Annotated in this window: 96 protein-coding genes and 1 pseudogene; 41 read left to right on the top strand and 56 right to left on the bottom strand. The window is 70.8% G+C overall.

What is annotated here, in order from left to right; genetic code table 11:
- Positions 1–752 precede the first annotated feature (752 nt).
- Positions 753–1763: a tryptophan--tRNA ligase gene (gene trpS / locus ACFUPX_RS19725; protein ID WP_383323699.1), complete on the top strand. Its 1011-nt coding sequence runs from the start codon at positions 753–755 to the stop codon at positions 1761–1763.
- Between the two features lie 51 nt (positions 1764–1814).
- Here trpS and proC read toward each other — a convergent pair whose 3' ends face one another.
- The 4 genes and pseudogenes from proC to ACFUPX_RS19705 all read right to left on the bottom strand — a co-directional run bounded on the left by proC (position 1815) and on the right by ACFUPX_RS19705 (position 4906).
- Entirely contained in the window at positions 1815–2627 is an 813-nt protein-coding gene (gene proC / locus ACFUPX_RS19720; RefSeq protein WP_383323696.1) for a pyrroline-5-carboxylate reductase, read from the bottom strand.
- A gap of 68 nt (positions 2628–2695) precedes the next feature.
- The gene (locus ACFUPX_RS19715; RefSeq protein WP_383323693.1) at positions 2696–3433 is read right to left on the bottom strand and encodes an ABC transporter permease; all 738 of its coding nucleotides are present in this window, start codon (positions 3431–3433) and stop codon (positions 2696–2698) included.
- Positions 3430–4288: pseudogene (locus ACFUPX_RS19710) on the bottom strand (ABC transporter ATP-binding protein). Before ACFUPX_RS19710 ends, ACFUPX_RS19715 begins: the two are co-directional and overlap by 4 nt.
- A gap of 93 nt (positions 4289–4381) precedes the next feature.
- Positions 4382–4906, bottom strand: a complete 525-nt coding sequence (locus ACFUPX_RS19705) for an EamA/RhaT family transporter (RefSeq protein WP_383323689.1) — start codon at positions 4904–4906, stop codon at positions 4382–4384.
- A 220-nt stretch (positions 4907–5126) separates the two neighbouring features.
- On the opposite strand from ACFUPX_RS19705, the gene ACFUPX_RS19700 reads away from it, so the two are divergent.
- The gene (locus tag ACFUPX_RS19700) at positions 5127–7394 is read left to right on the top strand and encodes a serine/threonine-protein kinase (RefSeq protein ID WP_383323686.1); all 2268 of its coding nucleotides are present in this window, start codon (positions 5127–5129) and stop codon (positions 7392–7394) included.
- A gap of 45 nt (positions 7395–7439) precedes the next feature.
- On the opposite strand, the gene ACFUPX_RS19695 is transcribed toward ACFUPX_RS19700, so the two are convergent.
- The 5 genes from ACFUPX_RS19695 to ACFUPX_RS19675 all read right to left on the bottom strand — a co-directional run bounded on the left by ACFUPX_RS19695 (position 7440) and on the right by ACFUPX_RS19675 (position 12584).
- Entirely contained in the window at positions 7440–7733 is a 294-nt protein-coding gene (locus tag ACFUPX_RS19695; protein WP_383323683.1) for an SH3 domain-containing protein, read from the bottom strand.
- Between the two features lie 361 nt (positions 7734–8094).
- A complete protein-coding gene (gene ilvD / locus ACFUPX_RS19690; RefSeq protein WP_383323680.1) occupies positions 8095–9948 on the bottom strand; it encodes a dihydroxy-acid dehydratase in 1854 nt (617 codons plus the stop codon).
- Between the two features lie 148 nt (positions 9949–10096).
- Positions 10097–10726 (bottom strand): TetR family transcriptional regulator, encoded by a 630-nt coding sequence (locus ACFUPX_RS19685; protein ID WP_383323678.1) that lies wholly within the window; start codon positions 10724–10726, stop codon positions 10097–10099.
- Positions 10723–11547: a sugar phosphate isomerase/epimerase family protein gene (locus ACFUPX_RS19680; RefSeq protein ID WP_383323675.1), complete on the bottom strand. Its 825-nt coding sequence runs from the start codon at positions 11545–11547 to the stop codon at positions 10723–10725. The genes ACFUPX_RS19685 and ACFUPX_RS19680 overlap by 4 nt, the downstream gene beginning before the upstream one ends.
- Positions 11548–11651: 104 nt before the next feature.
- Positions 11652–12584 carry a Ppx/GppA family phosphatase gene (locus tag ACFUPX_RS19675; protein ID WP_383323672.1) on the bottom strand — a complete coding sequence of 311 codons (933 nt, stop codon included), beginning with the start codon at positions 12582–12584 and terminating at the stop codon, positions 11652–11654.
- A gap of 71 nt (positions 12585–12655) precedes the next feature.
- Here ACFUPX_RS19675 and ACFUPX_RS19670 point away from each other — a divergent pair, with 71 nt between their 5' ends.
- The gene (locus ACFUPX_RS19670; protein WP_383323669.1) at positions 12656–13525 is read left to right on the top strand and encodes a hypothetical protein; all 870 of its coding nucleotides are present in this window, start codon (positions 12656–12658) and stop codon (positions 13523–13525) included.
- Positions 13526–13531: 6 nt separating this feature from the next.
- Here ACFUPX_RS19670 and ACFUPX_RS19665 read toward each other — a convergent pair whose 3' ends face one another.
- Positions 13532–15235, bottom strand: coding sequence for a hypothetical protein (locus ACFUPX_RS19665; RefSeq protein WP_383323666.1), 1704 nt, complete (start codon positions 15233–15235; stop codon positions 13532–13534).
- Between the two features lie 195 nt (positions 15236–15430).
- Here ACFUPX_RS19665 and radA point away from each other — a divergent pair, with 195 nt between their 5' ends.
- A complete protein-coding gene (gene radA / locus ACFUPX_RS19660; RefSeq protein WP_383323663.1) occupies positions 15431–16840 on the top strand; it encodes a DNA repair protein RadA in 1410 nt (469 codons plus the stop codon).
- Positions 16841–16918: 78 nt separating this feature from the next.
- Positions 16919–18043, top strand: coding sequence for a DNA integrity scanning diadenylate cyclase DisA (gene disA / locus ACFUPX_RS19655; RefSeq protein ID WP_249588570.1), 1125 nt, complete (start codon positions 16919–16921; stop codon positions 18041–18043).
- Between the two features lie 96 nt (positions 18044–18139).
- Here the strand turns inward: disA and ACFUPX_RS19650 are convergent, their stop codons facing one another.
- On the bottom strand, positions 18140–18958 hold the full coding sequence (locus tag ACFUPX_RS19650) for a hypothetical protein (protein WP_383323660.1): 819 nt from the start codon (positions 18956–18958) through the stop codon (positions 18140–18142).
- A gap of 184 nt (positions 18959–19142) precedes the next feature.
- Between ACFUPX_RS19650 and ACFUPX_RS19645 the strand changes: the two genes are divergently transcribed.
- Entirely contained in the window at positions 19143–19808 is a 666-nt protein-coding gene (locus ACFUPX_RS19645) for a phosphatase PAP2 family protein (protein WP_383323657.1), read from the top strand.
- A gap of 18 nt (positions 19809–19826) precedes the next feature.
- Here the strand turns inward: ACFUPX_RS19645 and ACFUPX_RS19640 are convergent, their stop codons facing one another.
- Positions 19827–20480: a response regulator gene (locus ACFUPX_RS19640; protein ID WP_383323654.1), complete on the bottom strand. Its 654-nt coding sequence runs from the start codon at positions 20478–20480 to the stop codon at positions 19827–19829.
- Positions 20477–22069, bottom strand: coding sequence for a sensor histidine kinase (locus tag ACFUPX_RS19635; RefSeq protein WP_383323651.1), 1593 nt, complete (start codon positions 22067–22069; stop codon positions 20477–20479). The genes ACFUPX_RS19640 and ACFUPX_RS19635 overlap by 4 nt, the downstream gene beginning before the upstream one ends.
- 577 nt (positions 22070–22646) lie before the next feature.
- Between ACFUPX_RS19635 and ACFUPX_RS19630 the strand changes: the two genes are divergently transcribed.
- The 5 genes from ACFUPX_RS19630 (at position 22647) to cseC (ending at position 27196) form a co-directional block, all read left to right on the top strand.
- A complete protein-coding gene (locus ACFUPX_RS19630) occupies positions 22647–23579 on the top strand; it encodes an A/G-specific adenine glycosylase (protein WP_383323648.1) in 933 nt (310 codons plus the stop codon).
- A 214-nt stretch (positions 23580–23793) separates the two neighbouring features.
- Entirely contained in the window at positions 23794–24342 is a 549-nt protein-coding gene (locus tag ACFUPX_RS19625) for a SigE family RNA polymerase sigma factor (RefSeq protein WP_383323646.1), read from the top strand.
- Positions 24330–24992, top strand: coding sequence for a hypothetical protein (locus ACFUPX_RS19620; protein WP_383323642.1), 663 nt, complete (start codon positions 24330–24332; stop codon positions 24990–24992). Before ACFUPX_RS19625 ends, ACFUPX_RS19620 begins: the two co-directional genes overlap by 13 nt.
- Positions 24993–25020: 28 nt before the next feature.
- On the top strand, positions 25021–25734 hold the full coding sequence (gene cseB, locus ACFUPX_RS19615; RefSeq protein ID WP_383323639.1) for a two-component system response regulator CseB: 714 nt from the start codon (positions 25021–25023) through the stop codon (positions 25732–25734).
- Positions 25735–25825: 91 nt separating this feature from the next.
- The gene (cseC, locus tag ACFUPX_RS19610; RefSeq protein WP_383323636.1) at positions 25826–27196 is read left to right on the top strand and encodes a two-component system sensor histidine kinase CseC; all 1371 of its coding nucleotides are present in this window, start codon (positions 25826–25828) and stop codon (positions 27194–27196) included.
- 100 nt (positions 27197–27296) lie between these two features.
- Here cseC and ACFUPX_RS19605 read toward each other — a convergent pair whose 3' ends face one another.
- Positions 27297–28946: an MDR family MFS transporter gene (locus tag ACFUPX_RS19605; RefSeq protein WP_383323633.1), complete on the bottom strand. Its 1650-nt coding sequence runs from the start codon at positions 28944–28946 to the stop codon at positions 27297–27299.
- Positions 28947–29127: 181 nt separating this feature from the next.
- Between ACFUPX_RS19605 and ACFUPX_RS19600 the strand changes: the two genes are divergently transcribed.
- The gene (locus ACFUPX_RS19600) at positions 29128–29721 is read left to right on the top strand and encodes a TetR/AcrR family transcriptional regulator (protein WP_383323630.1); all 594 of its coding nucleotides are present in this window, start codon (positions 29128–29130) and stop codon (positions 29719–29721) included.
- 18 nt (positions 29722–29739) lie between these two features.
- Here ACFUPX_RS19600 and ACFUPX_RS19595 read toward each other — a convergent pair whose 3' ends face one another.
- A complete protein-coding gene (locus ACFUPX_RS19595) occupies positions 29740–30414 on the bottom strand; it encodes a M23 family metallopeptidase (RefSeq protein ID WP_383323627.1) in 675 nt (224 codons plus the stop codon).
- Between the two features lie 589 nt (positions 30415–31003).
- Here ACFUPX_RS19595 and ACFUPX_RS19590 point away from each other — a divergent pair.
- From ACFUPX_RS19590 to ACFUPX_RS19570, 5 genes are all read left to right on the top strand, one after another.
- On the top strand, positions 31004–34114 hold the full coding sequence (locus tag ACFUPX_RS19590) for an NACHT domain-containing protein (protein ID WP_383323624.1): 3111 nt from the start codon (positions 31004–31006) through the stop codon (positions 34112–34114).
- 103 nt (positions 34115–34217) lie between these two features.
- On the top strand, positions 34218–34979 hold the full coding sequence (locus ACFUPX_RS19585; RefSeq protein ID WP_383323621.1) for a VOC family protein: 762 nt from the start codon (positions 34218–34220) through the stop codon (positions 34977–34979).
- Between the two features lie 220 nt (positions 34980–35199).
- Positions 35200–35643 (top strand): PPOX class F420-dependent oxidoreductase, encoded by a 444-nt coding sequence (locus ACFUPX_RS19580; protein ID WP_383323618.1) that lies wholly within the window; start codon positions 35200–35202, stop codon positions 35641–35643.
- A 135-nt stretch (positions 35644–35778) separates the two neighbouring features.
- Entirely contained in the window at positions 35779–38340 is a 2562-nt protein-coding gene (locus ACFUPX_RS19575; RefSeq protein WP_383323615.1) for an NACHT domain-containing protein, read from the top strand.
- 57 nt (positions 38341–38397) lie between these two features.
- On the top strand, positions 38398–40962 hold the full coding sequence (locus tag ACFUPX_RS19570) for an NACHT domain-containing protein (RefSeq protein ID WP_383323612.1): 2565 nt from the start codon (positions 38398–38400) through the stop codon (positions 40960–40962).
- 144 nt (positions 40963–41106) lie between these two features.
- On the opposite strand, the gene ACFUPX_RS19565 is transcribed toward ACFUPX_RS19570, so the two are convergent.
- Positions 41107–43632: an ATP-dependent Clp protease ATP-binding subunit gene (locus tag ACFUPX_RS19565; protein WP_383267724.1), complete on the bottom strand. Its 2526-nt coding sequence runs from the start codon at positions 43630–43632 to the stop codon at positions 41107–41109.
- Between the two features lie 441 nt (positions 43633–44073).
- Here ACFUPX_RS19565 and ACFUPX_RS19560 point away from each other — a divergent pair, with 441 nt between their 5' ends.
- Positions 44074–44667 carry an SCO3374 family protein gene (locus tag ACFUPX_RS19560; RefSeq protein ID WP_383323608.1) on the top strand — a complete coding sequence of 198 codons (594 nt, stop codon included), beginning with the start codon at positions 44074–44076 and terminating at the stop codon, positions 44665–44667.
- On the opposite strand, the gene ACFUPX_RS19555 is transcribed toward ACFUPX_RS19560, so the two are convergent.
- From ACFUPX_RS19555 to ACFUPX_RS19505, 11 genes are all read right to left on the bottom strand, one after another.
- Positions 44646–44984, bottom strand: a complete 339-nt coding sequence (locus ACFUPX_RS19555) for an Lsr2 family protein (RefSeq protein WP_351171837.1) — start codon at positions 44982–44984, stop codon at positions 44646–44648. The genes ACFUPX_RS19560 and ACFUPX_RS19555 overlap by 22 nt on opposite strands.
- Before the next feature lie 223 nt (positions 44985–45207).
- On the bottom strand, positions 45208–45741 hold the full coding sequence (locus ACFUPX_RS19550; RefSeq protein ID WP_383323605.1) for an amino-acid N-acetyltransferase: 534 nt from the start codon (positions 45739–45741) through the stop codon (positions 45208–45210).
- Between the two features lie 9 nt (positions 45742–45750).
- Positions 45751–46221: a BlaI/MecI/CopY family transcriptional regulator gene (locus tag ACFUPX_RS19545; RefSeq protein WP_383323712.1), complete on the bottom strand. Its 471-nt coding sequence runs from the start codon at positions 46219–46221 to the stop codon at positions 45751–45753.
- Positions 46222–46385: 164 nt separating this feature from the next.
- Positions 46386–46556, bottom strand: a complete 171-nt coding sequence (locus tag ACFUPX_RS19540; RefSeq protein WP_361829422.1) for a hypothetical protein — start codon at positions 46554–46556, stop codon at positions 46386–46388.
- Positions 46557–46570: 14 nt separating this feature from the next.
- Positions 46571–47182, bottom strand: coding sequence for a hypothetical protein (locus tag ACFUPX_RS19535; RefSeq protein WP_383323709.1), 612 nt, complete (start codon positions 47180–47182; stop codon positions 46571–46573).
- 100 nt (positions 47183–47282) lie between these two features.
- Positions 47283–47633, bottom strand: coding sequence for a hypothetical protein (locus ACFUPX_RS19530; protein ID WP_383323601.1), 351 nt, complete (start codon positions 47631–47633; stop codon positions 47283–47285).
- Positions 47634–47811: 178 nt separating this feature from the next.
- The gene (locus ACFUPX_RS19525) at positions 47812–48618 is read right to left on the bottom strand and encodes a type III pantothenate kinase (RefSeq protein WP_351171849.1); all 807 of its coding nucleotides are present in this window, start codon (positions 48616–48618) and stop codon (positions 47812–47814) included.
- A gap of 7 nt (positions 48619–48625) precedes the next feature.
- The gene (nadC, locus tag ACFUPX_RS19520; RefSeq protein ID WP_383323598.1) at positions 48626–49609 is read right to left on the bottom strand and encodes a carboxylating nicotinate-nucleotide diphosphorylase; all 984 of its coding nucleotides are present in this window, start codon (positions 49607–49609) and stop codon (positions 48626–48628) included.
- Positions 49610–49611: 2 nt separating this feature from the next.
- A complete protein-coding gene (locus ACFUPX_RS19515) occupies positions 49612–51348 on the bottom strand; it encodes an L-aspartate oxidase (RefSeq protein WP_383323596.1) in 1737 nt (578 codons plus the stop codon).
- Positions 51345–52346 carry a pantoate--beta-alanine ligase gene (gene panC, locus ACFUPX_RS19510; RefSeq protein ID WP_383323593.1) on the bottom strand — a complete coding sequence of 334 codons (1002 nt, stop codon included), beginning with the start codon at positions 52344–52346 and terminating at the stop codon, positions 51345–51347. The genes ACFUPX_RS19515 and panC overlap by 4 nt, the downstream gene beginning before the upstream one ends.
- Positions 52343–53299, bottom strand: a complete 957-nt coding sequence (locus tag ACFUPX_RS19505; protein WP_383323590.1) for a Rossmann-like and DUF2520 domain-containing protein — start codon at positions 53297–53299, stop codon at positions 52343–52345. The genes panC and ACFUPX_RS19505 overlap by 4 nt, the downstream gene beginning before the upstream one ends.
- A 147-nt stretch (positions 53300–53446) precedes the next feature.
- On the opposite strand from ACFUPX_RS19505, the gene ACFUPX_RS19500 reads away from it, so the two are divergent.
- Complete coding sequence (locus ACFUPX_RS19500) at positions 53447–54694, top strand: threonine aldolase family protein (RefSeq protein ID WP_383323588.1); 1248 nt, start codon at positions 53447–53449, stop codon at positions 54692–54694.
- Here the strand turns inward: ACFUPX_RS19500 and ACFUPX_RS19495 are convergent.
- Entirely contained in the window at positions 54651–54881 is a 231-nt protein-coding gene (locus ACFUPX_RS19495; protein WP_383323585.1) for a hypothetical protein, read from the bottom strand. The genes ACFUPX_RS19500 and ACFUPX_RS19495 overlap by 44 nt on opposite strands.
- Positions 54882–55125: 244 nt before the next feature.
- Here ACFUPX_RS19495 and ACFUPX_RS19490 point away from each other — a divergent pair, with 244 nt between their 5' ends.
- Positions 55126–56238, top strand: a complete 1113-nt coding sequence (locus ACFUPX_RS19490; protein WP_383323706.1) for a DUF5937 family protein — start codon at positions 55126–55128, stop codon at positions 56236–56238.
- A 21-nt stretch (positions 56239–56259) separates the two neighbouring features.
- On the opposite strand, the gene ACFUPX_RS19485 is transcribed toward ACFUPX_RS19490, so the two are convergent.
- Positions 56260–56934: a response regulator gene (locus ACFUPX_RS19485; protein WP_383323582.1), complete on the bottom strand. Its 675-nt coding sequence runs from the start codon at positions 56932–56934 to the stop codon at positions 56260–56262.
- A gap of 97 nt (positions 56935–57031) precedes the next feature.
- Positions 57032–58234: a sensor histidine kinase gene (locus ACFUPX_RS19480; protein WP_383323579.1), complete on the bottom strand. Its 1203-nt coding sequence runs from the start codon at positions 58232–58234 to the stop codon at positions 57032–57034.
- 162 nt (positions 58235–58396) lie between these two features.
- Between ACFUPX_RS19480 and ACFUPX_RS19475 the strand changes: the two genes are divergently transcribed.
- A complete protein-coding gene (locus ACFUPX_RS19475; protein ID WP_383323703.1) occupies positions 58397–59344 on the top strand; it encodes an SAM-dependent methyltransferase in 948 nt (315 codons plus the stop codon).
- Positions 59345–59375: 31 nt separating this feature from the next.
- Here the strand turns inward: ACFUPX_RS19475 and ACFUPX_RS19470 are convergent, their stop codons facing one another.
- Positions 59376–60527, bottom strand: a complete 1152-nt coding sequence (locus ACFUPX_RS19470) for an NADH-quinone oxidoreductase subunit D (protein ID WP_383323576.1) — start codon at positions 60525–60527, stop codon at positions 59376–59378.
- 63 nt (positions 60528–60590) lie between these two features.
- Between ACFUPX_RS19470 and ACFUPX_RS19465 the strand changes: the two genes are divergently transcribed.
- Both ACFUPX_RS19465 and ACFUPX_RS19460 read left to right on the top strand, forming a co-directional pair.
- A complete protein-coding gene (locus ACFUPX_RS19465; RefSeq protein WP_383323573.1) occupies positions 60591–61109 on the top strand; it encodes a PH domain-containing protein in 519 nt (172 codons plus the stop codon).
- A complete protein-coding gene (locus ACFUPX_RS19460; RefSeq protein WP_383323570.1) occupies positions 61106–62449 on the top strand; it encodes a PH domain-containing protein in 1344 nt (447 codons plus the stop codon). The genes ACFUPX_RS19465 and ACFUPX_RS19460 overlap by 4 nt, the downstream gene beginning before the upstream one ends.
- Positions 62450–62550: 101 nt before the next feature.
- Here ACFUPX_RS19460 and ACFUPX_RS19455 read toward each other — a convergent pair whose 3' ends face one another.
- From ACFUPX_RS19455 to ACFUPX_RS19440, 4 genes are all read right to left on the bottom strand, one after another.
- The gene (locus tag ACFUPX_RS19455; protein ID WP_383323567.1) at positions 62551–63567 is read right to left on the bottom strand and encodes a hypothetical protein; all 1017 of its coding nucleotides are present in this window, start codon (positions 63565–63567) and stop codon (positions 62551–62553) included.
- Positions 63568–63690: 123 nt separating this feature from the next.
- Positions 63691–64665: an ABC transporter substrate-binding protein gene (locus ACFUPX_RS19450; RefSeq protein WP_383323564.1), complete on the bottom strand. Its 975-nt coding sequence runs from the start codon at positions 64663–64665 to the stop codon at positions 63691–63693.
- Positions 64666–64751: 86 nt separating this feature from the next.
- Positions 64752–65432, bottom strand: a complete 681-nt coding sequence (locus ACFUPX_RS19445) for an ABC transporter permease (RefSeq protein ID WP_383323561.1) — start codon at positions 65430–65432, stop codon at positions 64752–64754.
- Positions 65429–66157, bottom strand: a complete 729-nt coding sequence (locus ACFUPX_RS19440) for an ABC transporter permease (RefSeq protein WP_383323558.1) — start codon at positions 66155–66157, stop codon at positions 65429–65431. The genes ACFUPX_RS19445 and ACFUPX_RS19440 overlap by 4 nt, the downstream gene beginning before the upstream one ends.
- Before the next feature lie 132 nt (positions 66158–66289).
- Here ACFUPX_RS19440 and ACFUPX_RS19435 point away from each other — a divergent pair, with 132 nt between their 5' ends.
- Positions 66290–67447, top strand: coding sequence for an ABC transporter ATP-binding protein (locus ACFUPX_RS19435; protein WP_383323555.1), 1158 nt, complete (start codon positions 66290–66292; stop codon positions 67445–67447).
- 24 nt (positions 67448–67471) lie between these two features.
- Here ACFUPX_RS19435 and ACFUPX_RS19430 read toward each other — a convergent pair whose 3' ends face one another.
- Positions 67472–68590 (bottom strand): alpha/beta hydrolase, encoded by a 1119-nt coding sequence (locus ACFUPX_RS19430; protein WP_383323552.1) that lies wholly within the window; start codon positions 68588–68590, stop codon positions 67472–67474.
- 164 nt (positions 68591–68754) lie between these two features.
- On the opposite strand from ACFUPX_RS19430, the gene ACFUPX_RS19425 reads away from it, so the two are divergent.
- From ACFUPX_RS19425 to ACFUPX_RS19400, 6 genes are all read left to right on the top strand, one after another.
- Complete coding sequence (locus ACFUPX_RS19425) at positions 68755–70638, top strand: phosphatidylglycerol lysyltransferase domain-containing protein (RefSeq protein ID WP_383323550.1); 1884 nt, start codon at positions 68755–68757, stop codon at positions 70636–70638.
- A 30-nt stretch (positions 70639–70668) separates the two neighbouring features.
- Positions 70669–71541, top strand: a complete 873-nt coding sequence (folP, locus tag ACFUPX_RS19420; protein ID WP_383323547.1) for a dihydropteroate synthase — start codon at positions 70669–70671, stop codon at positions 71539–71541.
- Positions 71538–72071 carry a nuclear transport factor 2 family protein gene (locus ACFUPX_RS19415; RefSeq protein WP_383323544.1) on the top strand — a complete coding sequence of 178 codons (534 nt, stop codon included), beginning with the start codon at positions 71538–71540 and terminating at the stop codon, positions 72069–72071. The genes folP and ACFUPX_RS19415 overlap by 4 nt, the downstream gene beginning before the upstream one ends.
- Before the next feature lie 133 nt (positions 72072–72204).
- A complete protein-coding gene (gene folB, locus ACFUPX_RS19410) occupies positions 72205–72564 on the top strand; it encodes a dihydroneopterin aldolase (RefSeq protein WP_160506392.1) in 360 nt (119 codons plus the stop codon).
- Positions 72561–73172, top strand: coding sequence for a 2-amino-4-hydroxy-6-hydroxymethyldihydropteridine diphosphokinase (gene folK / locus ACFUPX_RS19405; protein WP_383323540.1), 612 nt, complete (start codon positions 72561–72563; stop codon positions 73170–73172). Before folB ends, folK begins: the two co-directional genes overlap by 4 nt.
- Before the next feature lie 71 nt (positions 73173–73243).
- Positions 73244–73732, top strand: coding sequence for a DUF3180 domain-containing protein (locus ACFUPX_RS19400; protein WP_383323537.1), 489 nt, complete (start codon positions 73244–73246; stop codon positions 73730–73732).
- A gap of 16 nt (positions 73733–73748) precedes the next feature.
- Here the strand turns inward: ACFUPX_RS19400 and folE are convergent, their stop codons facing one another.
- The 6 genes from folE to dacB all read right to left on the bottom strand — a co-directional run bounded on the left by folE (position 73749) and on the right by dacB (position 81914).
- Positions 73749–74354, bottom strand: coding sequence for a GTP cyclohydrolase I FolE (gene folE, locus ACFUPX_RS19395; RefSeq protein ID WP_383323534.1), 606 nt, complete (start codon positions 74352–74354; stop codon positions 73749–73751).
- Between the two features lie 121 nt (positions 74355–74475).
- Positions 74476–76500 carry an ATP-dependent zinc metalloprotease FtsH gene (gene ftsH / locus ACFUPX_RS19390; RefSeq protein ID WP_383323531.1) on the bottom strand — a complete coding sequence of 675 codons (2025 nt, stop codon included), beginning with the start codon at positions 76498–76500 and terminating at the stop codon, positions 74476–74478.
- Positions 76501–76692: 192 nt separating this feature from the next.
- The gene (gene hpt / locus ACFUPX_RS19385; RefSeq protein ID WP_135330538.1) at positions 76693–77253 is read right to left on the bottom strand and encodes a hypoxanthine phosphoribosyltransferase; all 561 of its coding nucleotides are present in this window, start codon (positions 77251–77253) and stop codon (positions 76693–76695) included.
- A gap of 51 nt (positions 77254–77304) precedes the next feature.
- Entirely contained in the window at positions 77305–78417 is a 1113-nt protein-coding gene (gene tilS / locus ACFUPX_RS19380) for a tRNA lysidine(34) synthetase TilS (protein WP_383323528.1), read from the bottom strand.
- A 236-nt stretch (positions 78418–78653) separates the two neighbouring features.
- Positions 78654–79772, bottom strand: coding sequence for a zinc-dependent metalloprotease (locus ACFUPX_RS19375; RefSeq protein ID WP_383323525.1), 1119 nt, complete (start codon positions 79770–79772; stop codon positions 78654–78656).
- A gap of 555 nt (positions 79773–80327) precedes the next feature.
- Positions 80328–81914 carry a D-alanyl-D-alanine carboxypeptidase/D-alanyl-D-alanine-endopeptidase gene (dacB, locus tag ACFUPX_RS19370; protein ID WP_383323522.1) on the bottom strand — a complete coding sequence of 529 codons (1587 nt, stop codon included), beginning with the start codon at positions 81912–81914 and terminating at the stop codon, positions 80328–80330.
- 85 nt (positions 81915–81999) lie between these two features.
- Here dacB and ACFUPX_RS19365 point away from each other — a divergent pair, with 85 nt between their 5' ends.
- Together ACFUPX_RS19365 and ACFUPX_RS19360 are read left to right on the top strand one after the other, a co-directional pair.
- Positions 82000–82488, top strand: a complete 489-nt coding sequence (locus ACFUPX_RS19365) for an inorganic diphosphatase (RefSeq protein ID WP_135330561.1) — start codon at positions 82000–82002, stop codon at positions 82486–82488.
- A gap of 123 nt (positions 82489–82611) precedes the next feature.
- Positions 82612–84306 (top strand): threonine/serine exporter family protein, encoded by a 1695-nt coding sequence (locus ACFUPX_RS19360; RefSeq protein ID WP_383323519.1) that lies wholly within the window; start codon positions 82612–82614, stop codon positions 84304–84306.
- A gap of 1 nt (position 84307) precedes the next feature.
- On the opposite strand, the gene ACFUPX_RS19355 is transcribed toward ACFUPX_RS19360, so the two are convergent.
- Complete coding sequence (locus tag ACFUPX_RS19355; RefSeq protein ID WP_383323516.1) at positions 84308–85000, bottom strand: DedA family protein; 693 nt, start codon at positions 84998–85000, stop codon at positions 84308–84310.
- Between the two features lie 136 nt (positions 85001–85136).
- Between ACFUPX_RS19355 and ACFUPX_RS19350 the strand changes: the two genes are divergently transcribed.
- Positions 85137–85505, top strand: coding sequence for a YbjQ family protein (locus ACFUPX_RS19350; protein WP_383323513.1), 369 nt, complete (start codon positions 85137–85139; stop codon positions 85503–85505).
- A gap of 85 nt (positions 85506–85590) precedes the next feature.
- On the opposite strand, the gene ACFUPX_RS19345 is transcribed toward ACFUPX_RS19350, so the two are convergent.
- Positions 85591–86349, bottom strand: coding sequence for a MerR family transcriptional regulator (locus ACFUPX_RS19345; protein WP_383323510.1), 759 nt, complete (start codon positions 86347–86349; stop codon positions 85591–85593).
- A 149-nt stretch (positions 86350–86498) separates the two neighbouring features.
- Between ACFUPX_RS19345 and ACFUPX_RS19340 the strand changes: the two genes are divergently transcribed.
- Positions 86499–87932: a glutamate decarboxylase gene (locus tag ACFUPX_RS19340; RefSeq protein ID WP_383323507.1), complete on the top strand. Its 1434-nt coding sequence runs from the start codon at positions 86499–86501 to the stop codon at positions 87930–87932.
- 58 nt (positions 87933–87990) lie between these two features.
- On the opposite strand, the gene ACFUPX_RS19335 is transcribed toward ACFUPX_RS19340, so the two are convergent.
- From ACFUPX_RS19335 to ACFUPX_RS19325, 3 genes are all read right to left on the bottom strand, one after another.
- Entirely contained in the window at positions 87991–88836 is an 846-nt protein-coding gene (locus tag ACFUPX_RS19335; RefSeq protein ID WP_383323504.1) for an ABC transporter permease, read from the bottom strand.
- The gene (locus ACFUPX_RS19330) at positions 88833–89807 is read right to left on the bottom strand and encodes an ATP-binding cassette domain-containing protein (RefSeq protein WP_383323501.1); all 975 of its coding nucleotides are present in this window, start codon (positions 89805–89807) and stop codon (positions 88833–88835) included. Before ACFUPX_RS19330 ends, ACFUPX_RS19335 begins: the two co-directional genes overlap by 4 nt.
- A gap of 167 nt (positions 89808–89974) precedes the next feature.
- Entirely contained in the window at positions 89975–90616 is a 642-nt protein-coding gene (locus tag ACFUPX_RS19325) for a PadR family transcriptional regulator (RefSeq protein WP_383323498.1), read from the bottom strand.
- 50 nt (positions 90617–90666) lie between these two features.
- On the opposite strand from ACFUPX_RS19325, the gene ACFUPX_RS19320 reads away from it, so the two are divergent.
- The gene (locus ACFUPX_RS19320; RefSeq protein ID WP_383323494.1) at positions 90667–91263 is read left to right on the top strand and encodes a bleomycin resistance protein; all 597 of its coding nucleotides are present in this window, start codon (positions 90667–90669) and stop codon (positions 91261–91263) included.
- Here ACFUPX_RS19320 and ACFUPX_RS19315 read toward each other — a convergent pair.
- The 3 genes from ACFUPX_RS19315 to ACFUPX_RS19305 all read right to left on the bottom strand — a co-directional run bounded on the left by ACFUPX_RS19315 (position 91260) and on the right by ACFUPX_RS19305 (position 94334).
- Positions 91260–91805: a DinB family protein gene (locus ACFUPX_RS19315; RefSeq protein ID WP_383323491.1), complete on the bottom strand. Its 546-nt coding sequence runs from the start codon at positions 91803–91805 to the stop codon at positions 91260–91262. The two genes, ACFUPX_RS19320 and ACFUPX_RS19315, sit on opposite strands and share 4 nt — an antisense overlap.
- A 147-nt stretch (positions 91806–91952) precedes the next feature.
- Complete coding sequence (locus tag ACFUPX_RS19310) at positions 91953–93413, bottom strand: aldehyde dehydrogenase family protein (RefSeq protein WP_383323488.1); 1461 nt, start codon at positions 93411–93413, stop codon at positions 91953–91955.
- A gap of 57 nt (positions 93414–93470) precedes the next feature.
- On the bottom strand, positions 93471–94334 hold the full coding sequence (locus ACFUPX_RS19305; protein WP_383323485.1) for a helix-turn-helix domain-containing protein: 864 nt from the start codon (positions 94332–94334) through the stop codon (positions 93471–93473).
- Between the two features lie 335 nt (positions 94335–94669).
- On the opposite strand from ACFUPX_RS19305, the gene ACFUPX_RS19300 reads away from it, so the two are divergent.
- Positions 94670–95155, top strand: a complete 486-nt coding sequence (locus ACFUPX_RS19300; protein WP_383323483.1) for an ATP-binding protein — start codon at positions 94670–94672, stop codon at positions 95153–95155.
- Between the two features lie 21 nt (positions 95156–95176).
- Here the strand turns inward: ACFUPX_RS19300 and ACFUPX_RS19295 are convergent, their stop codons facing one another.
- The 4 genes from ACFUPX_RS19295 to rpmG all read right to left on the bottom strand — a co-directional run bounded on the left by ACFUPX_RS19295 (position 95177) and on the right by rpmG (position 97263).
- Complete coding sequence (locus tag ACFUPX_RS19295; RefSeq protein WP_383323480.1) at positions 95177–95416, bottom strand: DUF397 domain-containing protein; 240 nt, start codon at positions 95414–95416, stop codon at positions 95177–95179.
- Positions 95417–95696: 280 nt separating this feature from the next.
- Positions 95697–96830, bottom strand: a complete 1134-nt coding sequence (locus ACFUPX_RS19290; RefSeq protein ID WP_383323477.1) for a CobW family GTP-binding protein — start codon at positions 96828–96830, stop codon at positions 95697–95699.
- Positions 96831–96847: 17 nt separating this feature from the next.
- Complete coding sequence (locus tag ACFUPX_RS19285) at positions 96848–97093, bottom strand: type B 50S ribosomal protein L31 (RefSeq protein ID WP_383323474.1); 246 nt, start codon at positions 97091–97093, stop codon at positions 96848–96850.
- 5 nt (positions 97094–97098) lie between these two features.
- Positions 97099–97263: a 50S ribosomal protein L33 gene (gene rpmG / locus ACFUPX_RS19280; RefSeq protein WP_383323471.1), complete on the bottom strand. Its 165-nt coding sequence runs from the start codon at positions 97261–97263 to the stop codon at positions 97099–97101.
- Between the two features lie 82 nt (positions 97264–97345).
- Between rpmG and rpmB the strand changes: the two genes are divergently transcribed.
- The 3 genes from rpmB (at position 97346) to ACFUPX_RS19265 (ending at position 98483) form a co-directional block, all read left to right on the top strand.
- Positions 97346–97582, top strand: a complete 237-nt coding sequence (gene rpmB, locus ACFUPX_RS19275; protein ID WP_365826048.1) for a 50S ribosomal protein L28 — start codon at positions 97346–97348, stop codon at positions 97580–97582.
- Positions 97582–97887 (top strand): 30S ribosomal protein S14, encoded by a 306-nt coding sequence (rpsN, locus tag ACFUPX_RS19270; protein WP_383323469.1) that lies wholly within the window; start codon positions 97582–97584, stop codon positions 97885–97887. The genes rpmB and rpsN overlap by 1 nt, the downstream gene beginning before the upstream one ends.
- Before the next feature lie 92 nt (positions 97888–97979).
- Positions 97980–98483, top strand: a complete 504-nt coding sequence (locus tag ACFUPX_RS19265; RefSeq protein WP_383323466.1) for a hypothetical protein — start codon at positions 97980–97982, stop codon at positions 98481–98483.
- A gap of 53 nt (positions 98484–98536) precedes the next feature.
- Here ACFUPX_RS19265 and ACFUPX_RS19260 read toward each other — a convergent pair whose 3' ends face one another.
- Positions 98537–100900 carry an FUSC family protein gene (locus tag ACFUPX_RS19260; protein ID WP_383323463.1) on the bottom strand — a complete coding sequence of 788 codons (2364 nt, stop codon included), beginning with the start codon at positions 100898–100900 and terminating at the stop codon, positions 98537–98539.
- Between the two features lie 271 nt (positions 100901–101171).
- Entirely contained in the window at positions 101172–102467 is a 1296-nt protein-coding gene (locus ACFUPX_RS19255; protein WP_383323460.1) for a DUF2786 domain-containing protein, read from the bottom strand.
- An 83-nt stretch (positions 102468–102550) separates the two neighbouring features.
- Here ACFUPX_RS19255 and ACFUPX_RS19250 point away from each other — a divergent pair, with 83 nt between their 5' ends.
- Both ACFUPX_RS19250 and ACFUPX_RS19245 read left to right on the top strand, forming a co-directional pair.
- Positions 102551–103396, top strand: coding sequence for an ABC transporter ATP-binding protein (locus ACFUPX_RS19250; RefSeq protein ID WP_383323457.1), 846 nt, complete (start codon positions 102551–102553; stop codon positions 103394–103396).
- A complete protein-coding gene (locus ACFUPX_RS19245; protein ID WP_383323454.1) occupies positions 103393–105573 on the top strand; it encodes an FtsX-like permease family protein in 2181 nt (726 codons plus the stop codon). The genes ACFUPX_RS19250 and ACFUPX_RS19245 overlap by 4 nt, the downstream gene beginning before the upstream one ends.
- The last annotated feature ends 495 nt before the right edge of the window (positions 105574–106068 follow it).

The raw sequence follows: 106068 nt of genomic DNA, 5'->3' as shown, positions 1-106068 counted from the left end.
CATATCTGGCGTTGACTTTTGGCACGCTGTTGAGTTCTCAAGGAACGGACGCTTCCTTTGTACTCACCCTCTCGGGCTTTCCTCCGGGCGCTTCCCTTCGGTGTTTCATTTTGTCTTGCTGTGTTTCGTTCTTGCGTTTCCGACTCTATCAGACTCTTTCGTGTCCGATTTTCCTCGGTGCCTTTCAGGTTTCCGCTCCGGCCTTTCGGCTTTCGCGTTTCCCTTTCCGGCGAGTCCGACTCTACCAGATCCTTTCGGGCCTGATTCCCAGTCAGCGGGGCTTGTCTTCCCGGCTGTTGGGCCGTTCCGACGAGTGAGACTTTAGCGGAATCCTGGCTCCCGATCCAAATCGGGGCGTCCTTTCGAACGCGGATTCCTCATTTCGCAAAAGCGCATGAAAACGAGCAGACGACGGGGCATCGAAGATGACACGGCATCGATCGTTTGAATGGTTCTGTTCTTGCGGAATGGCTGCCCGGGGACCGACCAGGGGTCGGCGCTCACGTCGGGCAACTCGGAGAACACTACGTACGCGGTCTGGGCGTGTCAACCCTGGTACATGGCGTCCCCGGCTGGCTACTGTAGGAGGCGTGACAACGCATGCGCACACCCAGCTGTGGTGGGCCGCCTGACGGCGGCCGTACACACGCATGTACTCAACGGCTGCCGACTCGGCGGCCGTTCTTGTTTCTCCCCCTGGAGGACCCGGAGCCCGGTCGGCGGGCCGGCGGTCCTGACCAGGAGGCGGAGAGATGACGAGGATCTTCAGCGGGATCAAGCCGACGGGGCATCTGACCCTGGGGAACTACCTGGGCGCCGTGCGCCAGTGGGCAGAGGTTGATCAGCACCGCGCCGAGTCGCTGTTCAGCATCGTCGACCTGCACGCCCTGACCGTGGACCACGATCCCGGGCGGGTGCGCAGGCTCAGTCGGCAGGCGGCGACGCTGCTGCTCGCGTCGGGGATCGATCCCGAGCGGGCCACCGTGTTCGTACAGAGTCATGTGGACGAGCACGCCCGGCTCTCGTATCTGCTCGAGTGCGTCGCGACGGACGGCGAGATGCGGCGGATGATCCAGTACAAGGAGAAGTCCGCCCTCGAGCGGGCGCGCGGCGGGAGCGTGCGGCTTTCGCTGCTCACCTATCCCGTGCTGATGGCGGCGGACATCCTCGCCTACGGGGCGGACCAGGTGCCGGTCGGTGACGACCAGGTGCAGCACGTCGAGCTGACCCGGGATCTGGCGGTGCGGTTCAACCAGCGGTACGGAGCCACGTTCGTGGTGCCGCGGGCCACGTATCCCAAGGTGGCGGCCAGGGTCATGGATCTGCAGGATCCGACGTCGAAGATGGGGAAGTCCGGCGATGCCGGGGCCGGGATCGTCTATCTGCTCGACGAGCCGGACGTCGTACGGAAGAAGATCATGCGCGCTGTCACGGACAGCGGGAGCGAGGTCGAGTACGACCGGGAGGCCAAGCCGGGGATCTCGAACCTGCTGGAGATCCTCGCGTCCTGTGAGGGTGGGAACCCCGAGGGCTTGAGCGGTGTATATGAAACGTACGGGGCTTTGAAGAAGGACACCGCCGACGCCGTGGTGGAGGTGCTGAGGCCCTTGCAGGAGAAACACAAGGAGCTGGTTGCTGATCCCGCGTATGTGGAGGAGGTGTTGCGGCGGGGAGCTGAGCGGGCCAGAGCGATGTCCAGGCCGACGGTGGACACCGCCTATCGCGCGATCGGCCTGCTGCCGCCGGTGAACGAGGAGCTGTAGGCGGCGCGAGGGCTGGGCAGGGGCGGTTGACGTGTGCCCCTGCCCGGGAGGTCAGCTGTTGTTGCCGGAGGCCAGCTCGCGGCTGCGGTCGCGGGCGGCTTCGAGGGCGGCGATGAGGGCTGCTCGTACACCGTGGTTCTCGAGCTCGCGGATGGCGTTGATGGTGGTGCCGGCCGGGGACGTGACGTTCTCGCGGAGCTTGACCGGGTGTTCGCCGCTGTCGCGGAGCATCACGGCGGCGCCGATCGCGGCCTGGACGATCAGGTCGTGGGCCTTGTCGCGGGGCAGGCCGAGGAGGATGCCGGCGTCGGTCATGGCTTCGACCAGGTAGTAGAAGTACGCCGGGCCCGAGCCGGAGAGGGCCGTGCAGGCGTCCTGCTGGGTCTCGGGGACGCGCAGGGTCTTGCCGACGGCGCCGAAGATCGCTTCGGCGTGGGCGAGGTGCGTCGCGGTGGCGTGGCCGCCTGCGGAGATGACGGACATGCCCTCGTCCACGAGGACGGGAGTGTTGGGCATGACGCGGACGACGGGGGTGCCTGCGGCGAGGCGCTCCTCGATGAAGGAGGTGGTGATGCCGGCGGCGGCGCTGATGACCAGGCGGTCGGGGGTGATGTGCGGGGCGAGCTCGTCGAGGAGGCGGCCCATGTCCTGCGGCTTGACGGCGAGGATGAGGGTGTCGGCCTGCTTGGCGGCGTCGGCGTTGCTGACGGGGTCCACGCCGTAGCGGGTGCGCAGTTCTGCGGCGCGTTCGGAGCGGCGGGTGGTGACCAGGAGGTCGGCGGGGGCCCAGCCGGCCCGGATCATTCCGCTGAGGAGGGCTTCGCCGATCTTGCCGGTGCCGAGGACTGCGACGGGCTGGGGCATGTGTGGGTCACCCTCCGGGTGCGGTTCAGCGGGGATCGTTCTGGTCCGGTCATCCTCGCATTGGTGGGTCAGGCCGTGCGGCGGCGGAGGGTGGCGGCGCCCAGGGCGAGGACGAGTACGGCGCAGCCCGCGACGATCACGGCGTCGCGAACGAAGTCGCCGGTGACGGAGGAGTGGCGCAGGACTTCGTTCATGCCGTCCACGGCGTACGACATGGGCAGGACGTTCGAGATCGATTCGAGGAGCGGCGCCATCTTGTCGCGCGGGGTGAACAGGCCGCAGAGGAGGAGCTGGGGGAAGATCACGGCCGGCATGAACTGGACGGCCTGGAACTCGGAGGCCGCGAAGGCCGAGACGAAGAGGCCGAGCGCCGTGCCGAGCAGGGCGTCGAGGAGGGCGACCAGGAGCAGCAGCCAGGCGGAGCCGGTGACGTCCAGGCCCAGGGCCCACAGGGCGAGGCCGGTGGCGAGGACGGACTGGATGACGGCGAGGAATCCGAAGGCGAGGGCGTAGCCAGCGATGAGGTCGCCCTTGCCCAGGGGCATCGCGAGGAGGCGTTCGAGGGTGCCGGAGGTGCGTTCGCGGAGGGTGGCGATGGAGGTCACCAGGAACATCGTGATGAGGGGGAAGATGCCGAGGAGCGAGGCGCCGATGGAGTCGAAGGTCTGCGGGCTGCCGTCGAACACGTAGCGCAGGAGCAGCAGCATCACGCAGGGGACGAGCAGCATCAGCGCGATGGAGCGGGGGTCGTGGCGGAGCTGCCTGAGGACACGGGCCGCGGTGGCGAGGGTGCGGTGGGTGTTCATCGGGGGCTCCTGGTGGAGGTGTCGCCGGTGGTGCTGGTGGAGGTGGGGGTGGTGTCGTCGCGCTTGGCGGTGGCGATGGCCTGGTCGACGAGGTGGAGGAAGGCGGCTTCGACGGTTTCGGAGGCCGTGCTGGTCCGCAGAGCCTCCGGGGTGGCGTCGGCGAGGAGCTCGCCTTCGCGCATGAGGAGGAGGCGGTGGCAGCGTTCGGCCTCGTCCATGACGTGGGAGGAGACGAGGATCGTGGTGCCCCCGGTCGGCGGCGATGGAGTGGAAGAGGTTCCACAGGTCGCGGCGGAGTACGGGGTCGAGGCCGACGGTGGGTTCGTCGAGCACGAGGAGCTCGGGGGCGCCGAGGAGTGCCACCGCCAGGGAGACGCGGCTGCGCTGGCCTCCGGAGAGGTTGCCCGCGAGGGCGTCGGCGTGGGTCGTCAGGTCGACGTCTTCGATGGCTCGGGTGACGTGGTCGTGGCGGCGGCGGGCGGCGGGGCCTCGGCCGGGGTCCAGGACGGCGGCGAAGTAGTCCAGGTTCTGGCGGACGGTGAGGTCGTCGTAGACGGAGGGGTGCTGGGTGACGTAGCCGATGCGGGAGCGGAGGGTGGGGGCGCCTGCTGGTTCGTCGAGGACTTTCAGGGTGCCGGTGACTTTGGCCTGGGTGCCGACCGTGGCGCGCATGAGCGTGGATTTGCCGCAGCCCGAGGGGCCCAGGAGGCCGGTGATCTGGCCCTTCGGGACGGTGAAGTCCAGGGAGCGGAGGACTGTGCGCAGGCCTCGGACGACGGTCAGGTCCCTCGCCTCGATGGCGGGCGGTTCCTCGGTGGGCGGTTGCTCGGTGGGTGACTCCACCCTATTCATCATGTGATGAATATTGCTCCTCCGCCGCAGGGGTCGTCAAGGGTCGGTCCGGTATTCAGGAGTGGGGTGGGCCCGGGGCTCCGGGGGCCGTCTTGGTCAGGCCTTCTTCTTCTTGCGGCCCGGGTTGCCCGTGCGGCGGGCCGTGCGCTTCGCGTACTGCTCGCGGGCGGCCTCGTACTCCTCGCGGTGGAGCTTCTCGCCGGGGGCCTCGGTCAGGGAGCGGAAGAAGTAGGCGAGGAGGACGCCGACGAAGCCGATCGTCATGAGGCCGCGCATCGACGACTGGGACGCCGGGTCGTGGCGGCGGGTGAAGCCCTCCCAGGCGCGGCGGAAGGCGATCGCGCTGCAGATCGAGAACATGACGAGGACCAGGAAGTTCACGAACGTCCCCACGTCCGCGACCGCCATGCCCTCGTACGCGAAACGCAGCACGAAACAGCCTGCCGCGGCCGCCAGCAGCGAGCCTGCCGCGACGCCCGCTCGGCGCGCGCCGTAGCCGTTGTCGTGGTCGACCCAGGTCGTGCCGAAGAAACGGAGGGGCTCGGGCTGCGGGCCGGGGGCCGTCGCCGGTGTCGCGGCTGTCGCCTGCGTGCGGTCGGGGGTGCTCGAATCTGCGCTCACCCTTCGAGTATCGCCCGTGGTGGCCGCCGGGCGGGTGCAGGGCGTGGCGGGGCGGGGCGATCTCGACGCGTGGGAGGGGTGCGGGGTGGGTGCGGGGTGGGCGCGCCCTATTCGTCCCCCGCCTTGCCCTCCCCTACCACTTGGCGGCTAGTTTGGGTTGCAGGACAGATAAATGGGCGCGTGCGAAAACTGATGCAGGTGGGACGGGGAGGTCGGGAGAGTGTCGCTCCGCGGAGGTGACCCAGCTGAGATCGGCGGCTATCCGCTGGAGGCGCGTCTCGGCTCGGGCGGCATGGGCACGGTCTATCTGGCGCGTACGGCATCCGGGCGCCCTGTCGCGATCAAGCTGATCCACCAGCAGTTCGCCGGGGACGAGGAGTTCCGTATCCGCTTCCGGCAGGAGGTGGCGGCGGCGCGGCGGGTGAGCGGCGCGTTCACCGCGGCCGTGGTCGACGCGGATCCCGAGGCCGAGCACCCCTGGATGGCGACGGCCTATATAGAGGGACACACCCTCGCCCAGCACATCGCCAAGATGGGCCCGCTGACGGGCACCGGCCTGCGCACGCTCGCCATCGGACTGACGGAGGCGCTGCGCGACATCCACCGGGTGGGCGTCGTGCACCGCGACCTGAAGCCGTCGAACGTCGTCCTCTCGCCCGAGGGCCCGCGCGTCATCGACTTCGGCATCTCGCGCGCCGCGGACCAGCAGACGCTGACGATGACGGGGCGGGTCATCGGTACGCCGCCGTTCATGTCGCCGGAGCAGTTGCAGGCGCCGCGCGGGGTCGGGCCGCGGTCCGACGTCTTCTCGCTGGGCACGCTGCTGGTGTACGCGGCAACGGGGCAGGGGCCGTTCGACGCGGACAGCCCGTATATGACGGCTTATCAAGTGGTGCATGAGGCACCGGAGTTGAAGTACGTTCCGGCCGCCCTGCGCGCGGTGGTCGAGCCGTGCCTCGACAAGGACCCGGACGCGCGGCCGTCGGCCGACCGGCTCCTCGAACTGCTGCGGGATCTTCCTGCCGAGCTGGGGGACGCGGAGAGCGCGCCGGGCAGTCGTACGCGGGACACGGATACGCAGCATCACCGGTCGTCCACGGCCACGCGGGTGGCTGCCGCAGGGACGAAGGACAGCGCCTCGCTCGACGGGGCCGGTCACGACGGGACCGGTCACGACGGTGGCACCTTCAGCCGTCGTCTGCGGCGTCGTTGGCGTCCCGTGCTCGCCGCCGCCGTCGCCGTGGCCGCGATCGGCGGCGGTGTCGCGGCGGTGACGTCCGGCGGTTCCGACGGGCCGGGCAGCGGCCCCGGCAAGGACGGCAAGGAACGCAGCGTCGCGGCGGCCGCCGAGCTGCCGACCGGGTTCAAGCCGTGGCAGAAGACGGTGCAGGGCGGTCGCAAGGACATCCCGGACGAGCTGCGGTGCGTGGCCCGTAAGGACGACGCGCTGTTCTGTGGCGGCGGTGGCGTCGTCGCGACCCGGATCAGGCCCGCCGACGGCTCCCGCGTCTGGACGGAGAAGAGCCCCGGCGTTCCCGTGCAGGGCATGCATCTGGTGGGCGTCACCCACGACACGGTCATCGGCTACCGCTTCGCCGCCGAGGACCGTCCCCAGGATCCCCGGACCGAAGTGGTGGCCCTCGACGCGGACTCGGGCGACGAGCTGTGGTCCGAGCCGTCCGGCGCCCAGTCGATGGCCGTCACGGGCCGGTCGAACGACGCCGTGCTGTTCGGCTCCGCCGTCGTCACCGTCGACGCGGCCAACGCGCGCTTCGAGGCCCGGGACGCGCACAGCGGCAAGGTCGCCTGGAGGACGCCGTTCCCTACGGGCTCCAAGTGCGCCCCGGTTCCGGCGGGGGCCCGGCTGTACGCGATGTGCGCGCCGGAGGCCGAGTTGGCCGCGACCGAGGTGCGCACCCAGGTCCTGCGTACCGTCGACCGCTCGTCGGGGACGCTGGGCGAGGCCGTCGCCGTCAAGGGGCCCGCCGTTCCGATGGGCGTCGCCGGCGGTGACCTCGTACTCCTTCATCAGCGTATGGAGGGGCTTTCGGCGGTCGGCTACGACGGGGTGTCGCGGGTCGGTCCGGCCTCGCGGAAGGTGTCGTACGCGCGGCTCGCGAAGACGTATGCGGGGACGCCCGGCATGGCCGGCGGCACGCTCTTCGTGACCGGGCAGACCGGTCTCGTCACCGCGCTCGATCCCGCGACGGCGCGGCAGAAGTGGTCGCGGCAGACGAGTGTGGAGGGTGCTTCGGGGCCGGTGGCCGGGGGTGGGGCGCTGTACTTCAGCTCGGCGACCGGGCGGGTGGTGGCGCTTTCGCCGCGGGACGGGGAGCCGTTGTGGACGACGGGACCTCGGGCCGAGGGGCTTACGGGTGAGGTGGGGGCCAGTGGGCGGGTGGCTGTCGCCGGGGGTGTGGTGGTCGTGGCCGCGGCCAAGAACACGGTGTTCTCGTTCGACGCGACGAAGCCGCCCAGGTCCGGGTGACCCTGGGCGGCTTCGCTCGGCGCTTGTTCTCTTGGGTCTCGGTGTTCAGCAGCGTGGGGCCACGTAGCCGTCGCTGCCTGTGCGGACGTACGTGTCGGAGACGTAGCGGCCGCTGCCGATGCGGTCCCAGAGCTTTGATGTGCCCGTGGGGCCCGTGACCTTCTCGCCCGGCTTCTGGCAGTGGATCGTCACCAGGGTGCCTGCGGAGAGGCGGCCTACTTTGCCGTACGAGGTGCCTGGTCCTGAGCGGACGTTGACGTCGGCGGCTATGGCGTATGTCTTTGCCGCCGCGGCTTCGATTGCCTCTGCGGATTCTGGTGCGATGACGTTCTCGCTCATGCTTCTCTCCCCCGTGAGCGGTGGCTCGGGGCCACCTTGGCATGTTCGTCACTGGGTGGACGCGTGAGCGGGGTGGGGTGGTTGCGGAGGTCGGGATTCCTTTCCCCGACCCCGCCCCTTCCCGAAAACCGGCTCGGCGCCGGGGCCTTGCGCACCGTCGATCACCGGCTCCGCCGAGTTCGTCCTCAAACGCCGGACGGGCTGAAATACCCGTCCGGGCGGGGTGGGTGGGAGAGCCCTCGGGGGGCAGGAGCGCCGGGCAGGCGCGAAAGCCGGACCGGCTGGAAGGGCCGGGAACCGTGTCGGCCCGGACCGGTGTAATTCCGGTCCGGGCCCGCGGTCTCAGAGGTAGGCGTCTGCGCTAGCCCAGCTTCGTGACGTCTCGGACCGCGCCTCGGTCCGCGCTTGTGGCCATGGCCGCGTAGGCCCGCAGTGCTGCCGAGACCTTGCGTTCGCGGGACTTGGGGGCGTAGACGCCGGCCAGGGACTCGCGGCGGCGGGTCAGTTCGGCGTCGTCCACGAGGAGTTCGATGCCGCGGTTCGGGATGTCGATGCGGATGCGGTCGCCGTCCTCGACCAGGGCGATCGTGCCGCCGGACGCCGCCTCGGGCGACGCGTGGCCGATCGAGAGGCCCGACGTGCCGCCGGAGAAGCGGCCGTCCGTGACCAGGGCGCAGGCCTTGCCGAGGCCGCGGCCCTTCAGGAACGAGGTGGGGTAGAGCATCTCCTGCATGCCGGGGCCGCCCTTGGGGCCCTCGTAGCGGATGACGACCACGTCGCCTTCCTTGATCTGCTTCTTGAGGATCTTGTCGACCGCTTCTTCCTGCGACTCGCAGACCACCGCGGGACCCTCGAACGTCCAGATCGACTCGTCGACGCCCGCCGTCTTCACGACGCAGCCGTCCACCGCCAGGTTGCCCTTGAGGACCGCGAGGCCGCCGTCCTCCGAGTACGCGTGGGCCGCGTCCCTGATGCAGCCGCCCGCGGCGTCCGTGTCCAGGGTGGCCCAGCGCTTCGACTGGGAGAAGGCCGTCGCCGAGCGCTCGCAGCCCGGGGCCGCGTGCCACAGCTCGACCGCCTCGGCGGAGGGCGAACCGCCGCGCACGTCCCAGGTCTCCAGCCAGTCCTTGATGGACTGGGAGTGGACCGTGTGCACGTCCTCGTTCAGGAGGCCCGCGCGGTACAGCTCGCCGAGGATCGCGGGGATGCCGCCGGCGCGGTGCACGTCCTCCATGTAGTACGTGCCGCCGGGCGCCACGTTCGGGGCGACCTTGGCCAGGCAGGGGACGCGGCGCGAGACCTCGTCCATGTCGGCCAGGGTGTAGTCGAGCTCGGCCTCCTGCGCCGCGGCGAGCAGGTGCAGGATCGTGTTCGTGGAGCCGCCCATGGAGATGTCGAGCGCCATGGCGTTGTCGAAGGCGGCGCGGGTGGCGATGTTGCGCGGCAGGACCGAGGCGTCGTCGCCGTCGTAGTACCGCTTGGCGATCTCGACGACCGTCTCGCCCGCCCGCTCGTACAGCGCCTTGCGGGCGGTGTGCGTGGCGAGCACCGAGCCGTTGCCGGGCAGGGAGAGGCCGATGGCCTCGGTCAGGCAGTTCATCGAGTTGGCCGTGAACATGCCGGAACAGCTGCCGCAGGTCGGGCAGGCGTTCTCCTCGATGCGGAGGATGTCCTCGTCCGAGACGCTCTCGTCGACCGCGTCGCTGATCGCGTTCACCAGGTCGAGTTTTCGGACCGTGCCGTCCACCAGCGTGGCCTTGCCGGCCTCCATCGGGCCACCGGAGACGAAGACCGTCGGGATGTTGAGCCGCAGGGCCGCGTTCAGCATGCCGGGGGTGATCTTGTCGCAGTTGGAGATGCAGATCAGGGCGTCGGCGCAGTGCGCCTCCACCATGTACTCCACGGAGTCCGCGATCAGGTCGCGCGAGGGCAGCGAGTAGAGCATGCCGCCGTGGCCCATCGCGATGCCGTCGTCCACCGCGATCGTGTTGAACTCGCGCGGGATGGCGCCCGCCGCGGTGATCGCCTCGGAGACGATCCGGCCGACCGGCTGGAGGTGGGTGTGGCCGGGGACGAACTCGGTGAAGGAGTTGGCGACGGCGATGATCGGCTTCCGCCCGATGTCCGCGCCGGGTACACCGGAGGCACGCATAAGCGCGCGTGCGCCCGCCATGTTGCGGCCGTGGGTGACTGTGCGGGACCTGAGCTCGGGCATCGTCGCTCGCTCCTTCAGAGATCTCAGAGACATAAGAATCGACTGTTGTCGAGCGTACGCCGACGCTCCACGATCTGGACAGCCTGTCCGGATGGCGGGACGACCGTCTCGGTGAGCGGTTGTCGAGCGGTTGTCCCGGGCACTGCTTCTACGGGCCGGTCAGATGCGCCTGCACCACCGGCGCGATCCGCGCGATGATCGCCTCCGGGTCGGCGGAGGCCAGCGGCTCCACCTGGATCACGTACCGCAGCATCGCCGTGCCCACCAGCTGCGCGGCCGCCAGTTCCGCCCGCAGCTCCGCGTCCGCCTTGTCGATCCGGCCCGCCATCCTGGCGAGCAGCTGCGTCGCGATCAGGCGGCGGAAGACGGCCGCCGCTGTGTCGTTGTTCACCGCCGAGCGCACGATCGCGAGCAGCGGCAGGCGGGTCGCGGGGTTCTCCCAGACGCCGAAGATGAAGCGGGTCAAGCGCTCGCCGACGTCGTCGAGCGGGCCGTCCTCGATCGCCGCGGGCGCGTCGAGCGCGGGCGCGAAGGCCACCGCGATCGACGCCTCGAAGACCTGCTCCTTGGTGCCGAAGTAGTGGTGCACCAGCGCCGAGTCCACCCCGGCCGCCTTGGCGATCCCGCGCACGGACGTCTTCTCGTACCCACGGGCGGAGAACTCGGCGCGGGCCGCCTGAAGGATGCGGTCCCGCATCGCCGGACCCTCGGCGGACTGCGTACGTGAGGGCCGTCCCCTGCGGCGCGGAGCCGCACCGCCCGGTGCCGGATCCGTCACGGGCGGGGCACCTTCACCGCGGACGCCAGATGCAGCCGCGTATAGGCGAGGGCCTCGGCGAGGTCCGCCTCGCGTTCGGCGCTGGACATCGCACGGCGCGTGTTGACCTCGATGACGACGTGCCCGTCGAAGCCGCTCGTCGCCAGGCGCTCCAGGAGTTCGGCGCAGGGCTGTGTGCCGCGGCCGGGCACCAGGTGCTCGTCCTTGGCGGAGCCCTTGCCGTCGGCGAGGTGGACGTGGCCGAGGCGGTCGCCCATGCGGTCGATCATCTGCATCGCGTCCGTGCGGGCGGTCGCGGTGTGGCTGAGGTCGACCGTGAAGTGGCGGTAGTCGTCCTTGGTGACGTCCCAGTCGGGGGCGTAGGCGAGCATCTCGCGGTCGCGGTAGCGCCACGGGTACATGTTCTCGACGGCGAACCGGACGTCCGTCTCGTCCGCCATCCGCCAGATTCCGTCGACGAAGGCGTTCGCGTACCCGCGCTGCCAGCGGAAGGGCGGATGCACGACGACGGTCGACGCGCCCAGCTTCTCGGCGGCGGTCTGGGCGCGCTGGAGTTTGATCCAGGGGTCCGTCGACCACACGCGCTGCGTGATCAGGAGACACGGCGCGTGCACGGCGAGGATCGGGATCTGGTGGTAGTCGCTGAGTCTGCGCAGGGCCTCGATGTCCTGGCTGACGGGGTCGGTCCACACCATGACCTCGACACCGTCGTAGCCCAGGCGTGCCGCTATCTCGAAGGCCGTCGCCGTCGACTCCGGATAGACCGAGGCCGTCGACAGGGCGACCTTCGCATCCGGGATGCGCACCACTGGTTCTGCCACGAGGGACAGCGTACGGGCCGCGCCCGGGCGCCGGGGAGGTGGTCCAGGTGGTCTCCCGCACACCTGAGCCGTATGTGACGTGCGTCAACCGAAGCGGTTGCTTCCTAACCCGCCGGAAGGTGGTCGAGCCTGCGCAGGATCACGCCCTCGCGCAGCGCCCACGGGCAGATCTCCAGGGTCTCGACCCCGAAGAGATCCATCGCGCCCTCGGCGACGAGCGCCCCCGCGAGCAGCTGTCCGGCCCGCCCTTCGGAGACTCCGGGCAGCTCGGCGCGTTCCACCGCCGTCATCGCGGCCAGCTGCGGGACCCAGTCCTCCAGGGACTTCCGCTTGAGCTCGCGCTGGACGTAGAGGCCGTCGGCGGAGCGCGCCGCGCCCGCGAGCCTGGCCAGCTGCTTGAACGTCTTGGATGTCGCCACGACGTGGTCCGGGGCGCCGAAGCGGCTGAACTCGCCCACCGAGCGCGCGATCTGGGCGCGCGCGTGCCGCCGCAGCGCCCGCACGTCGGCGGGGTCCGGCGGGTCCTGGGTGAACCAGGCGGAGGTCAGGCGGCCCGCGCCGAGCGGCAGGCTGACGGCGGCGTCCGGTTCCTCGTCGATGCCGTACGCGATTTCGAGCGAGCCGCCGCCGATGTCGATGACCAGGAGCTTTCCCGCCGACCAGCCGAACCAGCGGCGGGCCGCGAGGAAGGTGAGGCGGGCCTCCTCGGCCCCGGTGAGGACCTGGAGGTCGACGCCGGTCTCCTCCTTGACCCGGGCCAGCACCTGGTCGGCGTTGCTGGCCTCGCGGACGGCGGAGGTCGCGAACGGCAGCAGGTCCTCCACGCCCTTGTCCTCGGCGGCCTCCATCGCGTCACGGACGGTGGCGACGAGGAGGTCGACGCCTTCGGGGCCGATCGCCCCGGCCTCGTCGAGGAGTTGGGCGAGGCGCAGGTCGGCCTTGTGCGAATACGCGGGCAGCGGGCGCGCGCCGGGGTGGGCGTCCACCACCAGCAGATGCACCGTGTTCGAACCTACGTCGAGGACACCGAGTCTCATATACGGAACGCTACTGCGCGTACGGCGGTCGCTGGTCCTCGGACCGGGTACCGCGCGCATACCCTGGAGACGTGCCAAAGACGAAAAAGGCGAAGACCGACAAAACACAGTCGAAGAATAAGTCGGGGAAGCCGGAGAAGCCTGGGAAGCCGGTGAAGGCGGGGAAGCCTGGGAAGGTGCAGCCGGACGAGAAGGGCCTCGACTTCGCCCGCGCCTGGGTGGAGTTCCCGGATCCCGCGGACGACGAGCAGGTCTTCCGCTGCGATCTGACATGGCTGACCTCTCGGTGGAGCTGCATCTTCGGCAGTGGCTGCCAGGGCATCGCGGCCGGCCGGGCGGACGACGGCTGCTGCACGCTGGGCGCGCACTTCTCCGACGAGGACGACGAGAAGCGGGTCGCCGAGTCCGTGGCGCGGCTCACGCCGGACATCTGGCAGCACCACGACATCGGCACGGTGAGCGGCTGGGTGTCGACGGACGACGACGGCGAGCGCCAGACCCGCCCGTACAACGGCTCCTGCATCTTCCAGAACCGCCCCGGTTTCGCCGGGGGCGCGGGGTGCTCGCTGCACATCCTCGCGCTGAAGGAGGGGCGCGAGCCGCTGGAGACGAAGCCGGACGTCTGCTGGCAGCTGCCGGTGCGGCGGACGTACGACTGGATCGACCGGCCCGACGACACACGGATCCTTCAGGTGTCCATCGGGGAGTACGACCGGCGCGGCTGGGGCCCCGGCGGCCACGATCTGCACTGGTGGTGCACGTCGGCGACGTCGGCGCACGGCGCCGGTGACCCGGTGTACGTCTCCTACCGCCCCGAGCTGACGGAGCTGATGGGCAAGGAGGGCTACGACCGGCTCGCGGAGCTGTGCGAGGAACGCCTGGCCTCCCAGCTGCCGTTGCTCGCACCGCACCCCGCGGATCCTCCCCGGCAGCAGGGCTAGCGCGCACTAGGGCTCGCTGGGGCTCGGGTCGCCGCTGTCGCTCGGCGGCGGCGTCGAGTTGCCCGGGTCCGACGGGGTCGGGGTCGGGTCCGGGGTCGAAGGCGTCGGGTCCGGGTCCGGCGGGGTCGGGGTCGGATCCGGGGTCGAGGGGGTCGGCCTGGGCTTCGGTGGTGTCGGGGTCGGCCGGGGGCCGGGATGCGTCGGGCGGCCCGAACCGCTTCCCTGCCCGTTGATCGAGATGATCGCCCCCGACGGCGCGATGGAGACCCGCGCGCTCCAGTGGCCCGCCGGCTCCCTCGTACGGTCGACGTACACCCGGATCGTGAACGTCTCGCCCGGCGCGAGCGTGCCCGACGACCGGCTCAGGTAGAGCCAGGACGCGCCCGTGCTCGCCGACCAGTGGACCGGCTCGCCGCCCGACGCGGAGAGCGTGATCAGTGTCGTCCCGCCGCTCTGCTGGGCCGAGACCGTGAGGCGTCCGGCGCCGGTTCCCGAGCGAGACGGCGGCGATCCGGAGCTGATGACCTCCACGGAGACGTCCGGTGAGTGGCTGCCCGCGGTGAAGCGGGGGTCGGGGGGCGTGTCCGCGTTGCCCGCGTTCTCGTAGTCCTCGCGCCCGCGGTCGCCGTTCGCCCCGTCGGCGCCGGACTCGCTCGCGCTGACCGAGCGGCCGTCCTGGCCCTCACCGGTCAGCGGCGCACCCCGATATGCCGCCCAGAGCGCGAGCACCGGGGCCGCCACGACGGTGGCGACGACCGTCGTCGTCACGGCACGCGCGCGCATCCGGTCGCGGCGGGCCGCGTGGTCCTTGGGGTCCACCGGGAAGCCGCGCCGGTCGAAGCGCGGACCGCCGCCCCGCGCGCGCGGCACGTGCGCCATCGCCACGTGCACGGCGGCCCGCGGGGCCTCGATGACGGGCAGCGCGGCCGGGGAGGCCGCCGTACCGGGCCAGGCCCCCGATCCGGCGCGCTCGGCGGTGCGGCGGCAGCGCGGGCAGTCGTCGACGTGCCGCACGAGCTCGCGTCGCAGGGCCGTGCCCAGGAGGAGCTGGTTGTCGCCGGTGAGGCGGGCGACGATCGGGCAGGTGCCGGTCTCCACGACGGCGAGCGCGGCCCGGGTGCGCTCCACCTCGCAGGCGGCGGACGCCAGGAGGTCGCGGGTCCTGCCCACGTCCATACCGACGACCGAGGCGACCTCCTGCGGGGAGAGCTGGTGGCGTACGGCGAGCTCCAGGGCCTCGCGCTGCTCGGGGGTCGTCCCCGCGGCCTCCGGCCAGGCCAGCTGGGCGAGTTCGCGGCGCCGCTGCTTCTGCGTCTCGTCCGGCGGTGCGTCGGACTCGGCGGGCTTGGGGACGCGGGACGCCGATCCGGAGGCGTGCGCGCCCTGCCGCTTGCGCTTGGCGTCGGCGAGGGCGCGCAGGCAGACCCAGCGGGCGAGCGCGTACAGCCAGGACTTCAGGTCGCTCTCGGACGCCGGGCCGCGCGAACCGCGGCGCTCGGCGATGGCGAGCACGTCGCCCAGGGCCGAGGTCGCGGCGTCGTGATCGCAGAGCACGGAAAGGCAGTACGTGAACAGGCCGTCCAGACAGGCCTCATAGCGTGCGGGCGGCGCCTGCGGCACCGAGCGGGGCACAACGCGCTGGCGCGCGTCACGATGCGCCCGGTGTGCGCCGGTTGCTTGGGTGGGGGATTCCGGCCTGCTGCTCATCACCCGTGCGAAGTTAGGCGGATGATGCCGCGCCCCTCCTCCACCTTGAGCACATTTAATCCTTACGGGTGAACAGATCCCTCAAAAGGGGACAGGAACCCTTGATTCCGTGACGCACGCGCCGAGCCGTGCGGATCGCGCGGGCCGCCGTCCGGTCCTGGTGCGTCGTTGTCAGTCCTGCCCGCTACGGTTCGGTTCATGGCCACCCGTACGAAGTCCGGCAAAGACCGGCCGTCCTACCGCTGCACCGAGTGCGGCTGGCAGACGGCCAAGTGGCTCGGCCGCTGCCCCGAGTGCCAGGCCTGGGGGACGGTCGAGGAGTACGGAGCGCCCGCGGTCCGCACCACGGCCCCCGGCCGTGTCACCTCCTCCGCCCTGCCCATCGGCCAGGTCGACGGCCGCCAGGCCACCGCACGCTCCACCGGCGTACCCGAGTTCGACCGCGTCCTGGGCGGCGGCCTCGTCCCGGGCGCCGTGGCGCTCCTCGCGGGCGAGCCGGGCGTCGGCAAGTCGACGCTGCTCCTGGACGTCGCGGCGAAGTCGGCCAGCGACGAGCACCGCACGCTCTACGTCACCGGCGAGGAGTCGGCGAGCCAGGTCCGGCTGCGCGCCGACCGCATCAAGGCGATCGACGACCACCTCTATCTGGCGGCGGAGACCGATCTGGCCGCCGTCCTCGGCCACTTGGACGCGGTCAAGCCGTCCCTCCTGATCCTCGACTCGGTCCAGACGATCGCCTCCCCGGAGATCGACGGGGCGCCGGGCGGCATGGCCCAGGTGCGCGAGGTGGCGGGCGCGCTGATCCGCGCCTCCAAGGAGCGCGGCATGTCCACGCTCCTGGTCGGTCACGTCACCAAGGACGGCGCGATCGCGGGCCCCCGCCTCCTGGAGCACCTCGTGGACGTCGTCCTGTCCTTCGAGGGCGACCGCCACGCCCGCCTGCGTCTCGTACGGGGCGTCAAGAACCGTTACGGGACGACGGACGAGGTCGGCTGCTTCGAACTGCACGACGAGGGCATCACCGGCCTCACCGACCCCAGCGGTCTCTTCCTCACCCGCCGTGCGGAGGCCGTCCCCGGCACCTGTCTGACGGTCACGCTCGAAGGGCGCCGCCCCCTGGTGGCCGAGGTCCAGGCGCTCACAGTCGACTCCCAGATCCCTTCCCCCCGCCGCACCACGTCCGGCCTCGAAACCTCCCGCGTCTCGATGATGCTGGCCGTCCTGGAGCAGCGGGGCCGCATCACGGCGCTCGGCAAGCGCGACATCTACAGCGCGACGGTCGGCGGGGTGAAGCTCTCCGAGCCGGCCGCGGACCTCGCGATCGCCCTCGCCCTGGCCAGCGCGGCGAGCGACACCCCGCTGCCGAAAAATCTCGTGGCGATCGGCGAGGTGGGCCTCGCGGGCGAGGTCAGACGGGTCACGGGGGTCCAGCGCAGGCTGGCCGAAGCTCACCGTCTGGGCTTCACACACGCCCTCGTCCCCGCCGATCCGGGCAAGGTGCCACCCGGTATGAAGGTCACCGAAGTCGCCGACATGGGGGACGCCCTGCGTGTCCTTCCGAGGTCGCGTCGCAGAGAGGCCCCACGGGAGGACGAAGAGCGCCGGTAGACTTTGCCCTGGTCTCGCCCATCCGTACGAAGTAGAGGTACGGACCGGGCTTGGACAACCCGCGACCCGAGGAGTGCAGTGGCAGCCAACGACCGGGCGTCAGCTCCCGGCAAGCCCGGCGGAAGCTCCGGTGCCGAAGGGCTGATGCGCGCCTCCCTGAGCGCGGTCGCGCCCGGCACAGGCCTGCGCGACGGACTCGAGCGCATCCTCCGCGGCAACACCGGAGGGCTCATCGTCCTCGGCTGGGACAAGACCGTCGAGTCGATGTGCACGGGTGGTTTCATCCTGGACGTCGAGTTCACGGCGACGCGCCTGCGCGAGCTCTGCAAGCTCGACGGCGGCATCGTCGTCGACAAGGACATCACCAAGATCCTGCGGGCGGGCGTGCAGCTCGTCCCCGACCCGACGATCCCCACCGAGGAGACGGGCACCCGGCACCGCACCGCGGACCGCGTGTCCAAGCAGGTGGGTTTCCCCATCGTCTCCGTCTCCCAGTCCATGCGTCTGATCGCGCTCTACGTGGACGGGCAGCGCAAGGTCCTGGAGGACTCGGCGGCGATCCTGTCCCGCGCGAACCAGGCCCTGGCGACCCTTGAGCGCTACAAGCTGCGCCTCGACGAGGTGGCGGGCACGCTGTCCGCCCTGGAGATCGAGGACTTGGTGACGGTGCGGGACGTCACCGCCGTCGCCCAGCGCCTGGAGATGGTGCGCCGGATCGCCACGGAGATCGCCGAGTACGTGGTGGAGCTGGGCACGGACGGCCGTCTCCTCGCCCTCCAGCTGGACGAGTTGATCGCGGGCGTCGAGCCCGAGCGCGAGCTGGTCGTCCGGGACTACGTGCCCGAGCCGACCGCCAAGCGCTCCCGCACGGTCGAGGAGGCGCTCTTCGAGCTGGACGCACTGAGCCATGCGGAGCTGCTCGAACTGCCGACCGTGGCGCGGGCGTTGGGGTACACAGGCTCTCCGGAGGCGCTGGATTCCGCGGTCTCGCCGCGGGGCTTCCGGCTCCTTGCCAAGGTGCCGCGGCTTCCCGGCGCGATCATCGACCGGCTCGTGGAGCACTTCGGCGGTCTGCAGAAGCTGCTCGCCGCGAGCGTCGATGATCTGCAGACGGTGGACGGCGTGGGCGAGGCGCGGGCCCGGAGTGTTCGCGAGGGGCTCTCGCGGCTCGCCGAGTCGTCGATTCTGGAGCGGTACGTCTAGAGGGACAGAGGGTGCGGTCCGTCTAGGGGGTGCGGGTGAGTGGGGGGGGCGAATTCCCGCTCACCCACCCGATCACCCACCCGATCACCCCGCAGGTCAGCCCTCTTTGAGCACGAACGAAGCCTGCACCGAGCCCAGCCCCGGCGACTTGGCCTCGACGAGATAGGTGCCCGCTCCCGCGCTTCCCGCCGAAGGCGTGGCGCAGTTCGGCTCGCTCCCCCGGCCGTCCCACTGGACGGTGTGCGTGACGCGCCCGTCGCCCGGCACCCGCAGCAGCAGGCCCCCGCCACCGGCGGGGCAGTCCGCCGAGGACCAGATCTCCTTGTCGTTGTCGGCCTGAGTGATCGTCAGCACGGTCTTCTTGCCGCCGAGATCCACCTTGCAGGCCTTGCCCGCGCCGTTCTGGGCGATGAGCTCGAACTTGGGCTTCTCGCCGATCTCGTACGTGTTGTGGACGCTGCGCAGCTTCAACTTCACGTCGCCGCTCACGCAGTTGGGCAGGCTCGTCCCCGCGGGCAGCTGTCCGCCCGATCCGCCGCCGCCCTTGGCGTCGCCGTCCGAGCCGCCGCCGGAGCCCCCTGAACCGCCGGACCCCTCGGAGTCACCGCCGCCGCCACCCGAGCCGCCCGAGCCTTCCGAACCGCCGGAGCCGGAGTCGCCCTCGTCGCCCGACTCGTCGCGTCCGCCCGGGTTTTGACTGATGGCGGGCCCGGAGCCGGAAGGTCCCGGCGTGATGGACGTGGCCGGATCGGAGCCCGACGGGCCGTCGGCGCCGTCGTTCCTGCCCCCACCCCCCAGGGTGAGCACCCACACGACCAGAAGCGCCATCAGCCCGATCAAGGACAGCAGAACGGCCCTCCGACGCCAGTAGATGGTGGAGGGAAGCGGCCCGACCGGATTGCGCAGAGATCCCACGGCCCAAACCTTACGAGAGATCCGCGCCTTGTCCTGCCCCACCCGCCGCCCAGAGCAACAAAGTTTCCGGATCATCATCTCGGAACGGAAGACTCCGCTTCGCTACCCCTGTCTTTCGTCAGGGGTAGTCACCGGACGATCGCCCGATGTGACGATTCGGGCCCACTACGTACCGTCCGTAATCATGGACACCATGGACGACGATCTCTATCGCGATGTCACCGACTTCGCCCACGACACCCCCACCTGGTTCCAGCACCTCGCCGAGGTGTGGACGGAGCTCGGCCTGCTGCTCTTCGGCGTGCTCTTCATCGTCGCCTGGTGGCGGGCACGGCGCGGCGACCCGCGCGCCCTCGCGATAGCTGTCCTCGCGCCCCTCGTCACCGCGGTGGCTTATGTGTGCAGCGAGTTGCTCAAGTCCGCGGTCGACGAGGAGCGCCCCTGCCGGGCGGTCTCCGGCGCGCTCACCTCGCTCGTCGAATGCCCCGCGTACGGCGACTGGTCCTTCCCCAGCAACCACTCGACGATCGCGGGAGCCGCGGCCGTCGGCCTCGCGCTCGCCTGGCCGCGGATCGCCGCGCTGACGCTGCCGATGGCCGTGCTCATGGCGTTCTCGCGGGTCTTCGTGGGCGTGCACTATCCGCATGACGTGGCCGTGGGGCTGCTCCTCGGCGCCGCGCTCGCCTTCCTCCTCGTACGCATGACGACGCGGCCCGTGGCACGTGTCGTCGAGGCGATGCGCGGTTCGTCGACGGGCGTCGTCAGGTGGTTCGCGGGTCCGGGGAGTCCGACACCGCAGGCATCGACGCGGGCGACCTCGCACCGGCGGCGCGCGACGCACCGCCGCTGAGGCCCGGCCCCCGCCTCGTCAGAGCCGCACAAGTCCCGCCTCGTAGGCGACGATCGCCGCCTGGACGCGGTTCTTGACCCCGAGCCGGTCGAGGACCGCGCTCACGTACGCCTTGACCGTGCCCTCAACGAGATGGAGCCGGGCGGCGATCTCCGGGTTGGAGAGCCCTTCCCCGACGAGGCCGAGCACCTCACGCTCGCGCGGGGTGAGGACCGCGGTCCTGGCGCGGGCGTCGGCGCCGCGGACCGTGCGCTGGGCGCCATAGCCGTCGATGACATGGCGGGCCACCTTGGGCGAGAGGAAGGCGGCGCCGCCCGCGACCGCGCGGACGCCCGCGATGAGTTCGTGCGGGTCGCCGGACTTCAGCAGGAAGCCGGTGGCGCCGCCGCTCAGCGCCCGTGCGACGTACGCGTCCTCGGAGAAGGTCGTCAGCATCGCGACCGCGGTGCCGGGCATCGTCCGTACGATCTCCTCGCCCGCGGCGAGGCCGTCGAGCCCCGGCATGCGGATGTCGAGCAGCGCGACGTCCGGCCGGTGCGCCTGAACGAGCGCGACGGCCTCCCGGCCGTCGGCCGCCTCCGCGACGACCTCGATGCCCTCGCCCGCGCCGAGGATGGCGCGGACGCCCGCGCGGATCATGGCCTCGTCATCGGCCAGCAGTACGCGGATCACCGCACCCACTCCTTCTCGTGCTCCCGCACTTCGCGCCCGATTCCTGCCCTGGTCCCGGCCTTGGTCCCAGCTTTGGTCCCGGCCTTGGGGATCACACTCTTCTCCACGACGACGCCACCCCCGAAACAGACCCTGAAGTGCTCGACGGTGACGAACAGTTCACCGCTGGCGCGGTAGTAGCGGCAGTCGGCGCCTTCGGGGGGCGGGGTCGGGGCGCGCTCCTTCGGCGGGTCGGACGCGGCTCTGTCGGGCAGCAGCCGTTCGGCTTCGGGCTGCGGCTGGCCGACCGTGAGCCGGGCGAAGTCGGCCGGTTCGAGTACGGCGTGGGACCTGGAGTACGCGTACCAGGCGAAGGCGCCGCCCACCAGGAGTACGCCGGTGGCCAGGGCCGCCCCGAAGGCGAGGACGGTCCGCCGTCTGGCGTGCGCGAGGCCGGGTACGGGCTGCGCCTGGCGGGGCTCCGGGGCCGCGCCCTGCGCGGGGAGGTGGGCCGCGACGCGGAAGCCGTCGCCGTGCGGCCCGGCTTCGAAGGTCCCGCCGAGGTCCTCGACCCTGGTGCGCAGGCCCAGGAGGCCCGAGCCGGCGCCGGGGCCCGCGCCCTGCCCCTGGGCGGCTCCATTGCCGACGACGACGGTGGTCTCCGTCACCTCCACCGTCACGTGCGCGCCGGGGGCGTGCTTGGCGGCGTTGGTCAGGGCTTCCTGGACGACCCGGTAGACGGTGCGCTCGGACTCCGTCCCGGTCAATTCCGTACGCTCCCGCTCACCCTCCGCGGTGTAGCGGACCGCGAGGCCCGAGTCGGCGGCCCGCTCGACCAGGGCCCGCACGCTCTCTCCCGCCGGGGCGAGGGGTGCGACCTCATCGCCCTCCTCTCTCAGCAGCCCGATGATCTCGTGCAGCCGGTCCGTGGCGTCCGACGCGGCCACGCGCAGGTCGGCGACGGCGCCGCGGTGCCGTTCCGGCAGGTCGGCGGCCACTTGGAGGGCGCCGGCCCGTACCGCGATGAGGCTCAGTTCGTGGCCGAGGGAGTCGTGCATGTCCTGGGCGATGCGGGCCCGTTCGCGCAGCCGGGCCCGGTCGGCGACGATGCGCTGTTCGCGCTCCAGCTGGGCGGCGCGGGACCAGCCCGCGGCGGCGAGTTCGCGGCCCTGGCGGAGGTAGCGCCCGGCGAGCCACGGGAAGACGGCCCCGAAGAGGAGCGTGCCCATGAGCACGAGCCACTCCACTACCGGGTCGACCCCGCGTACGACGATCTTGGCCGTGCCCACCAGGGCGGTGGCCCCGAAGAGGAGCAGGGCGGGGCGGATGTGGTCGGCCCTGCGGCCCATGAGCAGCGCGAAGACCGCGAGGGCGGGGCCGTACGAGAGTGTGAACAGGGACGGCGCCGCTATCAGCTCCAGGGCTGCCACCGCCGCGAAGGCCGCGGGGGGCCAGCGGCGCCAGGTGGCTGCGGCCAGGCCCAGGACGGCGATCCCGGCCGCCTGCTGCCAGCTCGACCGGGGCTCGTTCAGCCCCGCTCGGTCGACGGTCGACGCGGGGATGACCAATGCTGCCCAGAGGAGGGCATCCGCCCGGCGTCCGCTTCTCACGTTCCCGAAGCTACTTGCTGGCCCCTGGCCTCCACCCCTGCCGATCGTCAGGTCCTGGCCCCTGCTGTGGCCCTGCAGTCGCCCCTGCCCGAACAAGCCTCCCCACCCACCCGCCCGATCACCCCGCATCCGCCCCTGGCCGAACAAGCTCTCCCGCCCACCCACCCGATTGCCCCGCGGTGTCCAGGGGCTGGGGCGCGCGCCTCACGCAGACACGGGGCGGGTGGGTGGGCCAACCGCGCAGCGGGGTGAGCGCAGTGCGCAGGCCGGTGCGGGCGATCCGCACGCACCCGCACCCGGGAGCGCGCCCGAGGGGACGTGCCGGTATGTCTGCCCGGAGCACGGTTCGCGGCACTCCGGAACCGAAGTAGCCCCGCGGCCACCGGACGATAGCGAGGACGGACATACCGGCGCGGCCCCGCCCCCAAGCCGGACCAGCACCGCACCCCGCACCCCGCACCCGGCCCCGGCCCCGGCCCCGGCCCCGGCCCCAAAGCGGACCAACACCGCACCTCGCCCCCACCCCCGGCCCCGCCTGGCCCACCCCCCGCCGCCCCCATGGCAGGATCGTCCTGCCATGACTGCGCCCACGAAGCCCACGCCAATGTCAGACGCCCCCGAGATCCCCGAGCCCGCCGGCGAGGCCCTGCACGGTCCCGTCATCGCCTGGTTCGACGCCAACGCGCGCGATCTGCCGTGGCGTCGGCCCGACGCCGGGCCCTGGGGTGTGATGGTCAGCGAGTTCATGCTGCAGCAGACGCCGGTCAGCCGCGTCCTGCCCGTGTACGAGCAGTGGATCGCCCGCTGGCCCCGCCCCGCCGACCTAGCCAAGGAAGCCCCGGGCGAAGCCGTCCGCGCCTGGGGACGCCTCGGCTACCCCCGCCGCGCCCTGCGGCTGCACGGTGCCGCCGTCGCCATAACGGAACGGCACGGCGGCGACGTACCCACCAAGCACTCGCAGCTGCTCGCGCTGCCCGGCATCGGCGAGTACACGGCCGCGGCCGTGGCGTCGTTCGCGTACGGGCAGCGGCACGCCGTGCTCGACACCAACGTGCGCCGCGTCTTCGCCCGCGCCGTCACCGGCGCCCAGTACCCCCCGAACGCCACCACCGCCGCCGAGCGCAAGCTCGCCCGCGCCCTCCTGCCCCAGGACGAGCGCACGGCCTCCCGCTGGGCCGCAGCCTCCATGGAGCTCGGCGCCCTCGTCTGCACCGCCAAGAACGAGAACTGCGCCCGCTGCCCCATCGCGGAGCAGTGCGCGTGGCAGGCGGCGGGCAAACCGGCGCACCAGGGTCCGGCCCGCCGCGGCCAGACCTACGCGGGCACGGACCGCCAGGTCCGCGGCAAGCTGCTCGCGGTGCTCAGAGAGGCCGTGGCTCCCGTGCCGCAGGCATCCCTCGACCGTGTGTGGGACGAGCCCGTGCAGCGGGCCCGCGCCCTGGACGGTCTCGTCTCCGACGGCCTCGTGGAACCGCTCCCCGAAGGCCTCTACCGCCTGCCTCTGACCTGACCTGACCTGACAAGCACCGCAGAGACGCTCGACCCGCAGTGGGCAAACCACCGCGAAACGGCCCCGCTTTACGTCCCGCCTACTTCTGTTACACAACCGACGGAAGGCCGTGCGCCCCCCGCTGGCTGCTCCGCACAGCCTCGTGACAACGCCTCCGTAGCTTCATAGCCGTACCGCACAAGCAGCGGTGGTCGGTGAACGGAGGCGGTTGGGTATGGCGCACGGCGAGGTGCTCGAGTTCGAAGAGTACGTCCGCACTCGGCAGGATGCCCTGCTGCGCAGTGCCCGGCGCCTGGTCCCCGACCCCGTCGACGCCCAGGACCTGCTGCAGACCGCGCTCGTGCGGACGTACGGCCGCTGGGACGGCATAGCCGACAAGCGGCTCGCGGACGCCTATCTGCGCCGCGTCATGATCAACACGCGTACGGAGTGGTGGCGGGCCCGCAAGCTCGAAGAGGTCCCCACCGAGCAGCTGCCCGACGCGAGCGTGGAAGACTCCACCGAACAGCATGCGGACCGCGCCCTCCTGATGGACATCATGAAGGTGCTCGCACCCAAGCAGCGCAGCGTCGTCGTGCTGCGACACTGGGAGCAGATGTCCACAGAGGAGACGGCCGCGGCACTGGGCATGTCCGCGGGCACGGTCAAGAGCACCCTGCACCGGGCGCTCGCACGGCTCCGCCAGGAGCTGGAGAGCCGGGACCGCGCGGAGCCCGCCACCGGCGCGCTCGAACGTGAGGAGCGGGAGCGTTGCGCGGCCTAAGCACCCGGGCTTGCAGGACGGGCAGGACGTTGAAGGCGGGGAGTTCGGCCGTGGCCGCGCTCGCCGCCATCGGCCTTTTGCTCTCCGCCTGCTCGACGGGCGGCTCCGGCGCCCGTGACGAGGGTCCGGGCAACCGGGGCGAGACGGTGATGTCCCCGACGCCGTCCCCCACACCTACCGCGACGTCCGCGCCCTCGCCGCCCTCCGCCACCGAGGCGGTCAGGATCGTCAAGGACGACCCGAAGGTCAGCCAGGCGGTCAAGCGGGAGCTGAAGCCCTGCGTCGCCGACGAGTACCCGGTGGACGTCTCGTACGGCAACCTGACCGGAGGATCCGCTGCCGATGTCGTCGTGAACATCATGACCTGCGGCGATGCGGTCGGTACCAGCACTTACGTGTATCGCACCGAGGGCAAGAAGTACGAGAATGTCTTCCAGGACGAGGAGCCACCCGTCTACGCGGAGATCGACCGGGGCGACCTGGTGGTCACCAAGCAGCTGTACGAGAAGGGCGACCCGGTGTCGTACCCCTCCGGCGAGGACGTCATCACGTACGAGTGGGCGGCGAACCACTTCAGGGAGACGGACCGCATCCGCAATCACTACAGCAGCGCGGCGGGCGGCGATGCTCCCGCTCCGACGGAGAACTGAGAGAACCGAGAGGACTGAGAGCCCCCCGATGGCAGAGCACACCCACGTCCTGTTCGTCGAGGACGACGACGTCATCCGCGAGGCGACGCAGCTCGCGCTCGAACGGGACGGCTTCGTCGTCACGGCGATGCCCGACGGCCTGCTCGGCCTGGAGGCGTTCCGTGCCGACCGGCCCGACATCGCCCTCCTCGACGTGATGGTGCCCGGCCTCGACGGCGTCTCGCTGTGCCGCCGCATCCGCGACGAGTCCACCGTCCCGGTGATCATGCTCTCGGCGCGTGCCGACTCCATCGACGTCGTACTGGGCCTCGAGGCGGGGGCCGACGACTACGTGACCAAGCCCTTCGACGGCGCCGTCCTGGTGGCCAGGATCCGCGCCGTGCTGCGCCGCTTCGGCCACGCGAGCGGCCCCGACTCGGGGGCGCCCGCCGGCGGTGAGGGCGGTGCGCCGGACGGCGGTGTGCTGCACTTCGGCGATCTGGAGATCGACACGGAGGGTATGGAGGTCCGCAAGGACGGCACCACGGTGGCGCTGACGCCGACCGAGATGCGCCTGCTGCTCGAATTCTCCTCCGCGCCCGGCACGGTCCTCTCCCGCGACAAGCTCTTGGAGCGCGTGTGGGACTACGGCTGGGGCGGTGACACCCGCGTCGTCGACGTCCATGTGCAGCGGCTGCGCACGAAGGTGGGCCAGGACCGGATCGAGACGGTCCGCGGCTTCGGCTACAAGCTCAAGGCGTGAGCCACGACGGCACGGCGGACGACGGCATGACCGCCGAGGAACTGAACGGCACGGCGCGGCTCCACGCCGCGGCGCATCGCGGGGGACGTATATGAGCAGGGGGACGATGGCAGGGCTGCGCGCCCGCGTCCTGACGAGACTGGGCCCCCGCCTGCGCACCGGCGTGCGCTGGAAGATCAGCGCGGCGATCGCGCTGGTCGGCGCCCTGGTCGCGGTGGCGCTGAGCCTGGTCGTGCACAACGCGGCCCGCGTCTCGATGCTCGACAACGCGCGCGACGTGCAGGACGAGCGGATCCAGTACGCCCAGCGGATCTACGAGACGTCCGGGCGGACGGGCCAGTTCGGCATGAAGGTCGACGACCCGGAGATGCCCAAGGAACTCCTCGGGAAGGTGCTCGCCGGGCGCCGCGCGACCTACGTGGAGGACCACGCCAGCGGCGTCCCGGACATCTGGGCTGCGGTGCCGCTGAGCGACGGCCACATCCTGTCGCTGCACACCCGCTTCACCGACCGCAGCGCCACCGTCATGAAGGACCTCGACCAGGCCCTGGTCATCGGCTCCATCTCGGTCGTCTTCGGCGGCTGCGCGCTCGGCGTGCTGATCGGTGGCCAGCTCTCGCGGCGCCTGCGCAAGGCGGCGACCGCGGCGCAGGAGGTCGCCCAGGGGCAGACCGACGTGAGCGTACGAGATGCCATCGGCGGAGTCGTGCGCGACGAGACCGATGACCTGGCGCGCTCGGTGGACGCGATGGCGGACGCCCTCAAGCAGCGCCTCGAAGCCGAGCGGCGGGTGACGGCCGACATCGCGCACGAGCTGCGTACGCCGGTGACCGGCCTGCTCACGGCGGCCGAACTGCTTCCGCCGGGGCGCCCGACCGAGCTGGTCAGGGACCGCGCGCAGGCGATGCGCACGCTGGTCGAGGACGTACTCGAAGTGGCCCGTCTGGACAGCGCGGCCGAGCGGGCCGAGTTGCAGGACCTGCTCCTCGGCGAGTTCGTGACGCGGCGGATCGCGGTGCTCAACTCGGACGTGAGCGTGACGGTGGTGCACGAGTCGGAGGTCACCACCGACCCGCGCCGCCTGGAGCGCATCCTGGGCAATCTGCTCGCCAACGCGGCCAAGCACGGGAAGCCGCCGGTCGAGGTCAGTGTCGAGGGGCGCGTGGTGCGGGTGCGCGACCACGGCCCCGGTTTCCCCGCGGGTCTCCTGGAGGAGGGCCCGAGCCGCTTCCGCACCGGCAGCACGGACCGCGCGGGCGTCGGCCACGGCCTGGGTCTGACGATCGCCGCGGGCCAGGCGCGGGTGCTCGGCGCGCGGCTCACGTTCCGCAACGTGACGCCGGCGGGCGCGGCCCCCGACGACCCGGCGGAGGGCGCGGTGGCGGTTCTCTGGCTGCCGGAACACGCCCCGACCAACACGGGCAGCTTCCCGATCCTGCAGCTGCCGGACAAGTACAAGTAGCGGCGACGGCAACGGACTACGAGTAGCGGCGACGGCAACGGGCCCCCGGCACCAGAAGGTGCCGGGGGCCCGTTTCAGCCGAGGGGAGCAGGGCCGCGGGTCAGACGGCCTCTGCAACCGCGTCCCGCGGACCAGGTGCGGCGTCCCCGGCCGCACCCCCGGCCGGCTTCTCGTCCCCGGAGTCGGAGCCCTTGGGCTCGGAATCCTTGGGCTCGGAGTCCTTGGGCCCAGCCCCTCGCAGGGGGACCTCCTTGACGAAGAACGCCGCGATCAGCGCGGCGACCCCGATGACGGCCCCCAGCAGGAACGCCGAGTGCGTACCGGCGGAGACAGCGTGCTGATAGGCGTCCCGCACCGGTGCGGCCAGCTTCGCCAGGCTGTCGGCGTCCAGCTGCGCGGACTGCTCGGTGACCTTGCCGCCCAGCTGCCCGGCGCGCTCGGACATCGTGTGCTCGACCCGGTTGTTGAAGAGCGCGCCCATGATCGCGACACCGAACGAGGAGCCGAGCGTACGGAAGAGCGTGGCCGACGACGACGCGACGCCCATGTCCTTCATCTCGACGCTGTTCTGCGCCACCAGCATGGTGATCTGCATCAGGCAGCCCATGCCCGCACCGAGCACCGCCATGTAGACGCCCGACATGAACCGCGTGGTGTCGGTGTCCATCGTGGACAGCAGAAACAGACCGAGGACCATCAGTACGGTGCCGGCGATCGGGAAGATCTTGTACTTGCCGGTGGAGGTGGTGAACCGGCCCGAGAAGAACGAGACGACCATCATCGACAGCAGCATCGGAAGCAGCAGCAGCCCGGAGTTGGTGGCCGATGCGCCCTGCACCGCCTGCTGGTAGAGCGGCAGGAACAGCATCGCGCCGAACATCACGAAGCCGGTGAGGAATCCGATCACCGACATCAGCGTGAAGTTGAGGTTGCGGAAGATGTGCAGCGGCAGGATCGGTTCCGCGGCCTTCTTCTGCACGACGACGAAGCCGATGAGCGCGACGACGCCGATCGCGATGAGCTCCATGATCACGGTCGAGGTCCAGGCGTACTCCGTGCCGCCCCAGGTCGTGACGAGCACGAGCGAGCTGATGCCCACGGTGAGGAGCGCCGCACCGAGGTAGTCGATGCGCCCCTTCGCCTTCTTCTTCGGCAGGTGCAGCACGGCGGTCACCATGGCGAGCGCGACGGCGCCCAGCGGCAGGTTGATGTAGAAGGCCCAGCGCCAGCCGAGGTGGTCGGTGATGGTGCCGCCGACGAGCGGGCCGCCGATCATGGCGACCGCCATGACGCCGGTCATCATGCCCATGTACTTGCCGCGCTCCCGCGGCGTGACGAGCTCACCGATGATCGCCATGACGCCGACCATCAGACCGCCCGCGCCGAGCCCCTGGACGGCGCGGAAGCCGATCAGCTGGCCCATGTCCTGCGCCATGCCGCTGAGCACGGAACCGAGCAGGAAGATGACTATGGAGGTGAGGAAGACGCCCTTGCGCCCGTACATGTCGCCGAGCTTGCCCCAGATCGGGGTCGATGCCGCGGTCGCCAGCATGTACGCGGTGACGACCCACGACAGGTGTTCCATGCCGCCGAGGTCACCGACGATCGTCGGCATCGCGGGGCTGACGATCATGTTGTCGAGCATCGCCAGCAGGATCGTCACCATCAGCGCCATCATCACGACGCGCACGCTGCGCGGCTGTGGCGCTTCCTTCGCCTGCTCCCCCGTCTGTTTCCTGATCTCCGCCATGTTCCCCACTCCCCGGTTCACCCGACTGCTTACGACTGCCTGTTGCCACTTGCCTGCCGCCACTTACTTGCCGACCGGCAAGCTGGCTACACTGAGGGAAACTAGACCCCTAACTAGCCGGGCGTCAAGTAAGTAAAATCGGGTCCAAGGATTCGAGTCGAGGGAGCCGAGGAGCACCAAGATGGTCACGGGCACGGGCGCAGGCACGGGCAAGCAGCAGCGCCGCGGGGACACCCGCCAGCGCATCCAGGACGTGGCCCTCGAACTCTTCGCCGAGCAGGGCTACGAGAAGACGTCACTGCGCGAGATCGCGGAGCGCCTCGAGGTCACGAAGGCGGCGCTGTACTACCACTTCAAGACCAAGGAAGACATCCTCACCAGCATCTTCGAGGACCTGACCAAGCCCATCGACGAACTGGTGGAGTGGAGCAAGGACCAGCCGCACACGCTGGAGGTCAAGCGGACGATCCTGACCCGCTACAGCGAGATCCTCAAGGGCGCGTCCTCGCTCTTCCGCTTCATGCAGGAGAACCAGGCGACGATGCGGGACCTGAAGACGGGCGAGACCTTCAAGGACCGGATGTTCAGCCTGCTCGACGTCCTCAGGGAGCCGGGGGCGCCGATGACGGCGCAGGTGCGCTGCTTCAGCGCGCTGTTCACGATGCACGGCGGGATGTTCGTGCTCAAGGACGCCGAAGGCGACCCCGAGGAGAAGCGCAAGGCCATCCTGGAGGTCGCCATCGATCTGGTGACACGGGCGCACGAAGGCGCCTGATCCACTACTGGGTCGGGGTCAGACGGTGACGCCCGCGGCACGCAGGAACGCGACCGGGTCCACGGCGGAGCCGTAGTTCGGGGTCGTACGGATCTCGAAGTGCAGGTGCGGGCCGCTGGAGTTGCCGGTGTTGCCGGAAGCGGCGATGTGCTGGCCGGTGCCGACGGTCTGGCCGACGCGTACGTCGATCTTCGACAGGTGCGCGTACTGCGAGAACGTGCCGTTGTCGTGCTTGATCACGATGGCGTTGCCGTACGCGGGACCGTCACCGGCGCCGTTGCCGCCGGCCTTGACGACGGTGCCGTTGTGCACGGCCTCGACGGAGGTGCCGATCGAGACGGCGAAGTCCTGGCCGGAGTGCTTGCTGGACCACATGTTGCCGCCGAGGCCGAAGCCCGCGGAGAGCGTGTACTTGTCGACCGGGTCCTGCCAGGCGACGGCCTTCTTGGCGGCGGCCTGCTGGGCCTTGCCCGCGGCCTTGGCCTGCGCGTCGGCCTGCGCCGATATCGAGCCCGCGGAGACGCCGGGCAGCGCGCCGCCCTTGGCGTCGGCGGCGGCCGCGACCCCGGAACCGAGAACGGCCGATGCGCCGAGCCCGAGGCCCGCGACGGCGACGACGGCCGTCCGCGTACGGAGCGTCCGCGTACGGAGCAGGGACAGGCCGGACTGGTGGGACGTGGCGCGCTTCGACATGGCGGATGACCTCCGGGATGGGGGAGCGTGCGGCATGCGGCGCATGCCGGGCTTCGTGTGACGTGCGGTGCGGTGTTGTTGCACGTCGGGCTTCGTGTGACGTGCGGTGCGATGCGGTGCACGCCGGGCTTCAGGTGACGTGCGGTGCGGTGCGGTGCACGTCGGGCATATGGGGACCCGACACACGCAGCTCTGCGTCCCGCCGGGTTGGCCATCCCTTGGTAACCCGCACCCCACCTCCCACCCAAACCCCCCATCTACTACCGAAAGCCGTAGCCACTCGCCCGACTTTCTGCTCCTTGACACCCCCAAATCCCGACAATTCCCCCTTCAACGACTTGCCGCATTTAGCCGCCACAGACGGGTTTAACCCCACTTCGGGAAGGTCCCTCGGGCCAGCACTGGCCCCGGCCGGACTCTCGGCCCCCCGATGAGCCGAAGGTCCCGGAGGTTGCGAGCCGAAGGTCCTCTCCCCCGCCCGGAACGCTCCCACTATTCCGCCTAGTACCGGACATAACGCCTGTGCGTCATGTCACCGGCCCCCGAGATCCACAACCTCCCGAATGTGACCGCCGCTACGCTGCGGCGCATGGATCCCGCGGTCATAGGCGCCCGGCTCGCCTCGAGCGTCGTAGCCCCTCTGATCAAGAAACTGTTCGTACGGGAGGGGCCTGGCGCGGGCCTGGTGGACAGGCCGGTGCGGCTGTCGGGGCTTGTGTCTTTCCGGGGCGAGAAGCAGACCCTGACGGAGAAGGACCTCACCAAACTGGCCGGTGAACTGGTCCACCAGGCGCTGCGCACGGGCGAGCGGGCCATCACCGCCGAGGAGCGCCAGGCGGTCACGGACGCCCTGACCCGCACGCTGCACGCGCTGGGCGACCTGACCTTGAGCGACGTGGAGGCGGTCGAGCTGGGCCCCCGGGCTCTGGCCGTCCGGCTCCGGGGCGCGGCGGACGCTCCGGAGCGGGGCCTGTCGGCGGACGCGACGTACTTCTACGAGCGCCTGCTCGACACGACGTGCCTGCACATCCTGCAGTTCTTCACGCAGCGGTCCTCCTTCGTGGCCCGGACACTGGTCGAGCAGAGCCGTGCGCAGGGCGAGCTGATCGCGAAGGTGGACGCGCTGATCGCGCGGAATCCGCTGCCGGGGGCGGAGGACGTGGCGTTTGAGCAGCGGTATCTCGCGTACGTCGCGAAGAAGCACGGGAAGCTGACGATCTTCGGGATCGATCTGTCCCGTTCACCGGCGAAGTGGCCCCTGGACGCCGCGTACATGTCCCTGGAGGCGACGAACACATTCGACTCGCTCCATCCGACGGCCCAGGAGATTGCCGACGCCCTGGCCATGACCAGCCCCACGATCAGGCAGTGGGCGGACCAGGGAAACGAGTCGGCCCCCACGCTCCGTCCCGCCGATCAAGCCCTCGCCACCCACGACCGCGTCCTGCTGCGAGGCGAGGCCGGCTCCGGCAAGACCACGCTCATCCAGTGGCTGGCGGTGAGTGCCGCGCGCTCCGCCCCGGACGGCGGCCGCATGACGTACCTCCACGACCGCATCCCCTTCGTACTCCCGCTGCGCACCCTCACGCGCCACGGCGAGCGCCTCCCCGCCCCCAAGGACTTCCTCTCCGCGGTCGACTCCCCGCTGGCCGGCACAGAGCCCGGCGGATGGGAGTCCCGCGTCCTCACGGCGGGGCGCGCTCTCGTCCTGGTGGACGGCATCGACGAGATCCCCGACACCGAGCGCTCCCGCACCCGCGCCTGGCTCAGCGACCTGATCGACGCCTACCCCGGCAACCGCTGGCTGGTCACGTCCCGGCCCTCTGCCGTACGCGAGGACTGGCTCGCCGAGGAGGACTTCACCGAGCTCACGCTCTCGCCCATGAGCCGTGCGGACGCCGCCGCGTTCATCAGCCGCTGGCACGTGGCCGCTCGCACGGGTGCGGCGGACGAGGACGCAGCGCTCGTCTCGTACGAGAGTCAGCTCCTCGACGCGGTGCGCGCGAAGCCGGACCTAGGGCTTCTGGCCACCAACCCCCTGATGTGCGGCCTGATCTGCGCGCTGCACCGCGACCGCAGAGGCTTCCTCCCTCTCGGCCGCAAGGACCTCTATACGGCAGCCCTGTCCATGCTCCTCATCCGCCGCGACCGCGAGCGCCACATGGACGTACCCGACCTACGGGAGGAGCCGCAGCTGCAACTCCTCCAGCGCCTCGCCTACTGGCTGATCCGCAACGGCCGTACGAGCATGGACCGTTCGAGGGCAGAGGCGATCATCGCGGACGCGCTCCCCGCGGTCCCGGAGGTGGCGGCGCTCGGTGACGCGACGTCGGTCTTCGAGTACTTCCTCCACCGCAGTGGTCTTCTGCGCGAACCGGGGCCGGGCACGGTCGAGTTCGTCCACCGCACGTTCCAGGACTTCCTCGGCGCACGCGCGGCGGTCGACGGGGGCGACTTCGGCGTGCTGGCACGCCATGCGGCGGACGATCAGTGGGAGGACGTCGTCCGCATGGCAGTGGCGCATGCGCGTCCTCGCGAGCGAGCCGAATTCTTCGGAGAACTGCTGGCCTTCGGCGACGCACACACCGAGGAACGGGCGCGGGTACGAGTGCATCTGCTCGCGGCGGCCTGCCTGGAGTACGCGGCCGAGCTGGATCCCGCGGTGCGGGAGCAGGTGGAGCGACGGGTGGCCGACGTGATTCCGCCCCGCAGCCCGGAGGCCGCGCGCGAGCTCGCGGCGGTCGGCCCGATGGTTCTGGACCTGCTGCCGGGCCCGGACGGGCTGGGCGACCAGGCGGCCGGTCACGTCGCGATCACCGCGACGGGCATCCCGTCGGACGCCGCGATCCCCTTTCTCGCCCGCTTCGCGCGCCACCCCGCCCTTGCCGTGCACAGCCAGCTCATGTGGGGGTGGAGCCGCTACGACTGCCGCAGGTACGCGGAACAGGTGATCTCTCAACTCGACGACGGCGAAACCTACTTCACGATCCGCAGCGCGGGTCAGATAGCGGAGATCGAACGGCTGGGGATCCGCCCCAGGCTCCTGGACATCCGGGAGACCGTCTCCCCCGCGGCCGCCTCCCGCCTCCTGACGGCCTGCGTCCCCACTTTCCTCTCGCTCAGGGTGCCCCCTTCGCGCCTCACTTCCGAGGCACTTCACGCGCTGCGAGAGCTTGATCAACTGCGGCTCATCGACATCGACGAGCCCTGGAGCCTGAGCCTGTTGCCCACCGAGGCCCCGCTGCGCACGCTGGGAATCTTCGACTCCGCTCGCGCTGCGGACGACGTGCACCGCCTGGACCGATGGCCGGAGCTGGAGTGGGTCCTCTTCGGCGAGACGGACCTCCACGACTCGCCCTCTGCTTGGGAAGCCCTGACGCGTCTCCACCACCTCACCCGGCTGGACGTGACCTCCAGCCTCCTTGCCCATGCACCGGCAGGGCTGACGTTGCACGGCGTGACGGAGCTGTCCTTGCTCCACGAGGGCGCCGACTGGGAATCGGCGACGTCGAACGTCACGAGACTCTTCCCGGACCTCACGCACCTGTCCGTGTACGGGCTCACCGGCCAGGAGAAGATCCACGCCGCTCCCTTGGCGCGCCTGTCCTCCCTGAGGCACCTGACGATCTCCACCCCCCAGGTGTCCGCCCTCGACGCGCTCCCCTCACACATCGAGATTCACGAGCCCAACTCGCAGTGACGTGCCGCTCAAATAGGCCAGCCCCTGACCTACATCCCCCCTAGCGTCTGAAGCTCCCCTTCGACGAGGGGAGCACCGAAGCCGGCCCCCGGAGGAGCGACCGATGAGCCACGTCACTACCGCCCAGCCCGAAGGCACCCCCACCTGGATCGACCTCCGCGTGCCCGACTTCGACCGTGCCCTGGAGTTCTACGGAGCCCTCTTCGGCTGGGAGTACTCCGAGGAGCCCACGCAAGGCGAGCGCAGCGCCACCTGCCTGCTTCGGGGGACGCCCGTCGCGGCCATCACGCAGTCGGCGGCCACCACCGGCTTCGGCTGGACCATGTACTTCGCCACCTCCGACTGCGACGCCGCCGCCAAGCGCATCACCGAAGCGGGCGGCACCCTGCTCAAGGGGCCGGTGGACGTCATGGGCCAAGGCGCCCGCATCGCCATCGCCGAGGATTCCGTGGGCGCCCGCTTCGGCCTCTGGGAGGCCCGCACGCGCATCGGCTGCGAGCTCGTGAACGAGCCGGGCTCGCTCGTCCGCAACGACCTGCTCACCCCGGATCCCGACCGGGCCCGCACGTTCTACTCGGCGGTCTTCGGCTACACGCTGGACCTCAACGACCTCATGCCGGACATGGACTTCACCTTCCTGCGCCGCCCCGACGGCCACGAGATCGGCGGCATCTTCGGCACCCCGGCCGCCGACTCCGCGTCGACGTGGGCCACCACCTTCGAGGTGGCCGACACCGACGCCGCGGCACGGCAGGCCACCGCCTCCGGCGGCACCTCCACCACCCCGGAGGACATCCCGTACGGCAGGATCGCCACCCTCACCGACCCCGCGGGCAACGAGTTCTCCGTCATCACGAGGCCCTGAAGAGCACCACAGCAGGCTCGACGCGGGCCCGGTCACCCATTCGGGGGATGTGACACCAACTCGGGCTTGCAAAGGCTCATTACCCGGGTCTCGGCCTCACGAGCAAGAGGATCGAGGACAAGGAGAGCTGGGGCACCATGGTCCTCCTGGACAAACTCGGAAGCCGCCCCGAGTCACCGGCGCACGGAATACCCCACCCCCACAAGGAAGTTGCTCCGGCATGACGACCACAGAAGCGGACGCACCCTTCGACCCCTACGCCCTGCTCGCCCGGAGCAGCCTCGGCGTCCTGGCGACGATCAAGGCCGACGGCCGCCCCCAGCTCTCGCCCGTCATGCCCTCGTACGACCCCTCCGACGGCGTGATCCGCGTATCGACGACCGCGCGGACGGCGAAGATCGCGAACCTGCGTCGTGACCCCCGCGCCACGCTGGAGGTGACCAGCCCCGACGGCCGCGCCTGGGCCACCGCCGAGGGGACGGCCACCCTCGTCGGCCCGGGGACGGACCCGCGGGGTCCCGAGGTCCAGGCCCTGGTCGACTATTACCGTGCCGCCGCCGGTGAGCATCCGGACTGGGACGAGTACCGCAAGGTCATGGTGGCCGACCGCCGGGTGCTGATCACCATGACCGTCGACAACGTGTACGGCACCAAGCTCGGCTGACGGCGCCCAGCGCCCGGCGGCTTGCGGCTTGCGGCTTGCGGCTTGCGGCTTGCGGATCGGGGCAACACCGGCCCCCCAGGCGTCAGTTACGTCCGAACCACCGCCGCCCCGCAGCCCTTCACCTACTCTCGTCACATGGTTGAAGCCACCACGCTGGGCGCCCGCATCGCGTCCGGCGTCGTCGTGCCGCTCATCAAGAAGCTCTTCGTGGCCGATCAGCCGGGCGCGGCCCTGGTGGAGAAGCCGGTCAGGATTTCCGCGCTCGTCTCGTTCAGCGGCGAGAAGCGCGGCGTCACTCCGAAGGACGTCGAGAAGGTCGCCGACGAGCTCGTCCGCAGGGCGCTCAAGGCCGCCGGGCCCCACGAACCGCCCGTCGAACCGGCCGAAGCCCTCGCCGTACGCAACGCCCTCGCCCACTCGCTCGCCGCCCTCGGCACCATCACCGTCGAGGACTTCGAAGCCGTGTCCATGGGGCCGGAGGGCTTCGCGAACCTCCTGCGCGCCAACGCGGGCACCGTCGTCGTCTCCTTCGGCCTCGGCGCGAGCGGCGAACTCCTCTACGAGCAGCTCCTGCGCACCGCCTCCCTGCACATCCTGAACTTCTTCACCCGGCGGTCCACTTATATTGCGCGCCAACTGACTTTTCAGACACAGCAGTTGGACCGGCTCGTGCAGGCCATCGACATTCTTCTCGACCGGCTGCCCTCCCAGAGCTCCGAAGACGCCGCCTTCGAGGCCCGCTACGCCACCCACGTGGCACAGCGCCACGGCACCCTCACCATCTACGGACTCGACGCGGGCACCAGCGAGTGGCCCCTCGACACCGCCTACCTCAGTCTGGAGGCGACCCGCGAGCGCACCGGGCCCGGCGGCAGAGGGCTGCACGTCCCCGCCGAGCAGGTCCTCGCCCAGCACGACCAGGTCCTGCTGCGCGGCGTCGCCGGATCCGGCAAGACCACCCTCGTCCAGTGGCTCGCCGTGACGGCCGCGAGCCGGACGTACGAGCACGGGCTCACGCACCTCGTCGGGCGGGTGCCCTTCGTGCTTCCGATGCGGCGGATCCTGCGGCCGGGGGCCGAGCTGCCCATCCCGGGGGACTTCCTCAAGGCCGTCGCCTGCCCGGTCGCGGGCGATCAGCCCGCGGGCTGGGTCGACCGCGTCCTGCGGGCCCGGCGCGGCGTGCTCCTCGTGGACGGGATAGACGAGATCGCCGGTGAGCGGCGGGAGTCCGCCCGCCGGTGGCTGCGCGAGCTGACGCGGACCTTCCCGGGCAACCTGTGGCTCGTCACCTCACGCCCCTCCGCCGTCCCCGAGCAGTGGCTGACCGCCGCCGGCTTCAACGAACTGACGCTCTCCCCGATGGCCCGCCACGACGTCGCCACGTTCGTCCGCCGCTGGCACCACGCCGCCGGGGCGGACGAGTCCACCGGGGATTCCCTGCTGCGGGCCGTGCGGACCACGACCGAGCTCAACCGCCTCGCCACCAACCCCCTGATGTGCGGCATGCTCTGCGCGCTGCACCGCGACCGGAACGGCTTTCTGCCCGAGGACAGGAAGTCGCTGTACGAGGCCGCGCTCCACATGCTGCTCGAACGGCGCGACCGGGAGCGTGGGTTGGACGATCCGGGCGGGGTGCGCATCCCGTACGCCATCCAGATCCAGCTCCTCCAGCGGCTCGCGTGGTGGCTCATCCGCAACAGCCGCTCGGAGATGGACCGTCCGGACGCGCTGCACATCATCACGCAGGCGCTTCCCTCGCTGAACCTGAGCAGCGGCGCGGAGGAGATCTACACCTCGCTCCTGCTGCGCTCCGGGCTGCTGCGGGAACCCGCCGACGGGCGCGTCGACTTCCTGCACCGCACGTTCCAGGACTATCTCGGATCCCGCCTCGCCGTGCAGGAACTCGACTTCGATCTGCTCCTGAACAACGCGGACAAGGACCAGTGGGAGGACGTCGTCCTGCTCGCCATCGCCCACGCCCGGCCGAAGGAGGCCGAGCTGATGCTGCGGCGCCTCGTCGAGCAGGGCACCCCGCGCGGCAAACTCCTCGCCGCGGCCGGACTGCCGTACGCGGCGGAGGTCGCGCCGGCGGTCCGTTCCTTCGTGGAGGTCGGCGTGCGGCTGCTCGTGCCGCCCGGATCCACCGTGGAGGCCGAGGAGCTGGCGCGGGCCGGGGGCGAGCTGGTGCTGTCGCTGCTGCCCGGCGCGGAAGGCCTCGACAGCCGCGCGGCACGCCTGGTGGCGCGTACGGCAAGCGAGTTGCACAGCGAGTCCGCGCTGCACTTCCTCACCCAGTTCCGCGAGCACCCCAGCATCGACGTCCAGCAGACCCTCGCCGCGTCCTGGCCGCACTTCGACCGTGAGCTGTACGCCCAGGAGATACTCGCGCACCTGCCCCGCCAGGCCCGCGTCACCGTACGCGACGCCGACGACCTCCGCGCCCTGCGCTCCATCGGCGGCTGGGCGGACATCCAGGTCGTCGGCGCCTACCGCGTCGAGGACCTGACCGAACTCATCGTGCGCGAACAGCTCACCCGGCTCGGCCTCGAAGCGTCCCACCCCGTCGAAGGACTGGCCTGGCTCTCGGTCTTCCCCGCCCTCAGAAGGGTCCATGTGGCCTCGGACGTCAGCGAGGCCGTCGCCCAGCAGGTGCCGGACCGGATCGAACTCATCACCCCACCGCCGTGGAGGGTTTGACCTACCCTTGACCCTCCACGACACACGAAATCCCACCCGCAGGGACCCCCTATGTCCATGGAGCCCGTTGTCCGCATCCCCTCGACGCTCGCCACACCCCTGGTACAACGGCTCATCCGCCTGCCACCCCCGCTGCCGCCCGCCACGCCCGACCTGATCGCCGCCCTCACCACCTGGCGCGGCGCCGACGCCCCGGCGACACCGGACGACGTCCATCGCACGGCCGCCGACTTCGTGCACCTCGCCGCCGAGGCGCACACCGCGCCGACGACCGAACTCACCTCCGTGGTCGACGTGTTGACGCGCACGCTGCTCGCCATCGGGGAGCTGGACCTCACGGACGTGGACGCCGTGCGCCTGGGTCCGCAGGACTACGCGCGGCGCCTCAGGGGCGCCGTACAGGGCGCGGACCGCTCGCTCTCCCCCGGCGCCGCCTGGTTCCACGACGAGCTGCTGGTGGCCGTCTGCCTGCACGTCCTGTACCACTTCGTGCGGCGCTCCCCGCACATCCAGCGGCACATGGCCGAGCGGGCGAGCCGCATACGTCAGCTCATCGACCTGAACGACGCGGAGGCACTGGCCCGCCAGCCCGAACGGTCCCAGGAGGACCGGGACTTCGAGTCCGCGTACGCCGAAGAGGTCGTACGACAGCACGGCTGGCTCACCATCGTCGGCGTGGACCTGTCGAACGCGCCGGACCGCTGGCCCCTGGAGGACACCTACCTCAGCCTGGAGGCCGAGGAGACCAGCGGCAGCGGGGTGCCGGGCGAGCCGCGGACGGTGCTGCTCGCCGACCGGGCCCTCGAAGGCCCCGAGCGGGTACTCCTGCGCGGTGTCGCGGGCTCCGGCAAGACGACCCTGGTGCAGTGGCTCGCCGTGGCCGCGGCCCGCGAGGGCGCCCGCGTCCCCTTCGTCCTGCCCGTACGCCGCTTCGCCCGCGAGGGCTTCCCCGCCCCGGACGACTTCCTGCACGCCGTGAGCCACCCGCTGGCCGACCAGGCCCCCGAGGGCTGGGTCGTGCGCACCCTCCTGGCGGGCCGCGCCATGCTCCTGGTCGACGGGATCGACGAGGCCCCCGAGGAGACCCGCGGCGAGCTGCGCAACCAACTGCGCCGCCTGCTTCGCATCTTCTCCGGCAACGGCTGCCTGGTCACCTCCCGCCCCTCCGCCGTCGAGGACGGCTGGCTCGCCCAGGAGCGCCTCGCCGAGGAGGGCTTCAAGGAACTCTCGCTCGCGCCGATGTCACGCGACCAGGTCACCCGCTTCGTACACGACTGGCACGCGGCGGCCATGAGCGACGAGCAGTGCAAGGAACAGGCGGAACGCGACAAGCTGAAGGAGTACGAACAGCGCCTCCTGCACTCCGTGCGCATCTACCGCGAGCTGCGCCAGCTCGCCACCAACCCCCTGATGTGCGGCCTGATCTGCGCCCTCAACCGCGACCGCTCGGGCTCCCTGCCCAAAGGCCGCAAGGAGCTGTACGACGCCGCCCTGGAGATGCTCCTCCAGCGCCGCGACCCCGAGCGTGACGTGCTGTACGCCGATGACGTGCGGCTCATGCAGGGTCCCCGGGAGCTGCTCCTGCGCAAGCTGGCCCACGCGATGGTCGAGGAGGGCGTCTCGGAGCTGCCGCGGCAGCGCGTCGTCGCCATCCTGGACGCCGCCCTGCCCGCCATTCCCTCCGCACGCGCCGAGGGCGACGGCGAGAAGATCTTCCGGCATCTGCTGCACCGCACCGGGCTGCTCCGTGAACAGGCGGGCCTCTCGGTGGACTTCATCCACCGCACCTTCCAGGACTATCTGGCCGCCAAGGAGATCGTGGCCCGCGGCCGGCTGCGCACCCTCGTCGAGCACGCGCACCGCGCCGAGTGGGAGGAGGTCATCCGCATGGCCGCCGCCCACGCACGGCCCGAGGAGTGCGCCGACTTCCTGGAGCGGCTGCTCGCCGCCGCCCCGAACCTGCGCCGCCCGCACGTGAACCACCGGCGCCTGATGGCCGCGGCCTGCCTGGAGCACGTCACCGAGCTCGACCCCGCGGTGCAGCAGCTCGTCCACGACCGCACCAAGAACCTCGTACGCCCCACGACCGAACTGGCCGCCCGCAGCCTCGGCTGGGTCGGCCCCATCGTCCTGGAGCAGCTGCCGGACCCCGAGCAGGTGCCGAGCGACCAGCAGGCGCTCCTCCTGGCGATCACGGCCACCCGCGTCCAGGACGACGCCGCCATCGACTACCTCGCCCGCCTGCGCCACCGCTCGGCGCTGGCCATCCGGCTCGAACTGGCCCGCCCCTGGCGGCATTTCGACACGGAGCGGTACGCGCGCGAGATCATCGCCCACCTCGATCCGGTCGGCCTGTACTTCCCCGTCGCCGACACCGCCGAGCTCGCGGCGCTTCGGCACCTGGGCGGGCGGCCGTGGATCCAGGTCGTCGGCGTCATGCGCACCGAGGAGCTCCTGGACGGCCTGGAGCGCGAACAGCTCACCCATCTGTGGGTCACCGCCGAACTGGCCGACACGGACATGTCCTGGCTCTCCGGCTTCCCGAACCTGAGCGTGCTCCGAGTGAACCCCCGCCTGCCCCGCGTACGGAACGTACCGGAGGGCATCACGATCACGTCATAGCCGCCGGGGGGCGCCCCGTGAGGGGCGCGGGGAACTGCGTGACAAGCCACAAAGCACCCGCGGTCCGAACACAACCAAAAGGGGCTGCCCCGGACCGTAAGAACGATCCGGGGCAGCCCCTGCACTGCTCTGCGGGCCGGAGGCTTACGCCTCCTTGCTCAGGTTCGGCCCCGCGCCACCAGCGGCCTGCTCGATCGGCGGGACATCCGGAAGCGCCGCCTTCTCCTCGCCGCGGAAGGTGAACTTGGCTTCTTCGCCCTCACCCTCCGTGCCGACGACCACGATGTGGCCGGGGCGGAGCTCGCCGAAGAGGATCTTCTCCGACAGGATGTCCTCGACCTCGCGCTGGATCGTCCGGCGCAGCGGCCGGGCGCCCATGACGGGGTCGTAACCCTTCTTGGCCAGGAGCTTCTTCGCGTCACCGCTGAGCTCGATGCCCATGTCGCGGTCCTTGAGACGCTCGTCCACCTTGGCGATCATGAGGTCGACGATCTGGATGATGTCTTCCTCGGTGAGCTGGTGGAAGACCACCGTGTCGTCGACACGGTTCAGGAACTCCGGGCGGAAGTGCTGCTTCAGCTCGTCGTTGACCTTGGTCTTCATGCGCTCGTAGTTCGTCTTGACGTCACCCGCGGCGGCGAATCCAAGGTTGAAGCCCTTGGAGATGTCACGCGTGCCGAGGTTGGTCGTCATGATGATGACCGTGTTCTTGAAGTCCACGACCCGGCCCTGGGAGTCGGTCAGGCGACCGTCCTCCAGGATCTGGAGCAGCGAGTTGAAGATATCCGGGTGGGCCTTCTCGACCTCGTCGAAGAGGACGACCGAGAACGGCTTGCGGCGGACCTTCTCCGTCAGCTGCCCGCCCTCTTCGTAACCGACATATCCGGGCGGCGAACCGAAGAGACGCGAGACCGTGTGCTTCTCGCTGAACTCCGACATGTCGAGGGAGATCAGCGCGTCCTCGTCGCCGAAGAGGAATTCGGCGAGCGTCTTGGAAAGCTCCGTCTTACCGACACCGGACGGGCCGGCGAAGATGAACGAGCCACCGGGACGCTTCGGGTCCTTCAGACCGGCGCGCGTACGGCGAATCGCCTGCGAAAGCGCCTTGATGGCGTCCTTCTGGCCGATGACCCGCTTGTGGAGCTCGTCCTCCATGCGCAGCAGACGCGAGGACTCCTCCTCGGTCAGCTTGAAGACCGGAATGCCCGTCGCCGTGGCGAGGACCTCGGCGATGAGCTCGCCGTCGACCTCGGCGACGACGTCCATGTCGCCGGCCTTCCACTCCTTCTCGCGCTTGGCCTTCGCCGCGAGCAGCTGCTTCTCCTTGTCGCGGAGAGACGCCGCCTTCTCGAAGTCCTGGGAGTCGATGGCCGACTCCTTGTCGCGACGCACGCCCGCGATCTTCTCGTCGAACTCGCGGAGGTCCGGCGGCGCGGTCATCCGGCGGATGCGCATCCGGGAACCGGCCTCGTCGATCAGGTCGATCGCCTTGTCCGGCAGGAAGCGGTCCGAGATGTACCGGTCGGCCAGGGTGGCGGCCTGGACCAGCGCCTCGTCCGTGATGGAGACCCGGTGGTGGGCCTCGTAACGGTCGCGCAGACCCTTGAGGATCTCGATGGTGTGCGGCAGGGACGGCTCCGCGACCTGGATGGGCTGGAAGCGGCGCTCGAGGGCCGCGTCCTTCTCCAGGTGCTTGCGGTACTCGTCCAGCGTCGTGGCACCGATGGTCTGCAGCTCGCCTCGCGCCAGCATCGGCTTGAGGATGCTCGCGGCGTCGATCGCGCCCTCGGCGGCGCCCGCACCCACCAGGGTGTGGAGCTCGTCGATGAACAGGATGATGTCGCCGCGGGTGCGGATCTCCTTGAGGACCTTCTTCAGGCGCTCCTCGAAGTCACCGCGGTAGCGGGAGCCGGCGACCAGCGCGCCGAGGTCAAGCGTGTAGAGGTGCTTGTCCTTCAGCGTCTCGGGCACCTCGCCCTTGACGATGGCCTGCGCCAGGCCCTCGACGACGGCGGTCTTGCCGACGCCGGGCTCGCCGATGAGCACGGGGTTGTTCTTCGTACGGCGGGACAGCACCTGCATGACCCGCTCGATCTCCTTCTCGCGCCCGATGACCGGGTCGAGCTTGGACTCACGAGCGGCCTGGGTGAGGTTCCGGCCGAACTGGTCGAGCACCAGGGACGTGGAAGGCGTGCCCTCCGCAGGACCGCCTGCCGTGGCGGTCTCCTTGCCCTGGTATCCGGAGAGCAGCTGGATGACCTGCTGCCGCACCCGGTTGAGATCGGCGCCCAGCTTCACGAGGACCTGGGCTGCGACGCCCTCGCCCTCGCGGATCAGGCCGAGCAGGATGTGCTCCGTGCCGATGTAGTTGTGGCCCAGCTGAAGGGCCTCGCGGAGCGAAAGCTCCAGCACCTTCTTGGCACGGGGGGTGAAGGGGATGTGGCCGGACGGGGCCTGCTGGCCCTGACCGATGATCTCCTCCACCTGCTGGCGGACCGCCTCGAGCGAAATCCCGAGGCTCTCCAGGGCCTTAGCGGCGACACCCTCGCCCTCGTGGATCAAGCCCAGGAGGATGTGCTCGGTGCCGATGTAGTTGTGGTTGAGCATCCGGGCTTCTTCCTGAGCCAGGACGACAACCCGCCGCGCGCGGTCGGTGAACCTCTCGAACATCGTTAATCGCTCCTCAGAGCGGTCAGGCAGTAAGGGGGCTGTCCCCTCCCTGTCCTTCCGCAGCTTAGTCCCGCAAGCGGGGACCGCTCATTCCAACTGCCGACACCCGGCCGAGAACAAGAGGTGCCTCCTGACCCCGAACGCCGACAACTGCTCCAACCCGATGGTGCGAGACGATGTTCCCGCAGGCCAAGCACTTACCCTCACCTCAGCTACGCCGATGGCGAACGTGAGACGGCCTGGCGCGTGTGTCGCCCCTCCCCACTAGGGATGTCTTACCCGTAAGGACTGACACTCCATGCGGCGCGCGCCGGTTCCCTCCGCTACGGGCGAACACCCTTGCGCTGCCGAACGCGCCCGTACGCCCCTTTTCCGGACACTGTCCGCATTCCCGGTGACACGCTGCGTAACCCCAGGCCCTTCCGGCCGGTTGCTCCTGGCATGGCCATCACCGTTCCAAAGCCCCGGGTTCCGGTCGAGCAGAGCGACCCGGTGCGGCAGTGGTACGAGAACGAACTCGGCTGGGCGACGGCCGAACACCGCCCCGGGCTTCCGGTGCGGCTCGTGACGGGGCTCCGCTTCGACGTACTGCAGCTGCCCGCCGAAGCCGGCTTCGCCGCCCTGCGGCATCTCGGGCCGAAGGCTCCGGTGGCTCTGCGGGGGGAAACGATGCGGCTCTTCGTGGCCGCGGGGAGCGCCGACGAGCTGCCGGGGCTCCTGGAGTGGCTGGAGTGGGGCGGCATCCCACTGGACCTCACGGCCATCGGTGCGGGCGGACGGATCGACGCGCCCACGCCTCCGGGGTGGTCCGGCACGCAGGGGGCCGCCGTATGGCTGCGACCCCCAGAGCCCGGGTGCGAGGTGGAGCCGACGCTGCCGGCACTGCCTTCCCTGTCGTGCGTGGGGGGTGGCACGGTGCCCCACAGCGACCCCGCCGTGGGCTCCGGTCTCGTACGACTTGTGGACACGGCGGCAACGCAGTGCCACCGGGTCCGGTTGAGACGGACCCGTCGTCAGCCGTTGGCCTTCTCGTAGGCCTCGCGAATGGACGCGGGGACGCGGCCGCGGTCGTTGACCTCGAAGCCGTTGTCCTTCGCCCAGGCACGAATGGCCGCGGTGTCCTGACCGCCGCTCGTGGCAGAGGCACGGGCTTTGGCGCGCCCGGCCGAACCACGGCCACCGGTACGACGACCGCCCTTGAGGTACGGCTCAAGAAGACCACGGAGCTTGTCCGCGTTCGACGTGGTGAGGTCGATCTCGTAGGACTTGCCGTCCAGCGCAAACGTCACGGTCTCGTCTGCCTCGCCACCGTCGAGGTCATCGACAAGAAGGACCTGAACCTTCTGTGCCACCGGATTTCCTTTCATCGATAACTTAGGGCGGGATCGCACGGCGTGAGCCGCAGAATCGCCGCCCCCTGTTATATGCAGTACTGCAGTACGTCGGAAAGCAAACCGCTTTTGCTGGGAAAACACAAACCCCCGGGAGAGACTGACGGCCCCGAGAACCCAGGAAACATGCGCGTTTCGGACATAGGGGCAGGGGGCAGCAGGCGGCCCGGAATACCGGCGGCGATCACAGATGCAGAAGCATCCGACTGTTGCCCAAGGTGTTCGGTTTCACTCGTTCGAGGCCGAGGAACTCCGCGACACCCTCGTCTTTGGAACGCAGCAGCTCGCTGTAGACATCTCCGTCGACAGGCGTCTCACCGATCTCCACGAAGCCGTGCTTCGCGAAGAAGTCGACTTCGAAGGTGAGACAGAAAACCCGCCGGACACCGAGCCAGCGAGCGGTCTGGAGCAACTTCCCCAACACCTGATGACCCACTCCGGCGCCCTTGACATCGGGGTTCACGGCAAGAGTGCGCACTTCCGCGAGGTCTTCCCACATCACATGCAGGGCTCCGCAGCCGACGACCTCGGCGTTGTCGTCGCGTTCCGCCACCCAGAACTCCTGGATGGACTCGTAAAGCGCGACCGTTGCTTTGTCGAGCAGGATCCCCCGACGTGCGTAGGAGTCGAGGAGGTTGCGTACGACCGGCACATCGGCTGTGCGCGCCCGGCGCACGGAGACCGCTTTAGCGCTGAGTTCGGGAGGATCTGCTGGCATGACCGGACGCTATCGTTCTGCTTCCGACTCCGCCGCGCCGGGGTTCTCCGGGGCTTGAGAGACGGGAACTTGCGACTCCGGGACTTGCGAGTCGGGGACTTGTGAGACGGGGACTTGAGCGGCCGGGGCCACGATCCGCATCGCGTCACTGAGCGCTTCGCGCTGTTCCGCGGACATCATCCCGAAGAACGCGACGAGAGCGGCGGCCGGGTTGTCGCTCTGCGACCATGCTTCGTTCATCAGTGCGGCGGCGTAGGCGGCCCGAGTGGAGACCGCCTCATATCGATAGGCACGGCCTTCCGCTTCACGGCGCACCCAGCCCTTCTGATGAAGATTGTCCAAAACGGTCATGACGGTGGTGTACGCGATGGACCGTTCCTGCTGAAGGTCTTCCAGGACTTCTCGAACGGTCACGGGGCGGTTCCACTTCCACACCCGTGTCATGACTGAGTCTTCGAGTTCTCCCAAGGGGCGAGGCACACCAGCACAATAGTGGGAGAAGTCACTAATCACGTGACGGACGTGGGCGAGGCGTCATTTCCCCCAACAAAAAGGGCGCACGACTCGGAATGTGAGCGAGTCGTACGCCAAGAGTGCGCGGGTGATGACCTCGGGTCACCATCGGCACCCGAAAGTGGTGCTGGTCAGGCCTTGGGGGTCTGCCGGGCGCCTTCGGCGCGGGAGAGCACGGCGTCGACGGCCGCGTCCTCCTTCGCCTTGTTGGCGCCGCCCTGGGTCTTCACGATCGTCACGATGAGACCGCCGAAGAACACGGCCATCACTACGGGGGGCAGGAGCGCGGAGACGTATTCCATGCCCCCCAGAGTAGCTAGCCCGCGGCGAGCTGGTGCGGCGGGTCCGTCGGTCGGCGCTTGGGCGGGAAGACCTCGGCCGGGGTCGGCACGGGGCGGGGCGGCTCGGGGGTCGCCGGCTTCGCGGGCGGGGCGCTCGGCCTGCCGGGCCCCGGCTCCGCCCTTTCGCCGGCCTCGCTCCGGCCGCCGGGGAGGGCGAGCAGGCGCGTGCGTGAGGCGGGGACGAGGGGACGAGGCGCCGGGACGGCTGTACGCGACCGGCCCGAGAGGCGGGCGCGTACGGCTTGTTCGGCGAGGGTCCGGCAGCGGTCGAGGAGGGTCGCCGCGACCGGATTGCCGCGCAGGGCGCGCAGCGCGGCGAGATCGTCCGCGCCCGGCTGGTAGCCGGAGCACAGGACGTCCTCCAGGAGCGCGAGGTAGCCGGTCGCGGTGCCGGGCAGGGCCGCCCGGTAGCGGGTGAGGTCGGCGAGCAGGAAGGCGCGGAGCCTGGCGCCCTCACTGACCGCCTCGTCGACGGCGTCGGCGAGGCGGAGGCAGTCCTTGACGTCCTCGTCGGAGACGGGGCTTGGATGCAGGGCGAGGGCCAGAGCGCGGCGGAGCACACGCAGCTCCTCCGCACCGAAGGCCATGCCGCCGCGAGATCCGTATGGCGTGGGCATGGACCGACCATACGTGTGAAACGGACAAAATCCGCTTAACGCCAATCCGTGGCGTGGCTTTCGCGCGAGCTCACTCAGAGCGGCGGCGGCTCATCGCGAAGACGACCGCGCCGATCCCGAGGGCGCCGGCCGCGCCCGCGGTGATCCACGGGAGCACGCCCGCCCCGGTGTCCGCGATGGTGCCGGGGTCCTCGTCGTCGGTCCGGGGCGTGCTGGAGGGGCTGGATGTGGCGGGGGAACTGGATGTGGCGGGAGAGCCGGCGGTGGCGGACGGTGAGCCGGAGCTCTCCGCGGCGCCCTCGCCCGCGAGGCCCACGGCGTACGTCACCGTGTGCGCCGCACGGCCGCCGCCGTCGAACCCGGCGGACGCGCTCGCCGCCGTGGCCGGTCCCGCGAGCCCGGCCAGCACCCCGGCCGCCACTGTCGCGACCAGTCTTCCCCTACGACCCATTTGCTCCACGCCCGCTCGACCCTGCTCAAGTCCCGTCCCCGCGCAGACTCTTGTATGGGGCGCGGGGTTGTGTGCGCAAGCCCCGCTTATGCGCCGCCGGTTATGCGCCGCCACGAACCGCAGGCCACGGGGCCCGCGGCCGGGGCGCTCAACTGCGGGACACGTTCCGCTCGTATACCAGGCGCAGGCCGATGAGGGTCAGCCACGGCTCGTGCTCGTCGATGACCGAGGCCTCGCCGAGGACCATGGGCGCCAGGCCGCCGGTCGCGATGACCGTCACGTCGTCGGGATCGCCCCCCGGGCCCGCCAGTTCGCGGGCCATGCGCTGCACGACGCCGTCGACCTGGCCCGCGAAGCCGTACAGGATGCCCGACTGCATGGCCTCCACGGTGTTCTTGCCGATGACGCTGCGCGGCCGGGCCAGCTCGATCTTGCGGAGCTGGGCGCCCCGCACACCGAGTGCCTCGACGGAGATCTCGATGCCGGGGGCGATGACGCCTCCGGTGTACTCCCCGCGCGCGGAGACCGCGTCGAACGTGGTCGCCGTGCCGAAGTCGACGACGACGGCGGGGCCTCCGTAGAGCTCGACCGCCGCGACCGCGTTGATGATGCGGTCGGCGCCGACCTCCTTGGGGTTGTCCATGAGGATCGGTACGCCGGTCTTGATGCCGGGCTCCACGAGGACGGCGGGCACGTCTCCGTAGTAGCGCCGTGTGACTTCGCGCAGTTCGTGCAGGACGGAGGGGACGGTGGAGCAGATGGCGATGCCGTCGATGCCGTCGCCGAGCTCCTCGCCGAGCAGCGGGTGCATGCCCATCAACCCGTTGAGCAGCACGGCGAGTTCGTCGGCGGTGCGGCGGGCCTCGGTGGAGATGCGCCAGTGCTCGACGATCTCCTCGCCGTCGAAGAGGCCGAGGACGGTGTGGGTGTTTCCGACGTCGATGGTCAGCAGCATGTCGTCGTCACTCCGCCGCGCGAAGGTCGAGGCCGATGTCCAGGATCGGCGAGGAGTGGGTGAGCGCGCCCACCGCGAGGAAGTCCACGCCCGTCTGCGCGTACGCGCGTGCGTTCTCCAGGGTGAGGCGGCCGGAGGACTCCAGCATCGCGCGGCCCTGCACGAGGGCCACGGCCTCTTCGGTCTCGCCCGGCGTGAAGTTGTCCAGGAGGATCAGGTCGGCGCCCGCGTCCAGGACCTCGCGCAGCTGGTGGAGGGTGTCGACCTCGACCTCCACTGCCAGGTCGGGGAAGGCCGCGCGGACGGCCTTGAAGGCCTGCTCCACGCCTCCGGCCGCCACTACGTGGTTGTCCTTCACCAGGGCCGCGTCGGAGAGCGACATGCGGTGGTTCACGCCGCCGCCCATGCGGACCGCGTACTTCTCCAGGGCGCGCAGGCCCGCCGTCGTCTTGCGGGTGTCGCGGACCTTGGCGCTCGTGCCCTCCAGCGCGTCGGCCCACGCGCGCGTGGCCGTCGCCACGCCGGAGAGGCGGCACAGGAGGTTGAGGGCGCTGCGCTCTGCCGTGAGCAGGTCGCGGGTGCGGGTGGTGACGCTGAGGAGCTTCTCGCCCGCCGCCACGCGGTCGCCGTCCTCGACGTGCCGCTCGACCTCGAAGGTGTCCGTGCAGACGAGGGAGATGACGGCTTCGGCGACGCGCAGGCCCGCGACCGTGCCGGCCTCGCGCGCGGTGAAGTCGCCGGTGGCCACGGCCTCTTCGGGGATCGTGGCGACCGAGGTGACGTCCACGCCGCCGTCCAGGTCCTCCTCGACGGCCAGGAGCGCGATGTCCTCGACCTGCACGGGATCGAGCCCGGCGTCGGTCAGGAGCTGCGCGAGAGCGGGGTCGAGGCCGCACTCCATGGGGTCGTACGCGTCGTCTCCGCCGCAGCCGCAGGAATCGCCGCAGCCGCCGCCCGTGGGGGCGAGAGGGAGGTCGTCGGGGGTGCTCACGGTTACTTCTCCTGAGGGCTGGCGGTCGGGGGGAAGTCTGCGGTTTCGGTCGTGTGCGCGGCCAGAGTGCGGTCCGCGTTCAGGCGTACGACGATGTGGCGCCGCCAGGCCTCGTCGTCGCGGTCGGGGCGGTCCTCGCGCCAGTGGCAGCCGCGGGTCTCCTCGCGGCGCTGTGCGGCGGCGACCAGGACGCGGGCGACGCACAGGAGGTTGGTGGTCTCCCAGGTGTCGACCCCCGGCTCGGCGGTCTTGCCGTCGTCGGCGAGCGCGCCCGCGGCCTCGGCGTGGATGCGGGCGAGGCGGGCCGCGGCTTCGGAGAGGGAGTCGGCGGACCTGAGCACTCCGGCGCCCTCGGTCATCACGCGCTGGATGGCGAAGCGGGCCTCGGGGGGCAGCAGGGGGTGCGCGGGGGTGTCGGGGTGGGCCGGCGCGGGCGCGGGCACGGGGACCGGTACGGCCGCGTAGAGGGCGGGCAGGGCCTTCTCCGCATGCTGCTCGACGATGTCCGCCGCGATGCGCTCGGCGTAGACCAGGCCCTCCAGGAGGGAGTTGGAGGCGAGGCGGTTGGCGCCGTGGACGCCGGTGCAGGCGACCTCGCCGCAGGCGTACAGGCCCGGCACCGTGGTGCGGCCCCGCGGGTCGGTGCGGACGCCTCCGGAGGCGTAGTGCGCGGCCGGGGCGACGGGGACGGGCTCGGTCACCGGGTCGATGCCGTGGGCGCGGCAGGCGGCGAGGATCGTCGGGAAGCGGTTCTCCCACATCTCGGCGCCGAAGTGCCTGGCGTCCAAGTACATGTGCTCGGCGCCCAGTTCCTGCATGCGCCGCGTGATGCCCTTGGCGACGACGTCCCGGGGCGCGAGCTCGGCGAGCTCGTGCCGGCCGAGCATGAAGCGCACGCCGTCCGCGTCCACGAGGTGGGCGCCCTCACCGCGCACCGCCTCGGAGACCAGCGGCTGCTGGCCCTCCGCGTCGGCGCCCAGGAAGAGCACCGTGGGGTGGAACTGCACGAACTCCAGGTCGCTGACCTCGGCGCCCGCGCGCAGGGCGAGCGCGACGCCGTCGCCCGTCGACACGGACGGGTTCGTCGTCGCCGAGAAGACCTGGCCCATGCCGCCGGTGGCGAGGACGACCGCGGGGGCGTGGACCGCGCCCACGCCGTCGTGCTGGCCCTCCCCCATGACGTGCAGGGAGACACCGGCGGTGCGGCCTTCGGCGTCGGTCAGGAGGTCCAGTACGAGGGCGTTCTCCACGGTCGGTATGCCACGCGCGCGTACCGCTTCGACCAGGGCGCGGGAGATCTCCGCGCCGGTCGCGTCGCCGCCCGCGTGCGCGATGCGGCGGCGGTGGTGGCCGCCCTCGCGGGCCAGCTCGATGTCGCCCTCGGGGCCCGTGTCGAAGTGGGCGCCGGTCTCGATGAGGCGGCGCACGGCGTCGGGGCCCTCGGTGACCAGGATGCGCACGGCTTCCTCGTCGCACAGGCCCACGCCCGCCACGAGGGTGTCGTCCAGGTGCTGTTCGGGGGTGTCGCCCTCGCCCAGTGCCGCGGCGACGCCGCCCTGGGCCCAGCGCGTGGACCCGTCGTCCAGGCTGGCCTTGGTGACCACGACGGTCTTCAGGCCCGCCGCCGAGCAGCGCAGGGCCGTGGTCAGTCCGGCCACTCCGGAGCCGACGACGACGACGTCGGCCTGAAGGGACCAGCCGGGGGCGGGTGCGTGCAGCCGTATTCCGGTGGCACTCATGCGGTGGCTCCGAACGTGAGCGGGATGTTGTCGATCAGCCGGGTCGCGCCGACCTTGGCCGCCACGGCGAGGACCGCCTCGCCGATGTGGCCCGGCTGTACGTCCTTGAAGTCGGCCGGGTCGACCAGCGCGAGGTAGTCCAGTTCGAGCGGGGGCCGGCTGCGGGCCGCCTGGTCGATGACCTGGCGGGCGGCGGCGCGGACGGCCGCGGGGCCCCCGGGCACGGAGGGCGTGACGGACTGGGCGAGGGCGTGGGTGTCGGCAGCCGCGCGGGACTCCCCCAGTGCGTTCAGGGCGTCGGCGCGCGCGTGCGTGACGGGGGCCAGCGCCGCCCGCGCGTGCAGGGCTTCCTGCGCGGCGTGCCGGTCGCGGCCCGCGAACAGGGCCTGGGAGAGCGCGAGTGCGGTGCGCCGCTCGGCCGGGGAGAGATAGCGGTTGCGGCTGGAGAGGGCCAGGCCGTCCTCCTCGCGCACGGTGGGCACGCCGACTATCTCGATGCCGAAGTTCAGGTCGCGCACCATGCGGCGGATGAGGGCGAGCTGCTGGGCGTCCTTCTGTCCGTACAGCGCGGCGTCGGGCCGGGTGAGGTGCAGCAGCTTGGCGACGACCGTGAGCATGCCGTCGAAGTGGCCGGGGCGGGTGGCCCCTTCGAGGAGCGCGCCCATGGGGCCCGCGCTGATCCGGACCTGCGGTTCGCCGCCCGGATAGACCTCGTCGACGGAGGGGGCGAACACGAAGTCCGCGCCTTCCTGTTCGGCGATCTTGACGTCGGCGTCCAGCGTGCGGGGGTAGCGGTCGAGGTCCTCGCCCGCGCCGAACTGGAGGGGGTTCACGAAGACCGTGACCACGACTTCGCCGTCGGCGCCCGCCATCCGGCGCGCGGTGCGGATCAGCGTGGCGTGGCCCTCGTGCAGGGCGCCCATGGTCATGACGACGACCCGGCGGCCCGCGCGCGCACGCGTGCGCAAGGGTTCGGCGGTGTGCACGAGGGTGGTCATCGGGTGCCTCCCCCGGCGTCGCCGGCCGCTCCCCCGCCGCCCCCGCCGCCCCCGCCGTCGGCCAGGACTCCCAGGAGGTCCTCGGCGAGCTCGGGCTTGAGCAGTCCGTGGGCGAGTGCGCGGTCGGCGGTCGCGCGGGCCATCGCCAGATACCCGGCGACGGTCTGCGGGGCGTGCTTGCGCAACTCGGCGACGTGCGCGGCGACGGTGCCCGCGTCCCCGCGCGCGACGGGTCCGGTGAGGGCGGCGTCGCCGGAGCGCAGGGCGTTGTCCAGGGCGGCGCCGAGCAGCGGGCCGAGCATCCGGTCGGGGGCGCTCACGCCCGCGTCACGGAGCAGGTCCATGGACTCGGCGACCAGCGTGACCAGGTGGTTCGCGCCGAGCGCGAGCGCCGCGTGGTAGAGCGGGCGCGCCTCCTCTGCGATCCATTCGGGCTCGCCGCCCATCTCGATGACCAGGGCCTCCGCGGCGAGGCGCAGCTCCTCGGGAGCGGTCACGCCGAAGGAGCAGCCCGCGAGGCGCTGGACATCTACGGGGGTGCCGGTGAACGTCATGGCGGGGTGCAGCGCGAGCGGCAGGGCGCCGGCCCGCAGGGCGGGTTCGAGCACCTGGGTGCCGTACCGCCCGGAGGTGTGCACCATCAGCTGACCGGGGCGCACGGCTCCGGTCTCCGCGAGGCCTTCGACCAGGCTGGGCAGGGCGTCGTCCGGCACGGTCAGGAGGACGAGGTCGGCGCGCTCAAGGACCTGGGCGGGCGTGACGAGGGGGACGTCGGGCAGCAGGGCCGCCGCGCGTCGTACGGAGGCGTCGGAGACCCCCGACGCGGCGACCGGGCGGTGCCCGGCGAGCTGGAGCGCCGCGGCGAGCGCGGGGCCGACACGGCCCGCTCCCACGACGCCCACCGTGAGCCTCGCGGGGCGGTCCCGCGGGTCCGGCTGATGAGGTGCGTTCACGCGATGACGCCTTCCCGTTCCAGTCCGCTCGGGGTACCGGACGATTTCTCGTCATGCTAACGCGATTGGTCCGCGCCGCGTCCTGCGCTGCCCACAGGCTGTGGGTATTCATATGACCGGAGGCCGCCCGCACGCCATGCTCGTGGAATGACTCCACACGACGAAGAAGCCGGGGCGAGCGTCGACGCGAGCGCGGAGGCGAGCACCGAGGTGAGCGCCGAGGTGAGCGCCGACGTGAGCGCCGACCTGAGCGCCGAGGTGAGCGAGCAGGACCTGTTCGCCGCCCGCCGCCGGGCCGCCGCCCTCGGCGCCGACCGGTCCCTGCACCGCTGGTCCGCGCACCTCCCGCTCACCGCACGGCTCTCGGCCCTCGCCGACGCCGCCTCCGAGGTGGTGGCTCCGGACGAGCCCGTCGACATCTACGGCAACGCGGTCGTCGCCCGCCTGGAGGACGAGGTCGCGCGGCTGCTCGGCAAGGAGGCGGCCGCCTTCTTCCCGAGCGGCACGATGGCCCAGCAGGTGGCCCTGCGCTGCTGGGCGGGCCGCACGGGCAACGCGACCGTCGCCCTGCACCCGGACGCCCATCCCGAGGTCCATGAAGGGGGCGCCCTCTCGGCGGTGAGCGGCCTGCGCACGGTGCATCCGACGCGGGAGCCGCGGCTGCCCACGGCCGAGGAAGTGCGCGACTTCGAAGAGCCCTTCGGGACGTTGATGCTCGAACTGCCGCTCCGGGACGCCGGTTTCGTCCTGCCGTCCTGGGAGGAGCTCGAAGAGGTGGTGGAGGCGGCCCGCGAACGCGACGCCGTCGTGCACTTCGACGGTGCGCGCCTGTGGGAGTGCACACCGCACTTCGGGCGCCCGCTCGCGGAGATCGCCGGGCTCGCGGACACCGTGTACGTGTCGTTCTACAAGTCCCTGGACGGCCTGAGCGGCGCGGTGCTCGCGGGACCGCGCACCCTGATCGAGGAGGCGAGGACCTGGCGGCACCGCTACGGAGGGCAGATCTTCCAGCAGTTCCCCGCCGCCGTCGCCGCCCTGCTCGGCCTGAAGAACGTCCTCCCGAAGCTGCCGGAGTACGTGGCCCACGCGCGCGTGGTCGCCGGCGCCCTGCGTGAAGGGTTCGCGGCCGCCGGAGTTCCCTTCTCGCGCGTGCACCCCGAGGAGCCGCACACCCATCAGTTCCAGGTCTGGCTGCCGTACGACTCCAAGGTCCTGACCGAGGCGGCGCTCGCGCAGGCGGAGGAGACCAAGACCCAGCTGTTCAACCGCTGGTTCCCCGACGGGCCGCCCGGCCTCTCGGTCACGGAGGTCACCGTGACCGACGCGGGCCTGGAGTGGACGCCCGACGACGTCAATGATGCGGTCGCGCAGTTCGTGCGGCGGATCCCCGGGTGATGATCCTGACCAGGGCGGCCCGGACCCGTCCGTGGGCGGGGCGCTCTTCCACGACGGCACGGAAGCGGCCGTGGTCGCGCACCTCGCGGATGACCTGCCAGTCCTGCGAGCCGGGGGCCGGAGGGGTGCGCTCGTCGTGCTGGGCGGCGCGGTAGCTGTCGAGAAGGTACTGCTGCGTGATGCTCATGACGGGTTCGCCTTTCACTACAAATAGTACTTATCGGGCACCTCTGGGCCGACGGAGAACAGGGTCGGCGAAAGGGGCTCGGTCAGGTCCGGCGGCGACAGCGCCGTGCGGCCCGATCCTCCGGGCCGTGCGGCCCGGTCACCTCAGACTGCTCCCGCCGTCACGCCGCCGTCGCGCCGATTGACACCGGCCGTCAATCGGCGGCCACGATGTCGGTGGCGCGGTGCACGATGGGTCCATGAGCGTGCACATCGAGATCGCGGGGCTGCCGCAGGAGCGGATCTTCTTCGACCCCTCACCCCTGGCGGAGCTGGGCGTCGCGCTGCACGCACTGGCCGAGCCCGGCCACCATCCGGGGCTGCACGGCTGGGCCACCGCGACCACCGCCTGCCTCAAGCCGGACCTCGCCGACCGGCTGTGCGAGGCGGACTTCCTGTGGCGGAACACGTTCTCGGACGTGTTCATGCCGTTCGCGGGCCTCGTCGACGGCGACGGCAGGCCGGGAGCGACGCTCTCCGACGAGCTCGACCTCCTCGACCGCCTGGACGACGAGCGGTTCGTCATGGCCGCCCTGGAGTTCACCTGCGGCACGACGTACAACGAAGGCGGTCCTTCGCCGCTCACCGACCCCGTCAGGGGCGCCCGCGCCCTGGAGCTCGCCGCCACGCGCGGCACCAGACAACTGGACTTCGCCCGGCGCCTGCTGACCGATCCGCACACCGTCCGGGCCTGGCTGCGCCGCCTCCTGGAGGACTGCGACGAGGCGTTCTTCGCCGACACCTGGCGGCGGGTGCGCGTGCAACTGGCCGCCGACGCACGGCACAAGACGGAGATACTGCGCCACAAGGGCCTCGCCGAAGTGCTGGCCTCGGTGTCCACGGCGCTCTCCGTGGACGAGGACGGCCGCCGCATCACCGCCGACAAGCTCGTGCCGGGCACCACGACGGCCCTGGACCACAACCTGGGCGCGGGGCTCACGTTCGTGCCCTCGCACTTCGCCTGGCCGCACCTGATGGTCCTGCACGCCCCGGGCTGGCGCCCGGTGATCCACTACCCCGTGTCCTCCCCGGACCTGGCAAGGCCCACCTCGGTGGAGACCCTGGAGCGGCGGCTCACCGCCCTCGCCCACCCCGTGCGCCTGCGGCTGTGCCGCGACATGGCCCGCGCGCCCTTCACCACCGGCGAGCTGGCCCACGCGACCGGGCTCACGCCGCCGGAGGTCTCCCGGCACCTCACGCTCCTGAAGAAGGCGGGCCTGGTCACCACGACCCGGCGCGGCCGGTACGTACTGCACCAGCTGGACGTCACCGTGGTGGCCCGCCTGGGCAGCGACTTCCTGGAGGGCATCCTGCGCTGACCGCGCGGCTCCGGGCAGCCGTCAGGCGGACCCGCCGCCCGCCCGCACCAGCCCCGTCTCGTACGCGAGCACCACCACCTGCACCCGGTCCCGCAGCCCGAGCTTGGTCAGGATGCGGCCCACGTGGGTCTTCACCGTGGCCTCCGACAGGACGAGCCGCGCCGCGATCTCGCCGTTCGAAAGGCCCTGGGCAACCAGGATCATGACCTCGCGCTCGCGGTCCGTGAGCCGCTCCAGCTCCTTGTGCTTCGGCTGACCGCCCGCGTTCGGCAGCATCGGCGCGAAGCGGTCGAGAAGACGCCGCGTCGTGGACGGCGCGACCACCGCGTCACCGCTGTGCACCGAGCGGATCGCGGTGAGCAGCTCCCCCGGAGGCACGTCCTTCAGCATGAAGCCGGACGCGCCCGCCTTCAGCCCCGAGAAGGCGTACTCGTCGAGGTCGAAGGTGGTCAGGATCAGCACCTTGGGCGGGTTCGCGTCCTGGCAGATGCGCCGGGTCGTCTCCACGCCGTCCAGCTTCGGCATGCGTACGTCCATGAGCACCACGTCGACCTCGGTCGTCCGCAGCACCTGCAGCGCCTCGACCCCGTCGCCCGCCTCGGCGACGACGTCCATGTCCGGCTGTGCGGCGAGCACCATCCGGAACCCCGTGCGCAGCAGCGCCTGGTCGTCGACGAGCATGACGCGGATCGACATCAAAGGCCCTTTCGTGGATGCGGTTTCAAGAACGAGTCGTTCATGAGCGAGCGGCTGTGTCCATGAGCGTATGGCGTGGACGTATCGGTGACAGGTGTCAATTTGCGGGCTTGAGCGGGAGAAGCGCGCTGATGCGGAAGCCCCCGCCGGGACGCGGCCCCGCGTCCAGCGTGCCGCCGACCATGCCGACGCGTTCGCGCATGCCGATCAGTCCGTGCCCGCTGCCGTCGGCGCCGCCGTCCTCGTACAGCTCGTGCGGCGCGCCCTTGCCGTCGTCCTCGACCAGCAGCCCGAGGCCGTCGTCGAAGTAGACGAGGCGCACGCTCGCGCCGGTGTTCTCGCCGCCGTGCTTGCGGGTGTTGGTGAGCGCCTCCTGCACGATGCGGTACGCCGTGAGCTCGACGCCGCTGGGCAGCGGGCGCGGGGTGCCCTCGACCTTGAAGTCGACGGGGAGTCCCGCCGTGCGCACCTGCTCGATGAGCTCGTCGAGCTGCTCCACGTCGGGCTGCGGGACGTACTCACCGCTCTCCTGGTGCTCGCCGGTGCGCAGCACGCCCAGCAGCCTGCGCATCTCGGCGAGCGCCTGGCGCCCGGTGCCCGAGATGGTCTCCAGGGCCTGCTTGGCCTGCTCGGGGGCCGTGTCGAGGACGTACGCCGCGCCGTCCGCCTGGACGACCATCACCGAGACGTTGTGGGCGACGACGTCGTGCAGCTCACGCGCGATGCGGGCCCGCTCGGCCGCCACCGCGACCTTGGACTGCGCCGCCCGTTCCTTCTCCAGGCGGTCGGCGCGCTCCTCCAGCTGCGCGAAGTAGGCGCGGCGGGTGCGGATGGAGTCGCCGAGCACCCAGGCGAGGGCGAAAGGCACCATCTGGAAGATCGCGAAGAAGATGCTCCCGAAGGTGCTTATGTTCTCCTCGGGCCAGCGCAGCGACGAAAGCGGAGCCGCGCACAGACCGCCGATGAGGGCGAAGCGCGAGGCCCATTTCGTGCCGTCGGCCGACGCCGTGTAGATGATCACCAGCATCGCGAAGTCGGCCGGCATCGTCTCGACGTCGAAGATCAGCTGGGCGACGCCGAGCACCGCGGCCAGGACCAGCATCTTCTCGGTGTACTTGCGGCGCAGCGCCACCACGACGGACATGCCGAGCACGACGACGGAGGCCGCGACCGTCGGGTCGTGGCCGTCCGCGTCGGCCATGGAGACCAGGCCGACGCCGGAGACCCCGAGCAGGACGAGAGCCCAGAAGCCATCGACCCCGGTCGGGTGTCTGCGGAAGAAGTCATAGACGCGCTGCACGTAACCCAGCGTAGGCAGCGCCACGGCCCTCCGGGGTCAACCGGAGGTCCGATCCGTACCCCTCGCATGTACTCCCCAAGGTGGAGGCCCGCTTAGCCTTCTCGCGTGACGAACGAGGTCCGGGGTGAGCGGCAGGACGTGCGGCGTGGCTGGCGGGAGGCCATGGAGAGCGCTCTGTACGGGCCTGAGGGGTTCTATCTGCGCCCCGAAGGACCGGCGGGGCACTTCAGGACATCGGTGCACGCCTCGCCCCTCTTCGCGGGCGCGGTGGCCCGGCTGCTGTGCCGCGTGGACGAGGCGCTCGACCACCCGGACGAGTTGACCTTCGTGGATCTTGGTGCGGGCCGCGGCGAGTTGACCGCGGGCGTCCTTGCCGCGCTGCCCGCCGACGTGGCGCCACGCGCGCGTGCCGTCGCGGTCGAGCGGGCCGGGCGGCCCGCGGGACTCGACCCGCGCGTCGAGTGGTGCGACCGGGCGCCGGGCGGCGTCACGGGACTGCTCTTCGCCAACGAGTGGCTGGACAACGTCCCCTTGGACGTCGTCGAGGTGGACCCCGACGGGCTGGTACGGCGCGTACTCGTCCACGGCGACGGCACCGAATCCCTCGGCGACGAGGTCGAGGGCGCGGACGCCTCCTGGCTGGCGCGCTGGTGGCCGCTGGCCCCGGAGCCCGGCCTGCGCGCGGAGATCGGCGGCCCCAGGGACGAGGCGTGGGAGGCTGCCGCCGCGACGCTGGACCGCGGCCTCGCGGTCGCGGTCGACTACGCGCACACCCGTGCCGCGAGGCCGCCCTTCGGCACGCTGACCGGCTTTCGCGCGGGCCGCGAGACGGCGCCCGTGCCGGACGGCGGCTGCGACATCACCGCCCATGTGGCACTCGACGCGTGCGCGCTGCCCGGCGCGACCCTGCTCACCCAGCGCGCGGCCCTGCACGCCCTGGGGGTGAGCGGTGGCCGCCCGCCGCTGTCCCTGGCCTCCACGGACCCGGTGGCGTACGTACGAGCCCTCTCGCAGGCGGGAGAGGGCGCCGAGCTGACCGCCGACGGCGGGCTCGGCGATTTCGGGTGGCTGACGCAGCCGGTGGGAATCGCGGACCCGCTGAGCGGCTGAACCGGCCCGCTACTTGTCGATCACTTGCCGATCACTTGTCGATGTCGCCGACCACGAAGAACAGCGACCCCAGGATCGCCACCATGTCGGCGACGAGCTGTCCCGGCAGCAGTTCGGCCAGTGCCTGGATGTTGTTGTACGACGCCGAGCGGAGCTTGAGGCGGTACGGGGTCTTCTCGCCCTTGGAGACCAGGTAGTAGCCGTTGATGCCCAAGGGGTTCTCGGTCCACGCGTACGTGTGGCCCTCGGGGGCCTTGAGCACCTTCGGGAGGCGCTGGTTGACCGGCCCCTGCGGGAGCTCCGCAAGCCGCTCCAGGCAGGCGTCGGCGAGGTCGAGGGCGTTGTGGGTCTGCTCCAGGAGCACCTCGAAGCGGGCCAGGCAGTCGCCCTCCTGCCGGGTGACGACCTTCAGGGTGTCCTGGAGCTCCCCGTACGCGAGGTAGGGCTCGTCGCGGCGCAGGTCGAAGTCGACCCCGGAGGCGCGGGCGATGGGACCGCTCACTCCGTAGGCGTGCACCGCCTCCGGGGACAGCACGCCGACGCCGCGCGTACGGCCCCGGAAGATCTCGTTGCCGAGCACCAGCTTGTCGTACACGTCCATGCGGGAGCGGACCGAGGCCACCGCCGCACGCGCGCGTGCGGCCCATCCGGCGGGCAGGTCCTCCTTGAGGCCGCCGACCCGGTTGAACATGTAGTGCATGCGGCCGCCGGAGATCTCCTCCATCACGTTCTGGAGCTCCTCGCGCTCCCGGAACGCGTGGAACACCGGGGTGATTCCGCCCAGTTCGAGCGGATAGGAGCCGAGGAACATCAGGTGGTTGAGTACGCGGTTCAGCTCGGCCAGGAGCGTGCGCATCCAGACGGCGCGCTGGGGCACCTCCATGCCGAGCATCCGCTCCACGGCGATGACGACACCGAGTTCGTTCGAGAACGCGGAGAGCCAGTCGTGCCGGTTGGCGAGCACCACGATCTGCCGGTAGTCACGCGCCTCGAAGAGCTTCTCCGCGCCGCGGTGCATATAGCCGATGACCGGCTCCGCCTGCTGGATCCGCTCGCCGTCGAGGACGAGGCGCAGCCGCAGCACGCCGTGCGTGGACGGGTGCTGCGGGCCGATGTTGAGCACCATGTCGGTGCTCTCCGCGGCGCCGCCGATGCCGAGCGTGGTCTCCGTCGTGGGGCTCATGCGCGCATTCTCTCGTACGCGCGCTCATACGCGACTGTCACGTCGGCTACGTAGGCTTGCGGCATGGAAACGGGGACGGCGGGACCGGCACGGCCGGCGCAGCCGGGACAGCCAGCTGCCGAGCCGGTGTGGACCGGGCTGCCACGAGGGCTGCTGAGAATGCGGCGGCTACTCCTCGTGGTGTGGCTCGTGCCGCTCGCGGCGGGCGTCGGCGTGCTCCTGGGGATCTTCGCCGGGCCCGTGTGGGCGGCCTTCGCGGCCGTCCCGCTGGCCTTCGTGGTCTGGGGCTGGCCGATGCTGGGGCGCAACTGGCGCTCCTGGCGGTACGCGGAACGGGCCGACGACCTCCTGATCAGCCGGGGCGTGCTCTGGCGTGAGGAAACGATCGTGCCGTACGGCCGGATGCAGCTCGTCGAGGTGACGTCGGGGCCCGTGGAGCGGCACTTCGGCCTGGCCAGCGTGCAGCTGCACACGGCCGCCGCCGCCACGGACGCCCGGATCCCCGGCCTCATCCCCGAGGAGGCCGAGCGGCTGCGCGACCGGCTGACCGAGCTGGGCGAGGCCCGCTCGGCGGGGCTGTGACCGGCGTACAGGAGGCGACGGGGGAAGAACACGCCCCCGGCGCCGAGAACGGACGAGAACGGCGTCTGCACCCCGTCACGCCCCTGCGCCGCGCCTGGGCACCGGTGGCGGTCTTCGTCGGCTTCGCCGTGCACGACCCGAACGGCACGCAGCGGCGGGTCTCCGAGCTCCCCGTGACGGTGCTGCTCGCCATGATCGCCGCCGTCCTCCTGGGCGGCGCCCTCTACGGCTTCGTGAGCTGGTGGTTCACGCACTTCTCCGTCACGGACACCGAACTGCGCATCCGTACGGGCCTGATCTTCCGGCGCACCGCGCACATCCGGCTCGACCGGCTCCAGGCGGTGGACGTGACGCAGCCGCTCGCGGCCCGTATCGCGGGCGTCGCCAAGCTCAAGCTGGACGTCGTCGGGACGGAGAAGAAGGACGAACTGGCCTATCTGGGCCAGGAGGAGGCCTCCGCCCTGCGGGCCGAGCTCCTCGCGCGTGCGGCCGGTTTCACACCGGAGACGGCCCGCGAGGTCGGTGAGGCGCCGGTCAACAACCTGGTGCACGTACAGCCGCGCATGCTCGCCATCGCCCTGCTCCTGACCGGCACGACGTGGGCCATGCTCGTCGCCGCGCTCATCGTGCCGCCCCTCCTGTGGTTCGCCACCCACAACCTGTGGACGGTGCTCGCCACCGGACTGCCCATGCTGGGCGGCGCGTTCGCCAGCAGTGTGGGGCGGTTCATCGCGGAGTACGACTGGAAGGTGGGCGAGTCGCCCGACGGCCTGCGCATCGACCACGGCCTGCTCGACAAGGCGCACGAGACGGTGCCTCCGGGGCGGGTGCAGACCGTGCGGGTCGTGGAGCCGTGGCTGTGGCGGCGGCGTGGCTGGGTGCGGGTGGAGCTCGATGTGGCGGGCTCGTCCAACGGCGTCCTGGTGCCGGTCGCGCCCCGGGAGGTCGCCGAATCCGTGATCGCGCGGATCCTGCCGGGCGTGCGGGTGCCGGCCGCCGCCGAGCTGATCCGCCCTCCCGCGCGGGCCGCGTGGTGCCTTCCGGTGTGGTGGAAGGGGTACGGCCTGACGGTGACGGACACGGTGTTCGCCGCGCGGCACGGCCTGCTGCGCCGCCGCCTGTCCCTGGTGCCGCACGCGAAGGTGCAGAGCGTACGGCTCACTCAGGGGCCCTGGGAGCGGTTCAAGGGCGTCGCGGACGTCCAGGTGGACACGGGGGCCAACAAGACGGTGACGGCGCGGCTGCGGCCCGCCGACGAGGCGGCCGCACTGCTCCAGTCACAGGCCGACCGGTCCCGGACGAGCCGCAGGACGGCACGGCCCGACCGCTGGATGGCGTGACGGGCTGAAGCCGTTCAGCCCGTCCGGCGTTCGAGGACGAACTGGCGAAGCCGGTGACGGACGACAACCAAGGCCCAGGGGCACCAAGCCCAGGGGCCCGCCTACGCCCGCAGCGCCGTCCGCAGCTCCGCCACATCGATCTGCTCGGTCTCGTCGTGCGCCGTCAGGTCGATGACCTGGCCGACAGCGCGCTCCGAGCCGTCCGCGGGCTTGAACTCCGCCTCGGCCTCCGCCTTGTGCACGGCGAGTGCCTCCTCGCCCACCACGTCCGCGAGGTCCACGTTCTGTACGGACTCCAGCGCCCCGGCGGCCGCCTCGCTCTTCGTACCGAAGAAGTCGAAGCCTCCCTGGGCACTCTGGCGGCGCCTCTGCGCGGGCGGCGCGACGGCGACCGCGCGCTCATGCCCGCCGTACCCCTCGGCCGCCCCGGGCTTCCCCCGCGCTTCGTCCCCGTCCTCCACGCGCCGACGGGAAGCGTCACCGTCGGGGGAGGGCTTCGGGGTCAGCCGGTCGAGCGCCATGTTCGCCCGGTCGTACAACGACGGAGGCGCGATCGACCCCGGACGCACGACGGGAGCCGGCCGGGTGGTGCGAGCCGGTGCCTCACCGCGGGCCGGGGACTCCGTACGGGTCGGGGCCGGGGGCAGCGCCCGCGCCGGAGCCGATGCCTCGATGGCGAGGAGCCGTCGGCCCTCCAACGCGCTGGCCCGCTCGGTCTCCGCGGTCGCGTAGCGCCGCAGCAGGGCGGCGTGTTCGTTGCGCAGCGCGGCGAGCTCGGCCCGCTTGGAGCGCAGTTTGGTCTCCAGGCGGCCCCGAATCTCGCGGGATTCGTCGAGGTCGGATTCGCACTCGGCTATTCGTTCCTCGTGGCGCCACTCGTCGCTCTTGCGGGCCCGGCCCAGCTCAGCGACCTGTCTGCCGGCCGCCAGGTCCCAGCGGCGCATGACGACCGAGCCCACGACAGCAGCCGCGGCCGCGGCTGCGGCGAGGCCGCGGAGCACGACGGGTTCCGCGAACAGCCAGGCGCCGCCGGCGCAGACAAGAGAGAGACCGGCGACCGTCGAGGGCGGAAGCAGCCTGTGCAAGGGTGGGGAATGGCGGTGACGTCCACGTGGCATGGCCAGAAACTTACCGCGCGTAGGCGAACTCTGGTGCCCCGCCCGCCAAAATGACAGCGCCATAGCTCCGACTCCCCACCCTTGCCGCTCCTCTTCGGCCTCTCAACTCCAGTTTCGGACGCGCTACTTCTTGATCAATCCCTTCGACTCCAGATAGTCCCGGGCGACATCGGCTTCCTTCTGCCGCTCCACATCGACCTTCCGGTCGAGTTCCGCGAGGTCTTCCGTCGTCAGCGCCTTGGTCAGCTTCCCGAGCGCGTCGGCTATCTCCTTGTCGCCCGCGTCCTTCGCGTTCACAACCGGAAGGATGTTGTCCGCATTCTGCAGCTTCTTGTCGTCCTCAAGGGCCACAAGACCGAAGCTGTCGAGCGTCGCGTCGGTGGTCGTGGTCAGCACCACCTGGTCCGTGCCGTTCTTGACGGCCTGCTTGGACTGCGTGGTGCCGACGCCCTTGGGGTCGATTCCCGTGACGTCGATGCCGTACGTCTTCTTCAGTCCCGGAGCGCAGAAGGGCCGCGACTCGCATTCGTCACTCGCGGCGATCTTGACCTTCTCGCCGGACTTACCGAGATCCGAAAGCGTCTTGAGCTTGTGCTCCTTCGCGTATTCCTTGCTCACCGCGAACGAGTTCTGGTCGACCGCCTCACCGACGGGAAGGACCTTCAGGCCGCGCGGTTCGGCGAGCTTCTTCAGCGCGGTCACCGTGGCGTCCACGTCATTCGAGGCGACCGGCTTGGCCTTCGGGCCGTTCTTGCCGAGGTTGAGGAACTCGGCGAGCGTCGCCGCGTATTCGGGAGCGACGTCTATCGCGCCCTTCTTCAGCTCGGGTTCGTAGACCTCGCGGTTCTGGACGGTCTTGACCTCGGCGTCGTATCCGGCGTCCTCGAGGACGCCCACGTAGAGCTCGGCGAGCACCTTCTGCTCGGTGAAACGGGCCGAGCCGACGACGACCTTGCCCTTGCCGCCCGCCTTGTCCCCTTCGCCCTTGCCGTCCTTCTCCAGGCTGTCCCCGCCGCACGCGGTGAGCCCCGCGGTCAGCGCCACGACGGCCACGGCCGCCCCTGCCATCCGTCGCGCGCGACGCGTTGTGCTGTTCATCGGTGAACCACCATTTCGAAAGCCCTGGGAAACGAATGCCCTAGGAAACACTGGAAACTGCCGGTCGGAGCCCGCCGCGCGACTGCTCACCGCGCGACCCCCGATCGCCCACGCATGGGATTGAAGACCTTCCCCACCACGACGAGCACCACCTCCACGAAGAGCGCGAGCAGCGCCACGAGGAGCGCGCCCGCCACCACCTGGGGCGTGTTCTGCAGGTTGAACCCGGCCGTGATGATCCGGCCCAGGCCCCCCTCGCCCGCCATCGCGGCCAGCGTCGCCGTGGCGACGACCTGCACGCCCGCGGACCGGACACCCGTCATGACCAGGGGGTACGCCAAGGGCAGCTCGACCCGCGAGAACAGCTGGCGGCCGCTCATGCCCATCCCGCGCGCGGCCTCCACCACCGACCGGTCGACCTCGCGCATCCCGATGTACGCGTTGGTCAGCAGCGGCGGCACCGCGAACAGCACCAGCGCGATCAGCGTCGGGATGTCCCCGTGCTCGCCGAGCGGGGTGAGCGTGAGCAGCACGAGCACCGCGAGCGTCGGGACCGCACGGCCGACGTTCGAGATGTTCACCGCGAGGGCGCCGCCCTTGCCGATGTGGCCGAGGTACAGGGCGATCGGCAGCGCGATCAGGCACGCGACGGCGAGGCACACTCCGCTGAAGTAGAGGTGCTCGGCGAGGCGGTGCCACACCCCCTTCTCGCCCTGCCAGTTGGCGGCCGTGGTCAGCCAGTCGTACGCGCCGGTTATCGCGTTCATGCAGGTTCAGCCACCTTGGCCGGGCGCTCCGCGCGGGCGGGACGGTTCGTACGTATGCGGCGGACCCGGGTCCAGGGCGTCAGCCACCGCTGGAGGGCGAGGAGGAGCAGGTCGGCGACGACGGCGAGCAGCACGCAGAGCGCGGACGCGGTGAGCACCTGGGCCTTGAAGGTCGTGTCGAGGCCGTCGAGGATCAGTGATCCGAGGCCTCCGTAGTCGACGATCGCGCCTACGGTCGTCAGCGCCACCGTCGAGACCGTGGTGATCCGGACGCCGGCGAGCAACGCGGGAAGCGCGAGCGGCAGTTCCACCTCCCACAGCAGCCGCAGCGGGCCGTACCCCATCCCCTTGGCGGCGTCCCTGGCCTCCTCCGGCACGGCCTGGAGCCCCGCCAGGATGTTGCGCACCAGGATCGTCAGGGAGTAGAGCACGAGGCCCGTGACGACCAGCGAGGCCGAGAGCCCGAAGAAGGGCAGCAGGAGCGAGAACATGGCGAGCGAGGGGACCGTGTAGAGCACGGTCGTCACGCCGAGGATCGGGCCCGCGAGGAAGCGCCAGCGCCTGGCGAGCAGCGCGAGCGGCAGCGAGACGGCGACGCCGATGGCGACCGAGGCGGCGGTGATGCCCACGTGCTGCACGGTGGCGTCGATCAACTCCTGGCTGCGGGAGCTGACGTACTCCCCGCAGATCCAGTCGTTCGTCACCAGACAGTTCTGTTCGCTCATCCCGCCCCACTCCCCCCGAGTCTCTTTTCCTGAGGCCGTCTGGCGACCCTAACGCGGAGCACCGACAATCGCCGAGACTCGTCGTACTGGCGCAACATGGGCTTTACACAACGCCCGCAACAATGGGGAATCATGATCCGGTTCGAGCACGTCACCAAGCGGTACGAGGACGGCACCACCGCCGTCGACGACCTGTCCTTCGAGGTCGCCGAGGGCGAACTGGTCACGCTCGTCGGCCCGTCGGGCTGCGGCAAGACGACGACGATGAAGATGGTGAACCGTCTCATCGAGCCGACCGAGGGCCGGATATACGTCGAAGGTGATGACATATCCACCATCGACCCGGTCCAGCTCCGGCGCCGGATCGGCTACGTGATCCAGCAAGTCGGCCTCTTCCCGCACAAAACGGTCCTGGAGAACACGGCGACCGTCCCGCACCTCCTCGGTGTGAAGCGCGGCAGGGCCCGCGAGCGTGCCGCCGAACTCCTCGACCTGGTCGGCCTCGACCCCTCCGTCTTCGGCGACCGCTACCCCGAGCAGCTCTCCGGGGGCCAGCGCCAGCGGGTGGGCGTGGCCCGCGCGCTCGCGGCCGATCCGCCCGTGCTCCTGATGGACGAGCCGTTCGGCGCCGTCGACCCCGTGGTGCGCGAGCACCTGCAGAACGAGTTCCTCCGCCTCCAGCAGGCCGTCCGCAAGACCGTCCTCTTCGTCACGCACGACATCGAGGAGGCGGTCCGTCTCGGCGACCGGATGGCCGTCTACGGAGGGGGCCGCATCGAGCAGTTCGACACCCCGTCGACGATCCTGGGCGCACCGGCCAACGACTACGTGGCGGACTTCGTCGGCGCGGACCGCGGCCTCAAGCGCCTGTCCGTGACGCCCATCGAGGAGGGCGACCTGGAGCAGCCGCCCGTCCTGCACCTGGACGACCCGCTGCCCGCGAAGCTGGACGCCCGCTGGGCCGTCGTCCTGGACGGCGAGAACAACCTGCACGGCTGGATCTCCGCCGAGCACGCGCACGGCGGCCGGGGGACGGTCCGGGACCACGCGCGCCGCATGGAGGCCTGGCTGCCGGTGGGCGCCACCCTGAAGCAGGCGTTCGCGACGATGCTCCAGCACGACGCGGGCTGGATCGCGGTCATCGACAAGGACAGCGAGGGCCGCTTCCTCGGCGTCCTGACCCCGGCCCGGCTGCACGAGGCGCTGCGCAGGTCGACGGCCGCGGACGCACGTGACATCGCGCGCGGGGAGGTCCAGTTGGAGACCATCACGGCCATCGGCGGCAGCTGAGGCCCCGCTTGCCGTTCCTGGGCCCTACTTGCCGTTCAGCCGCCCGCTCATCCACTCCAGGGCGGCGGGAATCTCCCTGCGCCAGGTGTTGAAGTTGTGCCCGCCGCTGTCGAGCGTGATCGACGAGACCCTGGTGGGCGACTTCACCTTGTCGATGAACTTCTCGGTGTCCCCGTAGTTGTCCTCTCCTTGTTTGCTGGTGGTGACAAGGAGGGATGTCTTGGGCGCCGGCATGTGATCGAGGTACCACATGAGGTCGGCACGCCGCTCCAACTCCTTGTCGCCGTGGAAGAGATCGCCCGTCGTCACGTCGATGGGCGCCTTGTAGTACGCGGAGAGACCCACCCCCGCGGCGTACACGTCGGGGTGGTGCATGGCGAGCTTCAAGGCGCAGTAGCCGCCCGTGGAGTCGCCGATGACGCCCCAGCTCCCCTCGGTCCTGCCCGCCCTGTAGTGCTCGGAGATGGCGCCGGGCAGGTCCTTGGCGAAGAACGTCTCGGTCTGCGGGCCGCCGGGGACGTCCACGCACTCGGTGTCCCGCGGCGGCGCCACGGTGGGCCGCATCATGACCAGGACCATCGGCTGCGCCTTGTCCTTCCTGGCCAGCTCATGGGCGGTCTGCGGGTAGTGCAGGCCCTTGATCAGCGCCTGGGCGGTGCCGGGATAGCCGGTCAGGACCACCGACACCGGGAACGTGCGGTTCTTGTACCTCGGCTGGAAGTACTCGGGCGGCAGGTAGACGTAGGCGGGGCTCGCTATGTCCGCCTCCTTCCCGCTGATGACGACCTTCTGGATCTGGCCCCCGGTCGAGGGCCTGCCGCCACCGGGCACGTTGACGGGCCGGGTGCTGCGTACGTCGACGGGTGTCTCGCCCTTGGCGGGATCGTGGTCGACGACGACACCGGGGCTCGTCTCCTGGCCGAACAGGTCCGCCCACGTGGCGTAGAAGCCGAACGCCTGATTGGCGGCAACGCCGACCGAGGCGAAGATCGCCAACTGGGTGGCGATGAGCAGCGCGATACGGCCGGTGACGGTCCGCCAGTTCTGGCGGGCCAGCCGTGGCCAGAGCCAGACCGTGCCGATGAACAGCACGGCGGCGAGGACCACCGCCAACGCGAGAAGCTTGTTGCTCGTCAGACCCATGGGGCGTTCTGCCTGCGCTTTCTGCCTGTTCCGTCGTTCTTTTTCCGGCGGTTTTCCGGTCGGGAGTGAACCCGAGCCCCGGAAGGACCGTCCTAGAGGGCGCAATGTCGCCGGATGCCGTTTTGGTGCCGGAATCAAGCTCTCTCGCAGAACCACGGGATGCGATGTCTGTCAGGATAGATGCGGAAATGTCGGGTGGGGTTCCGGACAGTGAGGGCAGCCGCCCCGAAGGCCGGCGCCGTACCGGAGGGCTCCGCGACGGCAGCCACAGCAGACTCGGCCGACTGCTGCGCGGCCCCCGCCCCGAGGCCGTACCCACCCTCGTCGCCCGCGCCTGCACCCTCGTGGGCCTGCTGAATGTAGCCGCAGGCGTCTTCCCGCGTTTCCGCTACAGCCGCATGCACGCGCTCGCCGAGGTCCTGCCCGGCGCGCTCGGCCCCTTCGCCGCCGCCCTCGCGCTCAGCTCGGGCGTCCTGTTGCTGCTGCTCGCGCACGGGCTGCGCCGCCACAAGCGGCGGGCCTGGCGGGCCGCCGTGGTGCTGCTCCCGGCAGGTGCCGTGGCGCAGTTCGCCTACCGGCACTCCGTCATCGGCGTCCTCATCTCGCTCGCGCTCCTGACGCTGCTGCTGCGCCACCGAAGTGAGTTCGCCGCGCTGCCCGATCCGCGCAGCCGCTGGCGGGCGCTCGCCAACTTCGTGCTCCTGGGGGCCGGTTCCATCGCGCTCGGCCTGGTGATCGTCAGCGTGCACCCCGGCAAGGTCATCGGGGACCCGAGCATCACCGACCGCCTCGCGCACGTCCTGTACGGCCTGTTCGGCCTCGAAGGGCCGGTCGACTACTACGGGCGGACGTCCTGGACGGTCGCCTACTCCCTGGGCGCCCTGGGCCTGCTCACCGCGATCACCACCATCTATCTGGCCTTCCGCCCCGAACACCCGGCCGCACGCCTCACCGAGGACGACGAGACGAAGCTGCGCGCCCTGCTCGACAAGCACGGCGCCCGCGACTCGCTGGGCCACTTCGCGCTCCGCCGCGACAAGGGCGCCGTCTTCTCCCCCAGCGGCAAGGCGGCGGTCACCTACCGCGTCGTCTCCGGGGTGATGCTCGCCAGCGGCGACCCGATCGGCGACGTGGAGGCCTGGCCCGGCGCGATCGAACGCTTCATGGACGAGGCCAAGGCCCACTCCTGGACGCCGGCCGTCATGGGCTGCTCCGAGACGGGCGGCGAGGTCTGGACCCGCGAGACCGGCCTGGACGCCCTCGAACTGGGCGACGAGGCGGTGGTGGATGTCGCGGATTTCTCCCTGTCCGGGCGTGCGATGCGCAACGTACGCCAGATGGTCAAGCGGATCGAGCGCGGTGGCTACGAGACGCGCGTACGGCGGGTGCGTGACCTCGGGGAGCGCGAACTGGAGCGGATACAGCGCGCCGCCGACGACTGGCGGGGCACCGACACCGAACGCGGCTTCTCCATGGCGCTCGGCCGCATCGGCGACCCGGACGACGGCGACTGTCTGATCGCCACCGCCCACAAGGCCGACGACGAACCGGGTCCCTACGGAGACCTCAAGGCCGTCCTCCACTTCGTCCCCTGGGGCAAGGACGGCGTCTCCCTGGACCTCATGCGCCGCGACCGCACCGCCGACCCCGGCATGAACGAGCTGCTCATCGTGGCCGCCCTCCAGGCCGCCCCCAAGCTCGGCATAGCCCGTGTCTCGCTCAACTTCGCGATGTTCCGCGCGGCCCTCGCCCGCGGCGAGAAGATCGGCGCGGGCCCGGTCCTGCGCGCCTGGCGCGGCCTGCTCGTCTTCCTGTCGCGCTGGTTCCAGATCGAGTCCCTGTACAAGTTCAACGCGAAGTTCCGCCCCCGCTGGGAGCCCCGCTTCGTCGTCTACCGCTCCTCCAAGGACCTCCCCCGCATCGGCATCGCGGCCATGCAGGCCGAGGGCTTCGTGACCCTGACGCTGCCCCGTTTCCTGCGCAGGGGGAGCGCGCAGCGCCGCCCCTGCCCGCACCGCACGGCAGAGCACGAGGTCCGGGCGGCATAGAGCCCGCCCGCACGGGCCTAGGCTGGAGGCATGAGTACGTTGAGCGGGCGGGGATCGGTCGAAGGGCTGCCCCAGTGGGGCCGCTGTGCGGTCATGGGGGTCGTGAACGTGACCCCCGACTCCTTCTCCGACGGAGGCCGCTGGTTCGACACCACGGCCGCGGTCAAACACGGCATCGACCTGGTCGCCCAAGGCGCCGACCTGGTCGACGTGGGCGGCGAGTCGACCCGTCCCGGAGCCCCGCGCGTCGACGAGGACGAAGAGCTGCGGCGCGTGATCCCCGTCGTGCGGGGCCTGGCGGCCGAGGGCGTGACGGTGTCCGTGGACACCATGCGCGCCACCGTCGCCGAGCAGGCGCTCGCCGCGGGCGCCGTCCTGGTGAACGACGTCAGCGGCGGCCTCGCCGACGCGCGCATGGTCCCCGCGGTCGCCGCCGCCGGGGCGCCCTTCGTGGTGATGCACTGGCGCGGCTTCCTCACCGACATCCACGCCAAGCCCGACTACGAGGACGTCGTCTCCGAAGTCGTCGACGAGCTCCACGCGCGCGTGCAGGCGGCCATCGAGGGCGGCATCGCCCCCGAGCGCATCGTCGTCGACCCGGGCCTCGGCTTCTCCAAGGACGTCGAGCACGACCTGGCGCTCCTGGGCAGCCTCGACCGGCTGCGTGAGCTCGGCCACCCGATCCTGGTCGCCGCCTCCCGCAAGCGTTTCCTCGGCCGGGTGCTCGCGGGCCCCGCGGGCGCGCCGCCGCCCGCCCGCGAGCGCGACGCCGCCACCGCCGCGGTCTCCGCCATCGCCGCCCACCAGGGCGCCTGGGCGGTCCGTGTGCACGAGGTGCGGGCCACCGCCGACGCCGTCCGTGTCGCCCACGCCGTGACCAGCGCGGCGGGCGGTCCACAGTGACCAGGGCCAGGACCGACGTGGAGCAGGTCGAGCTGGCCAACACGGCCTTCTACGAAGCTCTGGAGCGCGGCGACTTCGACGAGCTCTCCGACCTCTGGCTGGACACGGACGCCGCCCCGGAGACGGAGCCGGACGACCCCGAAGGCCGGGACGACGAGGACATCGCGGACGACGGCGAGGAAGCCCCGATCTCCTGCGTGCACCCCGGCTGGCCGGTCCTCACCGGCCGCGGCGAGGTCCTCAGGTCGTACGCGCTGATCATGGCGAACACCGAGTACATCCAGTTCTTCCTGACCGACGTGCACGTCGGGGTCGCCGGTGACACCGCCCTGGTGACCTGCACGGAGAACATCCTCAGCGGCGGCCCGCCGCCCGAGGGAGGCGGTGAACTCGGCCCGCTCGTGGGCCAGCTCGTCGTCGCCACCAATGTGTTCCGCCGCACAGTCGACGGATGGAAGCTCTGGTCGCACCACGCCTCACCCGTACTCGCCGAAACCGACGACGAAGAGGGCGAGGACTCGCCCTCCTGAGTGGGTAGGGGCGATTCCAGTAGCCCCCGCGGGCAAGGAGTGTCAGTGCCCGCAGGTAGATTCGATCGAGGCTGGTGTGCCGACCGCACTCGGTGCAGGCCTGCCGATAACGACGATTGCAGGAGTGATTCGCGTGGATCGTGTCGCGCTGCGCGGCCTCAAGGCCCGTGGGCACCACGGTGTCTTTCCTCGGGAACGCGAAGAGGGCCAGACCTTCATCGTGGACCTTGTCCTTGGCCTGGACACCCGTGCGGCCGCCGCCGACGACGACCTGGCGAAGACCGTGCACTACGGCGTCGTGGCCGAGGAGGTGGTGGCCGCCGTCGAGGGCGACCCCGTGGACCTCATCGAGACCCTCGCCGAGCGCATCGCCCAGACGTGTCTGAAGCACGAAGGAGTCCTGGAGGTCGAGGTGTGCGTCCACAAACCGGACGCCCCGATCACCGTCCCCTTCGACGACGTGACCGTCACCATCACCCGGAGCCGAGTATGACCGCGTTTTCCACGCAAGGGCAGAGCGACCCGACCGTCCAGCCGGTGCCCACCGCCGTCGTGGAACAGGTCGACGCCGCCGACACCACCCTCTCCAACCCCAAACGCGCCGTGATCTCCCTCGGCAGCAATCTCGGCAACCGCCTGGAGACGCTGCAGGGCGCCATCGACGCCCTGGAGGACACCCCCGGCCTGCGGGTCAAGGCGGTCTCTCCGGTGTACGAGACGGAGCCCTGGGGCGTCGAGCCCGACACCCAGCCCTCGTACTTCAACGCGGTGGTCGTGGTGAAGACGACCCTGCCGCCCTCCTCGCTCCTGGAGCGGGCGCACGCGATCGAGGAGGCCTTCCACCGCGTACGGGACGAGCGCTGGGCCGCCCGCACGATCGACGTCGACATCGTGGCGTACGCGGAGATCGTCTCGGACGACCCGGACCTCACGCTCCCCCACCCGCGCGCGCATGAACGTGCCTTCGTCCTCGCCCCCTGGCACGACGTGGAGCCCGAGGCCCAGCTGGCGGGACGCGGCGCGGTCGCCGACCTGCTCACCAAGATCACCCGGGACGGCGTCGCACCCCGTGTCGACCTGGAACTCCGCCTGCCCGAGTAATCGTTAGGGTCTATCGGACCCGCACGACGACAAGCGGGTCCGTACGACACCGAGACGACGAAGGGTCATCCGTGAAGCAGCTGCGCATCAGGACACTGGCCGGCCTCTTCCTGGTGGCCGGGGTGCTGTCCTGGGCGGGCGCCCGGCTGTGGGACTCCGTCGGCACACTGCCGCGGGTCCCGCTGGCCGCGCCCATCGTGCTCGCGGTCATCGCCGTGGTGCTGCTCGCCACGGCGCTCTCCCTGCGCTCCCGCCTGCGCGCCCAGCGCGAGCGGCGCCCGGGGGCCAAGGGCGTCGAGCCGATGATGGCCGCCCGCGCCGTCGTCTTCGGCCAGGCGAGCGCCCTGGTCGCCGCCCTGGTCGCCGGGATGTACGGCGGCACGGGCGCCTTCCTCCTGGAGTACCTGGACGTTCCGTCCCGCCGCGACCAGGCGATCTACGCCGGGCTCTCCCTGCTGGCCGGCATCGCGGTGATAGCGGCCGCCTTCTTCATGGAGCGGGTGTGCAGGCTCCCCGAGGACGACGACGAGAGCGGCGGGACCGAGGCCACGGCCGCCTAGGCGGCCCGTACGGCCACTAACGCGCCATGATCAGGCTCATCGCCTCGGCGCGCGTCGCGGGGTCACGCAGCTGGCCGCGCACCGCCGAGGTGATCGTCTTGGCGCCCGGCTTCCGCACCCCTCGCATGGTCATGCACATGTGCTCGCACTCGACGACGACGATGACGCCGCGCGGTTCGAGGATCTCCATCAACGAGTCCGCCACCTGCGTCGTCAGCCGCTCCTGGACCTGCGGACGGCGTGCGTAGACGTCCACGAGGCGGGCGAGCTTGGACAGCCCGGTGATCTTGCCGTCGGACGACGGGATGTAGCCGACGTGCGCGACGCCGTGGAAGGGCACCAGGTGGTGCTCGCAGGAGCTCTGCACCTCGATGTCCTTCACCAGGACCATCTCGTCGTGGCCGAGATCGAACGTCGTCGTCAGGACGTCCTCCGCCTTCAGCCACAGACCGCCGAATATCTCCTTGTACGCGCGCGCCACGCGGCCCGGAGTCTCCCGCAGACCCTCGCGGTCCGGGTCCTCGCCGACCGCGATCAGCAGTTCGCGCACGGCGTTCTCGGCTCGCTTCTCGTCGAACTCGCCGATCGTGCCCTCGCCGTCCAGCGTCACGGGGTCGGTCATGTGTGCCTCGTTCCTAGCGTTCCGCGCATCGGTTGCGTCGGTGCGTACGAAAAAACTGCGCCCCCCAGGCTAGAACCAGGGGGGCGCAGCTTCCATTCCGGGCCTGTTGAGGCTGCCGGGATCAGCTCTCGGGGCGATCCTTCTTGGTCACCTCGACGGGCGTATCCGTCGGACCCGCGGTCACCGCGGGCGTCGCGCCGTTCGCACCGTTCGTCAGTGACAGCTCCCGGGGGGAGAGCACCGGCGGGCGGGTCGAGGGCGTGCGCCGCGAGGAACCGGTCCACGCCGGGCGGGCCGGGCGCTTCACGATGCCGGAGAAGACCTCGGCGATCTGCTCCTTGTTCAGGGTCTCCTTCTCGAGGAGCTGGAGGACCAGGTTGTCGAGAACGTCGCGGTTCTCGACGAGGATCTCCCAGGCCTCGTTGTGCGCGGTCTCGATGAGCTTCTTGACCTCTTCGTCGACCAGCGCCGCGACCTCTTCCGAGTAGTCGCGCGGATGACCCATCTCGCGGCCGAGGAACGGCTCGGTGTTGTCGCCACCGAACTTGATCGCGCCGAGCCGCTCGGTCATGCCGTACTGCGTGACCATGGCCCGCGCGGTCGCGGTGGCCTTCTCGATGTCGTTCGCCGCACCCGTCGTCGGGTCGTGGAAGACGAGCTCCTCGGCCGCGCGCCCGCCCAGCATGTACGCCAGCTGGTCGAGCATTTCGTTGCGCGTGGTCGAGTACTTGTCCTCTTCGGGCAGGACCATGGTGTAACCCAGGGCCCGGCCGCGCGACAGGATCGTGATCTTGTGGACCGGGTCCGAGTTCGGAGACGCCGCCGCGACCAGGGCGTGTCCGCCCTCGTGGTACGCGGTGATCTTCTTCTCCTTGTCGGACATGATCCGCGTCCGCTTCTGCGGACCCGCCACGACGCGGTCGATCGCCTCGTCCAGTGCGTGGTTGTCGATCAGCTTCTTGTCGCCGCGCGCCGTGAGGAGCGCCGCTTCGTTCAGCACGTTCGACAGGTCGGCACCGGTGAAGCCCGGCGTACGCCGGGAGACCGCGCCCAGGTCGACGTCCGGGGCGACCGGCTTGCCCTTCTGGTGAACCTTGAGGATCTCCAGACGGCCCAGCATGTCCGGACGGTCGACCGCGATCTGACGGTCGAAACGGCCGGGACGCAGGAGCGCCGGGTCGAGGATGTCGGGGCGGTTCGTGGCGGCGATCAGGATGACGCCACCCTTCACGTCGAAACCGTCCATCTCGACCAGCAGCTGGTTCAGCGTCTGCTCGCGCTCGTCGTGACCGCCGCCCATACCGGCACCGCGGTGCCGGCCGACGGCGTCGATCTCGTCGACGAAGACGATCGCCGGGGCGTTCGCCTTGGCCTGCTCGAAGAGGTCACGCACACGCGAGGCGCCGACACCGACGAACATCTCGACGAAGTCGGAACCGGAGATCGAGTAGAAGGGGACGCCGGCCTCACCCGCGACAGCACGCGCGAGGAGCGTCTTACCCGTGCCGGGCGGCCCGTAGAGGAGCACACCCTTGGGGATCTTGGCCCCGACGGCCTGGAACTTCGCCGGCTCCTGGAGGAACTCCTTGATCTCGTGGAGCTCCTCGACGGCCTCGTCAGAACCGGCGACGTCGGAGAACGTCGTCTTCGGGGTGTCCTTGGTGATGAGCTTGGCCTTGGACTTCCCGAACTGCATGACGCGGGAGCCGCCGCCCTGCATCTGATTCATCAGGAACAGGAAGACGACGACGATGAGTACGAAGGGGAGCAGGGAAAGCAGGATGCCGACGAACGGGTTCTGCTTCGACTCCGAGACGGTGTAACCGTCCGGGATCTTCTTGTCCTCGAACTTCTCCTGCAAGGTGTTGGCGATGGCGACGCCTTGGTCGCCGATGTAGCTCGCCTGGATCTTGCTGCTGTCCTTGACCTTCTGGCCATCCTTGAGCTCGACCTTGACGGTCCGCTCGTCACCGGTGGTGATTTTGGCGGATTCAACCTTGTCGTCGTTGATCGCCTGCACTACCTGGCCGGTGTCCACCGTTTTGTAGCCGCCGGACGAACCGACGACCTGCATCAACACGACCACGGCAAGGACGGCCAGCACGATCCACATGACTGGCCCACGGAAGTATCGCTTCACGTCCATCCATACGGAGCGATGACGCCCCGTCCCTCCTGCCATAGTGAGTTTGATAAAGACTGTTCTTCGGACGGTACCCCAGCATTGTCACCCGAGGCCGCACGGGACGGCTGATAAACCCGTCTTCGCATGCTTCAACGCCGGGAAACGGGTGAGGGTTCCCGGCCGCCTCCGAGGAGTTGGCCGGGAGGCCCGGCCTCAGCCCCCGTAGACGTGCGGAGCGAGGGTGCCGACGAACGGCAGGTTGCGGTACTTCTCCGCGTAGTCCAGGCCGTACCCGATGACGAACTCGTTCGGGATGTCGAAGCCGACCCACTCCACGTCGATCGCGACCTTGGCCGCCTCGGGCTTGCGCAGCAGCGTGCACACCTTCAGCGACGCGGGCTCGCGCGAGCCGAGGTTGGAGAGCAGCCAGGACAGCGTCAGTCCGGAGTCGATGATGTCCTCGACGATCAGGACGTGCTTGCCCTTGATGTCGGTGTCCAGGTCCTTGAGGATCCGCACCACGCCGGAGGACTGGGTGCCCGCGCCGTACGACGACACGGCCATCCAGTCCATGGTGAGCGGGGTGGACAGCGCACGCGCCAGGTCCGCCATGACCATCACCGCACCCTTGAGCACGCCGACGATCAGCAGGTCCTTGCCCGCGTACTCCGCGTCGATCTTGGCGGCCAGCTCAGCCAGCTTCGCGTCGATCTCTTCCTTGGTGATGAGCACCGACTGAAGGTCGGTGCCCATGTCTTTCGCGTCCACCCGCATCACTTTCGGTCGTCCGTCACACCGGCTGTGTGAGGCCCGTGAGCCTCTCGGTCAACAGCCTTGCCGGATCACCAGTCTGCCACCCTGGCGTTGGGCGACGACTTTGCCCGGGAGATTGATGGCCCCCTGGCCGCGCCAGCCCGTGATCAGCCGGTCGACCTCTTCGAGATGCCGGGCGAACAGCGCACCGGCCGGGGCGCCCGCCTCGATGGCGGCGCGGCGCACGATGCGGCGGCGGACGGCGGGCGGCAGGGCGTAGAGCTTGGCGCACTCCAGGAGTCCCGCGGCGTCGCGCACCGAAGCCTCCGCCTGTGCGGCCCAGTGGTCCAGGGCGTCGGCGTCGTCCCGGGACAACTGGGCCGTACGGGCGAGTGCTTCCACGACGCCCTTGCCGAGCGCCTTCTCCAGGGCGGGCAGGCCTTCGTGCCGCAGCCGGGAACGCGTGTAGGCGGGGTCGGTGTTGTGCGGGTCGTCCCAGACGGGCAGCGACTGGACCATGCAGGCCTTGCGGGCGGTCTGCCGGTCGATGTGCAGGAAGGGGCGGCGGTAGCGGCGGTCGGCCCCTGGTCCGCCGGACACGGCCGCCATCCCGGAGAGGGAGCGGATGCCGGAGCCGCGGGCGAGACCGAGCAGGACGGTCTCCGCCTGGTCGTCACGGGTGTGGCCGAGCAGGATCGCTGCGGCGCCGTGCCGTTCGGCCACGGCGTCCAGTGCGCCGTATCTCGCGTCGCGGGCCGCGGCTTCGGGGCCGCCCTCCCTGCCGACGGCGACGGCGACGGACTCGATGGGGTCCAGGCCGAGGGCGGTGAGCCGCGAGACGACCTCGGCGGCGCGCAGATCGGACCCGTCCTGCAGTCCGTGGTCGACGGTGACGCCGCCGGCGCGGATGCCGAGTTTGGGGGCCTCGAAGGCGAGGGCGGAGGCGAGCGCCATGGAGTCGGCGCCGCCGGAGCACGCGACGAGGACGAGTGGCGTCGTGGCCTGCTCGCGTGGAGGGTGGGGGTGAGCGGGGCGCGGGGAGAGGACTTGCTGGGGGCTGCGCTGTGCTTCGGGGCGCCTTGGGGCGGCACGGTGGACGTCGGTGCGCTGTACGTCGGTCAGTACGTCGTGGAGTACGCGGCGGACCGCCAGGCGTATCGCCGCGACCGCAGGATGGGGACCCATGTCCGGTTCCCTTCATGAAGTTCGGGGGTGAGCCTCGGACCTGTCACTCAGGACCACATTCGCGAGATCGGGCCTCAGGCAGATCCCACGAGGTTAGTCACTCAGAGTGTGTCGATGGTGACAGAGCCGAGCCGTTCCCCGAGCATTGCACGCCTACCCATGGCTCACGGTCCCTCGGACGGGTGATTGCGGAGGCGTTCTCCTGCCATCGGCCGCAACTCGCTCCCCTACTGACCTCACTCTCCCTTACGGTGCACCCGCGCGACCCAGTCCGCCGGTTTGGCGATCTCCGACTTGGTGGGCAGCGTGTTCGGCGAAGTCCACACCCGGTTGAAGCCGTCCATTCCGACCTCGCCGACGACCGCGCGCACGAAACGCTCGCCGTCCCGGTATTGGCGCAATTTCGCGTCGAGGCCGAGCAGCTTGCGCAGGGCCTGGTCAAGGCGGCTCGCCCCGCGCGCCCTGCGCTGCTGGAACTTCTCCCGGATCTCGCCGACGGAGGGCACCACGTCCGGGCCCACGCCGTCCATCACGAAGTCGGCGTGCCCCTCCAGGAGCGACATGACGGCCGTGAGGCGGGCGAGGATCTCGCGCTGGGCGGGGGTCTGCACCAGCTCCACGATGGAGCGGCCCCCGTCGTCCTCCTCGCCGTCGGGACGGCCGCCCGCGAGGGACTGGGCCGCTTCCCTGATGCGCTCGATGACCGTCATCGGATCGACTTCGGTCTCGGAGAGGAATGACTGGATCTCCCCCTCCAGGTGGTCCCGCAGCCACGGCACGGCCGAGAACTGCGTGCGGTGCGTCTCCTCGTGAAGGCACACCCAGAGCCTGAAGTCATGGGGGTTCACGTCGAGTTCGCGCTCTACGTGCACGATGTTCGGCGCCACGAGGAGGAGCCTGCCGCCGCCGTGCTCCCCCGCCGGGAGGTCGCGGGTGGCCGGGGCGAACGTCTCGTACTGCCCGAGGACGCGCGAGGCGAGGAAGGAGAGCAGCATCCCGAGCTCGACGCCGGTGACCTTGCCGCCGACCGCGCCGAGCATGGCGCCGCCCGGTCCGCTGCGCCGGTCCTGCATCTTGTCCAGGAGGGGCTTGAGGATCTCCCGGAACCCGGCGACGTTCGCCTTGATCCACCCGGCCCTGTCCACCACGAGCACCGGGGTGTCGTGAATGTCCTCCGTGCCCATCCGGGTGAAGGAACGGACGTGCTCCTCCGAGGACTTCGCATGCTTCCGGAGCTCGGCGACGATGGCCCGCGCCTCGTCCCGGCTCACTTCTGGACCCGGCCGGACGAGCCGGGTCGCGGTCGCCACCGCGAGATTCCAGTCGACCATCTCCGCACCACCGATGCTCGTCATGCGTCAACGGTACGTGGTCGACTCCGCCAGCGGAGGGGGTTGAGCCCCGAGATTGCCCTACTCCGGGCCCGTAGGGGTCAACGGGAAGGGATCGCTTCCCGTGACCGCCGCTGCCTCCGCCCACCACCGACCCGGCGACACGAGCGCGGCCACGACACCGCCCCACCGGCCGGGGGTACGGGGGTTGCCCCCGGAAAAACTCAGCCGGTCGACCGTCTCCGCACCACCGATGCTCCCCACCGCCACCAGCACGCAGCCGTCTCCGCCCACTCACGAGGCGGAGGCCCGAACGCGCCCTACTCCGGGCCCGTAGGGGTCAACGGGAAGGGATCGCCTCCCGTGACCGCCGCTGCCTCCGCCCACCACCGACCCGGCGACACGAGCGCGGCCACGACACCGCCCCACCGGCCGGAGGTACGGGGGTTGCCCCCGGAAAAACACAGCCAGTCGACCATCTCCGCACCACCGATGCTCCCCACCGCCACCAGCACGCAGCCGTCTCCGCCCACTCACGAGGCGGAGGCCCGAACGCGCCCTACTCCGGGCCCATAGGGGTCACCGGCACCCGCACTTCGCCACCCCCGAAGCCATCCGGTCGAGTGCCGCCTGGGCCGCCTTGGGGTCCGTGGTGCCTGTGGTCATGAAGGCGAAGACCAGGAGGCGGCCGTCCGTGTCCACGACCGTGCCCGCGAGGGTGTTCACGCCCGTCAGGGTGCCTGTTTTGGCGCGTACGACGCCTGTGCCCGGGGCGTCCTTGGGGTAGCGGTCGACCAGGGTGCCCGTGAAGCCGGCCACCGGGAGGCCCGTCACCACCGAGCGCAGTTCGGGGTGGGCGGGGTCGGCGGCGCGGGCCAGGAGCGCGGCGAGCAGTTCGGCCGAGCTGCGGTCGGCCCGGTCCAGGCCGCTGCCGTCGGCGAACTTCGTGCCGGCCAGCGGCAGCCGCGCCTTCTTCAGCTGGGCGTCGATGGCCCTGCCCGCGCCGTCGAAGCTCACCGGCTCCTTCGCCGCGAGGGCCGTCTGGCGGGCCAGCGCCTCGGCGATGTCGTTGTCGCTGTGCGTCAGCATCCGCTCGACGAGCGCCGAGAGCGGCGGGGACTCGACCTTGGCGAGCGACTCGGCGCGTTCCGAGGCCTTGGACGGGCCGGGGGTCTTCTTCTCCTTGTCCCCGGTGCCGGTGCCGGCGTCGATGCCCTCCTCCTTGAGGAGCTCCGCGAACTTCTTCGCCGCGTCGCCCGCCGGGTCCCCCGAACGCGGTGCGGGACCACTGGAGGAGTCGTCCAGGCGGCCCTCGTCGGCCATCAGGGCGCTGACCAGCGTGAGGTTCTCGTTCGGGCCGATGGGGTGCTGCTGCTCCCCGGAGTAGAGGGAGGTGTCGTACGACAGGTTCACCTTGTCGGCGCCACGGTCCTTCAGGGCCCGCGCGGTGTCCTGCGCCAGATCGCGCAGGCTCGCCGCGCTGTCGGCGTAGGGGCCGTCCTTGCGGGCGGTGAGCGTGGGATCGCCGCCTCCCACCAGGACGACGTCCTTCGAGTCCGGCTCGATGACCGCCTTCGTGGTGATGCGGTGGTCGGCACCGGCCGAGGTCAGCGCCGCGACCGCCGTGGCGATCTTGGTGGTGGACGCGGGCGTCAGGGCGTCGCCGCCCCCCTTGCCGTAGACCCGGCGCCCGGTGCCCGCGTCGATGACGACCCCGGAGCGCTCGGGGCCGAGCGCCTTGTCCTTCAGGAGCGGATCGAGGACGCCCGCGAGCGCCTTGCCGTCCGGAGCGGGCGCGGAGCCGCCGTGCACGGAACCCAAGGGTGCGCCGAGCCCCCTGAGCACGGAGGGGGCGCTCGGGGCGGCCGCCGGCGCTCGTCCGGACGTACGACCGCCGTGATCTGCACCACCCCCGGCCTCCTGAGAAGCCGCCCAGTCCCGCTCGGCCGTACGCTGACCCGAGGAGTCCCAGGGGCCGGCCGCGGCCACCGCACCGGCCGCGACAGCGACTCCGACGGTGGCGGCACCCACCGTGAGCTGCCAGGTCTTGAGCTTCGCAGGAGTTCTGAGAACGGCAGGGATCTTGGGAGCCGGAGGCTTGGGGAGCTGCCCCAGTTGCCCCCGAACCCGCTGCCAGGTCTTCTGCCAAGGCTTGAGCTCGGGCACGACGACCAGCCCCTTTCGCGATCACACATCTGCGTGAGGGACACTTAACCACCCGAAGTATGTGCTGATCATGGAGGAGCCACCCGTGGAGTTCGACGTCACCATCGAGATTCCGAAGGGTTCGCGGAACAAGTACGAGGTGGACCACGAGACCGGCCGGATCCGCCTGGACCGTCGCCTCTTCACGTCGACCAGCTACCCCGCTGACTACGGATTCGTCGAGAACACCCTCGGCGAGGACGGTGACCCGCTGGACGCCCTCGTCATCCTGGACGAGCCGACCTTCCCGGGCTGCCTCATCAAGTGCCGCGCGATCGGCATGTTCCGGATGACCGACGAGGCGGGCGGCGACGACAAGCTGCTCTGCGTCCCGGCGTCGGACCCCCGCGTGGAGCACCTGCGCGACATCCACCACGTCTCCGAGTTCGACCGCCTGGAGATCCAGCACTTCTTCGAGGTCTACAAGGACCTGGAGCCCGGCAAGTCCGTCGAGGGCGCCGACTGGGTCGGCCGCGCGGACGCCGAGGCCGAGATCGAGAAGTCGTACAAGCGCGCGGAGGCGCAGGGTCACTGAGTGCCCCTACCCCGACACTGACGGGCCGCGCGATCTTCACGGAGACCGCGCGGCCCGTTCGCGTATCTGTGCGCATACTGTTCGTACTGGAGGTGCGCAAGGTTCGTATGTGGGAGCGAGGCAGTGAAAGTGGCTGACCAGGAGGCCGAAGACCGTAAGCCACAGTCGGATGAGGCACGGAGTGCGTTCACTCAGCCCACCGGTGTGATTCCGCAGCCACCGGCGCCCGAGGACGAGTCGCAGACCACCTCGGAGTTCGCGATCCCGACCGGACTGCCGAACCTGTCGTCCCCGAATCTCGCGTCGACCACCCAGGAGACCGAGAAGTCGGCGTTCACCACGCCGAACACCTACAGCTCGCGCAACGCGCCCCCCGCCTTCACGCCCCCGCACGGCATTCCCCTGGTGAAGCTCACCAAGGAGACGCCCTGGCAGGACCAGATGCGCACGATGCTGCGCATGCCGGTCGCCGAGCGGCCCACTCCGGAGGCCTCGCAGAAGCACGAGGACGAGACCGGGCCCGCCGTGCCGCGCGTGCTCGACCTGACGCTGCGTATCGGCGAGCTGCTGCTCGCCGGCGGTGAGGGCGCCGAGGACGTGGAGGCGGCGATGTTCGCCGTCTGCCGCAGCTACGGCCTGGACCGCTGCGAGCCGACCGTGACGTTCACGCTGCTCTCCATCTCGCACCAGCCGTCCCTGGTGGACGACCCGGTCACCGCGTCGAGGACCGTGCGCCGCCGGGGCACCGACTACACGCGTCTCGCGTCCGTCTTCCAGCTGGTGGACGACATCAGCGACCCGGAGAGCGAGATCTCCCTCGAGGAGGCGTACCGCCGTCTGGCGGCGATCCGCCGTAACCGCCACCCCTACCCCGGCTGGGCGCTCACGGCGGCCGGCGGGCTGCTCGCGGGCTCGGCTTCCGTGCTCGTCGGCGGTGGCGCCCTGGTCTTCGTGATCGCGGCGGTCGGCGCGATGCTCGGCGACCGTCTGGCCTGGCTGTGCGCGGGCCGCGGGCTTCCGGAGTTCTACCAGTTCGTGGGGGCCGCGATGCCGCCCGCCGCGATGGGCGTCACGCTCAGCCTCGTGCACTCCCAGGAGGTCAACGCGTCCGCGGTGATCACGGGTGGCCTCTTCGCGCTGATCCCGGGAAGAGCCCTGGTGGCAGGCGTCCAGGACGGTCTGACCGGCTACTACATCACTGCGGCGGCCCGCCTCCTCGAGGTCTGCTACCTCGTCGTGGGCATCGTCTGCGGCGTCCTGCTGGTGCTCTCGCTCGGCGTGATGCTGGACGCGACGAGCCTGCGGCCCGAGACGACGTTCGTGGCGGTCGACTCGCGCCCGGTGATCCAGATCCTGGCGTCGATGGCGCTGAGTCTCGCCTTCGCGATATTGCTCCAGCAGGAACGTCACACCGTGCTCATCGTGACCCTCAACGGCGGTATCGCCTGGGTCATGTTCGGCGCACTCGCGCAGACGTCCCTCGAACTCTCGCCGGTCGCGGCGACGGCCATCGCGGCCGGGCTCGTGGGCCTGTTCGGGCAGCTCTTCTCGCGCTACCGCTTCGCCTCTTCACTGCCGTACGTCACCGCTGCCATCGGCCCGCTGCTGCCCGGTAGCGCCACGTACTTCGGGCTGCTGGCGCTCGCCCAGAACGACATGAACACGGGCATCAACTCGCTCACCAAGGCGGCGGCGACGGCACTGGCCATCGCGATCGGCGTGAACCTGGGCAGCGAGGTCTCGCGCCTGATCCTCAAGATCCCGGGCGCCACGACGGCGGCGAACCGCCGCGCGGCCAAGCGGACGCGCGGCTTCTGATCTAGCGCTTCGCGTGCCGGCCGCGCGACGCCGGGGGTGCACCGGGGGTGTCGCCCTCGGCGGCTGCCGCCTTCTTGGACTTGCTGCGGGCCCGCAGGAACTCGATCGCGATCGGCACCACCGAGATCAGGACGATCAGGATGAGGATCGCCTCGATGTTCTTGTGCACGAACTTGATGTTGCCGAGCCACGCGCCGAGCATCGTGACGCCCGCGCCCCAGAGGACGCCGCCGATGATGTTGAACGTGATGAACGAGCGGTACCGCATGCCGCTGACGCCCGCGATGATCGGCGTGAACGTCCGCACGATGGGCACGAAGCGGGCCAGGACCAGGGACTTGGGGCCGTACTTCTCGAAGAACTCGTGCGCCTTGACCACGTTCTCCTGCTTGAACAGCTTGGAGTCCGGGCGGTTGAAGAGCGAGGGGCCGACCTTCTTGCCGAAGAGGTAGCCCGCCTGGTCGCCGAGGATCGCGGCGATGCAGATGAGGACGACGCAGAGCCAGAGCGGGAAGTCCAGCTGATTCGTCGTGATCAGCAGGCCCGTCGTGAACAGCAGCGAGTCACCCGGCAGGAAGAAGCCGATGAGCAGGCCCGACTCGGCGAAGACGATCGCGAGCAGACCCCAGACCCCGAACGTGTTCAGGAGGTAATCCGGGTCCAGCCAGCTTGGTCCGAGCGCAAGCGTCGTCACGGTTCCGGGCTCCTGAGGGGTGAGAGGGCGATGCGGCGGGGACGGCCGCCCAAAGCTATCAACGCGAGGTGACGTGCCCAGGTTCCACTGCTCTTCCCAGGGTGCACCCTGCGTGATCTGAGACAAGCTGTGTGACATGGGTATCGAAGATTTCGGCGGCGGCACCGACCCGCACTCCGACGTACTGGTCGTGACGACGAACGACGTACCGGGCTACCGCGTACAACAGGTTATCGGTGAGGTCTTCGGCCTCACCGTCCGCTCCCGGCACCTGGGCAGCCAGCTCGGCGCAGGCCTGAAGTCCATGATCGGCGGCGAGTTGAAGGGCCTCACGAAGACGCTGGTGGAGACCCGCAACCAGGCCATGGAGCGCCTCATCGAGCAGGCACGCGCGCGGGGCGCCAACGCGGTCCTGATGATGCGCTTCGACGTCACCGAGGCCGCCGACGTGGGTACGGAGGTGTGCGCCTACGGCACGGCGGCCGTGATCGTTCAGGAGCAGTGACACCACGGCTAAGGGAGCACCACGCGTAAGGGGCACCCGCGACAGGCGGGTGCCCCTTACCGATCCCGTGGTACCGATCCCGTGCTCAGCCGTTGCGCGCCGCGTTCGCCAGCATCGCGTCCCGCATGTAGCTCGCGAGGCCCGGCCGGATGGCCTCGTAGGTGGCCGTGAACCGCTCGTCCGCCACGTACATCTCGCCGAGGCAGGTGTGGATCTCGTACGAGCAGTCGTAGTGGAAGCGGCAGATGAAGCCGCGGTGCTCCTCCGCGACGTCCATCGCCTCCGTGGAGTCCGCGGGCAGACCCCTGGCGAGCGCGTCGGCCATGCGCGCGTGCACGGCGGCGAACTCGTCGTTGATCCGCTGCCAGTCCTCCTTGGTGTACGAGGCGGCCTTGCGCTGCGATTCCTTGTAGGCGTCGGTGTCGCCCCAGCGCCGCTCGACCTCCTGCGCGTACTGGTCGGGGTCGTGGTCCCCGAAGACCTCGAACTTCTCCTCGGGCGTGAGGTTGATGCCCATCTTCTTCGCCTCCATGGCGGTCTCGACGGCGGCGGCCATCTCCTGGAGCCTGGTGATCCGGGCGGTCAGCAGCTCGTGCTGGCGGCGCAGGTGCGCGCGCGGGTCCGTCTCCGGGTCGTCCAGGAGTGCCGCCACCTGGTCCAGGGGGAAGCCGAGCTCCCGGTAGAACAGGATCTGCTGAAGCCGGTCCAGGTCGCCGTCGCTGTAGCGCCGGTGGCCCGCGTGGCTGCGCTCGCCCGGCACGAGCAGGCCGATCTCGTCGTAGTGGTGCAGCGTGCGCACCGTCACTCCGGCGAAACCGGCGACCTGTCCCACGGAGTAGCTCATGGCTCCCGCCCTCTTTCTCGGTACGCACCTCAGCCTGGGTCCTCACGTGACGTGAGGTGCAAGTGCAGACCCCGGCAGCCGCCCATATCCTCGCCAGCAGGGGCGTGCGAACCCCGGACAGCAGACCTCAGCCACGAGGAGACCCGCCCATGCCGCTCCACCACAGTGAGGACCCGAACGGCGACTCCAAGGGGCGGGGGCGCACCCTCGCGGTGAACCCCTTCTACGGAGAGGCCAACCCGGTCAGCGGCATGAGCGAGGCGCCGCCCAAGCATCGCCTCCCCGACGGGCCCCTGCCACCCACGACGGCGTACCAGCTGGTGCACGACGAGCTGATGCTGGACGGCAACTCCCGCCTCAACCTCGCCACCTTCGTCACGACGTGGATGGAGCCGCAGGCCGACGTCCTCATGTCGGAGTGCCGGGACAAGAACATGATCGACAAGGACGAGTATCCGCACACGGCCGAGCTGGAGCGGCGCTGCGTGGCCATGCTCGCCGACCTGTGGCACGCGCCGGACCCCTCGGGCGCCGTCGGCTGCTCGACGACCGGGTCCAGCGAGGCGTGCATGCTCGCCGGGATGGCGCTCAAGCGCCGCTGGGCCAAGGCCAAGCGGAACATCGACCGCTATCCGTCCCCCACCGCGCGCCCCAACCTCGTCATGGGGGTCAACGTCCAGGTCTGCTGGGACAAGTTCTGCAACTTCTGGGAGGTCGAGGCGCGCCAGGTCCCCATGGAGGGCGACCGCTACCACCTCGACGCGGAGGCCGCCGCCGAGCTGTGCGACGAGAACACGATCGGCGTCGTGGCGGTGCTCGGCTCCACCTTCGACGGGTCGTACGAGCCGGTGGCCGAGCTCTGCGCGGCCCTGGACGACCTCCAGGAGCGCACCGGGCTCGACATCCCCGTGCACGTCGACGGCGCGTCCGGCGCGATGGTGGCGCCGTTCCTCGACGAGGACCTGGAGTGGGACTTCCGCCTGCCGAGGGTCGCCTCGATCAACACGTCGGGCCACAAGTACGGCCTGGTCTATCCGGGCGTCGGCTGGGCGCTGTGGCGGGACGCGGACGCGCTGCCGGAGGAGCTGGTGTTCCGGGTGAACTACCTCGGCGGTGACATGCCGACGTTCGCGCTGAACTTCTCCCGGCCGGGAGCGCAGGTCGTCGCGCAGTACTACACGTTCCTGCGCCTGGGCCGCGAGGGCTATCGCGCCGTCCAGCAGGCGGCCAGGGACGTCGCCCGCGGCCTCGCGGACCGCATCGAGGCCCTCGACGACTTCCGGCTGATCACCCGCGGCGACCAGCTGCCGGTGTTCGCCTTCACCACGCGGGACGACGTGAAGGCGTACGACGTCTTCGACGTGTCCCGGCGGCTCCGCGAGCGCGGCTGGCTGGTCCCCGCGTACACCTTCCCGGCCCACCGCGAGGATCTGGCGGTGCTCCGCGTGGTCTGCCGCAACGGCTTCACGGCGGACCTCGCGGAGCTCTTCCTGGCCGATCTGAGCAGCCTGGTGCCCGAACTGCGGCGCCAGCCGCACCCCTTCACCCGGGACAAGGACGCGGCCACCGGGTTCCACCACTAGGTTTCGCCGCTGGGTTCCGCCACTGGGTTCCGCCACGAGGAGCCTGGCGCGAACGTCATTACTTACTGAGCGCGCCGAACCTCCGTACCGCCAGCGGCAGGAACACCCCCACGAGCACCACGGGCCACACCACGGCAAGGAGGCCCGCATGTTCGGCGGCCCATGACGTGCCCACCACCCCGGGGTCGTTGCCGAACAGGTCGCGCACCGCCGTGGCCGTGGCCGACATCGGGTTCCACTCGACCGCCGCGCCCAGCCACCCCGGCATGTTCTGCGGGACCGTGAAGGCGTTGGAGAGGAAGCCGACCGGCCAGACCAGGACCTGCACGGCCACCACCATCTCCGGCCGGCCCGCGACCATCGCCAGGTGGATGCCGATCCACAGCATCGCGAACCGCAGCAGGAGCAGCAGGCCCACCGCGCCGAGCGCCGCACCGAACGAGCCGTGCCAGCGCCAGCCGATGGCGAGGCCGACGCCGATCATGACGAGCAGCGAGGCGAGCGACTGCAGCATGTCCGCGACCGAACGGCCGACCAGGACCGCCCCGTTGGTCATCGGCAGGGACCTGAAGCGGTCGATCACGCCCTTGTTGAGGTCCTGCGTGACGGCGACCATCGTCGCGTCCAGGCCGAAGGCCATGGTCAGCGCGAACATGCCGGGCACCAGGAACTCGGCGTAGTCGCCCGCGATGCCCTTTCCGCCGCCGATCAGGTAGTTGAACATCAGCAGCAGCATCACCGGGAAGACCAGGCCGACGAGCACCTGCACCGGCTGCCGCGCCCAGTGCGCGAGTTCGCGCCGCGTCATGGTCCAGGAGTCGACCGCGGCCCACCTTGCGGCCGTGCCGCCGGTCACCGGCGTACGGCCCGGCGCGGGGGTACGGCTGATCGTCGTCGTGCTCACACGGCCTCCTTCGTACGTTCCTGCTCCTGCGCACGGCCCGTCCGATCGCCCGCGGGTCCCGTCAGGCGCAGGAACACCTCGTCCAGGGTCGGCCTGCGCACCGCGATGTCCTCCGCCTCCACGCCGGCCTCCCGCAGGGCCTGTACGACCCCGGTGAGCGCCGCCATCCGGTCCGCCACCGGCGCGCTGGCCAGGCGCCGGTCCGCGTCCAGCGTGGCGTCGCCCGGCAGCAGCCGCGCCACGAGCTCCAGTTGGGCCGCGTCCCGCACCACCACGTCGATCCGGTCACCGCCCGTCATGGACTTCAGCTCGTCCGCCGTGCCGTTCGCGATGACCCGGCCCCGGTCGATCACCGAGATGCGGTCGGCGAGCTGATCCGCCTCTTCGAGGTACTGCGTGGTCAGGAGCACCGTCGTACCGCCGTCGACCAGCGAGCGCACCGCCTCCCAGACCTCCGTGCGGCCCCGCGGGTCCAGGCCCGTGGTCGGTTCGTCGAGGAACAGCACGTCGGGCTCCGTGATGAGCGAGGCCGCGAGGTCCAGACGGCGCCGCATGCCGCCGCTGTACTGCTTGACCGCCTTGCGTCCGGTGTCCCCGAGCCCGAAGCGCTCCAGGAGCTCGTCGGCCCGCACGCGCGCGTGGCGTGCGCCCAGGTGGTAGAGCCGCCCGAACATGTCCAGGTTCTGCCGGCCGCTCAGCTCCTCGTCGAGCGCCGCGTGCTGGCCGAGCAGACCGATGCGCCTGCGCACCTCGTCCGGCTGCCTGCGCACGTCGTACCCGGCGACCTCCACCCTGCCCTCGTCCGGCCGCAGCAGCGTGGCGAGCACCCGCACCGCCGTGGTCTTGCCCGCGCCGTTCGGGCCGAGCACGCCGTGCACCGTGCCGCGCCCGACCGCCAGGTCCAGGCCGTCGAGCGCCCGCTTCTCCCCGTACCGCTTCCGTGCTCCCTCGACGACGATCGCGTCCGTCATCCGTCTCCCTCCGAGCCCTGCCGCCTCGTAGTCAAACTTGACTACGAGCTCAACGCGAAGGAAGGTATCCCCGAATCCAGAATTAGTCAAACTTGATCAGCGGACCTGATCAGCGGACCTGATCAGCGAACTTGATCAGCGGACCCGCCACCGTTGAACGCCGTAGCTCAGCGGTCGTCCTCCGCGTGCGCCTCCCCGGTCGCGTACGGGTTCTCCTCACCCTCGGCGAGTACGGCCACGAACGGCGCACCCTCCCCCGCGAACGTGTACGCACCGTCCTCGATCCGCTTGATCAGACCGCGCGTCCACTCCACGCCGCCGTCGGCCGTGTGGACCCAGAGATTCATGATCTCGCCGATGTGCCCGAGCTGCTCCGGGCCCTCCTCGGGGGTGTAGTACTCCGTGACGGACCTGCGCCACTCCTCGATGCCCCGCACCCGCTGCCGCAGCAGGTCGACCGCCTCGTCGCGGGGCAGGTCGACGATGAAGCCGAGGGCCGCCGAGAGCATGTCGGGGCGCTGGTCGTACGAGACCAGGTTCGAGCGGAGCAAGGTCAGGAACTCCTCCGTGCCCGCCTGCGTGATCTCGTACTCCGTGCGCGGCGGACCGCCCGCCGTCGACGGGGCGATCTCGTGCGCGACCAGCAGGCCTTGCTTGGCCATCTGCTTGAGCGCGTGGTAGATCGAGCCGGGTTTGGCGTTGGACCACTCGTGGGCGCCCCAGTACTCCAGGTCGTTGCGCACCTGATAGCCGTGGGCCCGTCCGTGCTGGCGGACGGCGCCGAGGACAAGGAGTCGGATCGCCGACATCAAAGCCACCTCCTTCACACTTCTAATCAACTTTGATTAGAGTAGCGGTCATGGCCGAGACAATGATCCCCTTGTTCCCCTGTCACGAGCTCGACGAGACCCTCGACTTCTACAAGGCCATCGGTTTCGAGGTGACCTTCCACCAGAAGGCGCCCAATCAGTACGCCGTGATCCGGCGCGGCGACATGGAGCTCCAGTTCTACCGGCTCAAGGGCTACGACCCGCAGGCCGCCCACAGCACCTGCTACGTGGTGACCGACCGCGTGGACACCCTCCACGACGCCTTCCGCACCGGGCTCAAGCAGCACCTCGGGCGGATACCGACCCGTGGCCTGCCCCGGCTCGGGGCCGTGAAGGACACCACCTACGGGGTACGGCAGTTCCTGATGACGGACCCGGCGGGCAACTGCGTCCGCGTCGGGCAGCCCATCGCCGAATCCTTCGAGCACGCGCCGGTCCCCCGCGAGAGGTACGCGCGCGCCCTGCACCAGGCCACCCTCCTGGGCGAGTCCAAGCAGGACCACGCGGCCGCACTCCGCATCATCGACCGCGCCCTCGCGGCGGACGGCACCCCCACCCCCGAACAGCTCCGGGAGCTCCACGCCCTGCGGGCGGAGATGGCCGCGCACCTCGCCGAGGAGGCTTAGCCCCAGCTCTCGCCGCGCTCAAGGGCCACCAGTTCGAAGGCCGTCTTGCCGTCGAGGGTCTCGCGGATGATGTCGGCGTGGCCCGAGTGCCGGGCCATCTCGCTGATCAGCCGGAGCAGCACCCACCGCGTCGACACGTCCTCCTTGGGGAACCACGGCTCGTCGGGGAGCGCGAAGGTCTCGTCCAGGGTGGGCCGGGACCGGACGAACTCCTCGGTCCGCCGGGCGACTTGACCCCAGTACGCGAGCACCGACTCGACGCTCTCGCCCTCGACGAGGCGGAAGCACTCGTCCCAGTTCGCCTCGGTGCGCTCGACGGCTGGGGCTACGCCCTTCGCCCGCGAGATCCAGCCGTCCTCGACCTCGGCGACGTGCTTGAGCAGCCCGGAGAGCGAGAGCTCGCTGGCGCTCGGCTTGCTGGCCGCCTGCTCGTCGGTCAGGCCGAGCAGGGCCCGCCGGATGCCGCCGCGCTCGGCGTCGAGGAAGGCGAGCAGCGCGCCGCGCTCGTCGCCGGGGGCCTCTGCGTTGACGTGGGTGACCATATGGTCCGCCTCTCCGAGCCTGTGGAGCCTGCCGGGCTTTCCGACACCCATGACGTTACGGACCCTTGCGGTCAGGTTCTGTCCGCAACGGAAGTCCTGTCCGCAAGGGAAGTCCTGACCACAAGGGTCCGGGAGTCGTCCTCAGAATCAGAAGGGGAAGCGGGAGCGGCCGTGCTGCACCGAGATCCACTGCTGCGTCGTGAACGCGTCCACCGTCGAGTCGCCGTTGAGGCGCCCGATGCCCGAGTGCTTCTCGCCGCCGAAGGGCACGATCGGCTCGTCGTGCACGGTGCCGTCGTTCACGTGGAACATGCCGCTGTTGATCCGCTGCGCGAACCGCACCCCGCGCTCGACGTCGGCCGTGTGGACGGCGCCGCTGAGCCCGTACGGGGTGTCGTTGGCGATCCGTACGGCCTCTTCCTCGCCGTCGAAGGGCACGAGGAGCGCGACCGGCCCGAAGATCTCCTGGTGCAGGACCGGGGCGTCGGCCGACAGGTCCGTGAGGACCGTGGGCGCCACCATGTTCCCCTCGGTGCTCCCGTGCAGGAGGGCCTTGGCGCCCGCGGCCACCGCCTGGGCGACGGTCTTCGTCACCGCGTCGGCCTGCGAGGAGTTGATCAGCGGGCCGATGTGGGTCGCCGGGTCCGCCGGGTCGCCGACCTTCAGGGACGCCACCTTGGCGACGAACTTCTCCGTGAACTCCGCCTCCAGGGAGCGGTCCACGAGGATGCGGTTGGCGGCCATGCAGACCTGGCCCTGGTGCACGAAGCGGCTGAAGACCGCCGCGTCCACGGCGTAGTCGACGTCCGCGCCGTCCAGGACGACGAGGGCGCTGTTGCCGCCGAGCTCCAGGATGGAGCGCTTGAAGTTCGCGGCGCAGACCGTGCCGACGTGGCGGCCCACGCGGTCCGAGCCGGTGAAGGAGATGACGCTGGGCACCGGGTGTTCGATGAACGCGTCACCGATCTCGGCGATGTCGGTGATGACCACGTTCAGGACGCCGGCCGGCAGGCCCGCGTCCTCGAACAGCTTCGCCAGGAAGCTGCCGCCCATCACGGGCGTGTTCTGGTGCGGCTTGAGCACCACCGCGTTGCCCAGGGCGAGCGCGGGGGCGACCGTCTTGAGGGAGAGCAGCAGCGGGAAGTTGAAGGGGCTGATGACGCCGACCACGCCCACCGGGACGCGGTAGAGGCGGTTCTCCTTGGTGCCGTCGGGCGACGGCAGGATGCGGCCCTCCGGCTGCAGCGCGACGTGCACGGCCTCGCGCAGGAACTCCTTGGTGAGGTGGATCTCGAAGGCGGCCTTGAGGCGGGTGCCGCCCAGCTCGGCCACGATCGCGTCGGATATCTCTTCCTCACGGTCCTCGACGATGCGCAGGGCACGCTCGAAGACGGCACGCCGGGCGTAGGGGTTGGTCGCACCCCACGCCTTCTGGGCGCGCTCGGCCGCTCGGTAGGCCTGGTCCACCTCGTCGGCCGTCGCCACGGTGATCGACGCGAGCTTCTCCCCGTCGTACGGATTGAAGTCGATGATGTCCCAGGAGCCGGAACCGGCCTTCCACTCACCGTCTATGTACTGGTGAGCCAGGTCAGTGAAGAAGGACGACATGAGACCCCTAGACGCAGACTGTGCAGTCAACTGATTTCACGTCATCCTACTGATGGGTCACGTGAGTTGGAGTAGACCACGGAGAAGGTCGCGACTATCGGCCGGATTCGGGCTGTCGCCCTGGAGTTGGCTCACCACTCGCTCGTACTGGCCGACTTCCTCTGGTTTGTCGAGGTACAGGGCTCCGGTCAGCTGCTCCACGTACACGACGTCCGAGAGGTCCGACTCCGGGAAGCGCAGCATGGTGAACGCTCCGCTCTCGCCCGAGTGCCCTCCGAAACTGAACGGCATGACCTGAAGAGTGACATTCGGCCGTTCGGAAATGTCGATCAGATGCTGGATCTGACCGCGCATCACTTCCCGGTCCCCGTACGGGCGTCGCAGCGCCGCCTCGTCGAGTACGCAGTGGAAGCGGGGGGCCCGCTCGGAGATGAGCAGCTTCTGCCGTTCGAGACGCAGGGCGACGCGGCGTTCGATGTCCGCCTTGCTCGCGCCCTTCATGCCGCGGGCGACGACCGCGTGGGCGTACGCCTCGGTCTGCAACAGGCCGTTGACGAACTGGACTTCATAGACGCGGATGAGCGACGCGGCGCCTTCGAGGCCGACGTACGTCTGGAACCAGCCCGGCAGGACGTCCGAGTAACTGTGCCACCAGCCCGCGAGGTTGGCCTCTTTGGCGAGCGAGAGCAGCGCGACACGCTCGACGTCGTCGGTGACGCCGTACAGCGTCAACAGGTCCTCGACATCCCTGGACTTGAAGCTCACCCGTCCCAACTCCATGCGGCTGATCTTCGACTCGGAGGCGCGGATCGAGTAGCCGGCCGCTTCACGGGTGATGCCGCGCGATTCCCTCAGGCGCCTGAGTTGCGAGCCAAGGAGCATGCGCCGTACGACCGAGCCGCTCGACTCCCCTGCGGTCACTTCGCTCAATCCTCCCCATCACTTGGAAGCCAGCAGTCTGCCATTAAACGCTTCAGGCCGTACTCGTTCGGTTACAGAAACGGAAAGCCTTCGGAAGTCCTCCACAAGAAGTCGTAGGAAGAAATGGGCAAGAAGTGGCACGGGAACGACCAAGTCCGGCGCGTGCACGTGCATCTGCCCTTGCATCTGCTGTACGCATTCGGAACCATGGTCCGCGCGCCACCGCTGTATCTCCATCGGGCCGAGCTGTGCCGATGCGTTGCGGCGTCGGCGTCGCTGTACCGACCGCACCACCGCTCCATCGCTATGTACCGCGAAACCGGGGAGTGCCTCGCATGGGGACGAATGGATCGACCATGCTCGAGCCGTTACGGCAGGGGCTTCCCCCACTCGACCCCTCAGCGGTCTCCAGCGCGGCGTCCTGCTCCCTGCCCGCCCGCTACGAAGCGGTGGGCAGCGCGCGGCAGTTCACCCGCAAGACGCTGTGTCAGTGGGAACTGGAAGAGCGCTTCGACGACATCGCCCTCGTCGTCTCCGAACTGGTCACCAACGCCTTGAGACACGCGCTGCCGTCGGACACCCCCCGCGAACAGGGCCCGCCCGTACGGCTGCACCTGATGCGCTGGACCTCACGCCTGGTGTGCGCGGTGCGCGACCCCAGCGACGACAGCCCGGTCGCGCGCGAGACGGACGACGACTTCTCGGCCGAATCGGGCCGCGGCCTGTTCCTGGTGGACTCGTTCAGCGACAGCTGGGGCTGGCACCCGCTCGCGGGCGCGCTGCGGGGCAAGGTCGTGTGGGCGCTGTTCCAGCTGGCTTAGAGGGCAGCCGGCGCAACGGGGCTAGCCACCTATGAGGTGGTCGAAGTCCCCGTCCTTCATCCCGAGCAGCATCGCCTCTATCTCGGCGCGCGTGTAGACCAGCGCCGGGCCGTCCGGGAACCGCGAGTTCCGTACGGCGACGTCGCCGCCCGGCAGTTTGGCGAACTCCACGCAGGCGCCCTGGGAGTTGCTGTGCCTGCTCTTCTGCCAGACCACCCCATGGAGCTCCGTGGCGGCCATGCCGTTAAACACGTGATGCACAGTCGCTCCCCGGTGATGCAGTGCCTGGTGTGGCTCTAGATGGCTCTAGATGCAGTGGTCAACTGTCCCGGATCATAGCTGTGTTCACATGCCGATGCATGGGCAGATGCACGTGCACGCGCGGTGTTCCCTTGATTACAGCTCCGTCAGCACCTGCCCAGCTCCTCGCACGGCATGCGAATGCCATCCCGTACTAAGGAGAGACGCACACAGCGCCGTTCGTGTTCCACCGCGGCGCCACGAGTCCCGGGAGCGGGCCTCAGACCTCACACCTCAGACCTCAGACCTCCAGGAGGGTGTCGAAGGCGGGGGGCAGGTTCTGCCAGGCGTCGCGCCCCGCGGCGTACTCCTCGTCGGTCAACAGGCAGGACTCCAGGACCTCTTGGAGACCCTCGCGGTCCAGACCCGGCGAGACGAAGACCAGGTGCTGGCAGCAGTCGCCGTGCTCCGGATGCCAGTCGAGAGCCGCCGCGGCACGGCGCACCGGCGGCACCATCTCCCACGCGGCGTCCGGCAGCGAGGCCAGCCAGGGCCCCGCGCTCTCCACGCACAGCGCGCCGCCCGCCGCGTCCCAGCCGAGCAGCGTGTCCGGATGGTCGGCGAGCCAGAACCGGCCGCGGCTGCGGGCCGCCGCGCAGGTCAGGTCCTCCAGGGCCTGATAGAGCCGCTCGGGGTGGAAGGGCCGGTCACGGTGCCATACGAGGGTGGCGACCCCCGCCTCGTCGGCGTCGGTCGGCAGCAGTGCACAGGACGGATGCTGGGCCGCGGCCGCCGCATCGACGTCGAATCCGGCGAGCGCGGCACCCGCCAGGTCCCCATGACCGCTGATCGGGACCTGGCGGGCGGTCGGGTGGAGCTGGGCGAGGAGCGCACGGTCCTCGTCGTCGGCGTCGGCGGAGTCCGCCACGGCGAGCACGGGGGCGTACTCCAACTGGCGGGCCCAGGTGTCGGCGACCGTGCGCTGATCCGTGGCGGCAGCGGCGAGCCCGGCCTCCATGAGGTCGTCGCCGTTGCCGAGGCAGGGCAGGAGGAGGGCGGGGTCGACGGCCGTGATCACACCGCTCAGCCGCATCCCCTCGTGCGCGTGCGCCGCGATCACCTCGGCCATGGCCTTGGGCTCGACGGAGTCCCACAGCTCGACGACCGCGAGCCGCGTGAGACCGGAGGCCGCGAGCCGTTCGAGCTCGGGCATCAGGTCCTCGCGCAGGGCGCAGCACGCACAGTCGTCGACCAGCGGCGCCTCACCCGTGGAGAGCACTCCGGTGGCGTCGCGCACCGTACGTACGACCGTGCCGTGCACGGCCGTCGCCAGGTCGTGGTGGAGCGCCACGCTCCCCGGGACGGTGACCAGGAGCCGCTCGACGGCCTGCCTGCGGGCGTCGGCGTGCAGGCCGCCGACGATCGCGATGTCCATCTGTGTCTCCGTCGGGTTCATCGGGCGCCGAAGCGGCGTTCGAAGCGCTCCACGCGGCCCGCGGTGTCCAGGACCTTGGCCGTGCCCGTGTAGAAGGGGTGGCTCGCGGAGGAGACCTCGACGTCGACGACGGGGTAGGTGTTCCCGTCCTCCCAGTCGACCGTCTTCTCGCTGGTCGCGGTGGACCGGGTGAGGAAGGCGAAGCCGGCGGACTTGTCGCGGAAGACGACGGGGCCGTACGGCGGGTGGATGTCCTTGCGCATGACGGTCAGCGCTCCTCTCGGAAATCGACGTGACGCCCGACGACCGGGTCGTACTTGCGCAGCGTCATGCGATCGGGGTCGTTACGACGATTCTTGCGGGTCACGTAGGTGTAGCCGGTGCCGGCCGTGGACCGGAGCTTGATGATCGGGCGGTGTTCGTTGCGGGCCATGACGGTAGTGTATGAAAATGATTCCCGTTTTCAAAACGATTCCACGGGGATCCCCTTCCCCACGACCGAGAGGTGCGTCACCATGTCCGCCCACTGCCAGCTGACCGGCGCCACGCCGGGCTTCGGCAACCAGATCTCCCACTCGCACCGGCGCACGTCACGCCGGTTCGACCTCAACGTCCAGCGCAAGCGCTACTGGCTGCCGAGCGAGGGCCGCCACGTGCGGCTGCGGCTCAGCGCCAAGGGCATCAAGACCGTCGACTCCATCGGCATCGAGGCCGCCGTCGCCCGGATCCGTGCGCGCGGGGTGAGGGTCTGATGGCCAAGAAGAGCAAGATCGCGAAGAACGAGAAGCGGCGCGAGATCGTCGCGCGGTACGCCGTGCGGCGGGCCGAGCTGAAGGAGATCCTCCGCGGGGTCGGCACGGGCGAGGCCGAACGAGTCTTCGCCCAAGCGGAGTTGGCCCGGCAGCCGCGGGACGCGAGTGCGACGCGCGTACGCAACCGGGACAGCGTCGACGGCCGTCCGCGCGGATACGTGGGGAAGTTCGGCCTTTCCAGGGTGAAACTGCGTGACCAAGCGCACGCCGGATTCCTCCCCGGGGTGCGCAAGTCGTCCTGGTAGCTTGGCGCGCGGTTCATCGCCCGCGATGGCCTTGTCTGTTGGTGATCGTCCGGTGCTCGTCTTGGCCGTCTTGTAGGGGGACTTCAGTGCGCATGCACGTCCGGAACGTACATATTGGTGCCGCGGCGGCGGGTCTTGTCGCCGCCCTTGCCCTGACCGGTTGCAGCAGTGACGGCGGCGACAGTGAGGACGAGGGCAAGGACAAGGACAAGGGGTCGAGCTCGGCGGGGTCCTCCGATACGCCGGGCGAGGACGGTGCCGACTCCGGCGCGGACTCCGACTCCGGCGCCGAGGACGGCGGCTCCGAGGGCAGTTGGGTCGCCACCGCCGACGGGAACCCGCTCGCGCTGGTCATCGCGGGGAAGCGGGCCACGCTGCTCGGCGAGAACGTCCTGTGCAGCGGGACCGCCAGTGGCGAGACGATCAAGCTGAAGTGCGCGAAGGGCGACTCCGACCGGACCGAGGGCACGGTCGAGTCGGTCAACGGCACGTCGATGACGGTCTCTTGGCAGGGCGCGGGCAAGGACCAGTTCACGAAGACCAAGGGCGGGAAGCTGCCCGAGGGGCTGCCTACGGCGGGTATTCCGCAGTCCTGAGCCTTGAGCCTTGAGGCCTGAGGCCTGAGGCCTGAGGCCTGATGGGTAATGCCTCAGCGGGCCGTGGGACCCTTTTCCGGGTTCTGCGGTCCGCTGTCTTTGTGTGCGTCCGTATCTGTGTCTGTGTCTGTGCCTGTGTTGTCTCTATCTGTGTCTGTGCCTGTGTTGTCTCTATCTGTGCCTGTGTCTGTGTCTGTCTGCGCGCCTGTCTCCGAGCCGTCCACCAGCATGGGCGGCGGCGCTGTGTCCAGGGCGTCCGACAGTTCCTCCAGTGTCGCGAGGAGGAGGCCCGCTCCTCTGCGGACGACCCGGTCGGGGACACCCTCGCCGTCCCACTCGTCGAGCGCCTTGCGTACGGCTTCCCACTTCGGGACGCGGCGTTCGCGTACCGCCTTCGCGCCGTCCTCGGTCGACTTGCGCAGGGCCTGGGCCAGGCGGTCGGCCGCGGGGACGGGGGTCGCGTCGCGGTCCGGGAGGTGGGCCTCCATCAGCATGGCCACGCGGCCGAGTTGGGCGAGCGTCTCCTCGGCGTCGGCTGCCGCGGCGCGGGAGAGGCCGCGGTGGCGCACCGGTTCGTTCTTGGCGCGGGCCGCGGCTTCCTGCCAGGCGATGCGGGAGTCACGGGCGGCGAGGAGCGCCTCGCGGACGTCCGGGCAGGAGCTGCCCGCGGGGTCGGCGTACCGGCTGACGACGGCTGCGGCGTAACGGCCGTCCGCGATCAGCCAGTCGGCGAGGCGGTTGCGCAGGCGCGGGGTCTCCCAGGCCGGATACACGGCGTACGCGATCATCGCGAGGACCCCGCCGAGGAGGGTGAGGACGACGCGTTCCGGCACCGTCTGCGTCCACTGCTCGCCGCCCATGCCGAGCAGGAAGACGACGTACGCGGCGACGCAGGCCTGGGCGGCGACCTGCCCCGTGCGCATCAGCAGATACATCATCCCCGCGCAGAGGACGGCGAGCGCGGCGGAGAGTTCGGTGCCGGGGTCCGCCAGTTGCACCAGGCCCGTGGCCATGGCGACGCCGACGAGGGTGCCGCCGAAGCGGGCCACCGCGCGGGAGTACGTCTGTGAGAAGTCCGGACGCATGATCATGACGGAGGCCATGGGGGCCCAGTAACCGTGGCCGAGCGGAAGCCAGGTGCCCAGGAGGTAGCCGGTCGCGGCCACCGCGGTGACGCGGATCGCGTGGCGGGTGATGGGGGATTCGTGGCGGCGGCGGAGTTCGGCTCTTATGGCGCGGAGGGCCGCGGGGAGCAGGGCGGGGAAGGTGGGGCGGAGGAGGGGGGTGGGGGCGGCTGCGGGGGTGGCCGTGGGGATGGCCGTGCTGGTTTTGGGGGTGGCAGCGGTGGCTCCGTCGGAGCCGGGGGTGGTCGGGGTGGTGAGAGTGGTCGGGGTGGTGAGAGTGGTCGGGGTGGTGGGGGGTGCTTTGGCGGGGGGTCTGCCTGCGGTTTCGACCACGTCGCGGAGGAGTGCAGCCAGGCGTTTCGCCGCGCGCTGTGCCGGGCCGGTGAGGATCGCTCCGGTGTCGGGGGTCCGGAGGGTGGCGACGGCCGCGGGTGGGATCTTCACCGGTTCGCCCTGCCGGATCGCCCTGGCCGCCGCGTCCAGGATCGCGCCCGCCGCGGCGAGGATCTCGCGCACGCGGTCACGTTCGGGGCCCTCTTCCGGTACGCCTACCGCCGGGTCGGCCAGCGAGGCGAGTACCGGGCGGATGCGTTCCGCGAGGCCGCGGGCGCCGTGGAGTTCGGCGGGGCGGGTGCGGGCCTGGCGCGGGGTGATGGTTGCCGCGTCGCGGGCCGCCATCAGCGGTTCGGGGTCGAAGTCGGCGAGGGGGTCGTGGCGCAGGCGGCGGGCGTAGTCGGCCTCGGCCGCGAGCGCGTCGGCGAGGGCGTCCCGGTGGGCGCCCCATCTGCGTACGGGGAACAGGACCACGAGCGCGGCCTGGACTGCGCCGCCCACCACCATCATCGCGGCGTGGCCCGCGGCGGCGGCGAGGGAGCCGGGGAGGGTGACCGTGACCAGCATGATCGCGACGTTGGAGGAGGCGATGATGCCGATGGTCGGGCCCGCCGCCCAGCTCAGGCCCGAGAGGAAGGTCCAGACGGAGAGAAGGGCGAGGAAGAGGAGGGTGTGGGAGCCGGTGAGGTAGCCGAGGAAGGTGGAGACGGCGAGGCTCGTGCCGGAGGCCAGGGCGAGTTCCGGGCGGGGGCGCCAGCTGCGCTGGAAGGTGGCGATGGCTGCCTGAAAAGCGCCGAAGGCCGAGCTTGCGGCTACCGCCGGGCCGAAGAGGGTGAGGCTGACGCCGATGACGATCGCGAGTCCCGCGGCGCCGCGGAGGGCGATGAGGGGTTCGAGCCGCTTCCGCTCGACGGTCAACCCGGAGCGGGTGGTCTCCTTCAGCGCCCGAAGCCAGGTCACTCTGTGATGATACGGGGCATATCGGGCTTCGCGGGGGTGGGGGTGCGAGAGAGCTAGTTCGTCCAGGGGGAGACGCGGGGCATCGGGCGGGCGGGTGGGAGAGCTCGTTCGTCCAGAGGGAGACGCGGGGCATCGGGCGGGCGGGCGGGAAAGCGTGTTCGCCCAGAAGGAAACGCGGGGCACCGGGCGGGCGGGAAAGCGTGTTCGCCCAGAAGGAGACGCGGGGCAACCGGGAGGGGCGCGGGTGGGGAGGACCGGGCCGCGGGCCCCGTCAGGGGAGGCGGGGGCGGGCCATGCGGGCCGCGTCGGCGGCAGCGGTGCCGTGGGTCCAGCCCTCCAGGTCCGTGGCCCCCCGCACCCGGGTGGTGGTGGTCGACGGGAACATCCGCTCGGCGTGGGACGTGACGGCCACATCCCTCGCGGCCAGCACGGGCAACAGCTCGCCCACGTCCGGCGACTCCGCGGCGGCATCGTCCGCCGCCGCTGCGAGGCGCGCGCCGAGGCGGTTCGCGTACGCCAGGAGGAAGGCCTGACGGAACGTCTTCGTACGCTTCCGGCCGCCCGCCCGCTGCCCCGCCTCCGCCCTCGCCATCGCCGCCGTCCCCTGCACGAGGAGCGAGGTGTGGAGGAGTTCGACCGCCTCCAGGTCGGACTCGAAGCCGACGACGGTCGAGAAGCCGTACGCCTCGTTCCACACCGCACGGCAGCGGTTCGCGGTGGACACCGCGTCCAGGAGGATCGCCTTCGCCGTCTCGTACGGGGCGTCCACGCCGATGCGGCAGGCGCCGGGAGCGTCCTTGGCGTGGGTGCGCGACGCGAGCAGGGCCTCGTCGATGGTGTGCCTGGCCATCAGCTCCTGCGCCTTGGCGGTGAGCGCCTCCGCCTCCTCGGGGAACCCGGTGGCCTCGGCCTTGGCGAGCAGGGCGCGGATACGGGTGAGGATGCGGGGCTCGTCGTGGCCGGGGGGCGGGGGCGCGTGGAGCGGGGTGCCCGGGGCCGGGCCCACCGGTTCGATCGGAGGGAGGCGCAGGAGGAGGCGGTAGAGGGCGAGGGTGGTGGTGGCCTGGGAGAAGCGGTCGGGCCTCGGGCCGGCCTGAGGCGGGCGTTCAGAGCGCAGGGCGCCCTGCGGGGTGTTCCGCGCGGCGTCCCGCGCGGCGTCCCGCGCGGCGTCCCGCGCGGCGTCCCGCGCGGCGTCCCGCGCGGCGTTCCGGGGGGCGTTCCGGGGGGCGAGCTCGGTCAGCTGGGCCTGCCAGCGAGGCGGGAGCGTGTCGCCGTACCGCCCGGTCTCCGTGGTGATCAGCTCGGCGGCCAGCCGCGTCTGCTGGGTACGGTCGGTCCCGTGGGCGACGGCGTCGTCCTGGGCGCGGCCGACCATCCGTATGACGTCCGCCGGCTGCCAGCCCCGCTCCCACGCGCGCCGCACCAGCTCCTCGCCCCTGCGCCACAGCTCCGCGTCGGCCTCGGGGGCGGCAGCGAGGAGTGACGCTCCGGTGTCCAGGCCCTCGTCCCCGTCCGCGTACAGCGCTGCCGCGAACGCCTTGTCGATCACCTCGGTCACCGGATCCATACGTCAAGGGTATGGCTGGCCATACCCCCAGGACGCCCCCCAGTGGTCGTGCCCGGCGGGGCCGCGGGCGGTTGGGTTGAGGCATGACCTCAACTGCCGTACGGCTCACCGCCGTCCGCCGTCTCTACCGTGATGTGACCGCCCTCGACGGCGTCGACCTCGCGATACGCGCCGGCACCTTCACCGCGATCATGGGCCCGTCCGGCTCCGGCAAATCGACGCTGCTGCAGTGCGCCGCCGGGCTCGACCGGCCGACGTCGGGCACGGTCGAGGTGGGCGGCACGGAGCTGACGGGGCTGAGCGAACGGCGGCTGACCCTGCTGCGCAGGGACCGCATCGGCTTCGTCTTCCAGTCCTTCAACCTTCTGCCGTCCCTGACCGCCGCCCAGAACGTAGCCCTGCCGCTGCGCCTCGCGGGCCGCAGGCCCTCGCGTACGGAGGTGGGGGACGCGCTGGGGCGGGTGGGCCTCGGCGAGCGCGCCCGGCATCGGCCGGGAGAGCTTTCGGGCGGCCAGCAGCAGCGGGTGGCGCTGGCGCGGGCGCTCGTCACGCGGCCCGCGGTCCTCTTCGGCGACGAGCCGACCGGGGCGCTCGACACGACGACCAGCCGTGAAGTGCTGGGGCTGTTGCGGGAGTTGGTGGACAGGGAGGGCCAGACGACCGTGATGGTGACGCACGACCCCGTGGCGGCTTCGTACGCGGACCGGGTGGTGTTCCTGGTGGACGGGCGGGTGGCCGATGAGGTGCTTGCGCCGGATGCGGGGGAGGTGGCCCGGCGGATGGCGGGGTTGGAGTCGGAGGGGTTGGGGGTGGGGTCCGGGTCCGTTGGGGTGGCTGGAGGGGGGTCCGCTGAGGTGGGGTCCGGGTCCGGGCCCGGTGGGGTCGGGCGTCGTTTTGCGGCCGGTTGCGGAGAGGCGGCCGGGCGATGATGTTTCTCGCTTCCCTGCGTACGCGTTGGGCCGGTCTGCTCGGGGCCTTCGTCGCCGTCGCGCTCGGCGTGGCGCTCACCGCCGCGATGGGGCTCGGGCTCGCCTCGACCTTCAGCGCGCCGGAGCGGGAGCCCGTGCGGTTCGCCGGGTCACCAGTGGTCGTTCTGGGGCAGAACACCCTTTCCGTCCCGGTAAAGCGAGGTCCGGACGTCAAGTACGCGTCGAAGCCGCTCGCTCATCCACAGCCTGTGGATATCGAACTTCTGCGCGAGCTTCGACGGCTCGGGCCGGTCCAGCTGGACGGCGCCGCACGGGACGCGGTGGGTGTGGACGCGCCGGTCGGGGAGGTGCGGGAGGCTGTCCGGGGTGCCGGAGCCGCCGGACCTCGGGTTCGGGTCCTGACCGGGGGTGATCGGCGGCTCGCGGATCCGGAGCCGGGGCAGGACGCGGAGGCTCTGGTGGCGGTGAACTCGTTCCTGGGCACTGCGGGCGGAGTATCAGCATTTGTGTCGGTTTTCGTCACCGCGTCCACCTTCGCCTTCGTCGTGGCGCTGCGGCGGCGGGAGTTCGGGCTGCTGCGGATGGCCGGAGCGACGCCGGGGCAGGTGCGCAGGCTGTTGCTGGCGGAGGCGCTCGCGGTGGGGGTCGTGGCCTCCGGGGTGGGGTGCGCGCTGGGGGCCTGGGGTGCGCCGGTGCTTGCCGAGGGGTTGGTGGACGCGGAGATCGCTCCGGAGTGGTTCGGGATCGGCGGGGCGGTCTGGCCGTACCATCTCGCTTTCTGGGTCGGGGTGTTGGTGGCTTTCTCCGGGGCCTGGACCGCCTCCCGGCGGGCGGGCCGCGTGGGTCCGGTCGAGGCGTTGCGGGACGCGTCCGTCGACAGCGGGGTCATGCCGTGGAGCCGCCGGATCGTGGCGGGCGCGCTGCTGGCGGCGGGGGTCGGGATGCTGGGCTGGACGCTGTGGAACGATCCGTCGGCGCTGATGAAGCGGAAGACGTACACGACCCAGCCGATGATCCTGATCACGGCACTGGCCGCGCTCACTCCCCTTCTCGTACGCCCCGTCCTGCGCGCCGTCCGCCTTCCCGGCGCGATCGGACTCCTGGTCCGCGAGAACTCCTCCGCTTCCGTGCGGCGCACCGCGGCCGTCGCCGCGCCGGTGCTCGTGACGGTAGCTCTCGCGGGCTCGCTGCTCGGCTCGGCGGAGACGGCGGGCGAGGCGAGGGCCGTGGAGGCGAGGGAGCGTACTGGGGCCGAAGTGGTGGTGACGGGTGAGGACTTGAGGCCGCTGGGGCAGAACGGGGCTGGCGGGGTTGGTGGGATTGATGGGATTGGTGGAGTGACGGTGGCTGCAGCGTCGGCGTCCACGGCCGTGTTCGTACGGGAGGAAGGCACGGCGCTCATCCGGTCGGACGCGCGGGCCGTGAGTGATCCGGCGGCGTTCGCGACGGTGTCGCGGCTGCCGGTGGTGGCGGGGGACGTACGCGACCTCGACGACCGGTCGATCGTCGTCAACGAGGAGTGGGAGCGGCGGCGGGTGGGTGAGCGGGTCGACGTCTGGCTCGGGGACGGCAGGCCTGCGCGGCTGCGGATCGTCGCGGTGCTTGCGCGGGGGACCGGGGACAACGGGGCGTACGTGACGGCGGCGAACGCGGGGGTGGGGTCGAGCCCTGCGCGGGTCGACCGTATCGACGTGGGGCTGCGGGACGGGGCGGACCGGGGTGAGGTGGCGGCGGCGCTGCGGGCGGGTGCCGGCGGGGGTGAGGTGCGGGTGCGGACGGCGGAGCAGTGGCTGGCGGACACGCATCCGGCGACGAAGCCGCAGACGCGGTCGGGGTTGCTGATGCTGCTGGGTATCGCGCTGGTCTACACGGTCATCTCCCTGGCGGGAACGCTGCTGATGGCGACGTCGGTACGGGGCCCTGAGCTGCGGTCGCTGCGGATGGCCGGGGCCACGTGGGGGCAGGTGCGGCTGGTGGTCGCCGGAGAGTCCCTGCTGGCGGTGGCGGTGGGCGCGGCACTTGGCCTGGCCGTAACGCTGCTCAACCTGGGCGCACTGAGCGCGGGGCTGACCCGGCTGGCGGCGCCGGCGGGGGTGGTGGTGCCTTGGGGGGCGGTGGGGGTTGCTGTGGGGGTTTGCGCGGTGGTTGGTGTGGGGGCGGGGGTGCGGAGGGGGTGAGGTGCTGGCGGGAGTGCGGTGCGGGGGCGTCTTGGGGGGGGCCGGGGCCGCGCCGGTATATCCGTCCTCGCCATCGTCCGGTGGCCGCCGGGCAGAGGTGCTGGCCGGAGTGCGGTGCGGGGGCATCTTGGGGGGCCGGTGCCGCGCCGGTATGTCCGTCCTCGCCATCGTCCGGTGGCCGCCGGGCAGAGGTGCTGGCCGGAGTGCGGTGCGGGGGCGTCTTGGGGGGCCGGGGCCGCGCCGGTATGTCCGTCCTCGCCATCGTCCGGTGGCCGCCGGGCTACTTCGCCTGGGGAGCGCCGCGAACCGTGCTCCGGGCGGAAATACCGGCACGTCCCCTCACGAGCGCTCCCGACTGCGGGTGCACGCGGCCAACCGTCCATGGCCCAATTGGGCGGGTGGGCGGGAAAGGCCTGTTCGGCACGGGCAAGGCCGCCGGGCAATCGGGCGGGTGGGTGGGGAGGGCCCTTCGGAACGGGCAAAGCCGCGGGGATC

It is taken from the genome of Streptomyces sp. NPDC057302 (assembly GCF_042667685.1).
In the GTDB taxonomy this organism is placed as follows: domain Bacteria; phylum Actinomycetota; class Actinomycetes; order Streptomycetales; family Streptomycetaceae; genus Streptomyces.
The sequence above is the reverse complement of the archived record's forward strand: the minus strand, read 5'-3'. Positions and strand labels throughout refer to the sequence as shown.

Excerpts from the sequence above, each read along its gene's own strand:
- trpS (WP_383323699.1), top strand. The coding sequence starts at position 753 with ATGACGAGGATCTTCAGCGGGATCAAGCCGACGGGGCATCTGACCCTG.
- proC (WP_383323696.1), bottom strand. The coding sequence starts at position 2,627 with ATGCCCCAGCCCGTCGCAGTCCTCGGCACCGGCAAGATCGGCGAAGCC.
- ACFUPX_RS19715 (WP_383323693.1), bottom strand. The coding sequence starts at position 3,433 with ATGAACACCCACCGCACCCTCGCCACCGCGGCCCGTGTCCTCAGGCAG.
- ACFUPX_RS19695 (WP_383323683.1), bottom strand. The coding sequence starts at position 7,733 with ATGAGCGAGAACGTCATCGCACCAGAATCCGCAGAGGCAATCGAAGCC.
- ilvD (WP_383323680.1), bottom strand. The coding sequence starts at position 9,948 with ATGCCCGAGCTCAGGTCCCGCACAGTCACCCACGGCCGCAACATGGCG.
- ACFUPX_RS19675 (WP_383323672.1), bottom strand. The coding sequence starts at position 12,584 with ATGAGACTCGGTGTCCTCGACGTAGGTTCGAACACGGTGCATCTGCTG.
- radA (WP_383323663.1), top strand. The coding sequence starts at position 15,431 with ATGGCCACCCGTACGAAGTCCGGCAAAGACCGGCCGTCCTACCGCTGC.
- ACFUPX_RS19645 (WP_383323657.1), top strand. The coding sequence starts at position 19,143 with ATGGACACCATGGACGACGATCTCTATCGCGATGTCACCGACTTCGCC.
- ACFUPX_RS19630 (WP_383323648.1), top strand. The coding sequence starts at position 22,647 with ATGACTGCGCCCACGAAGCCCACGCCAATGTCAGACGCCCCCGAGATC.
- ACFUPX_RS19625 (WP_383323646.1), top strand. The coding sequence starts at position 23,794 with ATGGCGCACGGCGAGGTGCTCGAGTTCGAAGAGTACGTCCGCACTCGG.
- cseB (WP_383323639.1), top strand. The coding sequence starts at position 25,021 with ATGGCAGAGCACACCCACGTCCTGTTCGTCGAGGACGACGACGTCATC.
- cseC (WP_383323636.1), top strand. The coding sequence starts at position 25,826 with ATGAGCAGGGGGACGATGGCAGGGCTGCGCGCCCGCGTCCTGACGAGA.
- ACFUPX_RS19605 (WP_383323633.1), bottom strand. The coding sequence starts at position 28,946 with ATGGCGGAGATCAGGAAACAGACGGGGGAGCAGGCGAAGGAAGCGCCA.
- ACFUPX_RS19600 (WP_383323630.1), top strand. The coding sequence starts at position 29,128 with ATGGTCACGGGCACGGGCGCAGGCACGGGCAAGCAGCAGCGCCGCGGG.
- ACFUPX_RS19595 (WP_383323627.1), bottom strand. The coding sequence starts at position 30,414 with ATGTCGAAGCGCGCCACGTCCCACCAGTCCGGCCTGTCCCTGCTCCGT.
- ACFUPX_RS19590 (WP_383323624.1), top strand. The coding sequence starts at position 31,004 with ATGGATCCCGCGGTCATAGGCGCCCGGCTCGCCTCGAGCGTCGTAGCC.
- ACFUPX_RS19585 (WP_383323621.1), top strand. The coding sequence starts at position 34,218 with ATGAGCCACGTCACTACCGCCCAGCCCGAAGGCACCCCCACCTGGATC.
- ACFUPX_RS19580 (WP_383323618.1), top strand. The coding sequence starts at position 35,200 with ATGACGACCACAGAAGCGGACGCACCCTTCGACCCCTACGCCCTGCTC.
- ACFUPX_RS19575 (WP_383323615.1), top strand. The coding sequence starts at position 35,779 with ATGGTTGAAGCCACCACGCTGGGCGCCCGCATCGCGTCCGGCGTCGTC.
- ACFUPX_RS19570 (WP_383323612.1), top strand. The coding sequence starts at position 38,398 with ATGGAGCCCGTTGTCCGCATCCCCTCGACGCTCGCCACACCCCTGGTA.
- ACFUPX_RS19565 (WP_383267724.1), bottom strand. The coding sequence starts at position 43,632 with ATGTTCGAGAGGTTCACCGACCGCGCGCGGCGGGTTGTCGTCCTGGCT.
- ACFUPX_RS19560 (WP_383323608.1), top strand. The coding sequence starts at position 44,074 with ATGGCCATCACCGTTCCAAAGCCCCGGGTTCCGGTCGAGCAGAGCGAC.
- ACFUPX_RS19550 (WP_383323605.1), bottom strand. The coding sequence starts at position 45,741 with ATGCCAGCAGATCCTCCCGAACTCAGCGCTAAAGCGGTCTCCGTGCGC.
- ACFUPX_RS19540 (WP_361829422.1), bottom strand. The coding sequence starts at position 46,556 with ATGGAATACGTCTCCGCGCTCCTGCCCCCCGTAGTGATGGCCGTGTTC.
- ACFUPX_RS19535 (WP_383323709.1), bottom strand. The coding sequence starts at position 47,182 with ATGGCCTTCGGTGCGGAGGAGCTGCGTGTGCTCCGCCGCGCTCTGGCC.
- ACFUPX_RS19525 (WP_351171849.1), bottom strand. The coding sequence starts at position 48,618 with ATGCTGCTGACCATCGACGTCGGAAACACCCACACCGTCCTCGGCCTC.
- ACFUPX_RS19515 (WP_383323596.1), bottom strand. The coding sequence starts at position 51,348 with ATGAGTGCCACCGGAATACGGCTGCACGCACCCGCCCCCGGCTGGTCC.
- panC (WP_383323593.1), bottom strand. The coding sequence starts at position 52,346 with ATGACCACCCTCGTGCACACCGCCGAACCCTTGCGCACGCGTGCGCGC.
- ACFUPX_RS19500 (WP_383323588.1), top strand. The coding sequence starts at position 53,447 with ATGACTCCACACGACGAAGAAGCCGGGGCGAGCGTCGACGCGAGCGCG.
- ACFUPX_RS19495 (WP_383323585.1), bottom strand. The coding sequence starts at position 54,881 with ATGAGCATCACGCAGCAGTACCTTCTCGACAGCTACCGCGCCGCCCAG.
- ACFUPX_RS19485 (WP_383323582.1), bottom strand. The coding sequence starts at position 56,934 with ATGTCGATCCGCGTCATGCTCGTCGACGACCAGGCGCTGCTGCGCACG.
- ACFUPX_RS19475 (WP_383323703.1), top strand. The coding sequence starts at position 58,397 with ATGGAGAGCGCTCTGTACGGGCCTGAGGGGTTCTATCTGCGCCCCGAA.
- ACFUPX_RS19470 (WP_383323576.1), bottom strand. The coding sequence starts at position 60,527 with ATGAGCCCCACGACGGAGACCACGCTCGGCATCGGCGGCGCCGCGGAG.
- ACFUPX_RS19465 (WP_383323573.1), top strand. The coding sequence starts at position 60,591 with ATGGAAACGGGGACGGCGGGACCGGCACGGCCGGCGCAGCCGGGACAG.
- ACFUPX_RS19455 (WP_383323567.1), bottom strand. The coding sequence starts at position 63,567 with ATGCCACGTGGACGTCACCGCCATTCCCCACCCTTGCACAGGCTGCTT.
- ACFUPX_RS19450 (WP_383323564.1), bottom strand. The coding sequence starts at position 64,665 with ATGAACAGCACAACGCGTCGCGCGCGACGGATGGCAGGGGCGGCCGTG.
- ACFUPX_RS19445 (WP_383323561.1), bottom strand. The coding sequence starts at position 65,432 with ATGAACGCGATAACCGGCGCGTACGACTGGCTGACCACGGCCGCCAAC.
- ACFUPX_RS19440 (WP_383323558.1), bottom strand. The coding sequence starts at position 66,157 with ATGAGCGAACAGAACTGTCTGGTGACGAACGACTGGATCTGCGGGGAG.
- ACFUPX_RS19435 (WP_383323555.1), top strand. The coding sequence starts at position 66,290 with ATGATCCGGTTCGAGCACGTCACCAAGCGGTACGAGGACGGCACCACC.
- ACFUPX_RS19430 (WP_383323552.1), bottom strand. The coding sequence starts at position 68,590 with ATGGGTCTGACGAGCAACAAGCTTCTCGCGTTGGCGGTGGTCCTCGCC.
- ACFUPX_RS19425 (WP_383323550.1), top strand. The coding sequence starts at position 68,755 with ATGTCTGTCAGGATAGATGCGGAAATGTCGGGTGGGGTTCCGGACAGT.
- folP (WP_383323547.1), top strand. The coding sequence starts at position 70,669 with ATGAGTACGTTGAGCGGGCGGGGATCGGTCGAAGGGCTGCCCCAGTGG.
- folK (WP_383323540.1), top strand. The coding sequence starts at position 72,561 with ATGACCGCGTTTTCCACGCAAGGGCAGAGCGACCCGACCGTCCAGCCG.
- folE (WP_383323534.1), bottom strand. The coding sequence starts at position 74,354 with ATGACCGACCCCGTGACGCTGGACGGCGAGGGCACGATCGGCGAGTTC.
- ftsH (WP_383323531.1), bottom strand. The coding sequence starts at position 76,500 with ATGGACGTGAAGCGATACTTCCGTGGGCCAGTCATGTGGATCGTGCTG.
- hpt (WP_135330538.1), bottom strand. The coding sequence starts at position 77,253 with ATGCGGGTGGACGCGAAAGACATGGGCACCGACCTTCAGTCGGTGCTC.
- tilS (WP_383323528.1), bottom strand. The coding sequence starts at position 78,417 with ATGGGTCCCCATCCTGCGGTCGCGGCGATACGCCTGGCGGTCCGCCGC.
- ACFUPX_RS19375 (WP_383323525.1), bottom strand. The coding sequence starts at position 79,772 with ATGACGAGCATCGGTGGTGCGGAGATGGTCGACTGGAATCTCGCGGTG.
- ACFUPX_RS19350 (WP_383323513.1), top strand. The coding sequence starts at position 85,137 with ATGGGTATCGAAGATTTCGGCGGCGGCACCGACCCGCACTCCGACGTA.
- ACFUPX_RS19345 (WP_383323510.1), bottom strand. The coding sequence starts at position 86,349 with ATGAGCTACTCCGTGGGACAGGTCGCCGGTTTCGCCGGAGTGACGGTG.
- ACFUPX_RS19340 (WP_383323507.1), top strand. The coding sequence starts at position 86,499 with ATGCCGCTCCACCACAGTGAGGACCCGAACGGCGACTCCAAGGGGCGG.
- ACFUPX_RS19330 (WP_383323501.1), bottom strand. The coding sequence starts at position 89,807 with ATGACGGACGCGATCGTCGTCGAGGGAGCACGGAAGCGGTACGGGGAG.
- ACFUPX_RS19325 (WP_383323498.1), bottom strand. The coding sequence starts at position 90,616 with ATGTCGGCGATCCGACTCCTTGTCCTCGGCGCCGTCCGCCAGCACGGA.
- ACFUPX_RS19320 (WP_383323494.1), top strand. The coding sequence starts at position 90,667 with ATGGCCGAGACAATGATCCCCTTGTTCCCCTGTCACGAGCTCGACGAG.
- ACFUPX_RS19315 (WP_383323491.1), bottom strand. The coding sequence starts at position 91,805 with ATGGTCACCCACGTCAACGCAGAGGCCCCCGGCGACGAGCGCGGCGCG.
- ACFUPX_RS19310 (WP_383323488.1), bottom strand. The coding sequence starts at position 93,413 with ATGTCGTCCTTCTTCACTGACCTGGCTCACCAGTACATAGACGGTGAG.
- ACFUPX_RS19300 (WP_383323483.1), top strand. The coding sequence starts at position 94,670 with ATGGGGACGAATGGATCGACCATGCTCGAGCCGTTACGGCAGGGGCTT.
- ACFUPX_RS19290 (WP_383323477.1), bottom strand. The coding sequence starts at position 96,830 with ATGGACATCGCGATCGTCGGCGGCCTGCACGCCGACGCCCGCAGGCAG.
- ACFUPX_RS19285 (WP_383323474.1), bottom strand. The coding sequence starts at position 97,093 with ATGCGCAAGGACATCCACCCGCCGTACGGCCCCGTCGTCTTCCGCGAC.
- rpmG (WP_383323471.1), bottom strand. The coding sequence starts at position 97,263 with ATGGCCCGCAACGAACACCGCCCGATCATCAAGCTCCGGTCCACGGCC.
- rpmB (WP_365826048.1), top strand. The coding sequence starts at position 97,346 with ATGTCCGCCCACTGCCAGCTGACCGGCGCCACGCCGGGCTTCGGCAAC.
- rpsN (WP_383323469.1), top strand. The coding sequence starts at position 97,582 with ATGGCCAAGAAGAGCAAGATCGCGAAGAACGAGAAGCGGCGCGAGATC.
- ACFUPX_RS19265 (WP_383323466.1), top strand. The coding sequence starts at position 97,980 with ATGCACGTCCGGAACGTACATATTGGTGCCGCGGCGGCGGGTCTTGTC.
- ACFUPX_RS19255 (WP_383323460.1), bottom strand. The coding sequence starts at position 102,467 with ATGGATCCGGTGACCGAGGTGATCGACAAGGCGTTCGCGGCAGCGCTG.
- ACFUPX_RS19250 (WP_383323457.1), top strand. The coding sequence starts at position 102,551 with ATGACCTCAACTGCCGTACGGCTCACCGCCGTCCGCCGTCTCTACCGT.
- ACFUPX_RS19245 (WP_383323454.1), top strand. The coding sequence starts at position 103,393 with ATGATGTTTCTCGCTTCCCTGCGTACGCGTTGGGCCGGTCTGCTCGGG.